Origin of the sequence: Pseudomonas sp. Q11, from assembly GCF_024494355.1 — a bacterium.
Lineage (GTDB): Bacteria > Pseudomonadota > Gammaproteobacteria > Pseudomonadales > Pseudomonadaceae > Aquipseudomonas > Aquipseudomonas hefeiensis.
This window is the reverse complement of record NZ_JAKNQY010000010.1, coordinates 1-115,343: the sequence shown is the minus strand read 5'-3', so window position 1 is coordinate 115,343 and position 115,343 is coordinate 1. Positions and strand designations below refer to the sequence as shown.

Annotated in this window: 107 protein-coding genes, 1 tRNA gene and 3 pseudogenes (1 of these 111 running past the window's edge); 73 read left to right on the top strand and 38 right to left on the bottom strand. The window is 59.1% G+C overall.

Features of this window, described 5'->3' with window-relative positions; all coding sequences use genetic code 11:
* Window positions 1-526: the 5' portion of a TRAP transporter substrate-binding protein gene (locus MA884_RS13030; RefSeq protein WP_256230913.1), read on the bottom strand. The gene continues 470 nt to the left of window position 1, outside the view; 526 of the gene's 996 nt are visible here — the first part of the coding sequence; its start codon is at window positions 524-526; its stop codon lies beyond the left edge, outside the window.
* A gap of 447 nt (window positions 527-973) precedes the next feature.
* Between MA884_RS13030 and MA884_RS13025 the strand changes: the two genes are divergently transcribed.
* A complete protein-coding gene (locus MA884_RS13025; protein ID WP_256230912.1) occupies window positions 974-1,345 on the top strand; it encodes a PH domain-containing protein in 372 nt (123 codons plus the stop codon).
* A 347-nt stretch (window positions 1,346-1,692) separates the two neighbouring features.
* Here MA884_RS13025 and MA884_RS13020 read toward each other — a convergent pair whose 3' ends face one another.
* The 3 genes from MA884_RS13020 to MA884_RS13010 are packed head-to-tail and all read right to left on the bottom strand — an operon-like array spanning window position 1,693 to window position 3,949.
* A complete protein-coding gene (locus tag MA884_RS13020) occupies window positions 1,693-2,109 on the bottom strand; it encodes a VOC family protein (RefSeq protein ID WP_256230911.1) in 417 nt (138 codons plus the stop codon).
* Window positions 2,110-2,153: 44 nt separating this feature from the next.
* The gene (locus MA884_RS13015; RefSeq protein WP_256230910.1) at window positions 2,154-3,092 is read right to left on the bottom strand and encodes an AraC family transcriptional regulator; all 939 of its coding nucleotides are present in this window, start codon (window positions 3,090-3,092) and stop codon (window positions 2,154-2,156) included.
* A 23-nt stretch (window positions 3,093-3,115) separates the two neighbouring features.
* Window positions 3,116-3,949 carry an oxidoreductase gene (locus tag MA884_RS13010; RefSeq protein WP_256230909.1) on the bottom strand — a complete coding sequence of 278 codons (834 nt, stop codon included), beginning with the start codon at window positions 3,947-3,949 and terminating at the stop codon, window positions 3,116-3,118.
* A 233-nt stretch (window positions 3,950-4,182) separates the two neighbouring features.
* Between MA884_RS13010 and MA884_RS13005 the strand changes: the two genes are divergently transcribed.
* From MA884_RS13005 to MA884_RS12990, 4 genes are all read left to right on the top strand, one after another.
* A complete protein-coding gene (locus tag MA884_RS13005; RefSeq protein ID WP_256230908.1) occupies window positions 4,183-5,385 on the top strand; it encodes a hypothetical protein in 1,203 nt (400 codons plus the stop codon).
* Between the two features lie 57 nt (window positions 5,386-5,442).
* Entirely contained in the window at window positions 5,443-5,997 is a 555-nt protein-coding gene (locus MA884_RS13000; protein WP_256230977.1) for a DUF4256 domain-containing protein, read from the top strand.
* Between the two features lie 318 nt (window positions 5,998-6,315).
* Window positions 6,316-8,475 (top strand): TonB-dependent siderophore receptor, encoded by a 2,160-nt coding sequence (locus MA884_RS12995; protein ID WP_256230976.1) that lies wholly within the window; start codon window positions 6,316-6,318, stop codon window positions 8,473-8,475.
* A 253-nt stretch (window positions 8,476-8,728) separates the two neighbouring features.
* Window positions 8,729-9,352: a YopT-type cysteine protease domain-containing protein gene (locus MA884_RS12990; protein WP_256230907.1), complete on the top strand. Its 624-nt coding sequence runs from the start codon at window positions 8,729-8,731 to the stop codon at window positions 9,350-9,352.
* Window positions 9,353-9,374: 22 nt separating this feature from the next.
* Here MA884_RS12990 and MA884_RS12985 read toward each other — a convergent pair.
* Window positions 9,375-9,512: pseudogene (locus MA884_RS12985) on the bottom strand (DUF488 domain-containing protein); the annotation flags it as partial.
* Between the two features lie 103 nt (window positions 9,513-9,615).
* Here MA884_RS12985 and MA884_RS12980 point away from each other — a divergent pair.
* A complete protein-coding gene (locus MA884_RS12980; protein WP_256230906.1) occupies window positions 9,616-10,323 on the top strand; it encodes a class I SAM-dependent methyltransferase in 708 nt (235 codons plus the stop codon).
* Here MA884_RS12980 and MA884_RS12975 read toward each other — a convergent pair.
* From MA884_RS12975 to argH, 8 genes are all read right to left on the bottom strand, one after another.
* The gene (locus MA884_RS12975) at window positions 10,315-11,502 is read right to left on the bottom strand and encodes an MFS transporter (RefSeq protein WP_256230905.1); all 1,188 of its coding nucleotides are present in this window, start codon (window positions 11,500-11,502) and stop codon (window positions 10,315-10,317) included. The two genes, MA884_RS12980 and MA884_RS12975, sit on opposite strands and share 9 nt — an antisense overlap.
* Before the next feature lie 79 nt (window positions 11,503-11,581).
* On the bottom strand, window positions 11,582-12,931 hold the full coding sequence (locus tag MA884_RS12970) for an MmgE/PrpD family protein (RefSeq protein ID WP_256230904.1): 1,350 nt from the start codon (window positions 12,929-12,931) through the stop codon (window positions 11,582-11,584).
* Complete coding sequence (locus MA884_RS12965; RefSeq protein ID WP_256230903.1) at window positions 12,928-13,815, bottom strand: polysaccharide deacetylase; 888 nt, start codon at window positions 13,813-13,815, stop codon at window positions 12,928-12,930. The genes MA884_RS12970 and MA884_RS12965 overlap by 4 nt, the downstream gene beginning before the upstream one ends.
* The gene (locus MA884_RS12960; protein ID WP_256230902.1) at window positions 13,808-14,656 is read right to left on the bottom strand and encodes a polysaccharide deacetylase; all 849 of its coding nucleotides are present in this window, start codon (window positions 14,654-14,656) and stop codon (window positions 13,808-13,810) included. The genes MA884_RS12965 and MA884_RS12960 overlap by 8 nt, the downstream gene beginning before the upstream one ends.
* Before the next feature lie 149 nt (window positions 14,657-14,805).
* On the bottom strand, window positions 14,806-15,630 hold the full coding sequence (locus tag MA884_RS12955; RefSeq protein ID WP_256230901.1) for an ABC transporter substrate-binding protein: 825 nt from the start codon (window positions 15,628-15,630) through the stop codon (window positions 14,806-14,808).
* A gap of 39 nt (window positions 15,631-15,669) precedes the next feature.
* Window positions 15,670-16,434, bottom strand: coding sequence for an amino acid ABC transporter ATP-binding protein (locus tag MA884_RS12950; RefSeq protein WP_256230900.1), 765 nt, complete (start codon window positions 16,432-16,434; stop codon window positions 15,670-15,672).
* 10 nt (window positions 16,435-16,444) lie between these two features.
* A complete protein-coding gene (locus tag MA884_RS12945) occupies window positions 16,445-17,323 on the bottom strand; it encodes an amino acid ABC transporter permease (RefSeq protein WP_256230899.1) in 879 nt (292 codons plus the stop codon).
* Window positions 17,324-17,412: 89 nt separating this feature from the next.
* Window positions 17,413-18,840: an argininosuccinate lyase gene (argH, locus tag MA884_RS12940; protein WP_256230898.1), complete on the bottom strand. Its 1,428-nt coding sequence runs from the start codon at window positions 18,838-18,840 to the stop codon at window positions 17,413-17,415.
* A gap of 296 nt (window positions 18,841-19,136) precedes the next feature.
* Here argH and MA884_RS12935 point away from each other — a divergent pair, with 296 nt between their 5' ends.
* On the top strand, window positions 19,137-20,102 hold the full coding sequence (locus tag MA884_RS12935) for a LysR family transcriptional regulator (protein ID WP_256230897.1): 966 nt from the start codon (window positions 19,137-19,139) through the stop codon (window positions 20,100-20,102).
* Between the two features lie 309 nt (window positions 20,103-20,411).
* Here MA884_RS12935 and MA884_RS12930 read toward each other — a convergent pair whose 3' ends face one another.
* Entirely contained in the window at window positions 20,412-20,816 is a 405-nt protein-coding gene (locus MA884_RS12930; protein WP_256230896.1) for a DUF488 domain-containing protein, read from the bottom strand.
* A 133-nt stretch (window positions 20,817-20,949) separates the two neighbouring features.
* Between MA884_RS12930 and MA884_RS12925 the strand changes: the two genes are divergently transcribed.
* The 3 genes from MA884_RS12925 to MA884_RS12915 all read left to right on the top strand — a co-directional run bounded on the left by MA884_RS12925 (window position 20,950) and on the right by MA884_RS12915 (window position 22,050).
* Window positions 20,950-21,192, top strand: coding sequence for a DUF4160 domain-containing protein (locus tag MA884_RS12925; protein ID WP_256230895.1), 243 nt, complete (start codon window positions 20,950-20,952; stop codon window positions 21,190-21,192).
* A gap of 3 nt (window positions 21,193-21,195) precedes the next feature.
* Window positions 21,196-21,681: a DUF2442 domain-containing protein gene (locus MA884_RS12920; protein WP_256230894.1), complete on the top strand. Its 486-nt coding sequence runs from the start codon at window positions 21,196-21,198 to the stop codon at window positions 21,679-21,681.
* A gap of 138 nt (window positions 21,682-21,819) precedes the next feature.
* Window positions 21,820-22,050 carry a DUF6429 family protein gene (locus tag MA884_RS12915; protein ID WP_256230893.1) on the top strand — a complete coding sequence of 77 codons (231 nt, stop codon included), beginning with the start codon at window positions 21,820-21,822 and terminating at the stop codon, window positions 22,048-22,050.
* Between the two features lie 58 nt (window positions 22,051-22,108).
* Here the strand turns inward: MA884_RS12915 and MA884_RS12910 are convergent.
* Both MA884_RS12910 and MA884_RS12905 read right to left on the bottom strand, forming a co-directional pair.
* Window positions 22,109-22,324, bottom strand: a pseudogene (locus tag MA884_RS12910) (VOC family protein); the annotation flags it as partial.
* Window positions 22,325-22,401: 77 nt separating this feature from the next.
* On the bottom strand, window positions 22,402-23,667 hold the full coding sequence (locus MA884_RS12905; protein WP_256230892.1) for a hypothetical protein: 1,266 nt from the start codon (window positions 23,665-23,667) through the stop codon (window positions 22,402-22,404).
* Window positions 23,668-23,938: 271 nt separating this feature from the next.
* Here MA884_RS12905 and MA884_RS12900 point away from each other — a divergent pair, with 271 nt between their 5' ends.
* The 6 genes from MA884_RS12900 (at window position 23,939) to MA884_RS12875 (ending at window position 38,528) form a co-directional block, all read left to right on the top strand.
* Window positions 23,939-30,046 (top strand): filamentous hemagglutinin N-terminal domain-containing protein, encoded by a 6,108-nt coding sequence (locus MA884_RS12900; protein WP_256230891.1) that lies wholly within the window; start codon window positions 23,939-23,941, stop codon window positions 30,044-30,046.
* A gap of 97 nt (window positions 30,047-30,143) precedes the next feature.
* The gene (locus MA884_RS12895) at window positions 30,144-31,808 is read left to right on the top strand and encodes a ShlB/FhaC/HecB family hemolysin secretion/activation protein (protein ID WP_256230890.1); all 1,665 of its coding nucleotides are present in this window, start codon (window positions 30,144-30,146) and stop codon (window positions 31,806-31,808) included.
* Between the two features lie 371 nt (window positions 31,809-32,179).
* Entirely contained in the window at window positions 32,180-33,001 is an 822-nt protein-coding gene (locus tag MA884_RS12890; protein WP_256230889.1) for a DNA-binding response regulator, read from the top strand.
* Window positions 33,001-35,388, top strand: a complete 2,388-nt coding sequence (locus tag MA884_RS12885) for a 7TM-DISM domain-containing protein (RefSeq protein WP_256230888.1) — start codon at window positions 33,001-33,003, stop codon at window positions 35,386-35,388. The genes MA884_RS12890 and MA884_RS12885 overlap by 1 nt, the downstream gene beginning before the upstream one ends.
* Window position 35,389: 1 nt before the next feature.
* Window positions 35,390-37,741: a TonB-dependent receptor gene (locus tag MA884_RS12880; RefSeq protein ID WP_256230887.1), complete on the top strand. Its 2,352-nt coding sequence runs from the start codon at window positions 35,390-35,392 to the stop codon at window positions 37,739-37,741.
* 427 nt (window positions 37,742-38,168) lie between these two features.
* Window positions 38,169-38,528: a DUF6124 family protein gene (locus MA884_RS12875; RefSeq protein WP_256230886.1), complete on the top strand. Its 360-nt coding sequence runs from the start codon at window positions 38,169-38,171 to the stop codon at window positions 38,526-38,528.
* A gap of 791 nt (window positions 38,529-39,319) precedes the next feature.
* On the opposite strand, the pseudogene MA884_RS12870 reads toward MA884_RS12875, so the two are convergent.
* Window positions 39,320-39,571 (bottom strand): annotated as a pseudogene (locus MA884_RS12870) (transposase); the annotation flags it as partial.
* 417 nt (window positions 39,572-39,988) lie between these two features.
* Between MA884_RS12870 and MA884_RS12860 the strand changes: the two are divergent.
* The 5 genes from MA884_RS12860 (at window position 39,989) to MA884_RS12840 (ending at window position 42,723) form a co-directional block, all read left to right on the top strand.
* Window positions 39,989-40,345 carry a phosphotyrosine protein phosphatase gene (locus MA884_RS12860; protein ID WP_256230884.1) on the top strand — a complete coding sequence of 119 codons (357 nt, stop codon included), beginning with the start codon at window positions 39,989-39,991 and terminating at the stop codon, window positions 40,343-40,345.
* Between the two features lie 235 nt (window positions 40,346-40,580).
* A complete protein-coding gene (locus MA884_RS12855) occupies window positions 40,581-41,066 on the top strand; it encodes a DUF3592 domain-containing protein (protein WP_256230883.1) in 486 nt (161 codons plus the stop codon).
* A 61-nt stretch (window positions 41,067-41,127) separates the two neighbouring features.
* Window positions 41,128-41,823, top strand: a complete 696-nt coding sequence (locus MA884_RS12850; RefSeq protein WP_256230882.1) for a hypothetical protein — start codon at window positions 41,128-41,130, stop codon at window positions 41,821-41,823.
* Window positions 41,824-42,002: 179 nt separating this feature from the next.
* Window positions 42,003-42,497, top strand: a complete 495-nt coding sequence (locus tag MA884_RS12845; protein ID WP_256230881.1) for a hypothetical protein — start codon at window positions 42,003-42,005, stop codon at window positions 42,495-42,497.
* Window positions 42,490-42,723 carry a hypothetical protein gene (locus MA884_RS12840; protein WP_256230880.1) on the top strand — a complete coding sequence of 78 codons (234 nt, stop codon included), beginning with the start codon at window positions 42,490-42,492 and terminating at the stop codon, window positions 42,721-42,723. Before MA884_RS12845 ends, MA884_RS12840 begins: the two co-directional genes overlap by 8 nt.
* A gap of 37 nt (window positions 42,724-42,760) precedes the next feature.
* Here the strand turns inward: MA884_RS12840 and MA884_RS12835 are convergent, their stop codons facing one another.
* The 5 genes from MA884_RS12835 to MA884_RS12815 all read right to left on the bottom strand — a co-directional run bounded on the left by MA884_RS12835 (window position 42,761) and on the right by MA884_RS12815 (window position 45,424).
* A complete protein-coding gene (locus MA884_RS12835; RefSeq protein ID WP_256230879.1) occupies window positions 42,761-43,015 on the bottom strand; it encodes a colicin E3-like toxin immunity protein in 255 nt (84 codons plus the stop codon).
* 13 nt (window positions 43,016-43,028) lie between these two features.
* Window positions 43,029-43,331 carry a pyocin S6 family toxin immunity protein gene (locus MA884_RS12830; protein WP_256230878.1) on the bottom strand — a complete coding sequence of 101 codons (303 nt, stop codon included), beginning with the start codon at window positions 43,329-43,331 and terminating at the stop codon, window positions 43,029-43,031.
* 350 nt (window positions 43,332-43,681) lie between these two features.
* Window positions 43,682-43,936: a colicin E3-like toxin immunity protein gene (locus MA884_RS12825; RefSeq protein ID WP_256230877.1), complete on the bottom strand. Its 255-nt coding sequence runs from the start codon at window positions 43,934-43,936 to the stop codon at window positions 43,682-43,684.
* 29 nt (window positions 43,937-43,965) lie between these two features.
* Window positions 43,966-44,214 carry a pyocin S6 family toxin immunity protein gene (locus MA884_RS12820; RefSeq protein ID WP_256230876.1) on the bottom strand — a complete coding sequence of 83 codons (249 nt, stop codon included), beginning with the start codon at window positions 44,212-44,214 and terminating at the stop codon, window positions 43,966-43,968.
* A 13-nt stretch (window positions 44,215-44,227) separates the two neighbouring features.
* Complete coding sequence (locus tag MA884_RS12815; RefSeq protein ID WP_256230875.1) at window positions 44,228-45,424, bottom strand: S-type pyocin domain-containing protein; 1,197 nt, start codon at window positions 45,422-45,424, stop codon at window positions 44,228-44,230.
* 495 nt (window positions 45,425-45,919) lie between these two features.
* Here MA884_RS12815 and MA884_RS12810 point away from each other — a divergent pair, with 495 nt between their 5' ends.
* From MA884_RS12810 to MA884_RS12785, 6 genes are all read left to right on the top strand, one after another.
* Window positions 45,920-46,279 (top strand): DUF6124 family protein, encoded by a 360-nt coding sequence (locus MA884_RS12810; protein WP_256230874.1) that lies wholly within the window; start codon window positions 45,920-45,922, stop codon window positions 46,277-46,279.
* Between the two features lie 217 nt (window positions 46,280-46,496).
* The gene (locus MA884_RS12805; protein ID WP_256230873.1) at window positions 46,497-47,228 is read left to right on the top strand and encodes a DUF1353 domain-containing protein; all 732 of its coding nucleotides are present in this window, start codon (window positions 46,497-46,499) and stop codon (window positions 47,226-47,228) included.
* 162 nt (window positions 47,229-47,390) lie between these two features.
* Window positions 47,391-47,930: an AAA family ATPase gene (locus MA884_RS12800; protein WP_256230872.1), complete on the top strand. Its 540-nt coding sequence runs from the start codon at window positions 47,391-47,393 to the stop codon at window positions 47,928-47,930.
* A 3-nt stretch (window positions 47,931-47,933) separates the two neighbouring features.
* Window positions 47,934-49,616: an adenylosuccinate synthetase gene (locus MA884_RS12795; RefSeq protein ID WP_256230871.1), complete on the top strand. Its 1,683-nt coding sequence runs from the start codon at window positions 47,934-47,936 to the stop codon at window positions 49,614-49,616.
* Entirely contained in the window at window positions 49,616-50,266 is a 651-nt protein-coding gene (locus MA884_RS12790) for a hypothetical protein (RefSeq protein ID WP_256230870.1), read from the top strand. The genes MA884_RS12795 and MA884_RS12790 overlap by 1 nt, the downstream gene beginning before the upstream one ends.
* A gap of 25 nt (window positions 50,267-50,291) precedes the next feature.
* The gene (locus MA884_RS12785; RefSeq protein WP_256230869.1) at window positions 50,292-50,762 is read left to right on the top strand and encodes an NUDIX hydrolase; all 471 of its coding nucleotides are present in this window, start codon (window positions 50,292-50,294) and stop codon (window positions 50,760-50,762) included.
* A 213-nt stretch (window positions 50,763-50,975) separates the two neighbouring features.
* Here MA884_RS12785 and MA884_RS12780 read toward each other — a convergent pair whose 3' ends face one another.
* The 3 genes from MA884_RS12780 to MA884_RS12770 form a co-directional block, all read right to left on the bottom strand.
* On the bottom strand, window positions 50,976-52,469 hold the full coding sequence (locus tag MA884_RS12780) for an SIR2 family protein (protein ID WP_256230868.1): 1,494 nt from the start codon (window positions 52,467-52,469) through the stop codon (window positions 50,976-50,978).
* 237 nt (window positions 52,470-52,706) lie between these two features.
* Window positions 52,707-53,036: a hypothetical protein gene (locus MA884_RS12775; protein ID WP_256230867.1), complete on the bottom strand. Its 330-nt coding sequence runs from the start codon at window positions 53,034-53,036 to the stop codon at window positions 52,707-52,709.
* A gap of 440 nt (window positions 53,037-53,476) precedes the next feature.
* Window positions 53,477-53,561, bottom strand: a tRNA-Leu gene (locus tag MA884_RS12770).
* 108 nt (window positions 53,562-53,669) lie between these two features.
* Between MA884_RS12770 and queA the strand changes: the two genes are divergently transcribed.
* The 6 genes from queA (at window position 53,670) to MA884_RS12740 (ending at window position 59,749) form a co-directional block, all read left to right on the top strand.
* The gene (gene queA / locus MA884_RS12765) at window positions 53,670-54,719 is read left to right on the top strand and encodes a tRNA preQ1(34) S-adenosylmethionine ribosyltransferase-isomerase QueA (protein WP_256230866.1); all 1,050 of its coding nucleotides are present in this window, start codon (window positions 53,670-53,672) and stop codon (window positions 54,717-54,719) included.
* A gap of 14 nt (window positions 54,720-54,733) precedes the next feature.
* Window positions 54,734-55,849, top strand: coding sequence for a tRNA guanosine(34) transglycosylase Tgt (gene tgt, locus MA884_RS12760; protein WP_256230975.1), 1,116 nt, complete (start codon window positions 54,734-54,736; stop codon window positions 55,847-55,849).
* Between the two features lie 43 nt (window positions 55,850-55,892).
* Complete coding sequence (yajC, locus tag MA884_RS12755; RefSeq protein ID WP_007982729.1) at window positions 55,893-56,228, top strand: preprotein translocase subunit YajC; 336 nt, start codon at window positions 55,893-55,895, stop codon at window positions 56,226-56,228.
* 63 nt (window positions 56,229-56,291) lie between these two features.
* Entirely contained in the window at window positions 56,292-58,160 is a 1,869-nt protein-coding gene (secD, locus tag MA884_RS12750; RefSeq protein ID WP_256230865.1) for a protein translocase subunit SecD, read from the top strand.
* Between the two features lie 9 nt (window positions 58,161-58,169).
* Window positions 58,170-59,084, top strand: coding sequence for a protein translocase subunit SecF (gene secF, locus MA884_RS12745; protein ID WP_256230864.1), 915 nt, complete (start codon window positions 58,170-58,172; stop codon window positions 59,082-59,084).
* Between the two features lie 116 nt (window positions 59,085-59,200).
* Window positions 59,201-59,749 carry a glycine zipper 2TM domain-containing protein gene (locus MA884_RS12740; RefSeq protein WP_256230863.1) on the top strand — a complete coding sequence of 183 codons (549 nt, stop codon included), beginning with the start codon at window positions 59,201-59,203 and terminating at the stop codon, window positions 59,747-59,749.
* A gap of 388 nt (window positions 59,750-60,137) precedes the next feature.
* Here MA884_RS12740 and suhB read toward each other — a convergent pair whose 3' ends face one another.
* On the bottom strand, window positions 60,138-60,956 hold the full coding sequence (gene suhB / locus MA884_RS12735; protein ID WP_003185165.1) for an inositol-phosphate phosphatase: 819 nt from the start codon (window positions 60,954-60,956) through the stop codon (window positions 60,138-60,140).
* Window positions 60,957-61,100: 144 nt separating this feature from the next.
* Between suhB and trmJ the strand changes: the two genes are divergently transcribed.
* From trmJ to MA884_RS12625, 22 genes are all read left to right on the top strand, one after another.
* A complete protein-coding gene (gene trmJ / locus MA884_RS12730; RefSeq protein WP_256230862.1) occupies window positions 61,101-61,871 on the top strand; it encodes a tRNA (cytosine(32)/uridine(32)-2'-O)-methyltransferase TrmJ in 771 nt (256 codons plus the stop codon).
* Between the two features lie 2 nt (window positions 61,872-61,873).
* A complete protein-coding gene (gene cysE / locus MA884_RS12725) occupies window positions 61,874-62,650 on the top strand; it encodes a serine O-acetyltransferase (protein WP_256230861.1) in 777 nt (258 codons plus the stop codon).
* 267 nt (window positions 62,651-62,917) lie between these two features.
* A complete protein-coding gene (gene iscR, locus MA884_RS12720) occupies window positions 62,918-63,409 on the top strand; it encodes a Fe-S cluster assembly transcriptional regulator IscR (protein ID WP_003185160.1) in 492 nt (163 codons plus the stop codon).
* Window positions 63,410-63,459: 50 nt separating this feature from the next.
* Entirely contained in the window at window positions 63,460-64,674 is a 1,215-nt protein-coding gene (locus MA884_RS12715; RefSeq protein WP_256230860.1) for an IscS subfamily cysteine desulfurase, read from the top strand.
* A 42-nt stretch (window positions 64,675-64,716) separates the two neighbouring features.
* Window positions 64,717-65,103, top strand: a complete 387-nt coding sequence (gene iscU / locus MA884_RS12710) for a Fe-S cluster assembly scaffold IscU (protein WP_003185157.1) — start codon at window positions 64,717-64,719, stop codon at window positions 65,101-65,103.
* Window positions 65,104-65,127: 24 nt separating this feature from the next.
* Entirely contained in the window at window positions 65,128-65,451 is a 324-nt protein-coding gene (gene iscA / locus MA884_RS12705; protein ID WP_256230859.1) for an iron-sulfur cluster assembly protein IscA, read from the top strand.
* A gap of 8 nt (window positions 65,452-65,459) precedes the next feature.
* Window positions 65,460-65,981: a co-chaperone HscB gene (gene hscB / locus MA884_RS12700; RefSeq protein ID WP_256230858.1), complete on the top strand. Its 522-nt coding sequence runs from the start codon at window positions 65,460-65,462 to the stop codon at window positions 65,979-65,981.
* 50 nt (window positions 65,982-66,031) lie between these two features.
* A complete protein-coding gene (gene hscA / locus MA884_RS12695) occupies window positions 66,032-67,894 on the top strand; it encodes a Fe-S protein assembly chaperone HscA (RefSeq protein WP_256230857.1) in 1,863 nt (620 codons plus the stop codon).
* A 3-nt stretch (window positions 67,895-67,897) separates the two neighbouring features.
* Window positions 67,898-68,239 (top strand): ISC system 2Fe-2S type ferredoxin, encoded by a 342-nt coding sequence (gene fdx / locus MA884_RS12690; RefSeq protein ID WP_042727996.1) that lies wholly within the window; start codon window positions 67,898-67,900, stop codon window positions 68,237-68,239.
* Between the two features lie 14 nt (window positions 68,240-68,253).
* Window positions 68,254-68,454 (top strand): Fe-S cluster assembly protein IscX, encoded by a 201-nt coding sequence (iscX, locus tag MA884_RS12685; RefSeq protein ID WP_123368318.1) that lies wholly within the window; start codon window positions 68,254-68,256, stop codon window positions 68,452-68,454.
* A 92-nt stretch (window positions 68,455-68,546) separates the two neighbouring features.
* Window positions 68,547-68,972: a nucleoside-diphosphate kinase gene (gene ndk, locus MA884_RS12680; RefSeq protein WP_042727994.1), complete on the top strand. Its 426-nt coding sequence runs from the start codon at window positions 68,547-68,549 to the stop codon at window positions 68,970-68,972.
* Between the two features lie 28 nt (window positions 68,973-69,000).
* The gene (gene rlmN / locus MA884_RS12675; RefSeq protein WP_123342635.1) at window positions 69,001-70,149 is read left to right on the top strand and encodes a 23S rRNA (adenine(2503)-C(2))-methyltransferase RlmN; all 1,149 of its coding nucleotides are present in this window, start codon (window positions 69,001-69,003) and stop codon (window positions 70,147-70,149) included.
* Between the two features lie 12 nt (window positions 70,150-70,161).
* Complete coding sequence (gene pilW, locus MA884_RS12670) at window positions 70,162-70,920, top strand: type IV pilus biogenesis/stability protein PilW (protein WP_256230856.1); 759 nt, start codon at window positions 70,162-70,164, stop codon at window positions 70,918-70,920.
* On the top strand, window positions 70,920-71,963 hold the full coding sequence (locus MA884_RS12665; protein WP_256230855.1) for a RodZ family helix-turn-helix domain-containing protein: 1,044 nt from the start codon (window positions 70,920-70,922) through the stop codon (window positions 71,961-71,963). The genes pilW and MA884_RS12665 overlap by 1 nt, the downstream gene beginning before the upstream one ends.
* Window positions 71,964-71,966: 3 nt before the next feature.
* Window positions 71,967-73,076: a flavodoxin-dependent (E)-4-hydroxy-3-methylbut-2-enyl-diphosphate synthase gene (gene ispG / locus MA884_RS12660; protein ID WP_003185136.1), complete on the top strand. Its 1,110-nt coding sequence runs from the start codon at window positions 71,967-71,969 to the stop codon at window positions 73,074-73,076.
* Between the two features lie 24 nt (window positions 73,077-73,100).
* Window positions 73,101-74,390, top strand: coding sequence for a histidine--tRNA ligase (gene hisS / locus MA884_RS12655; protein WP_214915748.1), 1,290 nt, complete (start codon window positions 73,101-73,103; stop codon window positions 74,388-74,390).
* A gap of 40 nt (window positions 74,391-74,430) precedes the next feature.
* Window positions 74,431-75,072 carry a tetratricopeptide repeat protein gene (locus MA884_RS12650; protein ID WP_256230854.1) on the top strand — a complete coding sequence of 214 codons (642 nt, stop codon included), beginning with the start codon at window positions 74,431-74,433 and terminating at the stop codon, window positions 75,070-75,072.
* Window positions 75,065-76,216 (top strand): outer membrane protein assembly factor BamB, encoded by a 1,152-nt coding sequence (bamB, locus tag MA884_RS12645; protein WP_256230853.1) that lies wholly within the window; start codon window positions 75,065-75,067, stop codon window positions 76,214-76,216. Before MA884_RS12650 ends, bamB begins: the two co-directional genes overlap by 8 nt.
* A 201-nt stretch (window positions 76,217-76,417) precedes the next feature.
* Entirely contained in the window at window positions 76,418-77,890 is a 1,473-nt protein-coding gene (der, locus tag MA884_RS12640) for a ribosome biogenesis GTPase Der (RefSeq protein WP_047227481.1), read from the top strand.
* Between the two features lie 318 nt (window positions 77,891-78,208).
* Window positions 78,209-79,357, top strand: a complete 1,149-nt coding sequence (locus MA884_RS12635) for a pyridoxal phosphate-dependent aminotransferase (RefSeq protein WP_256230852.1) — start codon at window positions 78,209-78,211, stop codon at window positions 79,355-79,357.
* Window positions 79,345-80,136, top strand: a complete 792-nt coding sequence (locus tag MA884_RS12630; protein WP_256230851.1) for an amidohydrolase — start codon at window positions 79,345-79,347, stop codon at window positions 80,134-80,136. Before MA884_RS12635 ends, MA884_RS12630 begins: the two co-directional genes overlap by 13 nt.
* A gap of 70 nt (window positions 80,137-80,206) precedes the next feature.
* Complete coding sequence (locus MA884_RS12625) at window positions 80,207-80,623, top strand: hypothetical protein (RefSeq protein WP_256230850.1); 417 nt, start codon at window positions 80,207-80,209, stop codon at window positions 80,621-80,623.
* Between the two features lie 209 nt (window positions 80,624-80,832).
* Here the strand turns inward: MA884_RS12625 and leuA are convergent, their stop codons facing one another.
* The 3 genes from leuA to xseA form a co-directional block, all read right to left on the bottom strand.
* The gene (gene leuA, locus MA884_RS12620) at window positions 80,833-82,512 is read right to left on the bottom strand and encodes a 2-isopropylmalate synthase (RefSeq protein ID WP_256230849.1); all 1,680 of its coding nucleotides are present in this window, start codon (window positions 82,510-82,512) and stop codon (window positions 80,833-80,835) included.
* A 465-nt stretch (window positions 82,513-82,977) separates the two neighbouring features.
* Window positions 82,978-83,799: a peptidoglycan DD-metalloendopeptidase family protein gene (locus MA884_RS12615; protein ID WP_256230848.1), complete on the bottom strand. Its 822-nt coding sequence runs from the start codon at window positions 83,797-83,799 to the stop codon at window positions 82,978-82,980.
* Between the two features lie 3 nt (window positions 83,800-83,802).
* On the bottom strand, window positions 83,803-85,182 hold the full coding sequence (xseA, locus tag MA884_RS12610) for an exodeoxyribonuclease VII large subunit (RefSeq protein ID WP_256230974.1): 1,380 nt from the start codon (window positions 85,180-85,182) through the stop codon (window positions 83,803-83,805).
* A gap of 151 nt (window positions 85,183-85,333) precedes the next feature.
* Between xseA and MA884_RS12605 the strand changes: the two genes are divergently transcribed.
* From MA884_RS12605 to MA884_RS12585, 5 genes are all read left to right on the top strand, one after another.
* A complete protein-coding gene (locus tag MA884_RS12605) occupies window positions 85,334-85,882 on the top strand; it encodes a sugar ABC transporter ATPase (RefSeq protein ID WP_256230847.1) in 549 nt (182 codons plus the stop codon).
* A gap of 256 nt (window positions 85,883-86,138) precedes the next feature.
* Window positions 86,139-87,608, top strand: a complete 1,470-nt coding sequence (gene guaB / locus MA884_RS12600) for an IMP dehydrogenase (protein WP_186634792.1) — start codon at window positions 86,139-86,141, stop codon at window positions 87,606-87,608.
* A gap of 126 nt (window positions 87,609-87,734) precedes the next feature.
* Window positions 87,735-89,312: a glutamine-hydrolyzing GMP synthase gene (guaA, locus tag MA884_RS12595; RefSeq protein WP_256230846.1), complete on the top strand. Its 1,578-nt coding sequence runs from the start codon at window positions 87,735-87,737 to the stop codon at window positions 89,310-89,312.
* Window positions 89,313-89,703: 391 nt separating this feature from the next.
* On the top strand, window positions 89,704-89,979 hold the full coding sequence (locus MA884_RS12590) for a hypothetical protein (protein WP_256230845.1): 276 nt from the start codon (window positions 89,704-89,706) through the stop codon (window positions 89,977-89,979).
* Between the two features lie 4 nt (window positions 89,980-89,983).
* Window positions 89,984-90,508 (top strand): AlpA family transcriptional regulator, encoded by a 525-nt coding sequence (locus tag MA884_RS12585; protein ID WP_256230844.1) that lies wholly within the window; start codon window positions 89,984-89,986, stop codon window positions 90,506-90,508.
* Between the two features lie 117 nt (window positions 90,509-90,625).
* On the opposite strand, the gene treR is transcribed toward MA884_RS12585, so the two are convergent.
* Complete coding sequence (gene treR, locus MA884_RS12580) at window positions 90,626-91,330, bottom strand: trehalose operon repressor (RefSeq protein ID WP_256230843.1); 705 nt, start codon at window positions 91,328-91,330, stop codon at window positions 90,626-90,628.
* 244 nt (window positions 91,331-91,574) lie between these two features.
* On the opposite strand from treR, the gene treP reads away from it, so the two are divergent.
* The 7 genes from treP to tadA all read left to right on the top strand — a co-directional run bounded on the left by treP (window position 91,575) and on the right by tadA (window position 101,132).
* A complete protein-coding gene (treP, locus tag MA884_RS12575) occupies window positions 91,575-93,017 on the top strand; it encodes a PTS system trehalose-specific EIIBC component (protein WP_256230842.1) in 1,443 nt (480 codons plus the stop codon).
* 72 nt (window positions 93,018-93,089) lie between these two features.
* Window positions 93,090-94,736 carry an alpha,alpha-phosphotrehalase gene (gene treC, locus MA884_RS12570; RefSeq protein WP_256230841.1) on the top strand — a complete coding sequence of 549 codons (1,647 nt, stop codon included), beginning with the start codon at window positions 93,090-93,092 and terminating at the stop codon, window positions 94,734-94,736.
* 143 nt (window positions 94,737-94,879) lie between these two features.
* Window positions 94,880-96,103, top strand: a complete 1,224-nt coding sequence (locus tag MA884_RS12565; protein WP_256230840.1) for a carbohydrate porin — start codon at window positions 94,880-94,882, stop codon at window positions 96,101-96,103.
* Between the two features lie 71 nt (window positions 96,104-96,174).
* The gene (gene ptsP, locus MA884_RS12560) at window positions 96,175-98,709 is read left to right on the top strand and encodes a phosphoenolpyruvate--protein phosphotransferase (protein ID WP_256230839.1); all 2,535 of its coding nucleotides are present in this window, start codon (window positions 96,175-96,177) and stop codon (window positions 98,707-98,709) included.
* Between the two features lie 2 nt (window positions 98,710-98,711).
* Window positions 98,712-98,999, top strand: coding sequence for a PTS transporter subunit EIIB (locus tag MA884_RS12555; protein ID WP_256230838.1), 288 nt, complete (start codon window positions 98,712-98,714; stop codon window positions 98,997-98,999).
* Window positions 99,000-99,258: 259 nt separating this feature from the next.
* Window positions 99,259-100,635 carry a multicopper oxidase family protein gene (locus tag MA884_RS12550; protein WP_256230837.1) on the top strand — a complete coding sequence of 459 codons (1,377 nt, stop codon included), beginning with the start codon at window positions 99,259-99,261 and terminating at the stop codon, window positions 100,633-100,635.
* Window positions 100,635-101,132 (top strand): tRNA adenosine(34) deaminase TadA, encoded by a 498-nt coding sequence (tadA, locus tag MA884_RS12545; protein WP_256230836.1) that lies wholly within the window; start codon window positions 100,635-100,637, stop codon window positions 101,130-101,132. Before MA884_RS12550 ends, tadA begins: the two co-directional genes overlap by 1 nt.
* Before the next feature lie 89 nt (window positions 101,133-101,221).
* Here tadA and cmoB read toward each other — a convergent pair whose 3' ends face one another.
* The 8 genes from cmoB to MA884_RS12505 form a co-directional block, all read right to left on the bottom strand.
* Complete coding sequence (cmoB, locus tag MA884_RS12540; RefSeq protein WP_256230835.1) at window positions 101,222-102,178, bottom strand: tRNA 5-methoxyuridine(34)/uridine 5-oxyacetic acid(34) synthase CmoB; 957 nt, start codon at window positions 102,176-102,178, stop codon at window positions 101,222-101,224.
* Window positions 102,175-102,918: a carboxy-S-adenosyl-L-methionine synthase CmoA gene (cmoA, locus tag MA884_RS12535; protein WP_256230834.1), complete on the bottom strand. Its 744-nt coding sequence runs from the start codon at window positions 102,916-102,918 to the stop codon at window positions 102,175-102,177. Before cmoA ends, cmoB begins: the two co-directional genes overlap by 4 nt.
* Window positions 102,919-103,101: 183 nt before the next feature.
* The gene (locus tag MA884_RS12530; protein WP_256230833.1) at window positions 103,102-103,743 is read right to left on the bottom strand and encodes a lysoplasmalogenase; all 642 of its coding nucleotides are present in this window, start codon (window positions 103,741-103,743) and stop codon (window positions 103,102-103,104) included.
* A gap of 2 nt (window positions 103,744-103,745) precedes the next feature.
* Window positions 103,746-104,138: a protease inhibitor I42 family protein gene (locus tag MA884_RS12525; protein WP_256230832.1), complete on the bottom strand. Its 393-nt coding sequence runs from the start codon at window positions 104,136-104,138 to the stop codon at window positions 103,746-103,748.
* A 209-nt stretch (window positions 104,139-104,347) separates the two neighbouring features.
* Window positions 104,348-106,762 (bottom strand): endopeptidase La, encoded by a 2,415-nt coding sequence (lon, locus tag MA884_RS12520; protein ID WP_256230831.1) that lies wholly within the window; start codon window positions 106,760-106,762, stop codon window positions 104,348-104,350.
* A gap of 150 nt (window positions 106,763-106,912) precedes the next feature.
* Window positions 106,913-108,226 (bottom strand): MFS transporter, encoded by a 1,314-nt coding sequence (locus MA884_RS12515; RefSeq protein WP_256230830.1) that lies wholly within the window; start codon window positions 108,224-108,226, stop codon window positions 106,913-106,915.
* A 176-nt stretch (window positions 108,227-108,402) separates the two neighbouring features.
* Window positions 108,403-109,644: an HlyC/CorC family transporter gene (locus MA884_RS12510; protein ID WP_256230829.1), complete on the bottom strand. Its 1,242-nt coding sequence runs from the start codon at window positions 109,642-109,644 to the stop codon at window positions 108,403-108,405.
* A 12-nt stretch (window positions 109,645-109,656) separates the two neighbouring features.
* Window positions 109,657-110,469, bottom strand: a complete 813-nt coding sequence (locus MA884_RS12505; protein ID WP_256230828.1) for an inner membrane protein YpjD — start codon at window positions 110,467-110,469, stop codon at window positions 109,657-109,659.
* Window positions 110,470-110,676: 207 nt separating this feature from the next.
* Between MA884_RS12505 and ffh the strand changes: the two genes are divergently transcribed.
* From ffh to xerD, 6 genes are all read left to right on the top strand, one after another.
* On the top strand, window positions 110,677-112,053 hold the full coding sequence (gene ffh / locus MA884_RS12500; RefSeq protein ID WP_092402670.1) for a signal recognition particle protein: 1,377 nt from the start codon (window positions 110,677-110,679) through the stop codon (window positions 112,051-112,053).
* Between the two features lie 251 nt (window positions 112,054-112,304).
* Entirely contained in the window at window positions 112,305-112,556 is a 252-nt protein-coding gene (gene rpsP / locus MA884_RS12495) for a 30S ribosomal protein S16 (RefSeq protein ID WP_003198088.1), read from the top strand.
* A 5-nt stretch (window positions 112,557-112,561) separates the two neighbouring features.
* Complete coding sequence (gene rimM, locus MA884_RS12490; RefSeq protein ID WP_047227502.1) at window positions 112,562-113,098, top strand: ribosome maturation factor RimM; 537 nt, start codon at window positions 112,562-112,564, stop codon at window positions 113,096-113,098.
* On the top strand, window positions 113,080-113,853 hold the full coding sequence (trmD, locus tag MA884_RS12485) for a tRNA (guanosine(37)-N1)-methyltransferase TrmD (RefSeq protein WP_256230827.1): 774 nt from the start codon (window positions 113,080-113,082) through the stop codon (window positions 113,851-113,853). The genes rimM and trmD overlap by 19 nt, the downstream gene beginning before the upstream one ends.
* Before the next feature lie 45 nt (window positions 113,854-113,898).
* Entirely contained in the window at window positions 113,899-114,249 is a 351-nt protein-coding gene (rplS, locus tag MA884_RS12480) for a 50S ribosomal protein L19 (protein WP_003175895.1), read from the top strand.
* A gap of 131 nt (window positions 114,250-114,380) precedes the next feature.
* Window positions 114,381-115,277 carry a site-specific tyrosine recombinase XerD gene (gene xerD / locus MA884_RS12475; protein WP_256230826.1) on the top strand — a complete coding sequence of 299 codons (897 nt, stop codon included), beginning with the start codon at window positions 114,381-114,383 and terminating at the stop codon, window positions 115,275-115,277.
* Window positions 115,278-115,343 lie beyond the last annotated feature (66 nt).

Below are 115,343 nucleotides of genomic sequence, written 5' to 3'. Positions count from 1 at the left end.
GCACTGCCGAGGCCTGCACGCGGAACTTCAGGCCACGGGCATCCTTGGGTTCACGTAGCGGCTTGTTCGCCGACAACTGCTTCATGCCGTTGTGCCAGTAGGCCAGGCCGGTGATGTTTTTGCTTTCCATGGACTTGAGCAGCTTCTGGCCTTCAGGGCTCAACTGGAAGCGGTCCACGGCGGAGATGTCATCGAACAAAAACGGCAGGTCGAACAACTGCACGGACTTGGTGTAGTGCTCGAACTTGGCAAGCGACGGCGCAATCATCTGCACGTCGCCCAGCAGCAGGGCTTCCATTTCCTTGCCATCGCCGAACAACGAGGAGTTGGGGTAGACCTCGACCTTCACTTTGCCTGGCAGACGCTCCTCCACGAGCTTTTTGAACAGCATTGCACCCTGGCCCTTGGGCGTTTGCTCGGCTACCACGTGGGAGAACTTGATGATCACAGGATCAGCCGCCATGGCCGTGCTCAACGCACTGAGAGCCAGCGTACAGGCGAGCGCTTTCCAGATAGGTTTGAACATTGTGGGGTTTCCTCGTTGTTTTTGTATTTATCGTGCGGGCTCATTCAAAACACAGCGCACGGCGGACAGTTGCAAGTCTAGGCAGAAAAACAGTTTGCCGGGGGATTGTGACGGTCAGTACGGAAAAAATCGCGAGTATTGGCTAACGCCTCAAAAGGGTGCGTTAGAGCCTTCCAGGGCCGGGGCGATAACCTTCGGGACCGAAACAGGGCGAAAGGTTTCAGCCTGCAACTGTAACGGGGGTCAGGAAACCATAAAAGAGAAATAATGGCTACTGGCCTGTTGTCCGCATCAAACCCCGCAGCGAGGGATTTAATCCCGGTGAGGACGTGAAAGGGTCCGTAATAGCCTTGTGATGTCATCCATGGCTGAGCCAGAATCTCCCTGCCGGACTCTACTGGCCCCAGGAAGCCTGGAACGCTTTTCAACCCCCACAAGGATTTACGGATGATCGATTTCAACAACAAAGGCTTCTTCAAGCTCAAGCAAAACGATGAGTATGCCGAACGTGTAACGGCCCTGTTGCTGGACGGCGAACAGGTCATCGACGCCTATAAGTCCATGCGCGACGGTGTGGTCTTCACCAATAAACGCATCATTGCGGTGAACGTGCAAGGCATCACCGGCAGCAAAAAAGACTTCACCTCTCTGCCTTATAAAAACATCGTGGCCTACTCGGTAGAAACCTCCGGCACCTTCGATCTGGATTCGGAGCTGGAGATTTACTTTTCATCCCTGGGCAAAGTGAAGTTTGAATTCACCGGCAAGACGGGCATTGTCGAAATATCGAGACTGATCTCTAAGCACCTTTTGGCCTGATGTCAGTGGGCGCGAGTCTGATCGCGATGACGGCGGCATATTCAGCATTACTGATTCAGCCAGACCGCTATCGCGAGCAAGCCCGCTTCCACAGTTTTTATCGGTGGTGTTCACAGGTTTTTGTGCCCGACACAAATCCCCTGTGGGAGCGAGCCTGCTCGCGATGACGGCGGCACATTCAGCATCGCCGGTTCAGATAGACCGCTTTCGCGAGCAAGCCCGCTCCCACAGTTTTGATTGGGGGTGTTCACAGGTTTTTGTGCCCGCCACACATCCCCTGTGGGAGCGAGCCTGCTCGCGATGACGGCGGCACATTCAGCATCACTGGCCCAGACCGACCGTGAAGTTCAGGGCTTCAGCGCCGGGCCCTTCAACTCGATCTGGTTGCCGTCTGGATCGAAGCAGTAGACCGACCAACCTTTTCCCTGCGCGCCATAGCGCATCTGCGCTTTCTCAACGCTCAGACCGGCTGAGGCCAAATGAGCGAGGAGGGCTTGTTCATCGAACGGCTCGATGCGCAAGCAGAGGTGGTCGACATTGTGCCCTTGCTTGCCAGCCGCCGGCCCACCCTCGCGACCCAGCGGCCCGTCGACAGCAACCAGATCGATCATCGAAACACCGGTGCTGAGGTGGAGCATCCCAAGATCGTCCCGGCGCTTCTTGAGTTCGCAACCGAGCACCGAGGTGTAGAACGCGAGACTGCGATCAAGGTCCTTCACCCGCAGGACGATATGGTCAATACATTGAATCGTGAAGTTCCTCATACAGGCCTCGTTATCCGCGATGTTCATGGGCAGGCGGTTGTTGGTTAGTGTGACGAGACATAGATAGAGGGGGTGGAGGGGGCCGGCAATGCATAAGTCGCCTTCATCCATTCGATCTCTGCCTGGGGCGTGCGGCCGAAAAAGCGTTTGAACTCACGGCTGAATTGCGAGGCGCTTTCGTAGCCTACGTTGAACGCCGCTGCTGAAGCGCTCATGGTGTTGCGCAGCATCAGTAATCGCGCCTGATGCAAGCGCGTCGATTTCAGATACTGCATGGGTGAAGAGTCGGTCACACTTCGAAAGTGCAGGTGAAAGTTGGGCATGCTCATGCCCGCCTCGTGAGCAAGGGACTCCACGTCCAATCGTTCCTGGTAGCAACTGTGGATCTTGCGGATCGCGCGAGTGATCTTGCCGAAGTGACCCTGCCGATTAAGCGCCGCGCGCATTGAGCCACCCTGTCCGCCGGTCAGGATGCGGTAGTAGATTTCCCGAATCAGAGATGGCCCGAGTATTTGCGCGTCGACCGGACTGCTCATCGCTTCAAGAAAACGCAGCGTCGAGGCGCGCAGCAAATCGTCCATTGGCGAGGCATACATACCCTTGGGTTGGGCATTGCTGGGTCCGAGGGCGTCGTCTACTTGCAGCATCAACTCGCTGGCCAGTTGAAAGTTCAAACGCATGTAAACCGCCAGCATGGGCTCTGTCTCGCTGGCGTCGGTTTCCATGGTGAACGGCGCCGGGACAGACACCACAAGATAGTGCTGGGCGTCATAAACGTAGACGCCATTTCCCAGATAGCCGCGCTTGCGCCCCTGACACAGAATGACAATACCTGGGTCATACAGAACCGGTGTGCGGGTTAACGGCCGGTTCGAACGCAAAAAGCGAATGTCCTCCAGTGCGCTGAGATTGTAGCCTTCGACCGGCGCGAGCTTTTCCATCAACTGCACCATGCGCGAGGTGGGTGGGGCGGCCTGGGTCATTGATCTCACCTTTTGCCTGTCGTTCAACCATCGGTCGAGCGGGTCAGGGCTTCCCATTGATCAATCTCACTGGCCGCACAGCTGAGCTTGTCACGTACCAGGCTTAGCGCATCACTGCCCAAGAGCAAGTGCGCAGGAGGCGTCGGGCTGGCAATCAGCTGCAACATCGCTTGCGCCGCTTTTTGCGGGTTGCCGAGCTGTTTGCCGCTTTTCTCTTGGCGCGCTTTACGTACCGGGTCGAAACTGGCGTCGTAGTCGGCAATGCTCCGTAGGGTGCGCTGCATCGAACGACCCGCCCAGTCCGTGCGAAACGAGCCAGGCGCCACGGCGGTCACGTAGATGTTGAAAGGTAGCAGCTCTTTGCTCAGCGTATCGGAGATACCTTCGAGCGCAAACTTGCTCCCACAGTAGTACGCAATACCCGGCATCGTGATCGTGCCACCCATCGAGGTGATATTGAGGATTCGACCGGCTCGGCGCTTTCGAAAGTAAGGCACGAAAGCCTTGGTCACCGCGACCGCGCCGAACACGTTGACGTCGAATTGGCGGCGCATCTGCTCCAGCGGCGACTCCTCGAAAATGCCCTCATGACCATAACCGGCATTGTTCACCAACACATCGACCGGGCCGTGAGTCGCCTCTGTAGTCGCGACTACGCTGTCGATCCGGTCGAAGTCAGTGACATCCAGAATGACGCCGTGAGCGCGATCCACATTGAGTGCCTCAAAGGCCCGCAAGGCCGCTTCACTGCGCACAGTGCCGATGACACGATGGCCTGCGGCAAGTGCTTCTTGTGCAAGAGCCTGGCCGAAGCCACTGCTCACTCCCGTGATGAATAGGGTTTTTCTGCTGTGCATGGCAAGTTCCGATAATTAAGTACGAGGCCATGGTAGCGATCGAAAACGGCGGCACCTATGCCGGTTTGCCTGGGAGCATTGCCTATTCCTATCAGAGCGGCCCGCCCCTGTTAACGGCTTGAATCAAAAGCTGCGCCCGCTATCGGCGGCTTGAATAGCGGGCGAATAAACATGATTCAAACAATTGTCTAGACTCATGTTCTTACTCTGGAAGCTGCACGGGAGGGATTCCAGTGAACTACCTCAATGACTACACCAATCTGAACGAAACGCTGAATAAAAGCATCATGGAGCTGGCCCCGAAGGAGCGGCGCGACGGCAAAAAGACCACCTTGCTTTTTACGCCGGATACCGCCTTCGATTCAAAACCTTTGACCTTGACCACTGGCAGTTATCCCTTTACGCCGATAGGCAGTCTTGGCATCACACAGGTAGATACCGCCGGAACGGAGTGGCGGCATGTCCGGGCTCAAGTCAGAAACAGACATGGCCTTACCACCGATTATGGAAATCCTGACCGGGCTGATCAACTGGTCTTGTTGGATACCGCAGATGCCGTGAAGATCAAAGAGGCCGTGGCGCGTGATAAACAATTCACCAAGGGAAGCTTCTACCTCCCCGACGTCGTGCAAACGTTTGGGACCACCAACCCCATCACCACCTACGCGGCTCAGCAGGTGCTTGAGCGCAGAGCCGCCTTGTTTCAGGCAATCCCCGACCCGACCGCACTCGGCTACTGGAACCTGCTCCAATCGGACCCGGCCGCCCAAGCGAAGATTTATAACTGGCTTCAAAACTACGGCGGTATTTCCCATAAGTTCTCCGTCCATGACCGAAAATCGGGCGACCGGATTCATAACCACTTCGCAAACCTGGAGAATTCAAACGCCGTGCATTTTGCTAGCGAAACCCGTGGGGAATATGCCGCCGCCAAACTGCTGATTACCGTCCTGGGCGATGAATACCAGATGAAGATCGGCAAGGCGTCTTCAGGGCGCAACAACGGCATCGACCAGATATGGGTCAAGCGTAATCTGCAAAGTGGCGTGGTCGAGGAATACATCATTGTCGAATGCAAAGGCAGCAAGGACGCGGAACTTGGCGAAGCCAAGTACGGCTGGCAAATGTCCCCTTGCTGGGTGTTCTACTGTCTGGTTGGCCTGTTGGGAACGAACGGCAATCTCGCCAGCACCTCAACGACGGATGTCTACGCCAAGACCACCATGGTTAGAAAAATTCTCGACGCGTTGATCAATCCGGGGCCACCCGTGGTTAAAGGACTGGTCATTCAGCCAATGACAAAATCGATCACCGCACCCAATTCAATCGAGATGAGCGATCTGGGCGCTTACGATCTGGTCGAGCAATATACGAACGCTTCGGCAGGGCACTTGAAATTCCATAATGCCCAGGTGTTTAACGGCGCTATGTTCTAGCCCCTGTGAGGCAGGCAGCGCGGTCTCTGCAACCGACCATCGGTGGACTTCAAGACCATGAAAAAGCAAGAACAGGACACGCTTCTTCAAACCCTGAAAACCCTGAAAATCCGCTTCGACCAAAACCCCCAGCGCCACCCAAACATCTCCTGGGCCGACGTCCAAACCCGGCTCGAAGCCAACCCCAACGCCCTGAAATCCCTCCAGGCCATGGAAACCACCGGCGGCGAACCCGACGTCATCGACCAGGACAAAGAGTCCGGTCTCATCACCTTCTGCGATTGCGCCAAAGAAAGCCCGACCGGCCGCCGAAGCCTCTGCTACGACCGCGCCGCCCTGGACGCACGCAAGGAAAACAAACCCAAGGGCAGCGCCGTCGAAATGGCCGAAGCGATGGGCATCGCCCTGCTGACGGAAGATCAGTACCGCGCCCTGCAAACGCTCGATGAGTTTGATGCGAAAACGTCCAGTTGGCTGGCGACGCCCCCTGAACTTCGCACGCTCGGCGGGGCGCTGTTCGGTGATTACCGCTATGAGCGAGTGTTCATCTACCACAATGGCGTGCAGTCGTATTACGCGGCCAGAGGGTTTCGGGGGTTGCTTTGTGTTTGATGGTTTAAATGGAAAAGCCCACGTCCAGGTTTTTTTCAGACTCCTGAACAATGTTCGACGCGATGACGGATTAGCCGGCTCGGTGAGGTTTCGCTCAGAGAACCGGCCGTGAAATGCGCTGGGCGGTCTCACATGGAACTCAATCTCAATTGAGTATTAATCCTATTTGGATTCTGGATGAGTTTACGTATGATAGGCATTCTCAATAACGTCAATCACACGTGAGCCCCCATGTCCGCCTCCAACCTCTCCTGCGCGCAAAACACTGCTGCCCCACGCCCGCCTTTGGCACTTCGGCCCCTGGCTCTTTCAGTGCACATGCTGGCAATCGGTATCGTCTTCTGCGGGCCCTCTGTACAGGCGGCGGAGCAGGTCGAGTCGGAAAACTCTCTTACCCTGGCCCCGATCTCGATCACGGAGACCGCTCCCCGCGAGCGCAGTGCCGTCACCGAAGACACCCATTCCTACACCACTGACGCGGCGCGCACGGCCACGCCATTGAGCATGTCTTTGCGCGAAACCCCGCAGTCGGTCAGTGTCGTTACCCAGCAGCGCATTCAAGACCAGGACCTGAAAACCATTCTTGACGTGGTCAATAACGCCACCGGGGTTTCGGTCAACCGCTACGAAACAAGCCGTGCGCAGTTCAACGCCCGGGGTTTTGAACTCAACTCGTTGATGATCGATGGCGTTCCCACCATCTACGAGCAGCCATGGAGTTCAGGAGAAATTTTCAGCAGCCTGGCGATGTATGACCGCGTGGAAGTCGTGCGCGGTGCCAACGGTTTGATGACCGGTGCCGGCGATCCGTCCGCGTCCATCAATATGGTGCGCAAGCGCGCCAGCAGCACTGAGCTCAAGGGTTCGGTAGAACTGAGCGCCGGCACATGGGACACCTATGGCGTTGAGGCCGATGTGGCGACCGCGTTGAACGAGGAAGGCACCATTCGCGCGCGTCTGGTCGGGGAGACCAACGAGGGCGATAGCTGGATGGACATGAACTCGACCCAGCGCCAAACCCTCTACGGCACCATGGATATCGACCTGACGCCGAACACCACGCTGTGGTTCGGTTTGAGCCGACAGGAAACCAAAGAGGATTCGCCGATGTGGGGCGGCCTGCCGGTCTGGTACGCCGACGGCGGCCGTACTCACTGGAGCCGTTCGAAGACCACCTCCGCCGATTGGAGCAAATGGGACACCACTTACGAAACCTACTTCGTCAACCTCGACCATACCTTTGCCAACGACTGGCAAGTCAACCTCAGCTACAACCGCGGCGAGCGCACTGGCGACTCCTCCCTGCTGTACCTTTCCGGCAATCCCGGCAGGGACGGCAGCTCTGGAATGAGTTCGTTCCCGGCGACCTACAAGACCGAAACCACCCAGGATGACTACAGCATTCGTTTCAATGGCCCGTTCTCGTTGCTGGGCCGTGAGCACGAGTTGGCGTTTGGTTACGTGGACAGCAAACAGAAGTTCGACGCCGATGCACTCAATGCGCAGACAGGTTTTGGCGGCGTGGCCAATTTCGATGCTTATAACGGCAACTTCCCCGAGCCGGTGTGGGGGCCACGGTCCGACTACGGCTACAGCGAAACTCGGCAAAAAGGCCTCTTCGCCGCCACCCGCTTGAACGTGACCGATGACTTGAAAGTGATTCTTGGCGCCCGTGAAAGCTGGTACGAAAAGACCAGTGATGACATCTATTCAGAAGTAAGCAAGATCGATGTTGATAACGAGCTGACGCCCTATGCCGGCATTGTTTATGACCTCACCGACAATATCTCGGCCTATGCCAGCTACACGGAAATTTTCCTGCCGCAGTCGGTGCGCGACAGCAGCGGCCAGACACTGGAGCCCATCGTGGGTGAAAGCAATGAAATGGGGCTCAAAGGTGAATTCTTCGAGGGCCGTTTGAACGCCTCCGCTGCGATTTTCCAGATCAAACAGGACAACCTGGGCCAGAGCACCGGCCAGTTGATCGACCCTTCGAACCCCGTCGGCGGTTATGCGTACGAAGCCAGCGAAGGCGCTACCAGCAAGGGCTTCGAGCTGGAAGTCTCCGGCGAACTGGCAACCGACTGGAACGCCTCGGTCGGCTACACCCAATTCACCGCCGAAGACGCTGATGGCAATGAAGTGAATACGCTGTACCCCACCAAGTTACTGCGTACCTTCACCACCTATCGCCTGCCAGGCGCCTTCAACAAACTGACCATCGGCGGCGGCGTTAACTGGCAAGACTCGATCTACACCTACGCCACCAACCCGGCCGGCAACCCCGAGAAGATCCAGCAAGATGCCTACGCCCTGGTCAACCTGATGGCGCGCTATGAAATCACCGACAACCTCTCGGCGCAGGTGAATGCCAACAACGTCACCGACGAAAAGTACTTCGACATCTTCGACGCCTACGGAGCCCTGACCTACGGCGCACCGCGCAGCATTACCGCTTCGGCGAAGTACCGCTTCTAAGCAACCAAAGGGCGCCATTGCCCGCCGCTGAACCCAATGAACACGACACCGGCCCTGCGCCGGTGTCGTGCTTTTTCGCCCGCCCTACACCGAACCCTCCCGCCGTACGGCCCGAACGTGTGGCGAGGGGATTTATCCCCGCTGGGCTGCGCAGCAGCCCCAAACCATCCAACACAATGCACCAGGAAAATGGCGCCCGGGTTGCCCCTCGTCTACCGTTGACAGGAACCGTCACCCCCTGGAGAAAGCCCCCATGTTCACCTTCCCCCGAGCACACCAGAGTAGAAGATGGGAAGGGCAAGGCGCGCTATTCGGCGGGGGCATTCCTTGGTATGGAGGGGAGGGCCTGGGCGTGTGCTTCGGTTTCAGTACGCTCTGGGCCAAGATCGGTGCGCCCTTTGACTGTTTCGCCACGTTGCGGGCCAGGAAGGAGGACGTCTCCCGGACGCAGGAGATGCTGAGCGAGTCAATGACGTTGGGCGAACTCGTGGCGATGGGCAGCACCGCCGATGCGGTCATCGGACGCGACTCGATCAAAGAGACGGCTTACGCTGATGGCGTTGCCAGCCACATCGTCCTCGACGTCCTCCAGAGGACTGGGGCCCGCCACTTCATTATCTCGTTCTATTTCGTCGGTGGTCCGCAGGGCCGCGGTGCTCACGCCATCGCGGCGTCCTTCGATGAGGGCCAGACGGGCAGACTCTTTGACCCCAACTACGGTGTCGGTGCTTATCAATCGAGGACCCACCTGTGCAACGACCTGCATGCGCTGCTGGCGAGCTACGTCGTTCCCGGCGGGCATGTGACTGAAAGCTACCTGTTGGAGTTTGATCACGAGGATGCATTCGGTGAGTTCCAAGGAGCAGCACCCCACTGATCGCAATCGAATTCAGCTCACATCAGTGGCCGGGGAGTTCGGATCGATAGTAAACCGGCGAACTGCCCTCCGCCCGTTTCTCCACTTCATCCTCCAACCATTCAGCCAACACCACGGCATTATTCTCGACCGTAGACTTGGCGGCATACACCAAGGTGAGATCCATGCATTGCGGCCGAAAATGTATGGGGCTTGACAGGTCTGGGATACTCAAAGCAGTACCGCGGTTAACGCGATGCGTCTATCACGACTCAAGGTGCCCTATGCGCAATGAAGACCTAAAGATATTGTTCGACCAGCACGCTGTCAGCTACGACAAGCAATGGGAAGGGATGGCGCCGATTCGCGCCGCCCTGTATTTGCTGCTCGAATCTCAGTTCAGCGGTCTGCCGGAAAATGCCCGGATACTCTGCGTAGGCGTTGGCACGGGGGCGGAACTTGCCCATCTGGCAGAGCGCTTCCCCGGCTGGCATTTCACTGCTGTCGACCCCTCGGGCGCAATGCTTGACGTCTGTCGTCAGAGGGCCGTTCAGAAGGGCTTTCTCGCGCGCTGCCATTTTCACGAAGGCTACCTTGACACGCTCGTCGCCGAGGCCAGCTACGACGCTGCTACCTGTTTTCTGGTCTCCCAATTCTTGTTGGAAGGAGGCGCCCGCACCACGTTCTTTCGCGAGATTGCCCAGCGTCTTAAACCACTCGGAATATTGGCGAACGCCGACCTCGCCTCTGATACCGAATCGCCTGCCTATGAGGTGCTGTTACGCAGTTGGATGACATTGATGTCCTCCGATGGTCTTCAGCCAGAAGTGCTGGAGCGAGCGCGTACTGCCTATGCCAGCAATGTTGCGATCCTGCCTGCGCAACAGGTCGCGGGCCTTATTAAGGCCGCCGGGTTTGACGCCCCTGTGCAGTTCTTTCAGGCAGGGTTAATGCACGGATGGTTCTGTACGCGGCAAGCAGATCTAAAGTGAGTTATTTTGCTTTGACGCCACTCGCCGACCACTCATGAAGCACAGTGTGCCGCCCAGCGCGGTCAACAAGCTCAAGGCATAGAACATTGTCGGCGCTGGGGTGTGCATGAGCAGGAAGCCGCAGATCACCGGGCTCAACGCGCCGCCCAGGGCCGCGAGGTTCTGCGCGCCGTAGTAGCTGCCGCGCAGTTCTTCCGGTGCCAGGGTGTCAACGAAGAGGAATTCGGCAGGGTAAATGATCATCTCGCCGAGGGTGAAAATGAACATCGCCACGCACCAGGACACCAGGCTGTCGGCCAGGCTGAAGCCGATCAAACCGAGGATGAAAAGGCTGGTGCCACCGGCGATCCAGTAACGTAGCTGTTCGCGCTTGAGAAAGCGGCCGATCTGGTATTGCAGCAGGATCACCGCAATCGCATTGCAGGCGAGCAGGGCGGCCATGGTTTGCAGCGCGCGCTGGGAGTCCTCGACCACCAGCAGGTATTGCGACAGGTACAGGGTAAAACGCCCATGGACCACGGTACTGAGCAGGCAGCCGCAGGTGAACATGATCAGCGTGCGGTCGTTTTTCAGGGTCACCAGGGTCTTCAGAAAACTCTGTGGCTGGCCGATCGCGGGGGCCGGGGCCGAGTCGCTGGGAATGCCGCTCATCAGGAAGATGCTGCCGAAAGCGATGGCGCCGGCAATCAAGAACGGCGCAATCGGGTACACCCCGGCGATCACCACGCCGAGCATCGGGCCGATGGCGTAGCCGATATTGGTAAGGGTGTAGCGCAGGGAAAACGCCTTGGCCCGCTGGCCCACGGGCAGGTTCTCGCTGAGGATCGCCTTGGAGCCGATCAGGAACAGGGCCGACGCGGTTTCGGTGATCACCAGGGTCAGGGTAGTCAGGTAGAGGTTCTGGGCGAAGGTCAGCAGTACGAATCCGATGGCGCTGGAGAGCATGGTCAGGATCAGCAACCGGCGTTTCTCCAGGCGATCGATGATGTAGCCGCCGTAGAGCGCGAGCAGGGTGGCAATGAACACCGCGATGCCCAGCAACAAACCGACGTCCTGTTGGTTGAGACCGAGTTTGTTGCTCAGGAACAGGGTAAGCAACGGGCTGGTAATGGCGCGGCTGACGACGATGGTCAGTGAAGCGATCATCAGGCGGCGGATGACGAGCGAGTAAGTGGCCACGGTGGGCAGATGTCCTTATTCCATTTTTTAGTGTGTGTTTGCGCCGAGGTACAGCCATCGCGAGCAGGCAATAAACTTTTCAACCCAACCACTGCTCGAGCAGTCCAACCGACTCCAGCGCTTCCAGCCGCGCCAATTGCCCCCGCAACGCCTCAGCCTGCACCCGCGGCATCACTCGCTCCGCCAGGCTGAAAAATTTCTGCTCCAGCGCCGCATCGCTCAACGGATTGGCTGGCGCACCCAAGGGCGGATCGACGCACCATCGCGCCTGCCGGCCGTCCACGGTCCGCACGCAGACCACAGGTTCGCCATCCTCTGACCGTAGCGGGTCCACTTCAAGGCGAATGCGCGACAACCAGCGGTCAATCCGCGGGTCGCGGCGCGCGGTCTCATCATAGGCTTCAAGTCCGCAATGCCCGTGCACCAGCCGCGCCGCCAAGGCGTAAGGCAGGCTCATCTGCGCCGCCGGCAGCGTGCTGACATCCTGGCCACCGCACATGTCTTGCAGAAAACCGCACAACGACACCTGAATGTCTTCGACCTGATCGGCATCGACTTGCAACTGATCCAGCAGCAACCCCAGCGCATCGATGGCCGAATGGGTGCCACGGCACGAGGCATAGGGCTTGATCGAGCAGCGTGCGAGTTTCCACACCGATCCGAGATCCGCGTCCAGCGCTTGCGGTTCTGCCGTCGGCCCGGCCAGGGTCTTGAGAAAACCGCCCCAGACGTCATCGAACAGCCTGGCCGGCCCGGTGATGCCCTGCTGGGCAAACCGCGCGGCCAGCAATCCTCCTTCAGCCGCACGGCCGCTGTGCAGCTTCTTGCTTTGTGAACCGTCATGGATGAACGCCCACAAGCCCCCGCTGAAGCTGCCGGCAATGCCAAGCGCAGCGAGCGTTTGCCTGGCGTCCAGTCGCAGGATACGCGCACTGGCGGCTGCCGCGCCGAACACCCCGCAGGTGGCAGTGGAATGCCAGCCAGCGCCGTTGTGCGCCGAATAGCCGCCGCAGGCTTCGAGCACCCGGCGACCGACTTCATAACCAAGCACCACGGCCGTGATCAGCTCACGACCGTTGACCGTTCCGGGCACCATCGACACCGCAGCCATCGCCGCTGGCAGGACCACCGCCCCGGAGTGGTCGCAGCCACCGGTGTCGTCCAGTTCCAGCGCATGCGCGGCGACACCGTTGAGCATCGCCGTCTGGGCTGCGCCGAGTCGCAGGTTGGTGCCCCAGACCAGGCTGCTGCCGGTTTCGCCCTCGAAGATCTGACGCGCCTGTCGTGCGACGTCGCTGTCCGCGCCGGCCAATGCCGCCCCGAACGTATCGAGGATGTGCCGCTTGGCTTGCGCCACCAGCGCTGCTGGCAAGTCTTCGAAGCGGCTGTCGACGCAGAACTGCGCCAGTCGCTGCAGGCGCTCGGTCATAGCAGGTAGTCCCGATAGTGCCGCTCGTACACCGAGGCGGGGTGATCGTCGGCCGTTGGCAGCGCCGAGTCCGCCCACCATTGGGCGACTTCGCCACCTCGGGCGATCCATACATCATCGTGCTGCTGGATGCCCCGCAGCAGCTCGCGCAACACGCCGATCCGCCCGGGCGTGCCGATGATCTCGGGATGCAGGCGCAGTACGTAACACAGGCCGAAGCGGTGAAACCCGGCGAAGTCCATTTGCAGATTGCCCAGCGTGTGGCTGTAGGAAGCGATCCGCGATTGCGCAGGCGGCACCGCCGGGCTCAGGTTGAAGGCGAAGTAGGGCTCGTCCTCCAGTTCATAGTGCAAGGGCAGTTCGATAATCCCGGGTGCCGTGGGGTGAGCGAAAGGCAAATCATCGCCACGCCATGACGACGACCAGCTTATGCCGTGTTCGCCCAAGGCCTCGATGAACCCCGGTGCGCCATTGCCGGCGGGGATGCGAAAACCGCTGGGGCGCTGGCCGGTCAGCGCCTGCAACGCTGCACACCCTCGGGCGACTTCGTCACGCTGCTGCGCCAGATCGAGGGTGTCGTAGTTGCGGTGGCGATAACCGGCGCAGGCAATCTCGTGCCCGCCTGCTTGAATCGCCTGGATGTGCTGCGGGTTTTCCTCGGCAACGATGCCGGGAACGAACCAACTGCTGCACACCTTCAGTTCGTCGAACAGCCCCAACAGGCGCTCGACACCCCGTTGTGTGCCGTAGCGCCACACGGACAGGGTCTTGTCGCGTCCGGCGACTTCCGGGGCCTGGGTGAGAATGCCGTGGATGTCGTTGTAATCGACCGTCAACACGACAGCGCAGCGGTAGCCCTGGGGCCAGAAAACCGAATCAGCCATGGTGATGCTCCTTGAGCCACCATTGCGCGACATCGCGGCAAGTGGCAAACCACACGTCGTTGCGCTGGCGCATGTGTTCGAAGAGTTTTTCCAGCAGCAGGATGCGTCCCGGCTTGCCGGTGATCTTGGGATGGAACAGGGTGGTCAGGCACAGGCCTTCATTCATGGCGCCGTCGTATTCGCGACACCAGTTGTCCAGGGTCAGCTCATAACTGGCGGTGCGATCGAGCCCTGACGGAAAATCCGGCGCGCGGGTATAGGCCAGTGAGGCGTAGTCATCCATTTCCCAGCGACCGGGAATCTCCACCAGGGGCGTGTCGAAACCCGGCACCTTCACCAGGTACGGGCGGTCATCGCCACGCATGCTGCTGGAATAGGTGACGCCGGCCTCGACCAGCATCGCCGGGGTCTCGGCGCGCCAGTCGCCGGAGGGGGTGCGAAAGCCTTCGGCGCGGATGTTCAGGTGGTTCCAGAACACCTCGCGGCAGCGCTTCATCACGTCCTTCTGCTGTTGCAGCGTCAGGGCATAAAAGGATTCGTGTTTGTAGCCGTGGTACGCCACCTCATGCCCGCGCTCGACAATCGCCTGGCACTGCTTCGGCCAGTTCTCCACGACCCAGGCCGGGACGAAAAAAGTGCTCGGGATGCCGAAGGCGTCGAGCAGATCGAGCAGTCGCGGCAGCGCCCGGTAAGGGCCATAACCGCCAAATCCGAAATACTCGGGCTTGTGCCAGATCGAACCGTTGAGCATGGCATCGCCGGTGGGGCCGTCGAGGTCGAAGGCCAGGGCCAGGCAGGCTTTGTGCGGCGCCGGCCAGGTGGGTTGGGGTGAGGAGGACATCGTGGTGCTCCAGCTATTTCATAGGTAAAGCCCAACCCGTGTGGGAGCGAGCCTGCTCGCGATGGCGTATCAGCGCACCCGTGTCGACTGACACACCATCGCGAGCAGGCTCGCTCCCACAACAAACGGACAGGCTTGTTCCTTGCGGGTTACTTCCCGGCGTTAATCGTCGCCGTCTTGATCGCGCCCAACTCCAGCTCCCACTTCTTCAGGATCGCCTGGTAGCTGCCGTCGTCGATCATGCTCTGCAGCGCGACTTTCACCGCCTCGCTCAGCTCCGGTTTTTTCTTGCTGACGCCCAGGCCGGTGAACTGCGACGAGATCGGCAGGCCCACGGTCTTGTACATGTCCTTTTCCTGGGTCTTGAGGTACGGCAGGGTTTCGCTGCCTTGCATCGCCGCGTCAATACGGCTCTGGCGCAGTTGCGCACGGGCGTCGGCGGAACCTTCGGTGCCCACCACGTTGATCGCCGGTTTACCCGCTGCTTCGCAGTTGGCCTTGCTCCACTCGGCGATTTCCGATGGGAAGGTGGTGCGGCGGCTGGTGCCGACTTTCTTGCCGCACAGGTCGATGATCTCGTTGGTGTCTTTGTTCTTTTGCAGGGTGTAGAACTGCGGACCGCTGGTGAAGTAGTCGACGAAGGTCACGCTGGCCTGACGTTCGGCGGTGTCGGTCATGCCCGACAGCACCATGTCGACGCGGTCGGTGGTGAGCGCGTTGATCATTTGCTCGAAGCCAGTTTCCTGCCATTTGATCTTGATGCCCAAGCGTTCGGCCAAGGCGTTGCCCAGGTCATAGTCCAGGCCGGTCAACTGGTTGGTGGCCGGGTCCTTGAAATCCATCGGCGGATAGTTCGGCATGATCGCGACGACGATCTCGCCCTTATCCTTGATGCTGGCCGGCAGTTCGGCGGCGAAGCTGAAGCTGGAGGCCATCAAGCCTGCGAGTACTGCTGGGATTACGAAGTTCTTCATGGTCGTTCTCTTTTGAGTGTTGTGAGCGCCAACGGGCGCTTAGGTTCGAACGGCAGAAATGAAGCTTTGGGTGCGAGGGTTTTGCGGACTTATTAGTATTTCTTCGGGGCTTCCAGCCTCCACGATCTGCCCGCCGTCCATGAACACCATGCGGTTGGAAACCTCGCGAGCGAAGCCCAGTTCATGGGTGACGACGATCATGGTCATGCCGGTCTGCGCGAGGTCGCGCATCACCGACAGCACCTCACCGACCAGTTCCGGGTCGAGTGCCGAAGTGGGTTCATCGAACAGCATCAGCTTGGGCCGCATGGCCAATGCACGGGCAATGGCGACGCGTTGCTGCTGGCCGCCCGAAAGCTCGATCGGGTAGCTGTTGCGCTTGTCGGTCAGGCCGACGCGGGCGAGCAATTCCAAGGCTTCTTCATTCGCCTCTTTGGGCGAACGCTTGAGCACCTGACACGGCCCTTCGATGATGTTTTGCAGCACAGTCATGTGCGGAAACAGGTTGAAACGCTGGAACACCATGCCGGTGGACAGACGTTGACGGGCGATCTGGGACTCGTTGAGTTCGTGCAGTTTGTTGCCGACGATGCGGTAACCCACCAGTTCGCCATCGACCCACAGGCCGCCCTTGTCGATCTTTTCCAGTTGGTTGACGCAACGCAGCAAGGTGCTTTTACCGGAACCGGACGGGCCGATGATGCACAGCACTTCACCTTGGTCGACTTCGATATTGATGTCTTTGAGCGCGTGGAACTGGTCGTAATACTTGTTCAGACTCACGGCCTTGACGATGCTTCTCATGTGGGGCTCCTCAAGAACGCTTGCCGGCGCCGCGAGCGAAACGACGCTCCAGACGGCTTTGACCAAAGGACAGTACGGTGACGGTGGCCAGGTACCAGATACCCGCGACGATCAGCAGCTCCATCACCCGGGCGTTGGCGTAGTAGATGTTCTGGGCGTTGTAGAGCAGTTCCGAGTACTGGATGACGCTCGCCAGCGAGGTCATTTTCACCATGCCGATAAACTCGTTGCCGACCGGCGGAATGATGATCCGCATCGCCTGCGGCAGGATGATCCGCCGCAGCGCTTGCAGGCGTGGCATGCCGATCGACTTGGCGGCTTCGTACTGCCCGGTGTCCACCGACAACAGACCGGCACGCACCACTTCGGCGGTGTAGGCACCCTGGTTGATGCTCAAGCCCAGGAGGGCGGCCGCGAATGGCGTCATCAGGCTCACGGTGTCCATTTCGAACAGGCCGGGGATGCCGATGGTGGGGAAGATCAGCGCCAGGTTGAACCACAACAGCAGTTGCAGGATCAGGGGCGTGCCGCGAAACAGCCAGGTGTAGGTCACCGCCACGTAACGCAGGATCGGGTTGGCCGACATGCGCATGATCGCCGTAATCACCCCGAACACAATACCCAGCCCCATCGCCAGCACGGCCATGACGATGGTATTGAGCAAGCCCCACATGATCGCTTGGGAGGTGAGGAACTGGCCGATGTACGACCATTCGATCTTGCCTTCGGCAAAGGCGCGCACCAGGCCGACGATCGCTATGAGGATCACGGTGGCGAAAAAAATCCGCCCGTAATAACGCCGAGGCACGTGATCGTACTGGGTGATATCAAACTGGTTTTCCGCCAGCTTGCGCTCCGCCTGAAGTCGTTCTGCCTGAGTCTGACTCATGTTGTTTCTCCGAACACGGGTATTGCAGGTCAAACACATTTCCTTGTAGGCGCCGGCCTGCCGGCGCCTACCGAGTTTTGTGTTGTCTATCAGAGGCGCAAGCCCTGATAGTTCTCGGTCCATTCGTGTTGCGCGGCGAGGGCGGTCTTCAACCGGCCGATCTGCTCGCGCACTTGCTGCGGCGCGGTACCACCCCAACCGCTACGGGCCGCGATGGCGGCTTCTAGCGTCAGGCTGTCGCGTACCTCCGGGGTCAGGCGCGGATCGATTTCGGCCAACAGCGCCGGCGAGGCTTCCCACAACTCGATGTCGTGTTTCTCACAGGCCTGAACCAGCGCGCCGGTGATTTCATGGGCTTCCTTGAACGGCACGCCGCGCACCGCCAGCCAGTCGGCTACTTCGGTCGCGAGGGTGAACCCGAGCGGTGCCTGGCGGCGCAACTCTTCAACGTTGACCTTCATGGTCGCGACCATCCCGGTCATGGCGGGCAGGACCAGCAGCAAAGTGTCGACGCTGTCGAGCACGCCGTTCTTGTCTTCGCTCAAGTCGCGGTTGTATGACAGCGGCAGCGATTTCAGGGTGCAGAGCAGGCCCGTGAGGTTGCCGATCAGGCGACCTGCCTTGCCCCGGGCCAGTTCGGCAATGTCCGGGTTTTTCTTCTGCGGCATGATTGAGCTGCCGGTGGCGTAGGCATCGTCCAGGCTAACCCAGCGAAATTGCCGCGATGACCACAGACAGAATTCTTCGGCAAGGCGGGAAATGTTGATCCCGAGCATGCTGGCAATAAACAGGAATTCGGCGACGTGATCGCGGCTGGCCACCGCATCGATGGAGTTTTCGCAGACGCCGCTGTAACCCATTTCCCTGGCCGACTGCTGCGGCAGGCGCGCGATGGCGGAACCGGCCATGGCGGCGGCGCCGAGTGGCGACAGCGCGGTGCGGATGTCCCAGTCCACCAGTCGTTGCACGTCACGCAGCATCGATTGGGCATGAGCGAGCAAGTGATGAGCAAAGACGATCGGTTGCGCCTGTTGCAGGTGAGTGAAGCCTGGGCAGATGCTTTCGATGTGTTGTTCGGCCTGATCGACCAGCGCCTGTTGCAAGGCAAGTACTTCGACGGCCAGGGTGCGCACGTGGTCGCGCAGGAACAGACGCAGGTCGTTGGCGGTCTGGTCGTTGCGCGAACGGCCGGCGCGCAGCTTGCCGCCCAATGGGCCGAGGCGCTCGGTCAGCAGGCGTTCGATGAACGTGTGGACGTCTTCGTCATCCAGCGTTGGCGTGATGCTGCCGGCTTTAAAATCAGCGCCGATACCTTCCAGCGCGTCGAGCATGGTGCGGGTTTCCTGCTCGCTCAACAGTCCGGCGCGTTGCAGCTCACGGGCATGGGCCTTGGAACCGGCGAGGTCATACGGGGTCAGGCGAAAGTAACGCTCAGGGCAACGGGACAGGGCCGCCAGGGCTTCGGATGGGCCGCTTTTGAAACGGGCCCCCCAGAGACGTTGGGTGGGTTGAGACATTGTTGTTTTCCTCGTCGATAAAGCGAACTGAAATGGATGCGAAGAGCCGGGAACACCCGCCGGAAATAATTCGGGCGTGGTTCGGCCTAAGCAGTTTTCAAGAGGGCAGTTGCAGCGTTGCGAGAGCTGATCGAAGTGTCAGCTTTTAGCAGTTCGAAGTCAGTGAGTTGGCACTGAAGTACGGGGATTATTAGCGGTTGCCAAGCCTGGTTTTCTGTGTTCATTATTATTGGCCAGCTTTATTTTTGTTGTTGGACACAGGTTGTTGAATAGCGCGCCAGAGGTAAATAGGCATTATGGAAACCCCACTTTCCAATTCCGGAAACCCGGCGCCGAAAACGGCGCATCGGGCGCCGCTGGCCCTCAGCGGGCTGGATTTCAAACTGCTCAAAGTGTTCAAGGCCGTGGTCGAGGCTGGCGGTTTCAGTGCGGCGCAGAACGAGCTGAATGTGGGGTTGGCGGCCATCAGCAAACAAATTTCCGACCTTGAGATTCGTATCGGCATGCGCTTGTGCACCCGAGGTCGCGAGGGCTTTCATCTGACCGAAGAAGGCCGATTGGTCTATCAGGCGTCGATTGATTTATTTGCCTCGGTCGATAACTTTCGTGATCGGCTTAGTTCCGCGCAGAATGAACTTGTTGGTGACCTGGGAGTGGGCGTTATTGACAATACTATTTCCGACATTAATTCACCGTTAGTTGCGGCGCTTGAACGAATAAATAAAGAGTCACCGAAAGTAAGGTTTCAACTTCAGACCTCACAACTGGATGAGGTTGAAAGAGGGGTCGTAGAGGGACGCCTGGTGGCCGGTATCGTGCCGGTTTATCAGAAGCGCGAAGAGTTCGACTATTACGCGTTGTATGAAGAATGCTCAGAGATTTACTGCGCGATCGGCCACCCGTTGTTCTCGGTGCCGGACGCAGAAATCGGCAGCAACGTACTCAAGGAGTACGAGTGCATCAACCATCGCTACGCGATCCATCGCGACAAACTGAATTTTGCCCGCTACGACAGTTTTTCCGCCTCGGCGACCCAGGTGGAAGCCGTGGCGCTGCTGATCAAGACCGGGCGCTTCGTGGGTTTTCTACCGCAGCATTACGCCGCGTCGATGGTGTCTGAAGGGCAATTGCGAGCCTTGCGGCCGGACCTCATTCACATCAGCACACCGTTTAATCTGATCCTGCGTCACAACACCGTGCGCAGTCCGCTGGTGAAGGCATTTGCCCAGGCATTGGGCGTCGATTTGAAGGCGTCGACTTGATAACAATCACTCAGTAACAGATAACTCCCGTCCCTGTTGGCATTGCGATCTTTTGGCGGCTTCAAGGTCTATAAAGAGTAAAACCAAAAGATTGCGGTCTCGGGCAGCTCTTGCAGAGGCATGCGGCGAAGCTTAACGCTTCAGCGCGTAGCTCAGTTGTCGCCAAAAACCGTGCTCATCCGGTTTACCGGCTAACGCCATGATCAAACGCCTCTCGAAGCCAAACCTTTGAAATCATCCCCACGTCAGCTCGTCAAACTGAGATATCTGCGGCGGCAGCGTACGGCGAACATGACGAAAGCCAAGCAATCAGCACTCCGGAAACTCAGCTAAGTAGCACACAGGCGAACTCCCTTCCGCCCGCTTCTCCACCTCATCCTCCAACCATTCAGCCAGCACCACGGCATTGTTCTCGACCGTGGACTTGGCTGCATACACCAAAGTGAGATTGCCGTCCCGCGCAATATCCACCAACGGCCACCAACACTGCGGCCGGGCAGCCAACTCCTTGCGATAGGCCACCTTGAACTGCTCGAACGAAACCGCCCCCGCCTTGAACGCCTTGCGCAATTCATGAGAAGGCGCCACCTCCGGCAGCCACTCGGCAATCGGGAGTTTGTCCTTGCGACAATTACGCGGCCATAGACGGTCCACCAAAACCCGCACGCCATCTTCAGTGCTCGCTGCTTCGTAGGCTCGTTTGCAGTGGATCATGAGGGGCATACCTGTGGGAGAGGGGATAGCGTCAGAATAGGCCGACGGCAACGGGGCAGCCAGATCCTCAACCGATCCAGCTCCACTTCGCAGAACAATCGCGCCCTTGTGCTAGAGAAAAAATTTCCCTAGCATGTCACGCGTGGCAACCCTATACAGCGACCGTAACTGGAAAATAAAAATCTACCCGGACGATCACGCGCCGCCGCATTTTCATGTGCAAACGCCCGATGGTGAGTCGTTGGTGGAGATCGATGGGTTCAAGGTGCTTGGCAAAGGGGCCAACCCTAAAGCCCTGAAGGCTGCCTTGGCGTGGGCGGCAAATCACACGGCTGATCTGCAGCGCGTGTGGAATGAACAGAATCGGAGGAGCTGACCCATGATCAGCAAAGCCAGAATCAACAACGTGAAGCCTGTCCCCGGCAAACATACCTTGCAGGTGGAGTTTGCCAACGGTAAGCACTACGACGTAGACCTGCGAGAACACATCCGACAATTCCCGGTGCTCAAACCCCTAGAGGATCTGTCGTTGTTCGGCACCGCCCAAGTGGGTGAGTGGGGTTTTGATGTGAGCTGGGGTGACGACCTTGAATTGGCGGCTGTCACCTTGCATCGACTGGCTCTGGAGCAAACCGGGGAGGTGATGCCGACTCAGGCATTCAAACGCTGGATGGCTGACAACAAGCTCTCGCTGACGACCGCCGCACAGGAACTGGGCTTTACCCGTCGCACCATCACCGCCTACAGCAGCGGTACCTCACTGATTCCCAAGCATGTGGCCCTGGCCTGTAAGGGATGGGAGTTTGAGCACAAGGGCAAGAAAGTGACAAAAGCTGAGAACAGAAAGGCGTCGCAAGTGGCCTGATGAACCAAGCCTCCGTGTCGCGGCTGCACAGCTGCACTGGATAGCTAAACTCTCTGCTTATCTTTGACCAGATAAGGTTTAGGGAGCGCTAACACATAAAGTCGGCGTTACCAGCTAAACACGAGCGGAGCCGCGACCATGGATTACGACGACAGATTGATAGAAGAAGCTGTGCTTGCCTTGTTGGCAGCCTTCAGTTCCGACACCGGCAACGCCTGGAAAGGTTTCGACTTCGAGGTCATGAGCCGATTGCATGAACAAGGTCTCATCAGCGATCCGGTAAACAAGAACAAGTCGATCTGGTTGACGGAGGAAGGGTTGGAGCGAGGTCGCCAGATTGCCGACCGGTTGTTTGGAAAGAAGAGTTGAGGGTGCGCGTCGCCTCGTGATCGCTCGCCGGAAGCCAGCCGGGGTTGGCAGGTTTTGTCTTACCGGCCGCCGGCCCACCCTGGCGACCAAGCGGCCCCTCGATATCAACCAGATCAATCATCGATACACCGGTGCTGAGATGAATCATTCCAAGATCGTCCCTGCGTTTCTTGAGCTCGTAACCGAGCACCGACGTATAGAAAGCGAGGCTGCGCTCGATGTCTTTTCCGCGCAGGACGATGTGGTCGATGTGTTGGATCGTGAAGTTCCTCATGCGGGCCTCCTGTTCAGTGTTAGCCACTAACGGGTTACTTCACCATCGCTACCTGTGTTGGAATGTCGTCGCAAAAGTCAGCCCTGCTGTGCCTGATAAATATCCTCTTGCGCACCGGATGACACCTGGAGCCCATGACTTGAAAAAATTTTATTTGCCCTTTGGGTCCAACTCAGGAAAACCTCCTCGATACGATTACACTCCGGCTCATCCAGGTACATGTGAAAAATCCCATGGGCCAAATACTCGGTGACACCAATGAGTTTTTCGGTTTCGGTATAGGTGGCGTTTTTGACGCAAGGAGGGTACTTGATCGTCGATTTTGCCGCGCGAGCGGGTGGAGTTTGTAGACTTGCGATATTCCAACCGGTCTTCAAATCGGCAAGTAACACTTTGATCGAGGCGCAGAATTCGGATGTCAGCAAGGCGAGAACTGCATCTCTGTGCTCAAAGGGTGAAATTTTTTCCAGTTGCTCTACAAATGCCTCCAGTTGTCGAAGCTGTACGCGAATGTCGGCAGCCTTGAAACCCAATGATCTCCATTGTTTGCCGCCTTTTATTTTCAGCTCCGGCTCGCCCTTGCGCGGGCCGATATCCTTGGCTGACAGGCTCTTGTCGTAGGCATTCTCACGCACGTAGCTGAAGCTCATGAACGCGCGGAGCACGATCTGGTAAATGGCCCTGGTGGTTTCTATCTTCTCTTCATTGACTCTTTGGGCTTCACGCCTGTGATCTTCTGCTCGTTCCCGTCTGCTTCTTGCCTGGGCATTTCGGCCTTCATGCCGAGAGACGAGTATTGCCACGATGATTGCGTAGATGCTGCCGATGCCTTGAAGCCATGCGGGAAGATCATTGCTGCCCCAAATCAGTACCGCAGACATGATTATGATGAAGGAGGTGGCAATGGCTCCGTACATGAACAGCTGAGAGTCTTGATTCGATCTCTGATTGGCTTTGCTCAAAGTCTTCGTGATGCCAAGGACAAGCAAGCAGGATAAAACGATGATAAGAAACATAGAACGTTGTCCGACGGCGTCGGCGGTGAGGAGGTTCATGAGCGGATCTTCGTTGTGAAGCTCAGCGGGGCGGGCGTTCCAGGCATCTTCGGGCTTCCTTGGGGTTAATGGCTCAATGCTATCCTCTTGGTCTTCCTGCAGCCACTTCACCTTACCGCGCTTGGGTTTGGCCGGTTTGCGCTCTTTTATCGCAGGCGGCTCGATTAACGTGGCCGTGAACCTCGGCTCCCCACGCGGGCTTTGCCAATGCCTGGCAAACGCCTCGCGCTGATCCGAGGGGAAAACCACCGGCCGATAATCGTCGCCACCGGCATCCAGATTCCACAAGTCATAACCCTGATCCGCCTACACCAGCGTCAGCGTGCCGCCCCGTGCGCAGTTCACCGCCCATCGAAAAAATCCACCCGATCCGCTCAATCAAAGGCCGTAGACGCTCCAGCAAAAGTGCGCTGCGCAAACCGCCGACATGATGGAACGGAGCACTTTGGGGTTTCCGAGCCGCAATCCATCCGGATGCGGTTCTTTATTTGATTTTTCGATAGCAAACCGCCTGAACATCATGGCGCGGCCAGTCTTATTAAGGACGAGTGAACAAAAAATGAACAGAGCTTACCGAGTAGTCTGGAATGCCGTGATGGGCGCATGGCAGGTGGCATCCGAGTTGGTCAAAAGCCACGGCAAGGGCAAAAGCCGTAAATCCATCAGCCTCGTCATCGGCGTGGGCGGCGGCGTCTTCGCCTCGGTAGCGGCGGCGGGGGCGTTGCCTTCCGGCGGCAATATCGTGGCGGGTAACGGCAGCGTTCATCAGAACGGCAACAACATGGCCATTCATCAGGGCAGCGATAAGCTCGCGATTGACTGGCAGAGCTTTTCCATTGGCAAAGGCAACACCGTCCAGTTCATCCAGCCAGGCGCGGCGTCCGTCGCATTGAATCGCGTGTTGGGCTCGGATGTGTCAGTGATTCAAGGCGCGCTGAAAGCCAACGGCCAAGTGTTCCTGGTCAACCCCAACGGCGTACTGTTCACACCTAACGCACAGGTTGATGTCGGCGGCCTGGTGGCGTCCACGCTCAACGTGAGCACCGAAGATTTCCTGGCGGGCAACTACCGTTTCAGTGGCGACAGCGCCGCCTCGGTGGTCAACCAGGGCAACATCAATGCAGCGCAAGGCGGCACCATTGCGCTGATCGCCGCGAAAATCGTCAACGACGGCAACATTACCGCGCACAAGGGCAATGTGCTGCTGGGCGCCGGCAGTGTCGTGACGCTCGACTTGGGCGGGCCGGTGCAGTTGGAAGTGCAAGAAGGCGCATTGCAAGCGTTGATCGAAAACGGCGGTGCCATTCGCGCCGATGCCGGCAGAATCCTGCTGACCGCCCGCGCGGCGGAAACTCTGGCAAGCACCGTCATCAACAACACCGGTTTGATCGAAGCCCGCTCCCTGGATATCGGTGAAAACGGCGTGGTCACGTTGATGGGCGACCGGGGCGACGTGCAAGTCGCCGGACGTATCAATGTATCCTCCGACACCGCCAAGGGCGGCAAGATCGTTGTGACCGGGGATCGCGTCTCGATCAATAACGGCGCTGAACTCGACGCCACCGGGGCCAAGGGGGGCGGCGAAATCTACGTGGGCGGTAGTTGGCAAGGTAAGGATCCTGCGATCAAGCAGGCCAGCCAGACCACCATCGCCGCCGGTGCCGTGCTTGATGCATCGGCGACCGACAACGGCAAGGGCGGTACCGTGGTGGCCTGGTCGGATATAAAGAAGCCGGGCAGCGTGACCCGCGTGGACGGCACGCTGAAAGCCACCGGCGGCGCCAAGGGCGGCGACGGCGGCAAGATCGAAACCAGCGGCGCCAAGCTGGCGGTGAGCAAGGCGGCCGATGCTTCGGCTAAAAACGGCAAGGGCGGCTTGTGGTTGCTCGACCCGGACAGCGTCACGGTGGGGCCGGGTAACGGAGGATTGACGGGCGGCGCCAATGGGACCGAAGCCTCGGTTGGCTTCAACGCGATCGATACGGCCCTGGCCGGCGGCACCGATGTTGCGATCAAGGCCGACAACAGCATCCACTGGAACGGCGACTACACCCCGTCGAGCATCAGCGGCGACCGGACCCTGACGTTGCAGTCCGGGCACGACGACGTCGGAACAGGCCGCTACGTCTTCGGCAATATTTTCCTCAACGGTGACATCGACGCCAGTGGCGCAGGCAATGGCAACAGCCTGGCATTGATCCTCAACGGTAAGATCGCCCTGAACACCGACGTCAGTTTGAAGAGCAACGGTGGCAACATCGTGTTTGCCGGCGTGGTGGATTCCGATGCGGTGGCCAACAACCGCGTCCTGCGCGTCGACGCCGGTTCGGGCTCGATCATCTTCAGCGACATGGTCGGCGGTAACAGCGCGCTGGGCGCTCTGTACGCGACCACCAGCGGCGCCGGCAAGACGTTTATCAACGGCGCAAGAGTCTTAACCAGCGGCGAGCAGGTTTACACCGGTGCCGTTGAGCTGGGCACTTCACAGTTCTTGAACGCTGACTTCGAAAACGGCTTGGTCGGGTGGAAGACGTCCATCGACCAGTTCTTCACCGGCGTCACCGTGGTCGATGGCGTGGTGTCGCCTGATGACCCGACGTTGCCGACAACATCGCCCACGGGCGGCGGTGCGCCGAGTGTCTCGCCTGGCGACCAAGGCGACATGGACTACAAACCCCTCACCCCGGTCGCCGCTGCAGGCCAGGGCAAGGACGGCGGCGCGGCGCTGCTGTTGGGTACCGAAAACAATTCCAACTGCCTCAACGCACCCGCCGGTTGCATCATGCGCGGCCCTTCGGTGGTCAGCGAGGGCACGGTCTCCCTGGCGGCGGGGGAAGCGGTCAGTTTCGATTACAAACCGGTCGCGGGTGGCGATACCTATGACGTCTTCGGCTATCTGTTAAACGTCAATACCGGCGAATACCAGATCATCCTGAACGAAACGGGTAACGGTACGGGCGCGGTGAATTGGCAAAGCCACACGGCAACGGCTGATAAGGCCGGCACGTACAAGTTCGTGTTCGTCTCGGGCAGTTTCGACCAGACCGCGGGCAAGCAGGTCGGCGGCTCGCTGTACGTCGACAACATCAAGACCAACACGTCGGGTAGCAAGGGCCTGCAAGGCAGTTCCATCACGTTCAACGGCAGTCTCAACAGCACCGACAACAACTTGGCCATCAAGGCCGACGATATCAACTTCAACGGCGGCGCCGGCAGCGTCACCGGCAACGGCAAGATCGCCCTTGAGACCAACACCCCGAGCAAAGACATTGCCGTGGGCGGCAGCACCGGCGACGCCCCCGGTTCGCTGGAACTGACTGGCACCGACATCAGTGCTTTGGGCGACGGGTTCACCTCCGTCAAGATCGGTGGCGCGGACATGACCGGTGACATCAGCATCATCGAAGCGACCCGGATCAACGACAGCCTTACCCTTGACGCCGGTACCGGCAATATCCACATCAATGACCAACTGACCGTGGCGGACGCACCGGGCACCGGCAACGACGACAACAAGCCGGCTCCGGTCCTGGCGTTGCAAAGCAATGGCGGCAAGATCGACCAGTCCGCCGGAGGCGCCATTATCGCCGACGGCCTGGTGCTGTTGGGTGACGGTGCCGTTCATGACCTGGACAATGCCGCCAACGACGTCAACACGATCGCCAGCGACACCGGCACGGTCAGCTTTGCCGATGTCGATGACCTGACCGTTGGCGTTGTGACCATTCCCGATAGCCAGACCCCGGCAAATCCGCAAGGCGTGCCGGTCGCCGGCATGACCCAGACCGGCGACCTGAGTCTCGTCGCCGACACGCTCACGGTCGGCCAGGCCTTGCTCACCCAAGGCGATACGAGCCTGACCTCCGATGAAATCGATCTCGCCGCCAGTGTGGCCGGTAGCGGCAGTCTGACGCTCAAGCAGAAGACCGATGGCCTGGATATACATCTGGGCGGCAGCGATGACCCGGAGGTCACAGGGCCTAACGATCCGTTGGTGCTGTCCGACGCTGACCTGGCGAATATCCAGGATGGCTTCGACGAGGTCGTCATTGGCAATGACAAGACGCGCAACATCACCGTTGACGATGAGGGCGCGACGTTCAGGGACGATCTGGCCCTGGTCGCAAACGGCGTCCTGGACCTGTTGGGCGACCTGATGCTCAAGGATCCTGAAGGCACGGACGAAGACGGCACGACCGGCAAGGGCCTGACGCTGAGCGTCGACGCGGGCAAAGGTGCGACCCAGGCAACGGGCGCGACCATCACCGCGGACGAGCTGGCCCTGCGCGGCGAAGGTGACTTCAACTTGGGTAAAGGCGGGCATGACGTGGGTGTCATCGCCGCCGATGTTGGTAGCCTGAAATTCGCCGGCAACGGCAACCTCACGGTGGGCGTCGTGGACGGCACCGTGGGGATTACGTCCGATGAGGCGGTCACCCTGAAGACTGATCACGACCTGACGCTGGTTAAAGGCATCACCATCGAAAATGGCCCACGCGATGACGCCGGTCAGGGCCAAACCCGTGCCGACGACATCATCACACTGGAGGTGGCGGGCAAAACGACCCAGTCCGGCGACGCCGGGGCCAAGCTCGATGCCAGTGGTCTGGTGCTGCTGGGCGGCAATTACGCGCTGGGCAACACCGGCAACGTGATCGGCGATATTGCCAGCGAGGCGGGTAAGGTCCAATTCAACAACAGCGGGAACCTCAAGGTGGGTTCGCTCACCGCGACCCATGCCGACGGCACCCAGACAACCGTCACCGGCGTGAACAACACCGGCGACGTCAGCATCGGCACCCAAGGCAATCTGGCGATCAACGAAGCGCTGGCCACCAGCGGCAACGTGTTCCTCAACGTTGATGGCAAGACCACTCAAAATGCCAAGGGCAACATCACCGCCGACGGCCTGGCCCTCAACGGCGGCGACTTCGAGTTGCGCAACAACGGCAACGTGGTGGGCGACATTGCCAGCGAGGCGGGCAAGGTCGCGTTCAACAATACCGGCAACCTCAAGGTCGGCACGTTGACCGAAACCGATGGCAACGGCAACGTGGTCAAGACCACCACCGGCGTGAACAACACTGGCGACGTCAGCATCGGTACCCAAGGCGACCTGGCGATCAACGAAGCGCTGGCGACCAGTGGCAACGTGTTCCTCAATGTCGGTGGCACGACCACCCAGGACGGCAACGGCAACATCATCGCCGACGGTCTCGCCCTCAACGGTGGCGATTTCGACTTGCGCAACAACGGCAACGTGGTGGGCGACATTGCCAGCGAGGCGGGCAAGGTTGCGTTCAACAATACCGGCAACCTGAAGGTCGGCACGTTGACCGAAACCGACGGCAACGGCAACCTGGTCAAGACCACCACCGGCGTGAATAACACCGGCGACGTGAGCATCGGCACCCGAGGCAATCTGGCGATCAACGAAGCGCTGGCCACCAGCGGCAACGTGTTCCTCAACGTCGATGGCAAGACTACCCAGAATGCCAAAGGCAACATCACCGCCGATGGCCTGGCGCTCAAGGGCGGCAATTTCGACCTGCGCAACGCCAGCAACTGGGTCGGCGATATCGCCAGCCGAGCGAAGGATGTCAGCTTCGTCAACCGGAGTGACGTCACCGTTGGCAGGCTGACCGAGACGGCACTGGACGGCACCCAGCTGGATCAGATCGTCGGCATCGGCAACACCGGCAAAGTCCAGGTGGTGACGACCACCGGCAACATCACCCTGGCCGAGAACGTCAGCACCACCAGCAACGCCTCCGATGCGGTCGTGCTCAACGCCGGCCAATCCGCTTCGGCGGGCGTGGCAGCGGGCGGTGACGTGAAGGCAAACGCGGGCGTGACGGTGTCCACCGGCGTCGGTGGCCGGGCAGTGATCTACACCGGTAGCCTCGCCGGCAGCACCCGCGTGGTGGATGTGGTGGGCAGTGGCAGCGGCAATTTCCGCTACAACAGTGACGAGCAGCAGAGCAATTTCGGCAGGGCGTTGGGCAACACTGGCGTTCATGCCGTGTACCGCGAGCAACCCGTCCTGGTGGTGTCCACGAACGGTTCGACCACCCAGACCAAGCCGTTCGATGGTCAAACCACGTTCAATGGCGGCGGTATAGCCGGTTATGACGCCAACGGGCTGTGGAACGGCGACACCAAGCAGATGCTTGGCAACCCACTGTACTCGGTAGGGACGCAAGGCCCGGGCTCGCACCTGATCAACATCGGCGGGCTGGCTGACCTGGGTTACCTGATCGTGAGCAACCCGGCCAACGCCAGCCTTACTGTGACGCAGTCCTTTGACATCGAAGCCGTCCGGCAGAGCGTCGCCGATGCAACACGGGTCGGCGCGCAGGTGACTTCGCCACATGCCCCGGAGCTCAACCCGGCCCAGCCGAAACCGGCTGACTGGTCTGACTACGGGGTCGACGACGGCGGTCTGTTGCTGGTGGACCAAGGCGGCACGCGTGCGAACGGCGCTGGCAACGGCGACAGCGATTCGGCTGCCCAGGCCGAGAGCGCTGACAGCGAGCGGGAACTGGCCGGAAACGTCTGCTCCGACGGCGGTGTATCCGCCGGGGGCGCTTGTGCGGCCTACCCGCCGCAGACCGTTTTCGTCGTGCGCGGCGGTGTGCGCTTGCCGAGCCTGGCCATGCGTCCCTGACCCCTGACATCCATCTTTTCCTTTGAAGGAGCCCCTTGGCCGCGTCCCCGGACGCGGTCATGGGCTCAGGCAACCCGCATTATTCGAGACTTATCCAATGCATAACAAACTGATGTTCTGCGCCGCTGGTCTGGCGTTGTTGTCCTCCTCCCCGGCTTGGGCAGCGACCCTGCCGACACGCCCGATCCCCGACGCCGGTCGTATCCTGCAGGAGCTGCCGATTCCCCAGCAGGAGCTGCCGCAAAGCATTCGCCTGGATGTAGAAGCGCCGCAACCGGCCCAGGAAAAAGTCGGCGGCGCCAAAGTCCAGCTCAACGCCGTCCATTTCACTGACAACACCCGCATCGACGAAGCCCGCCTGCAACGCGTCGTCGCACCGGCCATCGGTCAGGCCCTTGATCTGGACGAGCTGCGGGAAGTGGCCCGGCAGGTCACGATTTACTACCGCGAGCAAGGCTACCCGTTTGCCCGTGCCTATTTGCCGGCACAGCGCATGGCCAACGGCGAGCTGACCATTGCCGTGATCGAAGGCCGCTATGGGAAAGTCACCGCGACCAACGATGATGCGAAACTGGCCGCCCAGGCGCAGCCTTTCCTGGACGATTTGCAGCCGGGCGACGTGATCGAGCGTGACCGCCTGGAGCGCAGCATATTGGTACTCTCGGATTTGCCGGGCGTGGCTGTTCGTCCGGTCATCCGGCCGGGTGAGGCGCTCGGTACGGGCGATCTGGATGCCAAAGTGAGCAAAACCGAGGCCTTCGAGGGCAAGGCCACGCTGGACAACCACGGCAATCGCTACTCGGGGCGCAACCGCCTGACGGTACAAGGTGACTGGAACAGCCCGATGATGCTGGGCGACAGGCTCAGCGCCGCGGTGATGGCCACCGACGAGGAGCTGTATTTCGGTAGCCTCGGCTACTCGATGCCATTGGGAACGTCTGGCCTGCGCGGCAACGTGAGTTATGCCCAGAGCGCTTATGACCTGGGCGCCGAATTCGCCGACCTGGGGGCGACCGGTACCGCCGAGGTCAGCAGCATCGGCCTGAGTTACCCGCTCCTGCGCAGCAACCAGGCGAATGTCATGTTGACCGGGCAATACCAGCACAAGGACCTTGAGGATAAGTACGAAGTGCTGGGTCTGAGCTTTGAAAAAAGCAGCCACACGCTGCCCATCAGCTTGCAATTTGATGTGCGGGACACCCTATTCGGCGGCGGCATCACCTACGGCGGCGCGACACTGACCTATGGCGACCTGAAACTGGATTCGGCCCTGCGCGAGGGCGATCGTCAGACCGCCCAGACCGAGGGTCAATTCAGCAAAGTGAACGTCGACCTCGCTCGTCTGCAAGCGCTGCCCGCCAACTTCACGCTGTTTGCCCGCGTCCTCGGCCAATGGAGCAATGACAACCTGGACTCTTCCGAAGATTTCAGCCTCGGCGGTATCGATGGCGTACGGGCTTATCCGCAAAGCGAAGCCTCGGGCGATGAAGGCATGCTGACCCAGATCGAACTGCGCTACCCGATCGACAAACTCACGCCTTACCTGTTCTGGGACGCCGGTAAGGTGCGCATCAACCACAACGAATGGGCCGATGAGCAAAACACCCGCAGCATCTCCGGCGGCGGTGTGGGTCTGCGCGCTCAATACGGCCAGATTTCGTTCGATGCAACGGTCGCGTGGCGTCACTCCGGTGGTGAAGCGCAAAGCGATACGCGTCAGGAAAACCCTCAACTGTTCGCTCAGATCGGCTATCAGTTCTAACCGACCAACAACCTCGTGGCGAGGGAGCTTGCTCCCGCTGGGTTTTGTAGGAGCTGGCGAAGCCTGCGATCTTTTGTTTTTTCGCTTGAGATTCAAGTGTTTTTGGAAAGATCGCAGCCTCGTTGCACTCGGCAGCTCCTACACAGCTTCTACACTGCCGCAGCCACTCTCCCTTGTCACACGCCTCTGCGTCCCCCGCCAACAACGTCCCGCACCGAACGGCATGACCGTTTATCGCCCATTAAAAATTTGATAGCTTCAGTTCTCGCTCTACCTGCCGTTATATCGACTTGTTGCCGGCCCGATACGTGATTCCTCGCCTGGCAATTTCGCGACAGTGACCTGGCTAAACACAATAAGAGACCTGGCGAATGGATAACGGACAAAACGAAAGGTCGGCAGCGACGGCGTCTGGGCCGTTGCCGCATATTCTGCTGATCGACGATGTCCCTGAAGACATCCGCGCCACGCTCGTTCTGTTGAAATCACAGCCCTTGCGCATTTCCCTGGCCAGTGACGCCTATCAAGGCTATCAACGCGCACTAGCCCTGCGCCCGGACCTCATCGTCCTGGATGTGCACATGCCACAAATGGACGGTTTCAGCCTGTGCAGGCTGTTGCGCGAGGCACCGGCCACCCGGCATGTCCCGATCCTGTTCCTGTCCTCGGCCAACACTTCGTTGGAACGGCTCGAAGGGCTGACCGTGGGCGCGGTGGACTACATTCCCAAATCCTGCGCCCCCGAAGAAGTGCTGGCGCGTATCAAGATCCACCTGCAATTGACCTGGCGTGCGCCACCGGCCGTCCATGAAAGCCCGGCCGATCCGGAGCCGCAAGGCGATGAGATCGTGCTGCGCGCGGCGATGCGACTGATAGAAAACCAGCTGGACGACATGCCGTCCCTGGGCCTGCTCGCGCAAAAAGTCGGCACTCATGAAAAACGCCTCACCGCCATTTTTCGCGAACACCTGGGAATGACCGTGTTTGCCTACATTCGCGACGCCCGATTGCGGCGCGGCCAGGATCTGCTCTGCGAAAGCGCCATGAGCGTGCAGGACGTTGCCGAACTGGTGGGCTTTCGCAACGCCTGCAACTTCACCACGGCCTTTCGACAGCGAATCGGCATGACACCCAGCCAGTTTCGCCAGCAAACCCTGGGCATCGCTGAAACCGAGTCGGCCGGGCGCGCCTGATGCGGCCTCTACAGTTTCTCTTATTGACGATAGCGTTGTTATCCACAGGCTTGCTGCACGCGGCGCCTGTGGATATCTGCCGGGTTGACCACCTCGACTTGATGCCCGCGATGCAGATTCTTGAAGACACCCAGGCCAGCCTGAGCCTGGAAGAAGTCGCTCAACTGCCCGACAGCCGTTTCAACCCCGCCACCGCGCACTGGCCGACCCAAGGCTACAGCCGCTCCGCCTTCTGGTTGAAAGTGCAGCTCACCAACCCAAGCGCTGTCGCGTGTTCACGCTTGCTGGTGGTCGGGGCGCCGCGCCTGGAAGACATCCGCGTCTACCAACCGGGGCATGACGCTCACGCCGGAGGCGCCTATCCCTTGGCCGAATGGCCCCAGCCGGCGGCGCGTCAGCCGGCGTTCCCGGTCTCGCTGGCGGCGGGGGAGCGCATCTCGTTGTACGTGCGCGTGGCGAGCAATTTCCAGATGTTGCTGGAACCGGAACTGTGGTCCGAACCGGCGCTGCTGCGCAGTCAGCAACAGACGTACCTCAGCGACGGACTCACCCTCGGCATTGTCCTGCTGGTCGTCCCGTTCGGCTTCATCGTCGGCTGGATCCTGCGCTCCCGACTGCTCACCGTGAACGCTGGCGCGGTCCTCAGCTACATCCTGCTGACCTGCATCATCAACGGTTACTTGATCTACTGGCCCACCGCGCTGGGCTGGACACGGGAGCTGCTGACCTGCGCCAGCGCGATCTCGATCGTACTGTTCCTCGCCTACATGCGCGTGCTGTTGCAGGTGGCTCGGCTGCCCAGAATCATTGGCTGGAGCTATTGGCTGCCGCTGTTGGGCTGCATCCTCGGCCGCCTCTGGTGGCTGAAGGTCGATCCAGTCCAGGGCGCACAGATGGTCCAGATGTCCCTGCTGAGTTTCTACGGCGTGTTGTTCGCCACGTTATTCATGGCGTGGCGCAAGAGGCTTAGCTACAACTGGATGGCCTGGCTGGTGCCGGGGCTGCTGGTAGGGCAAATGCTGATGCGCTACTTTTTCCCGCAGGAACAGTTGCCCTGGCAGTCGCCGCACAGCAAAAACAACTTATCGTCGACCTTGCCGGGCGTGGCGTTGCTGGTGTGCACGTTGATCATGGAAGTCGCCCGCAGCCGCAACCGCGAAAAAAACGCCCTGTCCAACCTCGAGCAACAACGCCAAGCCGAGCACGAACGCCTGGAAAGCACCGTGACGCTGCGCACGTCACAGCTGCGCGAGTCCCTGGCGGCACGCAGTGCGTTGATGGCGCGGATCAGCCACGACCTGCGCTCGCCGCTGGTGCGCATCATCGACTACGCGCGCCTGCTGCATGCCGGGCCCAACCGCGACTATCAAGCCACAATCGAGCGCAACGCCCGCCAGCAACTGGAGCTGATCGACGAGATGCTGGAGTTCTCCCGTGGCGAGCTGGAGCAGATGCAACTGACCCTCGCGCCGGGTTATCTGTATGGCTTCTTGCAAGAGATCGCAGACGAAGCGGGCTTTCTCGCCGCGCGCCAGGGCAACACGTTCGAGGCTGTGCTGGCGGAGGATCTGCCGCCACTGGTAGAAGCTGACTTCAAGCGTCTTCGGCAGATCCTCATGAACCTCCTGGCGAACTCGGCAAAATTCACCCGCCACGGCCAGATCCGTTTCGAAGTGAGTGCTTGCCCTGGGGCGAGCGCTGACAGCGTGGAACTGCGCTTCAGCGTGATCGACAGCGGCATCGGCATCGATCCACAAGAATTCGAACAACTGCAGCAACCATTCCGCCGCGGCCGCAATGCCCAGCGTTACGAAGGCAGCGGGCTGGGCTTGTCCATTGTCACGCAACTGCTGGAACGCATGGACAGCCACCTCGAACCCCAAGCCACCGGGAAGGGCAGCCACTTCAGTTTTCGCCTGCAATTGAACTGCGCCCAAGAACACGACCTGGAAAACGGCATCCTCGACAATAACGTCACGCCATTCGATGGCCAGGGCAAGCACGTTTTGCTGGTGGATGACGTCGAGCAAAACAGCGAATGGCTCTACGACCTGCTGGCAGGCTACGGTTTCGACGTGAGCATGGCGGCGAACGGCGAAGACGCCTTGGCCTGCCTGGCAGAACAGCCGATAGACCTGCTGATCAGCGACCAGATGATGCCCGGCATGGACGGCTGGGAACTGCTGCGCCAGGTGCGCGGGCGCTGGCGCAAACTTCCGGTGATGCTCTATTCCGCGGTCCCGCCACGCAGGCCGCAGGATTACCCGCAGGAGCTGGCCTTCGACGCGGTATTGCTCAAGCCCGCCGACAGCCGCGAATTGCTGGCGAGGGTCAAGACACTGGCCTGCCCGGACACGGTGCGTCGCGCGATGGCTCGGGAGTATTAACATGCCGGGTTTGGGTTATCGGCTGCTCTTGCTCGGCAGCCTTTCGATGTTGCCCTGGGCGTGGGTCCGTGCCGAACAAGCGGCGCCCAGCGTCCTCACGCTCGATGAAACCAACGTGACTGCCCGACGCCGCGAGGAAGACCCGCAGCAGGTGCCGATCCCGATCAACGTCGTCTACGGCGAGCAACTGGACGAGGCGGGCCTGCACCGGCTTCAAGATATTCAACAACGCGTACCCGGCTTGATAGTCTCCGGCCACGACGCCCGCTATGCCGGTTTCGGCCTGCGCGGTTTCGGCGCGACCGCCTACAACGATGGCCTGGAAGGCAGCGTCGGCACTTACGTCGATGGCGTCTACCAGGCGCGCCAGGGCATGGCCTTCACCGAGTTGATGGACATCGAGCGCATCGAAGTTTTGCGCGGGCCCCAAGGCACCTTGTTCGGCAAGAACACCACGGCCGGCGCGCTGAACATCATCACCCGACAACCAACATTCCAGCCCGAGGCCAACCTCGAAGCCAGCTACGGCGAGCACGGTTTGCGTGAGTTTCGCGGGACGATTTCCGGTCCGCTGCAGGACGACGTGCTCGCCGGCCGGCTCAATGTCTTCGACAGTTCAACCGATGGCGCAGTAGAGAACCTGCAAGACGGCGCCCGCCTCGGTGATGCCGACAGCCAAGGCCTGCGCGGCCAGTTGCTGTGGACGCCAACCCCGGACTTCAGCGCCCGCCTCATCGCTGACTATGCCGAGCAAAACGAAGCCGGCAACGTCCTACTGGTCAATCATTACAGCGAGCAAACCCGCAAGCGTGCGAAGTTCCTCGGCTACCCGCTGACGGAGCCCGACCCGTACCAGCGCGAAACCCGCATCGACGCACCGGGGCATCCGCAAACGCTGCAGAACGGTGTCTCACTGGAATTGAATTGGGACCTCGACGAGGCAATGCGTTTCACCAGTATCACCGCCTACCGCGACTGGGACTACCGCGCCACCCGCGATAGCGACAGCACTGCGCTGTCGGTGATCCAATCCGAAACCGAGCTGGGTCACCGGCAGTTCAGCCAGGAGTGGCGCCTGTCCGGCACGGCCGGCTCGTCCGTCGATTATGTGGCCGGGCTCTATTACCTGCGCCAGCAGCTCGACCGCCAGATCGACGCCGAATTCGGCAAGGACGCCGCGCCTTGGTTCGTCGGCGATCAACTGGAGCAATTGCAAAAACTCTACGGCATCACCTTCACCGATCCAAGGCAGGTGCCGGCCATGCTGCTGGACGGCGCCCAACAACGTTACGACGGCGAGCAGAAGGGCGACAGCCGAGCCATTTTCGGCCAGATATCCTGGCGCCCGATTGACCCGTTGGAACTCACCGGCGGCCTGCGCTACAGCCAGGAACGCAAGGACGGCTGGATCTCCCGCGACGTCAGCAACCTCGCCCCGCTGACCGGCTTGCCACCCGTGTTCCAGTCGGGCGGGCAATTGCTGCGGCACATCGCCCTCGGTGGTGGTTATCACCGCGAGGATTCGATTGAAGAACACAACGTCTCCAGTCTCCTCAGCGCCAGCTACCGCTTCAGCGATGCCGTAATGGGCTATGTCAGCTGGTCGCGGGGCTACAAGGCCGGCGGCATCAACTTCGACGTGGTCGGCCCGTTCACCGCGCCGACCTTCGAACCGGAGCGCGCCACGTCCGTGGAGCTGGGTATGAAAACGCGGTTCTGGGACGAGCGCGCGATGCTCGACCTGGCCGTTTACCAGACTGACGTCGACAACTACCAAGCACTCACCTACAGCCCGCCGACCTCGCTGTTCGCGCCACCGCTGCGGGACAACCTGATCAACGTCGGCAAAGTCCGCCTGCGCGGCATCGAACTCGATTCCGCCTGGCAACTCGCCCCGCAACTCACCGGACGCCTCGGGCTGGCCTGGAGCGATGCGCGTTACCGCAGCTTCCCCAACGCGCCGTGCCCACCGGCCTCAGGCCAATGGACCTGCGACCTCAGCGGCGAGCGCCTCTACAACGCGCCGGAATGGAACCTCAGCAGCGGCCTCGACCATACCCATCCGCTGGCCCATGGGCTGGAAGCCTACAGCGGCGTCGACTACAGCTTCCGCACCGGCTACTCCGGCACGCTCGAAGGCGGCGAAGGCAGCTATCAACCCAGCTACGGCCTCACCAACCTGCGCCTGGGCCTGCGCAGCCAGGACCGCGCGTGGGAAGTAGAAGGCTGGGTGCGCAACGTCTTCGACCGCCAGTACATCACCGCCGTGTATTCACTGCTTGGCGCCGGAGACTACGGCGTCATGACCGGCAGCGAACGCACCGTCGGCACCACGGTCAGGCTTCGTTATTGACCGAAATAAACCGCGTTGGAAAACACCAAACGACCCCAGTCCTGCCCATAACTGTTGTTCAACGCCTTTGTCATGTCAGCGTCAGATCTGGCTGTCAGTCATTGGGCGCCCGCAACTCGCCAGCCGACCTCGCCTTGCGCCTTTGCCTACAACTACGCCAGAATCCGCCGGCTTGTTCGCCTGGGGTTGCGTCGGTAGTTTGGACCTGTCACTGCTCATCAGTGATCGGGTTTAGCAGCTCGCGGTGAAACAGGTTGTGCAAGGCGTTATCCAGTCGGGATTCCCATCCTGCACTTGATGGTGGCTGTGCGCAGGGCGTTCCCGGACGCGCCGGTTTCTTGTTTCCCCGGTCTGCTAACCTGCGTACAGCTGCCTCCCATCGTTTAGCAGCGAGCGGGTGATGGCTTCAATTACAGGAAGCAAGACGATGGCAAAAGTTACTCCGAATCCTCCTGCGGCAGACGAACCTACGTCCCGCGCCCAGTCCGCCCGCAACAAGAAAATCGATGACGCTGCTACGCGAGCGTTGGATTTTTATCTGAAGCCCAAGCCTAAGAGCGAAACGTCTGATAAGTCCGATTCCATTTTACGGATTGATCCGGGTGTGGATTCTGAGTGTTTGCTTGCGAGCCTCAGTGAGAATCTGGCTTCGGCGAATGCCATGATCAGTGATTTGGCGTTTGATCTGGATGGATCGCGGCGGCGGGTTGCGATGGGGATTTTGCAGGTGATTGAGGTGAGTGAGCTGTTGGCGAATCGGGCTTTGGATATTGTTGAGATGAGGTAGCAGTTCAGCTGCCACTACACAGGGAAAAGGTCTTGCCTAACAAGGCCTTTTTAAAAAAATAAACCAGTCTCCTTTATTTGCTTGCGGGTCTGCTTGCGCTTGCCGGCATGCTGGGCGTCGGCGAAGGTCATCTGTTTCATCATCGAAAAGCTCGGCGGCTGGTGTCTGGAGATTTTGCAAGTTAGGAAGTCTTTTCAGAAATTCCTTAGGTGCGTTTCGGGGTTGTTGAAGAAGTTTACAACTCTATCTGGCAAACAGCGCAATGCCCCATTGTTAGGGGCATTGCTTATAACAGATCCCAAATTGTCATATATATTTATGGGTGAACATCTACAGGGGCGTACTGACTGTAGCCACCGTCGAGTGGATCCCTTGCGGTCACATCATGTCGCCCGCCGTTAGGCGTGGATAATGTCCCTTGAAAGTTACCGTATGGGTCTGCTGTGAGATGGCCATATCGATGACTGGAGTTTGCGTGTTCTATGGAAACTTGACTATTTGGAAGCGCGCCGATCCCGGTCAAAGTGAACTGAAGACTGGCGTTGCTGACGATGCTAGTGATTCGAATGTTGGACATACTATTTACCTTCCATGTCGGAATGAAGAAACCTGTACTGCCAGTATTTTATAGCGTCTGTATTGTTTAGACGGTAACTGTAAGAGTTGACAGTAGCGACAAACGGTTAGGTTTTTTAGAAAGTAAAGCGTGACAGGCGCAGAACGACGAAAAAGGGACTGTCAGATTTTTTGTGTGCGGGCCGGTAACGGCCTGCCCCAGGCAGGCCGTGCTTTTACCAGGTCGGCCTGATAAATCGATCTCCGTACAGAATCGCGAATTGATTCATCGCACTCTTCCAATCGTGGGCCGCTGAGCTCCAGTTTGCCGTAATATTGCGCAACCCAAGCCAGATTAGTTTCGTTGCCGCATCATCGGTCGGGAAGTGGCCGCGGGTCTTGATGATCTTTCGTAGCTGAGCGTTGATGCCCTCGATTGCGTTGGTCGTGTAGATCACTTTTCGGATCGCTGGCGGGAAAACGAAAAAGAAGGGCGGGGGACAGACCACGTTTACGCAGAGTTCGAGGAGGCTCCGGCGCACGGAACGAGCAGTGGTTTCGTAGGTAGACCTAGAAGGGATAGTCGAGAACGTAATCTAATCGTTATGTGCGGCGGCTACTACAGCGTCTAGCCACCTCCCCGATTAATGCTTACCATACCTCCCACCTCGTATTACCGCGGCTGCTGAACCGGGTACTCACGAGGAAATGACCATGGAAAGAACCCGTAGCTGGAGACGCGTAAAGTCCCGTAAACATGGTAGGCACGAAGCGGTTCGCCCGCAGGACGTCAGGCCAGAAAAGAACTGGAAGCTGATATATACCCGCGCCGACAAACTGCAGAGGGCACGCCAACTCGGCATGAGCTATCCCATCCGAACCACTCGCCAATTGTTGGATCGAGAGTGACTAACCTTCTGTTCGTCTGCAGCCGCAACCAATGGCGTAGCCCTACGGCGGAAGCGATCTGGCGCCGTCGTCCTGGTTTCGGCGCTCGTTCGGCGGGCACTAGCCCGAACGCACGCAAGCCTATCGGCCCAGCGGATATCCGTTGGGCCGATGTCATCTTTGTGATGGAGCGCAAGCACGAGCATCGTCTCCGGGCAGAGTACTCTCGGCTGCTTGAGCACAAGCGGCTTCATGTTCTGGATATTCCCGATGATTACCGTTACATGGATCCAGAACTGGTGGACTTGCTCGTAGGTAGCGTGACGTTCTACCTAGCAACTTTGGTTGATCCTTCTGGCGGCACAGATAGATAGCTTTCCCAGGGAAACTGGTGTTTTCTTCATGGCCCTGATGTTCGAGTCAACGAGGGTAGATTTATCTGACGCTGCCACGCGAGCGTTGTCGAGAAGGAGTGGTTCCCCGAAAAAACCGCAGGTCCCCCAGCCTCGGTAAAACGTCAGTCAATGAGGGGGGAAGTGCTGGAGAGATTTAAGTTATCGGACCGGGCGCCGATAGGTTTGCGGAAGAAAATCACCGAAGGACCGGAGCATGTTTTACCCACGCGAAGCCGAAAAAGATAATCTGTATAACCGAATAGTGCTGCTGACCGTTGCCTGCTTGATACTCCTGTTTTTGGCGTCCTTGGCAAAACACTCAGGGATCATTTATGGAGCAATTCAATGGAGTGCCGTCGAGGTAAAAGGCACCGTGACGCAACTTGAAAGCATTCTGATGAATGAAAACGGCATGATAATTCGCTACCGATATCTCGATAGCGATCAACAAGTCCATGAAGACGAATACCCGGACCAACGCTATAACGAACACGATCAGTACGAGGTAGGTGGAGACGTTCCGCTGCTGTACTCACGTTGGTTCCCTCAAATCAGCAGTATCGCCACCGAGCTACACACCTATCGCTCCGGTTTTTTTGTCATGACTGGCGGTGTACTGCTGACATTGGTGTTCCTGTGGATTTCCTTCAGAACGTTCGGTCGCATTTATCGCATGAAGGAAGAAGACCGCTTCTATTGAAACGGTTGTCAGTCATGGCGCCCAGAGCCCTCATTCATCCAGGTAATCGGTTTCCCCACCCATGAAAAAGTTGATTCTCGCGTTGCTTTCGGTCGTCCTGCTTTCCGGGTGCGTAACCAAGTCTTTGAGTGTCGAAGACCGCCACCAGATCAAAACGATCAAGATCCTTCCCGTGTACTTTGCGGTAGAAAACTTCAAATACACGAGCATGACTCAGGCGTGGGGTGCAGGCCTGGGTGCTGGAGCAGGTGCAGCGACTGGCATGTTGGCCGGAGCATCGAGCGCTGGCACAAGCGCGTTGACGGGCGCCGGCTCGGTCGTGGGCACCAAGGCGGCCGATGGCGCGACGGCGGATATTTCCCAAGCGATTCTGAACAACATGCAAGCCCACGGTATCGATGTGGGCAAACTGGTGCGTGAAAGCTTCGAGAGGCGCATCAAGCAAGAAGGGCTGTTCACCATCGTGGCGCAAGGCGAGAGCGCGGACGCAGACGTTGAAATCATGGTCATGCAGTGGGGGCTTAGCCTGAAAAACTACAGCTCTGTGCTTTACCCAGTCATTGGCGTCAACGGCTCCATGAAACGCAGCGGCACCTCGGTTTGGCGCAACTTCAATACCATTTCGGCATTCAATGAAAGCAACACCCTCGCTTACACCCCTGAGCAGTACGCCACCGATCCCGAAGCAGCGCGTGCGGCTTTTTCCCGGGTGTCTGATTTGGCTGTAGGTAAGCTGATTGAAGACCTGAAGCAATAACAGCATAGGCAAACCGGAGTGCTGCAGGGGCATCGGGGCAGGCGCGCATCAAGGCGGTGGGGGAGGAACAAGATTGTCTTGAGCAAATTGACCAGCGGCGCTTAGTCGGTACCATTTGCGAAACGCCCATCAGCTAAGACAAACTCCCCGTCTTCCCAGACTCGATAAGGATGCGAGCATTGAAGTTTGAAAACGGACAGTTTTCTGGCAGCCATGGAATTATCTTCAGCGTATCGCGCTTCACCCTGTCAGCCGATGAACGGGGTAGTCTCAGAACACTGCATTTTGGTGAAGCGAAGGTCGCCCACTATGAAGTGAGCAACCGGGTGGTGGAGCTCTACGACAAAATGCTCGCCAAGGATTTACCCTGCCAAATGATGGTCGGGATTTCCCAACCCTTGACCCGGCAGCAGGGTGACTTACTCAACACCCAACGAATGAGTATCGCCAACCTCACCAGCGGGGTTTTCGCCGCAGCGGCCGGCAAGTTCATGCCCGGTGCGGTCATCCCTGTGGGATGGGCTGTCCGCGAGTTCACGTTGGGCAAATTGCCTACCTATCACGCCGGTGATGTCATCGTAAGCTTGGATGCACAGGTCAGCGGTGGCATAGGTCCGCAACACTCCACTTCCTCTATGATCATCAAGGCTCAAGGCGGCGAAGACTATGAATGAATTTGGCCTTTACGCCTTGGCATACGCAGTGTTCCTGCTGTTGTTTTTCTATATGAAATCCTACGGCCTCAGGAAATGGCTAGGCATCGCCCTGGTTGCCCTGGGGTTTGCGAGCATTTTTACACTGCCGTCTTTCATCTCGGGTTTTGATCTGGGTATCGCCTCAACCAGTGCTATTGGCATCGGAGCGGCACTGTTTTTTAGCCGGGCCCGGTATATGGCGTGAATTTGCATTCCTCTTTTATTGAGCACTCGCTCCGTGGCTACCAGATGTCTCGATAGTCGAAGGAGACCTGATAGATGTAGGTGGGCCAATCAATTGAATGCTGAAAGTAAGGTTGGAGGGTTGTTACCCATCCATGGGGAACATCAAACCCTCCGTTGTTTATATTGTTTTTGACTGGAATTCCTAGGGCTTCAATGACAGAGCCGTCGTCACCCAAGTCTTCGGAGTACTCTTCTCCCTCGTAGGATTCGGTTTGCTTGTTATACCATTCAAGTCTTAGTTTTAGTCCCATTTTACTCGTTCAGCTATTGATCTGGTTTTTGTTGAGGGTTAGTAGGCGCGAGTCTCGATGAAATATTCCAGTCGGCAGGGAATTTCATATTGGGAGTTTTTTCTATTTTTTTGAGTTGCTCTTCTGTTATCTGAGGCTCTCCTGGTTCAACAGCGTTGAATGGTTTTGCTTCAGTTATCTGGGCTAGCGCTTCGTGTTGCTCGGCGTTTTTTATGCGAGTCTCGAATTGCAGTGAGTCGTCTTTCTTGTCGTCTGGATAGAAGCCTGTTATTGAAAAGTAACGCACGGTATTTTTCTTATTGATGTTTTTTGTCAATTAGTTGCTGCTGGTTAAATAAAGCAACAGGTTTCGCGGTAAGTCTATTGAATACGCGTCTTCCAATGCTTCAATTTGAGATGTGTTCAATGCGTAGTCGTAGAAATGGCTTTCTTCTTTGGTCCAGTTCATTGTTTTTGCTAGAGCCTGAGTGTCGATGCCGAGCGTGTTTTCGTATGAGGCAAAGTCGTCACCGTCTATTACGCCCATTATTCTATATTTCAAGGTCCTATCCTAGAGTGCCGTGTCGTGAGTTCATTAATAAAACTCGACTTTAAGATCCTCTCATCTTCAACGCTTTACGTCGTCGCCATGTACAAACGTTTTTATGGGAGGTGACTAGTTGTTTTTTACCAATTATCTCGGTACCGAAATGAAATTTGATAATCGAATTTTTCTGGGTCGATTGAATGCCCGAAGAAGGGCTGGATGATAGATATCCATTCGGCGCGCACATCAAAGCCCCCGTCATAAATTTCTGGTTCGCTTTCCAGATTTAACGCCGAGATTACCGATACATCATCTCCCATGTCGTTCGAATATTCCTTGCCTTCACCCAGCTCGGTTTTTTTGTCGTACCAATCAAGTCTTAATTTTAGTCCCATTCGGTTTTGCTCCCTGTTTCTGTTGAGGGCTAGTCGGCGCAAGTTCCAATGTAATACTCCAGCCCGTCAGGAAATTTTATATCTAGAATTTTTTCTATTTTGCTGAGCTGTTCTTCTGTTATCTCCAGTTCTCCTGGTTCAATTTCGTTGAAGGGTTTAGCTTCAGTTATTTGCGCCAGCGCTTCTTTTTGTTCGGTGTCCTCTATATAAATCTCAAACTGTAATGAATCGTCCTTTTTGTCATCTGGGTAAAAACCTGTTATGGAGAAGCAAGGCATGGTATTCCCTCTTTTATTGTCGTGGGGTTGTTCTGCCGGGTTTGGCAGGTTTTGTTTGGCGACCTGTTAAGTGGTCGTATTCGCCCAAATGGCTTCCTAGCTTGTCGTACTTTTCTACGGCATTACTTTTGGAGTCCCATTCATAAATACGACCCTTCCGATCGACCCAACGTCTTCTTTTTTTGCCCCCGCCTTGTACGGAGGACTTTGATTTTACCTTGACGGCATCGGGGAAGGCCGGTAGCAGTTTTGGAGTTTCGTAGTACTTATGATCCCCCGGAACACTCAAAACCACATAAACCGGCCGAACCCCCGAATCCGCCGGAAACACCAGAATGAAATCCCTGTACTCCGGCGGATAGATCGGGTCGACGATGATGCTGTCGGCCATCGGCGTCGGCGGGTAGATCCAAATAGGCGGTGCCTGGGGCGCGGCTTCCAGAGCGGGAATGCCAAGGGTGTCAGCCGGATTGGTAGCCGGCGTCCAAATCAGTTCGATGCCATCACCCAGGTCGGCGATGAACTGATCGGCTCGCGACGTGAACTGAACAACATCAACCATTTCCCAATCGGGATGCTGGCCGGTATAGAAGCCATACCCCTTGAGACTGCCGTCGGCCTGCTGCTCGACGCTCAAGCGCATGCGACTGCGGGCCTGCTTGAGGTCGCGTAGCTGGTCTTCGCTGTAGAGCGCGCTGTCGCCCAGATTGGACGGCCAGAGCAGGGCGACGATCCCGGTCAGCAGGGCGGCACCGACTGTGCCGCCGGCAGCGGCAGCCGCGGAAGTTGCCGAACCGCCCAGCGCGAGCCTGCCCAAGGTAACGGGAACCGCGCCAGCGCCGATCCGCTCGAGGGGGATCGCGCCGGACGGGTCGGCGCTCCGGCCGCCGAGCCACATGAGATCGCCGTACTGCTTGACCAGATCTGCCGGCACGTAGCCGCTGGGGTTGCTGTAATCGATGATGCCGTTAGGGAGCTTGCAGCTCTTGGCAAACACGCATCCGGTAGCGGTGGACAACGGCTTGTTATCCACCGCGGTCCAGCGCGCTTGTTCATGGGCAGCTTGCCGGGCAAGCATGGCTTCATAAGCCCGCTGCCGGGTTTCGCGCTCGGCCAGTTCGCTGGCGGTCATGTCCCGATAAGTGACGTGATGCCCATCGCCGCTGGGCGGGTTTCGGACCTGGGGGATGTCTTTTTTGCGTGTCGCCACGTAGTGAGTCTCGTCCGGAAAAAATGCAGGACAGACGCTAACGCGGGAAGAGAGGGGCGCGATGTAGGAGGTTTCTTGAAGTGGTTGTTCTGGTTTCCTCAATACAGGTAGGGCTGGCTATTTGAGGCTCGGAACAATCTGAAGCGTCAGATCGGGCTGTCAGACATTGGGCGCCCGCAACTCGCCAGCCGACCTCGCCTTGCGCCTTTACCTACAACTACGCCAGAATCCGCCGGCTTGTTCGCCTTGGGTTGCGTCGGTAGTTTGGGACCTGTCACTGCTCATCAGTGATCGGGTTTAGTCGCCCGTCGTTGCTAAGTCGCTCAAGCGTCCATCAGTCAGGTATCCCCATCCCTGCACTCAATGGTGGCTGTGCGCAGGGCGCCCTCGGGCGCGCCGATTCCTTAGCTCGTCGGTCGACTAACCTGCGTACAGCTGCCTCCCAATCGTTTAGTCGCGAACGGGAAGTAGCCTCAACCAAAGAGAGCTAAGGCTATGGTCAAAATTACACCGAATCCTCCAGTTACAGATGAACCCACGTCCCGTGCCCAGTCTGCCCGCAACAAAAAACTCGACGACGCGGCCTCTCGTGCCCTGGATTACTATCTGAAACCCAAGCCTAAGGGCGAAGCGTCTGACAAGTCCGATTCCATTTTACGGATTGATCCGGGGGTGGATTCTGAGTGTTTGCTTGCGAATCTGAGTGAGAACCTGGCTTCGGCGAATGCCATGATCAGTGATTTGGCGTTTGATCTGGATGGGTCGCGACGGCATGTTGCGTTGGGGATTTTGCAGGTGATTGAGGTGAGTGAGCTGTTGGCGAATCGGGCTTTGGATATCGTTGAAGTGAGGTAGGGAGTCCCAAGATGATTTCCCGCGTGAAAGACCTCTAAAAACTCCGTGAGAGCCTGGAAGCGGCATCGAGTTCGGTGCTGCTTCTAACAAACGTGACATCCCCCCAGTTAAGAAAATACGAAGCGCGCCTTGCCAATCCGTGTACCTGAACTAATATCATTTTGCTTTCATGAGGGCAGGTCGCCAGTACGTCCAGATATAGTTAAATGGAGCAGTCATGAAAATAGTTCTAATGCTGATCGGTTTAGCGCTTGCTACTCAGGCAGTTGCAGACGATTGGGGTAGCTTCTCCGACCCTTTGGAGGTGGAGTTTCTATCGACCAAGCATGACGCTAGGTTATTAAGGGATTTCACCTACACGGGGCCAAGCCCTCAAAGACGCTTCTGGATCGCACCGAAAAATACTATCTCAGATGGTGCTTCGATCCCCAAAATTGCCTGGTCCGTTGTTGGCGGCCCATATGATGGCCAATACCGTAAGGCTGCGATAATTCATGATGTGGCTTGTGTTGAAAAGACACGAAGCTGGAAGGAAACGCATCTGGCCTTTTACACTGCGATGAGAGCAGCCGGTGTGGATGCTACGACCTCAAAAATAATGTATGCGGCGGTTTACCACTTTGGCCCTCGGTGGGCAGAGCCAACGCGAATTCTATTGCCACGTACCAATCTAAAATTAGTTTCGTACTCCCTTGATGAGATCAATGCTGGTCTTCCACCAGGAAAACATGCTGTGCTTCTAGATGAGGGGCGCGTGATCGATAGAACAGTATCAACTGGTCTTTTTGAAACGGAACAGCGCCAGGAGGTAGTTGGTGCTGTCGTTGAGGTGCGCGAGTTACAGCCTGATTTCTCCGTAGAAGCGTTCGAGCAGATGTCGCGCGAGATAAAAGAAAAGAATTTGAGTTTGTCAGAAATTGAGATGCTGTCGGCAACAGTGGAAAAGTGATCAGCGGTGAGATAACGAATAAGTACGATAAGAATTAAAATTCCTGAACCACAAGCTTAAGGGAGTGTGGTGATGCGCTAGCTTCGGTGAAAAATAATTTTTGTACAGCCAAGCTACGCTTCATTTGGTATCAAGCATTCCAGACAGGGATACGTCATAAACATGAAGCGATTACTTCTCTTAAGTGGCCCTATGGCCGGCGGTAAGACGTCGGTTTCCGCAGTTCTTCAAGAACACTTTGGTTATTTTTCAATCAGTAGTGGTTCTTTTTTGCGCGTACAGTTGATTAGCCAAGGCGAAGTGCCTGACCGCCACAAGCTTCAGGAACTCGGCGACAGTCTGGATAGGTCAACTGACTTTTCATGGCTCATCGACTCAATCGCCAGACCGGCAATTGACGCCCAGCCGGATGTCGATAACTGGTTGTTGGACGCTGTGCGCAAGTCAAGGCAGGTGGAGCTTTTCAAGCTCCACTTTGCGGGGGCCGTGATGCACGCACATATAGACGCGCCTGAGTCCGTTTTGCGGCAGAGGTACGCTGAGCGCGGCCCTAATCATCTCGCGGAATATCACGAAAATGTGCGACACCCCAATGAGGTCAGTGCACGTTCGCTAGGAAATATAGCGGACAAAGTCTTCGATACTGGAGCATTTACCGTCTTTGAAGTCGCACGGCAGATAGTAAAGTTTTGGGAGGAGTAGTGAATGGAAACTCGACAGATCGTGGTGATCACAGGAAAGACATGTAGCGGCAAAAGCGAATTGGCTCATTTGTTGGAAAAGGACTTTAACTTCGTTGTGGTTCGCGATCGTCGAGCCTCTCAAAATGCAGAGTGGAATCTCAGCATGGCTCAGCCACCACTGATGGATCGCCGAAGAGAACTAGACGAAACCCAGCATGCTCAATGGATGCTCGTCGAAACAAAGGAGATATGTGCTGCTCAGAAGGATGACCGGCCGTTAGTCGTAGATCATCTGGCTACGTTGAAACAGGTTCTGCAGTTTCGAGAAGCCTTCGGGGCAAACTTAGTTCATGTCCACCTTTACGCGAGTGACAAGACTCTGCACGAGCGTTACGAAAAAAGAGTAAAAGGCGAAACCGATCCTGTTCCTTATGACGAGATCAATCAACTGAAGGAGTTGGAGGAAATCCACGCGCTTAAGGAAGATGCGGACGTTCGGATATACACCGAGCGCTCGGATTCTAAAGATACGTTGGTTCGGGTAGCCGCTCGCTTGCATCTTTTTACTCCACCTGAAATTAGATGTGTGGATGTCCTCATTGGAGGGCAGTACGGAAGCGAGGGTAAAGGCAATATAGTTTCCTACCTAGCTCGAGAATACGACGTCATGGTTCGTGTGGGAGGGCCAAACGCTGGACATACCGTGGCCAGTTCAGCAGGTCCCTACACTTATCACCATCTGCCGTCAGGGGCGCGTGATGTGACCGCGCGACTGCTTCTCGGTCCAGGCATGACTATCCGATTGCAGGGGCTTCTGAAGGAAATCGAGGAGTGCGGTATCGGCGTAGACCGGCTATTCATCGATCCTCAAGCCACCATTATCGAAGATGAAGACATTCAGACGGAGAAGAGGCATCTGGTTTCAACAATCGCGTCCACTGGAAGCGGGAGTGGAGCTGCGGCTGCAAGGCGTATTTTGAGTAGGGGTGAGGCAACGATTAGGCTTGCCCGGGACGTCGATGAGTTGCGTCCGTATGTTGGTACTCTTGGAAATTATCACGGCTCCACATCAGATAGGTTGGAAGAGTCTTACCACAACGGCCATTCAATTCTATTGGAGGGCACCCAAGGTAGCGGGTTGAGTATTTTCCATGGTGATTATCCTCATGTGACTTCCAGGGACACCAACGTTGCAGGGTGCATCGCGGAGGCTGGAATATCGCCCAGCAGGATACGCAAAATTCTTATGGTCATTCGACCGATGCCAATTCGTGTTGGCGATCCTGACGGAGACCAGGGGCACACGTCTGGAACGCTCAAGCTTCCCACCACCTTTGACGAGATTGCTGAATTCGCTGGTCTTGATGCTGAGGCGTTAAACGCTGCTGAGAAGACGTCCACCACCGGTCGCAACAGACGGGTCGGCTGGTTCGAATGGGATCAATTTCGGAGAGCATGCGCGCTCAATGCGCCCACCGACATCGTTCTGACATTTGCGGACTACCTTAAGTCCACGAACAGTAAGGCGCATAGGTTCGAGCAGCTCCACCCAGACACGATCAAATTCGTGGAGGAGCTGGAGCGCGTCTCCCAAGCCCCTGTGTCACTGATAAACACCAGGTTTGCCAGAGATGCAAATGCAACTGATCTGCGATCTTTGATCGATCGACGCAATTGGACTGCACGGTCTGGCAGGAGAGACTGATGAATTTAGAAAAGCTGATCGAGCTTTATCCTCGTATCTACCACATGGCTGAACGCGGAACGTGGGAAAGTATTCAACAACGTGGGCTGATGAGCACGACTGCAGTCCTTGATCATCTAGATGTAGCTGATGGCGAGCGCGCTCGGTTTGAAAGCGAGCACCGTGATCAGAAAATGGATGTGAGGGCAGGCCACACCTCGAACATAGTGCTTCGCGATCAAAAGCCGATGCCAGAAAAGCGATTGTTACAGGCTCTAACCAACGGGACAACACCGCGGCAATGGTACGAACTGATCAACGACAAGGTCTTTTTCTGGGTCGCGGAGGAAAGGCTGCATCGTCTGCTTGGTGCCCGTGATTACCGCACGCTCGAACATGATGTTCTGACGTTGAACTCGGCGGAATTCATCCCCGCCTATGCTGAAAAAATATGGTTGTGCCATATGAACTCGGGTAACACATGGCCAATTCCGCATCGTCGTGACACTGAGATATTTCGTAGAATCGCAGATTATCCTGTGAAGCGTTCGGGCAAACCGGTCAAAAATGTTGTCGAGCTGGTTGTCGATTATTCCGTCCCCAACATCACTGACTATGTGGTGGAAGTTCGGCGTATGAGGGGGAGTGAAGTGTTGGGAGTCATTGGTTAGCACTCGTCTACCCAACGGGGGAGTTATGCCGCGACGACGTTCAGCCTCACGAATTTTGCTTGTCAGTTCCTCTCGCCGACTGTTGCTTTTCAAGATCCATTACAGGACCGGCGCCTTGGCGGGGAGAAGCTACTGGGCCACACCAGGTGGTGGGCTGCGAGGTGATGAGACTTTTGAGGCGGCGGCAGTGCGTGAGCTTTACGAGGAGACTGGCCTCGACGTTCAGTCCGTTGGTCGCTGTATTGCACGAAAAGAGTTCATCTGGCAAATGCCTGATGGGGAACATGTAGTTGCGGTCGAAAATTATTATGTGGTACACGCAGGCAACGAAATTTGTTCGACTGCAAGTTGGAGCGCTCAGGAGCGAGAAGCTGTATGTGAGATAAAGTGGTGGTCAGAAAATGAGTTAATGGCTAGCACAGAAGAGATTCTGCCGCCGGATCTGCTGATTTTGTTTGCGCGAGCTATGCTCATGACATCTGATCAATCTGACTAGAGAGCAATCATTTCGTTACACCATCCCCTAAGAGCATGACCTCAGCTATATCGATTTTTCGCAAGTCGAAGTAATCTTGTCGGTTATTTGCGAGCGTTAAAAGTAACTCTTAAAAGGGGGGGGGATAGATTTATTATATTTGGTTGGAAAATAAATCTATCTTTTTTTCTCTTTATAACCATTGAGGGTGACTTTGGTGTGGGTTTTAGATTGTTATCCATGTTTAAGTAGGTCGTATACGCAAAGTAAGCGCTTGTATTCGGTGGTGGTTCTATCTTCGTAGGTTTTTATGAATGATTCTAGTTCCTCGATCGGAAGCTTTTTATTGTATGCTGACCATATTATTGAGTTGAATTTGTTGCTGTTGGCAATGTTTTCATCGTCTAGTATTTTTTGTACGCTGTTATGGTTTGTTTTTATTCTGTCTTTTATGCTTTCAATGATTCCGTTAATCTTTGTTTTTTGTTGTTCTTTTAGCTTTTCCTCATCTTTAAGGGTTGTGCATACTTTTGCGAATCCGTGGATTGGAAAAAATTGGCTGGCTTGGATTTTTTGTTTGTTGATGAGTTCCAGTATTTGATAATTAGATTCCTCCATTATTTTAAAATAATTAGTTATCATCTCTGATACGGTAAAATATTGATACTGAATCGTTTTTGATGAGCCGATGGCTAAAATTTTGTCGCTGTTCCTAAGGGAGTCGAGGTCCTCTGTGATTGTGACTTTTATTTCTCCGCCAGCATAAATTTCTTTAACTATATTTTGGACTCTTCTAACATCCATTGCTGTAATGGGTAAATTTAGTCTGGAGATTGCTTCATATATGGCTCCGAAGTTATCGGTTTTTATCTTGTTGATTCTTATGGTTGAAAAACCTTCGAGATCTATGTCATGCTCAGTGATTTCTGTTGAGTTTGAGTTCTCTTCGTATTCGACTAACAGGAAATTTTCTCGGATTTTTTTTGCGTAGTCTGAGTTGGGTTTTACGTAGGTGAAGATGGTTTTTAACAGGGCTTTTATGTTTTCGTCGCTAACACTGTACCCGATAAAAATAATCGGATTGTGAATGAATAGCGATAGGAGTTGGGCCCTGATTAGCTCGTATCTGCCAAAAAATGAGCTGTAATCAGCTTCGCTGATAATGATTTTTGTCGGATGTTTTACACAGCCATGGATTTTATAAACTGATCCATAGGGGTTGCTCAACAAAATGTCGTTGCCAATTAAAGGCGAAAAATCAAAAAAATCCTCTAGAAAATTGTCGTAGTTAGTGGTTATGATTGAGCCGATATTTTTACTCGCGCGCTTGAATGCTCCTAACTCTTCGGCGTAACCTGCTTTTATCGTAACGCTGCTCAATAAGCTCGCTATATATATTTTCATACGGCTTATGCTTATATTGTTCTGCATGTTTCTGTAGAAAATATCGTTTACAAAGCCTAGCGGTCCTGCTCGGTTAGACGCTACTTCTAAATTGAAGGTGCTTTCGAGAGTGCTCGCTATTTTTTCGTACTTGAATTCTCCGTCAGTCTCTGATGCAGCTTTTATATCGTAATAGAATTCATCGTTTCCTTTTAGATCGTAAGAGATTTTCTTAAGTAGACCGTCCCATGTGTATGACTTGTCAAGGTATCTCAGGCTCATTCCCGTGCCGACAAATAAAATGGGGTGGTTTCTATATTTTCCTATGAATTCATCGATATTCATTTTAAGAACTTCCCTAGTTGTGCTTTTGTTCTTGGTCGTAATTATAGTCGTAGTGGTTTGGAGCCTTTGGCGGTTTCCATCGTAGCAGGTTGTCCTAAGCTGGGTTACGTGACTGCCGTGGCTCGCTATGGCAAACGAGGATAGAGCTTTTGTAGCGTCTGTCCCATTCACTGCACATCTGTGGGAGAGCGGCCTGGGTAACTGATCGGTCGACCCGATTTATGTGTTATGTCCTGCTCAAAGAACATCCCGCAGGTAGTCCCTCAGAATGATAGCCGGAGCATAAAGCCCCTCCACCGTCTCCGCAGCACCAAACTCCGCAGCCAACCGCCCCAGCTCCCGCCCCAGGACAGCATCCATCCTACCAATCGCCTCCAACGCTAAATTCAGGCATCGACCGATTTCGCCGTGAATCCCAGCCACATCGCCCCGCCGTATCAACAACTCAAAAACCTCACGGTCGCAACTGCCCATCAATGGATCATCCCGCAGAATCGGGCTGTGGCCTTCCGTTTCATAAGCCAGCTTGAGCGAGTAAAGAGCGACCGTTTCCAGTAGCAATTCCATGGGGTGAAATCCTTTGTGACTGGGTGGGGAGGGTGGGGTGATGGTTAATGTTTTGGATTTGGCTGCTCGGGGTATCGGTGAGGGTAGTGACTTTTTTGTGAGCGCTTCGCGCTCAAGCGGGAGCAAGCTCCCTCGCCACAGGTTTTTCCCCCACCACCGGTTCTTCTCTACCACTGGTTCTTCCTTGCTCCCAGGTTCTTCCTTGCCACTGGTTCTTCCTCGCCATGGGTTTGGGTATTTTGGGGCCGCTTCGCGGCCCAGCGGGGATAAATCCCCTCGCCACAAGGGGGAATGAATCCCTTCACCACATAGGGCAGTGGGGATAGATCCCCTCACCACAAAAGCGGGTAGGGAACTGGCTGAGCTCTGCATTACCCGCAGAAAACCACTTTCCTGCAGGCGAAAAAAAAGACCTTGAATTTCAAGGTCTTTCTTTAAGATGGTGCCCCGAGGGAGACTCGAACTCCCACTCCTTTCGAAAACGGATTTTGAATCCGCCGCGTCTACCAATTCCGCCATCAGGGCTCAATGGCGGCGAAGTATAGAGAGGTGCCTACCGTTGGTCAATCACGTTTCATGGTGAATTTTTGATAATTCCGCTAGACTTTCCGGCCCTGCTAGACGAACCCCATCATGCGTGTTGCTGACTTTACCTTCGAACTCCCTGATTCGCTGATCGCTCGCCACCCTCTGGCGGAGCGTCGCGCCAGTCGACTGTTGACCCTGGACGGGGTCAGCGGTGCCATGGCTCACCGTCAATTCACTGATTTGCTTGAGCATTTGCGCCCGGGCGATTTGATGGTGTTCAACAATACCCGGGTGATTCCGGCGCGTTTGTTTGGCCAGAAAGCCTCCGGCGGCAAGCTGGAGATTCTGGTGGAGCGGGTGCTGGACAGTCACCGTGTGCTGGCCCATGTGCGGTCGAGCAAGTCGCCCAAGCCGGGTTCGTCGATTTTGATCGACGGCGGCGGCGAGGCGGTGATGGTGGCGCGGCATGAGGCGTTGTTCGAGCTGGCGTTTGCCGAAGAGGTGTTGCCGCTGCTCGACCGTGTCGGGCACATGCCGTTGCCTCCTTATATAGACCGCCCCGATGAAGGTTCGGACCGCGAGCGTTATCAGACTGTGTACGCCGAGCGCTTGGGGGCGGTGGCGGCGCCGACGGCGGGGCTGCATTTTGATCAGCCGTTGCTGGAGGCGATTGCCGCCAAGGGCGTGGAGACGGCGTTCGTGACGCTGCACGTCGGCGCCGGCACGTTCCAGCCGGTGCGGGTCGAGCGTATCGAAGACCATCACATGCACAACGAATGGCTGGAAGTCAGCCAGGCGGTGGTCGATGCCGTGGCGGCCTGTCGTGCGCGCGGTGGGCGGGTGGTGGCGGTGGGGACCACCAGCGTGCGGTCTCTGGAAAGCGCTGCGCGCGATGGTGTGCTCAAGCCGTTCAGTGGCGACACCGACATCTTTATCTACCCGGGCCGGCCCTTTCATGTGGTCGATGCCCTGGTGACCAATTTTCATTTGCCTGAATCCACGCTGTTGATGCTGGTTTCGGCATTCGCCGGTTATCCCGAAGCCATGGCCGCCTACAAGGCCGCTGTCGAGCATGGATACCGCTTTTTCAGCTACGGTGATGCGATGTTCATCACCCGTAACCCCGCGCCACGCGGACCCGAGGAAACAGTATGAGTCGCACCTGTCGCATGTCCTTCGAGTTGCTTGCTACCGATGGCAAGGCTCGTCGCGGTCGTCTGACCTTCCCCCGCGGTACGGTGGAAACCCCCGCGTTCATGCCGGTGGGCACTTACGGCACGGTCAAGGGCATGCTGCCACGGGACATCGTTGCCACCGGCGCGGAGATCATCCTCGGCAACACTTTCCACCTGTGGCTGCGTCCGGGCATGGAAGTGATCAAGGCCCACGGTGACTTGCACGATTTCATGCAATGGAAAGGCCCGATTCTGACCGACTCCGGCGGTTTCCAGGTGTTCAGCCTGGGCGCGATGCGCAAGATCAAGGAGGAGGGCGTGACCTTCGCTTCTCCGGTGGATGGCGCCAAGGTGTTCATGGGGCCGGAAGAGTCGATGCAGGTCCAGCGCGACCTGGGCTCGGACATCGTGATGATCTTCGACGAGTGCACGCCGTACCCGGCCGATGAAGACGTGGCGCGGGTGTCCATGGAGCTGTCGTTGCGCTGGGCCCAGCGCTCCAAGAACGCCCATGGCGAGAACACGGCAGCGCTGTTCGGTATCGTCCAGGGCGGCATGCACCAAAACTTGCGCATGCGTTCGCTCGAAGGCCTCGACAAGATCGGCTTCGACGGCCTGGCCATCGGCGGTCTGTCGGTGGGCGAACCCAAGCATGAAATGATCAAGGTGCTCGATTACCTGCCGGGGCAGATGCCGGCTGACAAACCTCGTTACCTTATGGGCGTTGGCAAACCGGAAGATCTGGTTGAGGGTGTGCGCCGCGGTGTGGACATGTTCGATTGCGTGATGCCAACCCGTAATGCCCGCAATGGGCATCTGTTCATTGATACAGGCGTGCTGAAGATCCGTAACGCGTTCCATCGCCATGATGAATCGCCGCTGGATCCGACCTGCGATTGCTACACCTGCCAGAACTTCTCCCGTGCTTATCTGCACCATTTGGACAAGTGCGGCGAAATGCTGGGTAGCATGTTGAATACCATCCACAATTTGCGCCATTACCAGGTGCTTATGGCTGGTTTGCGCGAGGCTATTCAACAAGGTACATTGGCCGCCTTTGTCGATGCCTTCTATGCCAAGCGTGGGTTGCCTGTTCCGCCCTTGGACTGAGTTTTCCGATCCTAAGATTCAATACTTGCAACTGGAGTGCTAAATGAGCTTTTTTATCTCTAATGCCATGGCTGACGCCGCTGCACCTGCTGCCGGCCCTATGGGTGGCGGTTTTGAGTGGATTTTCCTGGTTGGCTTCCTGGTCATCTTCTACCTGATGATCTGGCGTCCACAGGCCAAGCGCGCCAAAGAGCAGAAGAACCTGCTCAGCAGCCTGCAAAAGGGCGACGAAGTGGTCACCACCGGCGGCATCGCTGGCAAGATCACCAAAGTGGCCGATGACTTCGTGGTACTGGAAGTGTCCGACACCGTTGAAATGAAGTTCCAGAAGGGCGCCATCGCGGCCACGCTGCCAAAAGGCACGCTGAAAGCGATCTAAGTAACAACTTCTATTCAATCGACGGGGCGCGCAAGGCGCCCCGCGTCATAAGCGGGCGGCGTGATGCTGAACAAATACCCTCTGTGGAAATATTTACTGATCCTGGCGGTGCTGGCGGTCGGTCTGATTTATTCCGCTCCCAATCTTTATCCTGATGACCCGGCCATTCAGGTCAGTGGCGCAAGCACTGCCTTGCAGGTCACTCAGGCCGATCTGGACCGTGCGAGCACAGCGCTCAAGGCGTCCGGCATCGACGTGAAGGCCGCGACCGTTGCCGAAGGCGGCAAGGGCGGTTTGTTGCGTCTGGCCAAGGCTGAAGACCAGCTGCCGGCCAAGGATGTGGTGCGCAAGGCCCTCGGTGACGACTATGTCGTGGCCCTGAATCTGGCCCAGACCACCCCGCCATGGCTGCGCAACCTCGGCGCGCATCCGATGAAGCTGGGCCTGGACTTGTCCGGTGGTGTGCACTTCCTGCTGGAAGTGGACATGGACAAAGCGCTGGATGCACGCTTGAAAGTCTACGAAGGCGACGTCAAGAGCCTGTTGCGTAAAGAGCGCCTGCGCTATCGCAGCCTGCCGCAGCTCGACGGTGCCATTCAGTTGGGCTTTGCTGACGAAGATGTACGCGAGAAGGCCCGTGCGCTGATCCGCAAGAACTTCAACGATTTCGACATTGTACCGGCCGACCTCAATGGTCAGGCGGTGCTGCGTCTGGCGATGACCCCGGCCAAGCTGGCGGAAATCCGCGAATACTCCATCAAGCAGAACTTGACCACGGTGCGTAACCGGGTCAACGAGCTGGGTGTGGCCGAGCCGATCGTGCAGCGCCAGGGCGCCAACCGCATCGTGGTTGAGCTGCCGGGCGTGCAGGACACCGCCGAAGCCAAGCGTATCCTCGGCAAGACAGCCAACCTGGAGTTCCGCCTCGCTGCCGAACCGGGTGCTTCCCGGGCCACCACCGAGAGCTTCGAGTTCCGTGAAGGCGGTCGTCCGGCGGCGCAGATCGAGCGCGGCCTGATCATCACTGGTGACCAGGTGACCGACGCCCAGGCGGGCTTCGACGAGCAGGGTCGCCCACAGGTGAACATTCGCCTGGACGGCCATGGCGGCGAACTGATGAGCCGCGCCACGCGCAGCAACGTCGGTCGCAGCATGGCGGTGATTTTCATCGAGCAGAAGCCGACCACCACTTACACCAAGCAAGTGGTCAACGGCGTCGAGAAAGACGTACCGGTCCAGACGTTCAAGGAAGAGAAAAAGATCATCAGCCTGGCGACCATCCAGTCGCCGCTGGGCAGCCAGTTCCGTATCACCGGCCTGGACGGGCAGGGTGAATCCTCAGAGCTGGCCTTGCTGCTGCGTGCCGGTGGTCTGGCCGCGCCGATGTACTTCGCTGAAGAGCGCACCATTGGCCCGAGCCTGGGTGCCGACAACATTGCCAAGGGCGTCGATGCGTCGCTGTGGGGCATGCTGTTTGTCTCGCTGTTCATCATCGCCATCTACCGCTTCTTCGGCCTGATCGCCACGGTGGCGCTGGCGGTGAACATGGTGCTGCTGCTGGCGCTGATGTCGCTGCTGGGGGCTACGCTGACCCTGCCGGGTATCGCCGGTATCGTGTTGACCATGGGTATGGCGGTGGACGCCAACGTGCTGATCTTCTCGCGGATTCGTGAAGAGATCGCCGCGGGCATGTCGGTCCAGCGAGCAATCAACGAAGGCTTCGGCCGGGCATTTACTGCGATTATCGATGCCAACCTGACCACCTTGCTGGTGGGCGGGATTCTCTTCGCGATGGGCACCGGCCCGGTGAAGGGCTTCGCAGTGACCATGTCCCTCGGGATCTTTACCTCGATGTTCACAGCCATTCTGGTGACCCGTGCAATGGTCAACCTGATTTATGGTGGCCGTGACTTCAAGAAGTTGTGGATTTAAGGGGCTGCCATGTTACGTACAATCAACTTCATGGGCGTTCGCAACGTTGCGTTCGGCATCACTGTATTGCTGACCTTGCTGGCGTTGTTCAGCTGGTTCAGCAAGGGCCTGAACTACGGCCTGGATTTCACCGGCGGTACGCTGATCGAGCTGACCTACGAGCGTCCGGCCGATGTCGGCCAGGTGCGCGAGCAACTGATGACCTCGGGTTACACCGACGCCGTGGTGCAGAGCTTTGGCGCGACCACCGACCTGCTGGTGCGCATGCCGGGTGAAGACCCGCAGCTGGGTCAGCAAGTGGCCGAGGCCTTGCAGAAGGCCGGCGGCGACAACCCGGCGCAGGTCAAGCGTGTCGAGTATGTCGGCCCGCAAGTGGGTGAAGAGCTGCGCGACCAGGGCGGCCTCGGCATGCTGATGGCGCTGGGCGGTATCCTGCTGTACCTGGCGTTCCGCTTTCAGTGGAAGTTCGCGGTGGGCGCGATTGTCTCGCTGATCCACGACGTGATCGTGACCGTGGGCATCCTGTCGTTTTTCCAGATTACCTTCGATTTGACGGTGCTGGCGGCGGTGCTGGCGATCATCGGTTACTCGCTCAACGACACCATCGTGGTGTTCGACCGGGTGCGTGAAAACTTCCGTGTGCTGCGCAAGGCGACGCTGATCGAGAACATCAACATCTCGACCACCCAGACCCTGCTGCGGACCATGGCGACGTCGATCTCCACGTTGCTGGCAATCGGTGCGCTGCTGGTGTTTGGCGGCGACAATCTGTTTGGTTTCTCCATTGCGCTGTTCATCGGTGTATTGGCGGGTACTTACTCGTCGATCTACATCGCCAACGTGGTGCTGCTCTGGCTGAACCTGAGTACCGAGGACCTGATTCCTCCGGTGGTCAGCGACACGGAAGTGGACGACCGCCCGTAAGGTTTGGTCGCCACCCGTCACGGCCTGAAAGGCGCGAGTTGAACTCGCGCCTTTTTTTGTGCTCCAAGGCTGGGAGAAGCGCGGATGAATCCGCATGTGATGGTCAGGAGGTTCAAGTGAACAAATCGATGCTGGTTGGTGCGGTATTGGGTGCTGTCGGTGTGACTGCCGGTGGTGCGGTAGCCACCTACAGCTTGGTCAAAAGCGGCCCGGAGTATGCGCAAGTAGTGGCCGTGGACCCGGTTAAAACACAAATCAAGACCCCGCGTGAAGTGTGCAAGGACGTTACCGTGACCCGGCAGAAGCCGGTCCAGGATCAACACCAGATCGCCGGTACCGTATTGGGCGCCGTGGCCGGTGGCCTGTTGGGTAACCAGATCGGCGGCGGCACCGGTAAGAAAATCGCCACCGTGGCGGGTGCGGCCGGCGGCGGTTATGCCGGTAACAAGATTCAGGAAGGCATGCAGGAGCGCGACACCTACACCACCACCCAAACTCGCTGCAACACGGTCAATGACATCAGCGACAAGGTTGTAGGTTACGACGTTCGCTACATGCTTGATGGCAAGGAAGGCAAAGTCCGCATGGACCGCGACCCAGGCAGCCAGATCCCGGTGAACAAGGAAGGCCAACTGATCCTGGGGCAGAACGAGCCGGCTCAGTGATCCAGCTGTCATGAAGAAGCACCCTTCGGGGTGCTTTTTTTACGCCCGCATTTTATGTCCCGCCCAAAGCTCTCTGTGGGAGTGAGTTTGCTCGCGAGGGAGCAAAGCCCTCTGTGGGAGCAAAGCTTGCTCGCGATAGCGGTGGGTCAGGTGCATCCCTGTTGGATGTGCCTCAGTTGTGGGAGCAAAGCTTGCTCGCGATAGCGGTGGGTCAGCTTGCATCCCTGTTGGATGTGCTTCAGTCATCGCGAGCAAGCTTTGCTCCCACAGGCTTGGCTCTCATAGGTTTTGCTCCCACAAGCCTAGCTCTCACTGGTAATGGGGGTATGTCGGAAATCCAGGCATAAAAAAAGCACCCCGAAAGGTGCTTTTTCTGTAGCCGGGAGGCTTAGCGCTTCAACGAAGCCGGCAGGTGCGGCTGGATAGCCGTCAGCACAGCCTTGAAGCATTTGGTGTTGCCGGCAACGATGTGTCCTTTTTCAAGGAAGTCGTGGCCGCCAGTGAAGTCGCTTACCAAGCCGCCAGCTTCCTGGATCAACAGGGCGCCCGCTGCCATGTCCCATTCGGACAGGCCCGACTCCCAGAATGCATCGAAACGACCGGCGGCGACATACGCCAGGTCCAGGCTCGCGGCACCGGCGCGGCGGATGCCGGCGGTCTGGCCGACCAGGGCGCGGAACATGCCCAGGTAGTTGTCCAGGTTGTCCATCTGGTCATCGCGGAACGGGAAGCCGGTACCCAGCAGGGCGCCGTCCAGGCTGGTGCGGCCGCTGACGCGCAGGCGACGACCGTTCAGTTGGGCGCCACGGCCGCGGCTGGCGGTGAATTCTTCCTGGCGAACGGGGTCCAGCACGACGGCGTGTTCCAGGCGACCACGGTATTTGCAGGCGATGCTGACAGCGAAATGAGGGATGCCGCGCAGGAAGTTGGTGGTGCCGTCCAGCGGATCGATGATCCACAGGTACTCTTCGCCTTCGATGCCGGTGCCGGCGTGCATGCCGGTCTCTTCACCCAGGATCGAGTGGTTCGGGTAAGCCTTGCGCAGTGCGTCGACGATTTTCTGTTCGGCGGCGCGATCAACCTCGGACACGTAGTCCTTGGCGTCTTTTTCATCGACCTTGATGGTATCCAGGCGCTCGATGGAGCGGAAGATCAGTTCACTGGCGCTGCGGGCGGCGCGCAGCGCGATATTCAGCATGGGCTGCATGGATGTGTCACCTAAGGTTGTTAAAGAAAGCCGCGCATTCTATCAGAAAGTTTTCCCAGGAGAAGGTTGGTGTTCGCTTTCATAGCTTAACGGTAGGTGCTTAGGTAAGATTTGCTCCCTTTATCGTGTTCGAGAGCGCCTCCCTTGTTGCAGAACATTCGTGTCGTCCTGGTCAATACCAGCCATCCGGGAAATATCGGCGGGGCTGCGCGGGCCATGAAGAACATGGGCCTGTCGCGGCTGGTGCTGGTCGAGCCACGCTCGTTTCCCCATCATGAAGCCGACGCCCGGGCTTCCGGTGCCGGTGACATCCTGGCAGCCTCCCAAGTGGTAGCCACCCTGGAAGATGCCCTGGTGGGCTGCAACCTGGTGCTTGGCACCAGTGCCCGCGACCGCCGTATCCCCTGGCCGTTGCTCGACCCTCGCGAATGCGGAACGAAAGTGGTCGAGGAGGCCGGGCAGGGCGCTGAAATCGCCCTCGTGTTTGGCCGTGAAGATTCCGGCCTGACCAACGAAGAGCTGCAGCGATGTCACTTTCACGTGCATATCCCTTCCGACCCGCAGTTCAGTTCCCTGAACCTCGGGGCGGCGGTGCAGGTGTTGAGCTATGAAGTGCGCATGGCCTGGCTGGCAGCCGAAGGCAAACCCAGCAAGGTCGAAAAATTCGAGGCTACATCGCCGCGCAGTGAGACACTGGCGACCATGGACGAGCTGGAGCGGCTCTATGAGCACCTGGAGCAGACCCTGGTGGACATCGAGTTTCTTGACCCGGACAAGCCCCGGCACTTGATGGCGCGCCTGCGTCGGTTGTACGGACGAAGCTCGGTCAGCCGGGCGGAGATGAATATATTGCGCGGCATCCTCACGGAAACCCAGAAAGCGGCCCGTGGCGAGCTGATTAAGCGGAAGGAATAAAGATGTTCGATCGTTTGCGTGAAGATATCCAAAGCGTTTTCCATCGTGACCCGGCGGCGCGCAATGCCTTTGAAGTGCTGACCTGCTACCCGGGCATGCATGCCATCTGGATCCATCGCCTGTCGGGTGCCTTGTGGGGCATGGGCTGGAAGTGGCTGGCACGGGTTGTCTCCAACTTCGGACGCTGGTTGACCGGGATCGAGATTCATCCGGGCGCCAAGGTCGGTCGCCGGTTCTTCATCGATCACGGTATGGGCATTGTCATCGGTGAGACCGCCGAGATCGGCGATGACGTGACGCTGTACCAGGGCGTGACCCTCGGCGGCACCAGTTGGAACAAAGGCAAGCGCCACCCGACCCTGGAGGACGGCGTGGTGGTCGGTGCCGGCGCCAAGGTGCTCGGGCCGTTCACCGTGGGGGCGGGGGCGAAAGTCGGCTCCAATGCGGTGGTGACCAAGGCCGTGCCGGCCGGTGCCACCGTGGTGGGCATTCCGGGGCGGATCATCGTCAAGTCCGATGAGGAGCAGGATGCCCGGCGCAAAGCCATGGCCGAGAAGATCGGCTTCGATGCCTACGGCGTCGGTGAAGACATGCCTGACCCGGTCGCCCGCGCCATCAATCAGTTGCTCGATCACCTGCAGGCCGTCGATGGGCGCCTGGAGGGTATGTGCGGCGCCCTGAAGGACCTGGGCAGTAATTACTGCGCCAAGGAGCTGCCTGAGCTGCGCGAGGAAGATTTTGCGTGTGTGAAGGATAAGGATGAAAGCCAGGCCGGTTGATGTCTGGCTGGCCCCATCGCGAGCAGGCTCGCTCCCACATTGGATCTGTGGTGTACGCAAATCGTGCGGCCACCCAAGACCCCCTGTGGGAGCGAGCCTGCTCGCGATGAACGATAACGCGGTATCGCTGGTCGCCACTGGCCAGCCTTTGCTATGATGCGCGCGCTCTTTTGCGGGTAAACCTGAGTAAAGCACTAGGTCTTATACTTGACTTAAATACTCGGGAATTGCATACTCGCCCCATTCCGAACTCCGTGGTAATTGTCCATGCGACTGACTACAAAAGGCCGATACGCCGTGACCGCAATGCTGGATCTGGCATTGCATGCGCAGCACGGGCCGGTGTCCCTGGCCGATATCTCCGAGCGCCAGGGCATTTCCCTGTCCTACCTTGAGCAGCTGTTCGCCAAGCTGCGCCGCAGCAACCTGGTTTCCAGTGTGCGCGGCCCCGGCGGCGGTTATCAGCTGTCACGCGACATGCAGGGCATCCAGGTCGCCCAGGTGATCGACGCGGTGAACGAATCGGTCGATGCGACCAAATGCCAGGGCCTTGGCGACTGCCATGGCGGCGATACTTGCCTGACGCACCATTTGTGGTGCGACCTGAGCCTGCAGATCCACGAATTTCTCAGCGGTATCAGCTTGGCTGACCTTGTAACTCGCCGTGAGGTGCAGGAAGTAGCCCAGCGTCAGGACCAGCGCCGTTGCAATAGCAAGGCGCCGCACCTGGACAAGATTGAAGCGTCCGCCGTCGAATGACCGCCGCAGAGCAAGCGGAACGCCAGCCAGCCTGATTTAGGAGATAGTCCATGAAATTGCCGATTTACCTTGATTACTCTGCGACCACCCCGGTTGATCCGCGTGTCGCACAAAAGATGAGTGAATGCCTGCTGGTCGACGGAAACTTCGGTAACCCGGCGTCCCGCTCCCACGTGTTCGGCTGGAAAGCTGAAGAGTCGGTCGAAAACGCCCGCCGCCAGGTCGCTGACCTGGTCAACGCCGACCCGCGTGAAATCGTCTGGACCTCTGGTGCCACTGAGTCCGACAACCTGGCCATCAAGGGTGTCGCGCACTTCTATCACACCAAGGGCAAGCACCTGATCACCTCCAAGATCGAGCACAAGGCTGTCCTGGACACCATGCGCCAGCTGGAGCGTGAAGGCTTCGAAGTCACCTACATCGAGCCGGGTGAAGACGGCATCATCACCCCGGCCATGGTGGAAGCCGCGCTGCGCGACGACACCATCCTGGTTTCGATCATGCATGTGAACAACGAAATCGGCACTGTCAACGACATCGAAGCCATCGGCGAGCTGACCCGCTCCAAGGGCGTCCTGTTCCACGTCGACGGCGCGCAGTCCACTGGCAAGGTCGACATCGACCTGTCGAAGCTCAAAGTCGACCTGATGTCGTTCTCTGCCCACAAGACCTACGGCCCTAAAGGCATTGGCGCGCTGTACGTGAGCCGCAAGCCGCGTGTTCGCATCGAGGCGACCATGCACGGCGGCGGTCACGAGCGTGGCATGCGCTCCGGCACCCTGGCGACCCACCAGATTGTCGGCATGGGCGAAGCGTTCCGTGTCGCCAAGCAAGACATGGCCGCCGAGAACGTGCGCATCAAGGCCCTGAGTGACCGCTTCTTCAAGCAGGTCGATCACCTCGAAGAACTTTACGTCAACGGCAGCATGACTGCCCGCGTACCGCACAACCTGAACCTGAGCTTCAACTACGTTGAAGGCGAGTCGCTGATCATGGCACTCAAGGATCTGGCCGTGTCGTCCGGTTCGGCGTGCACCTCGGCGTCGCTTGAGCCTTCGTACGTATTGCGCGCCCTGGGCCGCAACGACGAACTGGCCCACAGCTCGATCCGCTTCACCTTCGGCCGCTTCACCACCGAAGAAGAAATCGATTACGCCGCGCAGAAAGTCTGCGAGGCCGTTACCAAGCTGCGTGCTCTTTCGCCGCTGTGGGACATGTACAAAGACGGCGTCGACATCTCGAAAATCGAGTGGGCGGCGCACTGAGAAGTCGCCACCAGAGCGACTCACTGATGAGGATTGAAGCAAATGGCATATAGCGAAAAGGTCATCGACCACTACGAAAACCCGCGCAACGTCGGCAAGATGGACGCGCAGGATCCTGATGTTGGCACCGGCATGGTCGGCGCCCCAGCGTGCGGCGACGTCATGCGCCTGCAGATCAAGGTCAACGAGCAAGGCATCATCGAAGATGCCAAGTTCAAGACCTATGGCTGCGGTTCCGCCATTGCGTCCAGCTCCCTGGCCACCGAGTGGATGAAGGGCAAGACCCTTGATGAGGCTGAAACCATCAAGAACACTCAGCTGGCCGAAGAACTGGCCCTGCCGCCAGTGAAGATCCACTGCTCGGTACTCGCCGAGGACGCCATCAAGGCTGCCGTTCGCGATTACAAGCAGAAGAAAGGCTTGATCTGATCCGCGCACAGGTAAGGAGTTTTCATGGCTATCCAGATGACAGAAGCGGCAGCTAAGCATGTGCAGCGTTCTCTTGAAGGGCGCGGCAAGGGCGAGGGTATTCGCCTGGGTGTTCGCACCACGGGCTGCTCTGGTCTTGCCTACGTGCTGGAATTCGTCGACGAAGTGGGCGATGACGATCAGGTGTTCGAGAGTCACGGTCAGAAAGTGATCATCGACCCGAAAAGCCTGACGTACCTGGACGGCACTGAACTGGATTTCGTCAAGGAAGGGTTGAACGAAGGCTTCAAGTTCAACAACCCCAACGTGCGCGGTGAATGTGGCTGCGGCGAAAGCTTCAACATCTGAGGCAGCTTGTGGGTACTCCTTGTCATTTTGCTTTGTTCCAGTTGCAGCCGGGCTTTTCCCTGGATCTCGAGCAGTTGTCCGCTCGTTATCTGGAGTTGGCCCGCGGTGTCCATCCCGACCGCTTCGCTGATGCCTCGGAGGCAGAGCAGCGGCGCGCGCTGGAACAGTCGGCGAACCTCAACGACGCTTACCAGACACTCAAGAGCCCGGCCAAGCGTGCGCGTTATCTGCTGGCCATCAGCGGTCATGAGTTGCCCCTGGAAGTCACCGTGCATGATCCCGAGTTTCTGTTGCAGCAGATGCAGTGGCGCGAAGAACTCGAAGATCTGCAGGACAGCGCCGATCTGGCCGGTGTCGCGGTGTTCAAACGCCGCTTGAAGGACGCCCAGCACACCTTGAACGAAAGCTTCGCAGCCTGTTGGGACGATGCCGCGCAACGCGAACAGGCCGAACGCCTGATGCGGCGCATGCAGTTCCTCGACAAGCTCACCTACGAAGTGCGCCAGCTCGAAGAGCGCCTCGACGATTAACCCAGTGCCGCTCCGGTCGCACGCCTGATTACAGATAAGTCCTGATTACGATGGCCCTACTGCAGATCGCCGAACCCGGCCAAAGTCCACAACCGCACCAGCGTCGCCTGGCTGTGGGAATTGACTTGGGTACTACCAATTCCCTGGTCGCTGCCTTGCGCAGCGGTCTTTCCGAACCGCTGGCCGATGAGCAGGGGCAGGTGATCCTGCCGTCCGCCGTGCGCTATCACGCCGATCGCGTGGAAGTGGGCGAGTCAGCCAAGCTGGCCGCCGCGACCGATCCCTTCAATACCATTGTGTCGGTCAAGCGCCTGATGGGGCGTGGTCTGTCCGACGTCAAGCAATTGGGTGATCAACTGCCGTACCGTTTCGTCGGCGGCGAGTCCCACATGCCGTTCATTGAAACCGTGCAGGGCCCGAAAAGCCCGGTTGAAGTTTCAGCCGATATTCTCAAGGTGCTGCGCCAGCGCGCCGAAGCGGCGTTGGGCGGTGAATTGGTTGGTGCGGTCATCACCGTCCCGGCCTATTTCGACGACGCCCAGCGTCAAGCCACCAAGGACGCGGCCAAGCTGGCCGGTCTGAACGTGCTGCGCTTGCTCAACGAGCCGACCGCCGCTGCGGTGGCCTACGGTCTGGACCAGCACGCCGAAGGCCTCGTCGCCATTTACGACTTGGGTGGCGGCACCTTTGATATTTCCATTTTGCGCCTGACCGGCGGCGTTTTCGAAGTCCTGGCCACCGGCGGCGACAGCGCCCTGGGCGGCGATGACTTCGATCACGCCATCGCCGGCTGGATCATCGAGCAAGCGGGCCTGTCCGCCGACCTTGATCCGGGTGCGCAACGTCACCTGCTGCAAACGGCCTGCGCCGCCAAGGAAGCCCTGACCGACGCGGCAAGTGTCGAAGTGGCGTACGGCGACTGGAAGGCTGCGCTGAGCCGTGAAGCCTTTGATGCGCTGATCGAACCCATGGTCGCCCGCAGCCTCAAGGCTTGTCGCCGCGCCGTGCGTGATTCCGGTGTGGAACTCGAAGACGTCAAGGCCGTGGTCATGGTCGGCGGTTCGACCCGTGTGCCGCGGGTTCGCGAAGCCGTTGCCGAGGCCTTTGGCCGCCAGCCGCTGACTGAGATCGACCCGGACCAGGTGGTTGCCATCGGCGCCGCGATCCAGGCCGATACCCTGGCCGGCAACAAGCGCGACGGCGACGAACTGCTGTTGCTCGACGTGATTCCGTTGTCCCTGGGCCTGGAAACCATGGGTGGCCTGATGGAGAAGGTGATTCCGCGCAACACCACCATCCCCGTTGCTCGCGCCCAGGACTTCACCACCTATAAAGACGGCCAGTCGGCCATGATGATTCATGTGCTGCAAGGCGAGCGTGAACTCATCAGCGACTGCCGCTCCCTGGCGCGCTTCGAATTGCGCGGCATCCCGGCGATGGTGGCCGGTGCCGCGAAGATCCGTGTGACCTTCCAGGTCGACGCCGACGGTTTGCTCAATGTCTCCGCCCGCGAGCTGGGTTCGGGCGTCGAGGCGAGCATCCAGGTCAAGCCGTCCTACGGCCTGACCGACGGCGAAATCGCCAAAATGCTCAAGGATTCGTTCCAGCATGCCAGCGACGACAAGGTCGCCCGTGTGTTGCGCGAGCAGCAGGTCGACGGCCAGCGTCTGGTCGAAGCCGTGCAGGCCGCTATTGAGGCCGATGGCGACCGTCTGCTGGATGCCGAGGAACGCATGGTGATCGAGCTGCAAATGCAGGAATTGTCTGAATTGATCAAAGGCACCGATGGCTATGCCATCGAGCAGCAGACCAAACGTCTGTCGCAAGTCACCGATGCCTTTGCTGCCCGCCGCCTGGACTCGACGGTCAAAGCCGCCCTGGCGGGGCGCAACCTGAATGAAATTGAGGAATAACTGATGCCGCAGATCATTTTTCTGCCACACGCCGAGCATTGCCCGGACGGTATGGTGGTAGAGGCCGAAACCGGCAAGTCCCTGCTTGAAGTGGCCCATGACAACCACATCGAGATCGAAAGCGCCTGCGGCGGCGTTTGTGCCTGCACCACCTGCCATTGCATCATTCGCGAGGGTTTCGACTCGCTGAATGAGGCCGATGAGCTGGAAGAAGACTATCTTGACCGGGCCTGGGGCCTGGAGCCGACGTCGCGCCTGACGTGCCAGGCCAAGGTCGGAACCGAAGACCTGGTAGTCGAAATTCCGAAATATTCGCTTAACCATGCGGCCGAAGCGCCGCACTGATTCAGGGAGCTACAATGAGTCTGAAATGGGTTGATGTACTGGAAATCGCAATCCAGCTGGCTGAATCCAAGCCGGATGTAGACCCCCATTACGTGAACTTCGTCGATCTGCACAAATGGGTGCTGGCGTTGCCGGAGTTCAGCGATGATCCGACCCGTGGTGGTGAGAAGGTGCTGGAAGCGATTCAAGCGGCCTGGATCGAAGAGGCAGACTGAGTCTGCACTGTACGCAGTTAGGCAATACCCAAGAACCCGCGTATAATTCGCGGGTTTAATTTTTCGCAAATTACCGTTTCTGGAGTTACACCATGGCTGTTCAACGTACTTTCTCCATCATCAAGCCTGACGCCGTTGCTAAAAACGTGATCGGCAAGATTGTTACCCGCTTCGAAGACGCTGGCCTGCGCGTTGTAGCTTCGAAAATGAAGCAACTGTCCAAGGCCGAAGCCGAAGGTTTCTACGCTGAGCACAGCGAGCGCGGCTTCTTCGGTGAGCTGGTTGCTTTCATGACTTCCGGTCCGGTTGTCGTTCAGGTGCTGGAAGGCGAAAACGCCATTGCTCGTAACCGTGAGCTGATGGGCGCCACCAACCCTAAAGAAGCCGCTGCCGGCACCATCCGTGCTGACTTCGCTGAGTCGATCGACGCCAACGCCGTTCACGGTTCGGACTCCGAAGCCGCTGCTGCTCGCGAAATCGCTTACTTTTTCTCCGCTACTGAAGTAACCACTCGCTAAGCCCAGGCTTTTGAGTGAAGGTGAATCCATGACTACATCGAACGGCAAAACCAACCTGTTGGGCCTGACCCAGCCGGAAATGGAGAAATTCTTCGACTCGATCGGGGAGAAGCGTTTCCGTGCCGGCCAGGTGATGAAATGGATTCACCACTTTGGCGTCGACGACTTCGACGCCATGACGAATGTCAGCAAGGCCCTGCGCGAAAAGCTCAAGGCCGTTGCTGAAATTCGCGGTCCGGAAGTGGTCAGCGAGGACATCTCCAGCGACGGCACCCGTAAATGGGTGGTGCGCGTGGCGTCCGGCAGCTGCGTCGAGACCGTTTACATTCCCCAGGGCAAACGCGGCACCTTGTGCGTTTCGTCCCAGGCAGGCTGTGCCCTGGATTGCAGCTTCTGCTCCACCGGCAAGCAAGGCTTCAATAGCAACCTCACCGCCGCCGAAGTCATCGGCCAGGTGTGGATTGCCAACAAATCCTTTGGCAGCGTCCCGGCGACCGTCGACCGTGCCATCACCAACGTGGTGATGATGGGCATGGGTGAGCCGCTGCTGAACTTCGACAACGTCGTCGCCGCCATGCACCTGATGATGGATGACCTGGGCTATGGCATCTCCAAGCGCCGGGTGACCCTGTCCACCTCCGGCGTGGTGCCGATGATCGATGAGCTGGCCAAGCACATCGACGTCTCCCTGGCGTTGTCGCTGCACGCACCCAATGACGCATTGCGTAACCAATTGGTGCCGATCAACAAGAAATACCCGCTTAAGATGCTGCTGGAATCGTGTCAGCGCTATATGTCGTCCCTGGGCGAAAAGCGCGTGCTGACCATCGAGTACACGCTGCTCAAGGACGTGAACGACAAGGTTGAACACGCGGTCGAGATGATCGAGCTGCTCAAGAACATCCCTTGCAAGATCAACCTGATCCCGTTCAACCCGTTCCCGCATTCCGGTTACGAGCGTCCGAGCAACAACGCGATTCGTCGCTTCCAGGACCAGCTTCACCACGCTGGCTTCAACGTCACCGTGCGTACTACCCGCGGCGAAGACATCGACGCCGCGTGTGGCCAATTGGTAGGACAGGTGCTGGATCGCACCCGTCGCAGTGAGCGCTACATTGCCGTGCGTGAGTTGAACGCCGCCGACGATGTCGCGCAAAACGCTGCGAACAGTCACTAAGAGAGGATCTCTATGTCCCTGCGCTTCGCGCTGCTGTTGCTGTTGGCCGGTCTTTGCGCCGGTTGTGTTCTGTCGGGTGACTACAACCCCATGAAAACCAGCAAGGGGCGGGATGAGGCGCGTGAAGCCTATGTGCAATTGGGCATAGGCTATCTGCAACAGGGCATGACCGAGCGGGCCAAGGTGCCACTCAAGAAAGCCCTGGAGCTGGACGATTCAGACGCCGATGCCAATGCGGCCCTGGCGTTGGTCTTCCAGGCCGAGATGGAGCCTGAGCTGGCCGACGCGCATTTTCGCAAGGCGCTGTCCGCCCTGCCGCAGGATGCACGGATCCTGAACAACTACGGCAGCTTCCTTTTCGAGCAGAAGCGTTATAAAGAGGCTTACGAGCGCTTCGAGCAGGCGACCGCCGATACCCTTTACCCAGAACGGTCACGGGTGTTTGAAAACCTGGGCATGACGGCTTCCAAACTCGGTCAGCGTGATCTGGCCCGCCAGCAGCTTGAAAAAGCCCTGCGGCTTAACCGCCAGCAGCCGCGGGCATTGCTGGAAATGGCTGAGTTGTCTTACGAAGACAGGCATTATGTGCCCGCGCGGGATTATTACGAACGTTTTAGCCTGCTGAGCGAGCAAAATGCACGTAGTCTATTGCTCGGTGTTCGGCTGGCCCACGTGTTTGAAGATCGTGACAAGGCCGCCAGTTTTGGCCTGCAACTAAAAAGACTCTATCCCGGTACGCCGGAATATCAGCAATACCTGTCGGAGCAATGATGAAAGCGGCGCATCCTGAAGTTGTAGCAGCGACTCGCGTAAATCCCGGTGAGACCCTGCGCCAAGCTCGCGAAAGCCATGGTTGGTCGCTGGCAGAGGTGGCCCTCAAGCTCAATCTCACCGTGACTTCCCTGGGCAACCTGGAAGCCGGCGCGTTCGATAAACTGCCCGGGCATACTTTCGCCCGGGGCTACATCCGTGCCTATGCCAAATTGCTCGGCATGGACCAGACCGAACTGGTCCAGCAATTCGATCAATACACCGGCTCCGATGCCCAGGGCAGCAGCGTGCACAGCCTGGGTCGCATCGAAGAGCCGGTTCGCGTTTCCCACACCATTTTGCGAATCGTCAGTTTGCTACTGTTGATCGCGGTGATTGGTGGCGGTTTCCTCTGGTGGCAGGACCAGGCCTCTTTGCGCGCCAAGGATCCGATCGGCATGAGCCCTGAGCATGTTGAGGTCGAAGGCGCCGACGGCACCACCCGCATACATCCACTGGACGAGCCGGAAGACCAGGCTGTCGTGGAAGGCCAGACCGCAGGGGAAAGCACTCTGGTGTTGCCTCAGGGGCAGGACGGCACCGATGCCTCCGTTGGTGCTGAGCCAAATGTTCCGGCTGCTCCGGCGGACGCACCTGTTGCACCGACCACGCCCGCGCCTACCGCCAGCGCGCCGGCTGCTTCAGCGCCGGCCGTACCGAGCACGCCGGCCCCTGCCGTAGAAGCTCCCGCCGCGCCAGCCGCCGCACAGGTTGCTCCGACAGCGCCAGCAACTCCGGTAGCGCCTGTCGCACCCGCTGCCGGTGAAGGCCAGGTACAGATTCAATTTACCGCCGACTGCTGGACGCAGATCACCGACGGTAGCGGCAAGGTGCTGTTCAGTGGCCTCAAGCGCAAGGGCGACAGTACCTCCGTCAACGGCACGCCGCCGTTTGCCGTACGCCTGGGTTATGCCCGTGGCGCGCAGGTCAGCTACAACGGCCAACCGGTCGACGTGGCTCCGTTCACCAGTGGCGAGACCGCTCGCCTGAAGTTGGGTCAATAAGTCATGCACGGCGAATCTCCAATCAAACGTCGCGAATCGCGAAAGATCTGGGTCGGCAACGTTCCTGTTGGCGGCGATGCGCCCATCGCTGTGCAAAGCATGACCAACAGTGACACCAACGACGTAGCGGCCACCGTTGCGCAGATCAACCGACTGGAAGCCGCCGGTGTCGACATCGTGCGGGTTTCCGTGCCGGACATGGACGCCGCCGAGGCGTTCGGCAAAATCAAGCAGTTGGTCAAAGTGCCGCTGGTGGCCGACATTCACTTCGACTACCGCATCGCCCTGCGCGTGGCCGAGCTGGGTGTGGACTGCCTGCGCATCAATCCGGGCAACATCGGCCGCGAAGACCGCGTGCGTGCGGTGGTGGATGCCGCCCGCGACCGTGGCATTCCGATCCGTATCGGCGTCAACGCCGGTTCCCTGGAAAAAGACCTGCAAAAGAAATACGGCGAACCGACCCCGGCTGCGCTGGTGGAATCGGCCCTGCGCCATGTCGAGCACCTGGAACGCCTGAACTTCCAGGACTTCAAGGTCAGCGTGAAGGCTTCCGACGTGTTCATGGCCGTCGAAGCCTACCGCCTGCTGGCCAAGGAAATCGTCCAGCCGCTGCACCTGGGCATTACCGAAGCCGGTGGGTTGCGTTCGGGCACGGTGAAATCCGCCGTCGGCCTCGGTATGCTGCTCGCCGAAGGGATTGGCGATACCATCCGCATCTCGTTGGCGGCCGATCCGGTGGAGGAAGTGAAAGTCGGCTACGACATTCTCAAGTCCCTGCACCTGCGTTCCCGTGGCATCAACTTCATTGCCTGCCCGAGCTGCTCGCGGCAGAACTTTGATGTGGTCAAGACCATGAACGAGCTGGAAGGGCGCCTGGAAGACTTGCTGGTGCCGCTGGATGTCGCGGTGATTGGTTGCGTGGTCAACGGGCCGGGTGAAGCCAAGGAGGCCCATATCGGCCTCACTGGTGGTACACCGAACCTGATTTACATCGACGGCAAGCCGTCGCAGAAACTGACGAATGACAATCTGGTGGATGAACTGGAACGGCTGATCCGCCAGAAAGCGGCCGAAAAGGTCGAAGCCGACGCTGCTGTAATCGCGCGTGGTTGAGTCGAACGAATTTAAGGATTACCTGTGAGCAAGTCCCTGCAAGCCATTCGTGGCATGAACGACATCCTGCCCGAGCAGACGCCCCTGTGGCGTTATTTCGAGGGCACCGTGGCGCGTTTGCTGGATAACTACGGTTATCGGCAGATCCGCATGCCGATCGTCGAGTTCACCGAGCTGTTCAAGCGTTCCATCGGCGAAGTGACCGACATCGTCGAAAAAGAGATGTACACCTTCGAGGACCGCAACGGCGATTCGCTGACCCTGCGTCCCGAAGGCACGGCGGCATGCGTGCGTGCGGTGCTCGAGCACGGTATTACCGGCGGTGGCCAGGTGCAGAAACTCTGGTACATCGGCCCGATGTTTCGCCACGAGCGTCCGCAGAAAGGCCGTTATCGCCAGTTCCACCAGATTGGCCTCGAGGTGTTCAACCTCGACGGCCCGGATATCGACGCCGAGCTGATTGTGTTGACCTGGCGCCTGTGGGGCGAGTTGGGCATTCGTGATGCGGTCAAGCTCGAACTCAACAGCCTGGGCACCAGCGAGTCCCGTGGGCGTTACCGCGAAGCGCTGGTGGAGTTCCTGTCTGCTCACCTGGACAAGCTGGACGAAGACAGTCAGCGTCGCCTCAAAACCAACCCGCTGCGGGTGTTGGATACCAAGAACGCCGACACGCAGGCGATCCTGGTCGATGCGCCGAAAATGGCTGACTACCTCGACGAAGAATCCCGCCTGCACTTCGAAGGCCTGAAGGCGCGCCTGGACGCCGTCGGTATTCCCTACGTCATCAACCCGAAGCTGGTCCGCGGGCTGGATTACTACAGCAAGACCGTCTTTGAATGGGTCACCGACAAGCTGGGTGCCCAGGGTACTGTGTGTGCCGGCGGCCGTTACGACGGGCTGGTGGAACAGATGGGCGGAAAGCCGACGTCGGGCGTGGGTTTTGCCATGGGCATCGAACGTCTGGTGTTGATGCTTGAAACGCTCGACAAGATTCCGCAAGAAATCTCTCGTCAGGTCGACGTTTATCTGTGCGCCTTCGGCGAAGCAGCCGAACTGGCGGCCCTGGCGCTGAGCGAGCGGGTCCGCGACCAGTTGCCCAACCTGCGCCTGCAGATCAACGCCGGTGGCGGCAGTTTCAAGAGCCAGTTCAAGAAGGCCGACAAGAGCGGTGCGCTGTATGCACTGATTCTCGGTGACGACGAACTGGCCCAGCAAGTGGTAGGTTTCAAACCCCTGCGTGGCCAGGGCGAACAACAAAGCATTGCCTGGGATGCGCTTGCCGCACACCTGGCCACCTGCGTCGTGCAGGGTTGAAGCTGTCAAACAGCCGATTTAGCGATTAAGGAGTATTGGGGTGTCGAGTACCGATGATGAACAGCTGGCGGATTTGAAGGACTGGTGGACGCGCAATGGTAAGCCGCTGGTCACTGGCGGCCTGTTGGCGCTGGTCATCGTGTTCGGCTGGCAGGCCTGGCAGAAATACCAGAGCAATCAGGCGCAAGGCGCTTCGATGCTCTATCAGCAGTTGCTGGAAACTACCCTGACCCCGGACGGCAAGCCTGACGCCGCCCGCGTGGCAGAGTTGGCCGGCAAGCTCGACAACGAATTCGGCGGCACCGCCTACGCGCAATATGGCCGCCTGTTCGTGGCCAAGGTCGCGGTTGACACGGGCAAGCTGGACGACGCCGCCATCGAGCTCAAAGCCATTGTCGACAAGCCTGCCAACCCGACCCTGGGCGAAGTGGCGCGTCAGCGCCTGGCGCAGGTGATGGCGGCACAGGACAAGGCCGAAGACGCCTTGAAGCTGCTCGACGGTGATGCCGACAAGGCGTTCCTGGCGACTCGCGAAGAACTCAAGGGCGACCTGCTGGTACAGCTTGGTCGTGCTGATGAGGCCCATGCGGCCTACCAAAAAGCCAAGGCTGCGCTGTCGGATGAAGCCGCGGTCGGTGGCCTGCAAATCAAGCTGGACGACCTGGCCAAAGGGGATGCGTGACGTGATCCGTTGGAAACATGCAGCATTGCTGGCTCTGGCCATTCTGGCCGCGGGTTGCAGCAGCAACAGCAAGAAAGAACTGCCACCGGCCGAACTGACCGATTTCAAAGAAGAAGTCGTGCTGCAGAAGCAATGGAGCCGCTCCATCGGTGACGGCCAGGGTGAAACCTACAACATGCTGGTGCCGGCCATTGATGGCGACACCCTCTATGCTTCCGACGTCACTGGCGTGGTGATGGCGATGGATCGCACCAACGGCGACGTCAAGTGGGAGCAGGATCTCGAGCTGCCCGTTTCCGGCGCCGTTGGTGTGGGTTACGGGCTGGTCATGATCGGCACGCTCAAGGGCGAGATCGTGGCCCTGGACGCCAGCAGCGGTGAAGAAAAATGGCGCGCCCGCGTGACCAGTGAAGTCCTCGCGCCGCCGGCCACCAACGGTGACGTGGTGGTGGTGCAGACCCAGGATGACAGCCTGATCGGTCTGGATGCCGCCACTGGCGAGCAGCGCTGGTTGTACGACAGCACCCCGGCGGTATTGACCCTGCGCGGCACCAGTGCGCCGATCGTCACCAACCGCCTTGCGGTGGCCGGGTTGTCGACCGGTAAAGTGGTTGCCCTGGATATTTCCAACGGCGTTCCGGTCTGGGAACAGCGCGTGGCCATCCCGCAGGGCCGTTCGGAACTGGAGCGTGTGGTCGACATCGACGGCGGCCTGCTGCTGTCTGGCGGTACGCTGTACGTCGCCAGCTACCAGGGTCGCGTTGCGGCGCTGGACCTGGAAAGCGGTCGCCCGCTGTGGCAGCGCGATGCGTCCAGCTACGCCGGGGTCGCCCAGGGTTTTGGTAGCGTCTACGTGAGCCTGTCCTCGGGCACGGTTGAAGGCGTCGACGAGCGTTCCACCACCGCATTGTGGAGTAACGATGCCCTGGCCCGTCGTCAACTGTCGGCCCCGGAAGTGTTCTCCAGCTACGTTGCAGTCGGTGACCTGGAAGGTTACCTGCACCTGCTCAGCCAGGTGGACGGTCGTTTCGTCGGCCGTGAGCGCATCGACAGCGACGGCCTGCGTGCCCGTCCGCTGGTGGTGGGCAACATGATTTATGTGTATGGCAACAGCGGCAAACTGGAAGCCCTGACCATCAAGTAAGACTATGCTTGGGGCTAACCCCCAAGCGGCTTCATTTTTGTGGGAGCGGGCGTGCTCTCGAATGCGGTGTTCCAGTGGCATGGATGTCGACTGATCCACCGCTTTCGCGAGCAGGCTCGCTCCCACAGGATGGCCCCCGAGCACCAGCCGCTGCCTCGCAGCGGCTTTTGTATTTTCTGAAATAACGAAGTGGAGAGCCGCATGGTTCCCGTAATCGCCCTGGTGGGCCGACCGAACGTCGGCAAGTCCACCTTGTTCAACCGCCTGACCAGGACTCGCGACGCCATTGTCGGCGACTTGTCCGGTCTGACCCGTGATCGCCAATACGGTGAGGCCAAGTGGCAAGGGCGTACCTATATTCTGGTCGACACCGGTGGCATCTCCGGTGATGAACACGGCATGGACGAAAAAATGGCCGAGCAGTCGCTGCTCGCCATCGAAGAAGCGGATGTGGTGCTGTTCCTGGTAGACGCCAAGGCCGGTTTTACCGCCGCCGACCAGATGATCGCCGAGCATTTGCGCAAACGTAACAAGCGTTCCTACGTGGTGGCCAACAAGGTCGACAACATCGACCCGGACATGGCTCGCGCCGAGTTCGCTCCGTTGGGCATGGGCCAGGCGATTCCGATTGCCGGTGCGCATGGTCGTGGCATCACCCAGATGCTGGAAATCGCCCTGGCTGATTTCCCCAAAGACGACGAAGACGAACCGGAAGACGGTGAGGAAGAAATCGTTGCCGAAGGCGAGGAAGCCAAGCGCATTCCTGGCCCTAGCGAAAAAGACGGGATCAAGATCGCCATCATCGGCCGTCCGAACGTCGGCAAGTCGACGCTGGTCAACCGCATGCTCGGCGAAGACCGGGTCATCGTGTATGACCAGCCCGGCACCACCCGCGACAGTATCTACATCCCGTTCGAGCGTAACGAAGAGAAGTACACGCTGATCGACACTGCCGGGGTGCGCAAGCGCGGCAAGATCCACGAAGAAGTCGAAAAATTCTCCGTGGTCAAAACCCTGCAGGCCATCAAGGACGCCAACGTGGTGATCTTCGTGATGGACGCCCGCGAAGGTGTGGTCGATCACGACCTGAACCTGCTGGGCTTCGCCCTGGAAGCCGGTCGTGCGTTGGTCATCGCGATCAACAAGTGGGACGGCATGACGCCCAGCGAACGGGATTTCGTGAAGATCGAATTGCAGCGTCGCCTGTTCTTCGTTGACTTCGCCGACATCCACTTCATCTCGGCCTTGCACGGTACGGGCGTGGGCAACCTCTACGCGTCGGTGCAGAACTCGTTCAAGTCAGCGGTCACCCGCTGGCCGACCAACCGCTTGACCCAGATCCTGGAAGACGCCGTCGGCGAGCACGCGCCACCGATGGTCAACAACCGCCGGATCAAGCTGCGTTACGCTCACCTGGGTGGCGCCAACCCGCCGATCATCGTGATTCACGGTAACCAGATCGAGAAGGTGCCCAAGTCGTACGTCCGTTATCTGGAAAACACTTATCGCCGCGTCCTGAAGCTGGTCGGTACGCCGATCCGCATCGAGTTCAAGGGCGGCGAGAACCCGTACGAAGGCAACAAGAACACGCTCACCGACCGTCAGGTCAACAAGAAGCGCCGCTTGATGTCGCACCACAAGAAGGCCGACAAGAAGCGCCGCGACAAACGTTGATCTAGTCTGGACCTGGACCTGGACCTGGACCTGGACCTGGACCTGGCTTGGACTTGGACTTGGACTTGGATCTGGAAGTTGGGATGTTGATCTGTGGGAGCAAGGCTTGCCCGCGATGAACGATAACGCGGTTCAACCTGTACACCGCAGCGCGGCCATCGCGGGCAAGCCCTGCTCCCACAGTCCTTGTTGCCAGAGGGTATGAGTGATCAGCATAAGAGGGTGCCCATGGGCACCCTTTTTCATGCCCGGCGATTGGGCTATCCTCGACCTCTCCCGCGCCGCACCAGAGCCGGGTGTAGACGCAGGGAACCCCCAATGATCACCAGCAAGTTGCCGAATGTCGGCATCACTATCTTCACCCAGATGTCCCAGCTCGCCGCGCAGACCGGCGCGCTCAATCTGTCCCAGGGGTTTCCCGATTTCGATGGTCCGCAGGCCCTGCGCGATGCAGTCGGCCGGCATGTCGCCCAAGGTCATAACCAATACTCGCCCATGACCGGTTTGCCAGCGCTGCGCCAGCAGATCGCGGCGAAGATCTCCCGCAGCTATGGCGTCACCGTCGATGTCGACCAGGAAGTGACCGTGACCCCCGGTGCGACCCAGGCGATTTTCTGCGCCATCGCGGCAGTGGTTCACAGCGGCGACGAAGTGATCGTGTTCGACCCTTGCTACGACAGCTATGAGCCCGCCGTCGAGCTGGCTGGTGGCCGTTGTGTGCATGTGCAATTGGGCCTGGATGATTTCGCCATCGATTTCCAGAAGCTTGGCGAAGCCCTGAGCCCGCGTACGCGCATGATCATTCTCAACACGCCGCACAACCCCAGTGGCGCGCTGATCAGCCGCGCCGAACTCGACCAGCTGGCGGCGTTGATTCGTGACCGCGACATTTACCTGATCAGTGACGAAGTCTACGAACACCTGGTGTTCGACGGCGTCGCTCACGCCAGTGTCCTGGCTCATGAAGAGCTTTACCAGCGGGCCTTTGTGGTCAGTTCGTTCGGCAAGACCTACCACGTCACTGGTTGGAAAACCGGCTACGTGGTGGCGCCGCCCGCCCTGACGGCGGAATTGCGCAAGGTGCATCAGTACGTCAGCTTCTGCGGCGTGACGCCGTTGCAGTACGCCCTGGCCGACTACATGGCCGATCATCCGGAGCACGTCGAAGAACTGCCGGACTTCTACCAGGCCAAGCGTGACCTGTTCTGCGACTTGCTGGCGCCCTCGCGCTTCAGTTTCAAGCGGGTGCCCGGCACCTATTTCCAACTGGTGGATTACTCGCAGATCCGCCCGGACCTCAATGACGTCGATATGGCTATCTGGATGACCCGTGAGCACGGTGTGGCGACGATCCCTGTCTCGGTGTTCTACCAGAACCCACCCGAAGGCCAGCGGCTGGTACGCCTGTGCTTTGCCAAACGTGAGGAGACGCTGCGCGAAGCGGCGGAAAAACTATGCGTGATCTGAGTGCGTTGCCCAATCTCAATGTTGCGCTGATCCAGACCACCCTGGCCTGGCACGATCGCCAGGCCAACCTGGAGCATTTCGAGGGCCTGCTGGCGCAGGCGCGCGGGGCGGATCTGATTATCCTGCCGGAAATGTTCACCACGGGATTTTCCATGGACTCCGAAACCCTGGCGGAGCAGGAGTGCGGTCCGTCCCACAAATGGCTCAAGGCTCAGGCGGCGAAACTGGAGGCGGTGATTACGGGAAGTGTGATCATCCAGGCCGCCGACGGCAGCCATCGCAATCGCCTGCTCTGGGCCCGACCGGACGGCGAAGTGCTGCATTACGACAAGCGTCATCTGTTCCGCATGGCCGGTGAGCACAATCACTACACGCCGGGCGAGCGCCAGGTGCTGTTCGAGCTCAACGGCTGGCGGATCCGCCCGCTGATTTGCTATGACCTGCGTTTCCCGGTGTGGAGCCGCGATGCCGAGGACACCGACCTGTTGCTGTACACCGCCAACTGGCCCGGCGCTCGGCGCCAGCATTGGAACCGTCTGCTGCCGGCCCGGGCAATCGAGAACCTGTGCTACGTGGCAGCGGTAAACCGCATCGGCCACGACGGCAAGGGCTTTGCCTATACCGGTGACAGTCAGGTGCTGGACTTCCAGGGCGAAACCCTGCTCAGCGCCGGAGAGGCGGAGGGGGTGTTCACCGTGTGTTTGAATGCGGCGGACCTGGGGGCCTACCGCACGCGCTTTCCGGCGAACCTGGATGCCGATCGTTTCGAATTCATCTGATTGAAACGATTCAGCTCTTCAGAAGCGCTGATGGTGGCCGATAACCGGGGCAGCCAAGGAGAAGTCCCCTATGACCAGCATCAGCGCAACCACGGTAAATCCATACCCACTCTCTGCACCCAAGGTCTCCATCAAGGGTGCGGAAGATGAAGCAGCGATCAGTCCTGCGGTATCGGCTGACGACAGCGATGACAAAGACCAGCAGTTGAAAGTTGACACCAGCGGCGCGAACATCGCTGGCGCTCCAGCCAGCGGCAGTGGCGATGTCATCGAACAGTTGAAGAAACAGATCGAGCAGACCGAGAAGTTGCTGGCCGAGCAGCAAGCCCAGTTGGCTCGCGTGCAGAAAAGCCAGGCCAACCAGGAGCAGAAAGCCCAGGAAACCATGGCGATCCAGACCCAGATCATGGCGACCCAGGCCACATTGCAGACCCTGCAGGCCGCTTTGCTGCAGGCGATGACTGTTTCGATCGATACCCATGCCTGAGGCTTGTGTTGCCTGACAGACCGCCTTCGCGAGCAAGCCCGCTCCCACAGGGAGTCTGAGCTGGGCACAGGATTTCGAGCCCGCTGAAGATCCAGTGTGGGAGCGAGCCTGCTCGCGAAGAGGCCCAGGCAGCCGATACAAAAACACCAGTCAAACAAAAAGGCCCCAGGGTTCACACCCCAGGGCCTTTTTGCATACCAGCTAAACCATCAGGCCGCTTTGGCTTCCGGCTGGCTCAGGGAGCGGTTCAGCGCGCTGAACAGGGCCTTGAAGCTGGCAGTGGTGATGTTTTCATCAATGCCCACGCCATGTACCGCACGCTCACCGTTGACCCGCAGTTCGATGTACGCCGCGGCTTTGGCATTGGTGCCGGCGCCGATGGCGTGTTCGTTGTAGTCCATGATCTCCACCGGAATCGGCAGGCCGGCCACCAGCGCTTCCAGCGCGCCGTTGCCCTTGCCGCGCCAGTGCAGGTTGGTCTCGCCCTGGCCCTTGCTGGCCACTTCGACTTCCACGGAGCTGTTGCCGTTTTCTTCCTGCAGACGATGGCTGACCAGCGCGTACGGGGTGTTGGCTTGCAGGTACTCGCTGTGGAGCAGGGCGTGGATCTGCTGAGCGGTCATTTCCAGGCCCAGGCGATCGGTTTCGCGCTGCACCACCTGGCTGAACTCGATCTGCATGCGACGCGGCAGGCTGATGCCGTATTCCTGCTCCAGCAGGTAGGCAATGCCGCCCTTGCCCGACTGGCTGTTGACGCGGATCACCGCCTCGTAGCTGCGGCCAATGTCGGCCGGGTCGATGGGCAGGTAGGGCACTTCCCACAGTGTGTCCGGTTTCTGCTGGGCGAAGCCCTTGCGGATCGCATCCTGGTGCGAGCCGGAGAATGCGGTGTGAACCAGGTCGCCCACGTAGGGGTGGCGCGGGTGCACCGGGATCTGGTTGCACTCTTCGACCACTTTGCGCACGCCGTCGATGTCGGAAAAATCCAACTCCGGGTGGATGCCCTGGGTATAGAGGTTCAGCGCGACGGTCACCAGGTCGACGTTACCGGTGCGCTCGCCGTTGCCGAACAGGCAGCCTTCGACACGGTCGGCGCCGGCCATCAGGCCCAGTTCGGTGGCGGCTACGCCGGTGCCACGGTCGTTGTGGGTGTGCAGGCTGATGAGCACGCTGTCACGACGGGTGATGTTGCGGTGGAACCACTCGATCTGGTCGGCGTAGACGTTCGGGGTAGCGACTTCCACGGTGGCCGGCAGGTTGAGGATGACCTTGCGCTCAGGTGTCGGGTTCCAGACTTCGATCACTGCGTCGCAGACTTCCTTGGCGAACTCCAGCTCGGTGGCGCTGAAGGTTTCCGGCGAGTATTCGAACTGCCACTGGGTTTCTGGCTGTTGCGCGGCGTATTTGACGAACAGCTTGGCCGCGTTCACCGCGATTTCCTTCACGCCTTCCTTGTCCTGGTTGAACACGATGCGGCGGAACGACGGGCTGGTGGCGTTGTACAGGTGGACGATGGCTTTTTTCGCCCCGCGCAGGGATTCGAACGTGCGTGCGATCAGGTCTTCACGGGCCTGGGTCAGCACTTGGATGGTGGTGTCGTCCGGGATGTGGCCTTCTTCGATGAGGGTACGCACGAAGTCAAAGTCGGTCTGCGAAGCCGCCGGGAACGAGGCTTCGATTTCCTTCACGCCCACGGCGACCAGGGTTTTCCAGAAACGCAGCTTCTTGGCGGCGTCCATCGGCTCGATCAGCGACTGATTGCCGTCACGCAGGTCGGAGCTGCACCAGATCGGCGCGGCGGTGATGGTCTTCGACGGCCAGGTGCGATCCGGCAGGTTGATGGTCGGGAAGGCGCGGTACTTGGAAGACGGGTCTTTGAGCATGCTCATCGCAGAATCCTTTTATTGTCGTGGCCGGGAAAAGGCGGCCTGCCGGTGGTTCGAACGGGGTGGCTTTACAGCCGGAACGAGGTGCCGCGATTCAGCCCGGCAGTCGTGCGCTGACGAGGCACAGGCTGCGGTGCTGGCGAAGCTGAATGAGGGTGTGAGAGGTTTTCATGCCTTCAACCCTAACCGCGCGGAGGGCGGATCGCAAGCAGTCGGCAAAAATTGAGATAAGTTCTGTTTTTAGGCGGGTTTGCGCGATTTAATCGCGCAGGTTCGAGGTGTTGATCTTTGAAATTGCGTGGATGTTTTGAGCTTGGCAATTCGCTGGATGGTGGTGATGCGGCTGCCGTCATCGCGAGCAGGCTCGCTCCCACAGGGATTTTCTGTTGGTCACAAATGGTGTGTTCACAAGAGATCCAAGTGTGGGAGCGAGCCTGCTCGCGATGACGGCAGCTTCACCGCAAAAACTCAGGGCTGGAATGCCCCGATAAAAATCGCCGGATCCACCCGCGCATCGTTCAGGCTGATATTCCAGTGCATGTGCGGGCCAGTTGCCCGGCCCGTGGAGCCGACTTTGCCGACGACCGTGCCGCGCTTGAGCTGCTGGCCGACCTTCACGTCGATCTTCGACAGGTGGCAGAACATGCTGATGAAACCCTGGCCGTGATCGACGAACACGGTGTTGCCATTGAAGAAGTAATTACCGGTGAGGATCACCTTGCCAGCGGCCGGAGTCTTGATGGGCGTGCCGGCGGGCACGGCGAAGTCCAGGCCAGCGTGGGGATTGCGCTCTTCGCCGTTGAAGAAGCGCCGCACGCCGAACTTGCTCGACATCGGCCCATTGACCGGCTTGTCCAGCAGCAGGTTGCTGGGGATGTTCGGGCTGAAGCTGCGATAGGCCTTCAGTTGCACGGCCAGTTCGGCGTTGATGCGTTTGAGGTCCGCTGGGTTCGGATTGACCTGGCGCTTGTTCTTCAGGGTGATGTGTTGCTCGGGGTACTTTTTATAGCCGACCACGAACGGCTGGGTGCTGCCGCCACTGCTGATCTGCTGGGTGCCGGGCTTGACCGTCAGCGGGATGCCGACAATCGCCAGCCAGTTGTCCTTTTCCTTGACCACCAGCACCGGTTTGCCCTGGTAACTGGCTTTTGGCGGCTGTGCCGCGCTGCCCAGCTCCACCACGGCCACGCCGCCGGGCACCGGTTTGTTCAGCAGGCGGGTGATGTAACTGTCGGCGTTGGCGTTGAAGGTCAGGCACAGCAAGAGCAATGGAGCGAGATATCGCGGCATGAATCAATCCAATAGAGATAGGGTGACCGGCGTCAGGTGATTGTCTTCGACCCGCACCAGCAGTTCGCCTTCACCGAGCCGCGCCGTCAGGCGCTGGCCGGTTTGGGTCTGCCCGGCGCTGCGGATCGCCTGGCCGCGTTCGTCCAGCAAAATGCTGTAGCCCCGGCCGAGGGTCGCCAGGGGGCTGACGATGTGTAGCGTCTGCATCTGGTTTTGCAGTTGCAGGCGTCGCGCCTTCAGGCCCTCGCGCATTGCCCGGGGCAAGCGCGAGGCGAGGCTGTCCAGGCGTTGGCGCAGCAGTGCCAGTTGCCGCCCCGGGTGTTGCCCGGCCAGGCGGGTTTCCAGGCGGATCAGGCGCTCGCGGCGGGTATTGAGGCTGCGCTCGAAGGCCCGGCGCATGCGCATGTCCAGGTCGTCGAGACGCTGGGCTTGCTGGCGAAGGCGCTCACCGGGGTGGCGCAGGCGCCGGGTCAGACCTTCAAGGCGCAGTTGATCGCGCATCAGGCGGTCGCGCATGCGCATCACCAGCCGCCGGTGCAGGCTTTCGACCCGGCGTACCAGGTCTCCGGCATCGGGGGCCAGCAGTTCGGCAGCGGCGGACGGGGTCGGGGCGCGCACGTCAGCGACGAAATCGCTGATGGACACGTCGGTTTCATGGCCGACGGCGCTGACGATCGGCGTGACGCAGGCATCCACCGCCCGGGCCACGGCTTCTTCGTTGAAGCACCACAAGTCTTCCAGCGAGCCGCCGCCCCGGGCCAGGATCAGCGCATCGAACCCCCGGGCATCCGCCAGTTTCAGCGCGCGGATGATTTGCGCGGTGGCTTCGCGGCCTTGTACGGCGGTGGGGATCAGCGTCAAGGAAATCTGCGGCGCCCGGCGGCGAAAGACGCTGATGATGTCGCGGATCACCGCGCCGGTGGGCGAACTGATGATGCCGATGCGTTGCGGATGGGCCGGCAGCGGCACCTTGCGTTCGGCGCTGAACAGGCCTTCGGCGCTGAGCTTTTCCTTGAGCGCATCGAAGGCCAGGCGCAGGGCGCCATCGCCCGCCGGTTCCACGGTGTCGAGAATCAGCTGATAGTCGCCGCGGCCCTCGAACAGTGAGACCTTGCCGCGCACTTTCACCGCCAGCCCGTCTTTGAGGGCCTGACGCACTCGCGCGGCATTTTGCCGGAACAGTGCGCAGCGCACCTGGGCGCCGCTGTCCTTGAGGGTGAAATACACATGGCCGGAGGCCGGCCGGGCAAGGTTGGAAATTTCGCCCTCGACCCAGATGTTGCTGAACACGTCTTCAAGCAACACCCGCGCACGGCCGTTGAGCTGGCTGACAGTCAGGACCTCGCGGTCCAGGCCCAGTCGGGCAAAGGGATCTTTAATCATGGACGGCATGATAAGGGCATTCGCTGCTCAATCTCCATGTTCAGCGAAAAACCTTCCGGGAATCGGCGCGGTACAATGCTCCATTGCCCATAGGTTCAAGGCGGGCGCGGGCTTGCTCGTCGCCACCCGTAGATTCACCGCAGGATGTCCCATGAATTCGCAAAGCATCATCGTCCCGAAAATTTCCTCCTTGCCGGTCCACGAGCCTCGGGCCCGGGCGATTGTGCGCTGGCTGGTACGCAAGAATATCGTCGAAGAACAATTGACCACCTGCGGACGTACCGGCAATCGCATGGCCCACTCCATCGCCCCCGGTGCCCGCGAGGTGGTCCTGCACCCTGAGGCCTTGCCGTTTGGCGAACCGGTCAATGGCCTGGAAATCATTACCAAGCGCTGCATCTATACCCCGGCCAAGGGGTTTCTCGAGGAAGCGGGCTGCGCCGAATGCCGCAAGGAAATCGGCGAGGCGCTGTTCGAAAGCCTGGAAGACTGGATGCCGGCCCGCACCGATAACTTCACCTGCCCTGAGTGCGGGCATGAAGATGACATCAACGGGTTCCTGTTCCTGCAACCGTGTGGCTTCTCCAACCTGGGGTTTATCTTCAATAACTGGCTCGAGGCGGGGTTCAAGCAGAACTTTATCGACGAGTTCGCCGATTGGCTGGATCAGCCGGTGAGTTGGGTGAAGGTGGAGTTGTAGGAGAGCGATTCCCCCTGTCGGAGCGAGCTTTGTGGGAGCCAAGCTTGCTCGCGATAGGGGTGACGCGGGTTAACTGCAAGACCGCGTCATCGTTCATCGCGAGCAAGCTTGGCTCCCACAAGGGAATGTGTGGCAATCGGGCAGTGTTTAGCCCCTTCAATCACCCCGGCAATAATAGACAGAGTTTTACATTGAGCCAGAGGGGGTGCATGTATATAATGGCGCGCTTCCATTTTCCCGCTCGGGAGCCCCCGCGATGCTGCGTATCAGCCAAGAAGCTCTGACCTTCGACGACATTCTCCTAGTGCCCGGTTATTCCGAGGTACTGCCCAACGAAGTCAGTCTCAAAACCCGTCTTACCCGTGGCATCGAGCTGAATATTCCGCTGGTTTCCGCCGCCATGGACACCGTGACCGAAGCCCGTCTGGCCATTGCCATGGCGCAGGAAGGCGGTATCGGTATCATCCACAAGAACATGACCATCGAACAGCAGGCCGCCGAAGTGCGCAAGGTCAAGCGGTTCGAGGCTGGCGTCGTCAAGGATCCGATCACCATCGAGGCTGACGCCACGGTTCGCGATCTGTTCGAACTGACCCGCATGCACAACATCTCCGGCGTTCCGGTGCTGCACGATGGCGACCTGGTCGGCATCGTTACCTCCCGCGACGTGCGTTTCGAGAATCGCCTGGACGCCACCGTCCGTCAGGTGATGACGCCTAAAGAGCGTCTGGTCACGGTCAAGGAAGGCATCGGCAAGGACGAAGTTCGCGAGTTGCTGCACAAGCACCGCATCGAACGCGTGCTGATCGTCGACGACAAGTTCGCCCTCAAGGGCATGATGACCGTCAATGACATCGAAAAAGCCAAGGCTTATCCGCTGGCCAGCAAGGACGACCAGGGTCGTCTGCGCGTAGGCGCTGCGGTCGGCACCGGCAAGGACACTGGCGACCGCGTCGCGGCCCTGGTCAATGCCGGCGTCGACGTGGTGGTGGTCGACACCGCCCACGGTCACTCCAAAGGCGTGATCGACCGCGTTCGCTGGGTCAAGCAGAACTTCCCTGACGTGCAGGTGATCGGCGGCAACATCGCCACCGGCGCTGCCGCCAAGGCCCTGGCCGAAGCTGGCGCCGATGCGGTCAAGGTCGGTATCGGCCCAGGCTCGATCTGCACCACCCGCATCGTTGCCGGTGTCGGCGTGCCGCAAATCAGCGCCATCGCCAACGTCGCCGCTGCCCTTGAAGGCACTGGCGTGCCGTTGATCGCCGACGGCGGCATCCGCTTCTCCGGTGACCTGTCCAAGGCCATCGTCGCCGGGGCCTCCTGCGTGATGATGGGTTCGATGTTCGCCGGTACTGAAGAAGCACCGGGCGAGATCGAGCTGTTCCAGGGCCGTAGCTACAAGGCTTACCGCGGCATGGGCTCGCTGGGTGCCATGTCCCAGGCCCAGGGCTCCTCCGACCGTTACTTCCAGGACTCCTCCGCGGGTGCCGAGAAGCTGGTGCCCGAAGGCATCGAAGGTCGCGTGCCGTACAAAGGCACCCTGAGCGCCATCATCCATCAACTGATGGGCGGCCTGCGTTCTTCCATGGGCTACACCGGCAGCGCCGACATCGAAGAGATGCGCACCAAGCCGGAATTCGTGCGTATCACCGGTGCCGGCATGGCCGAGTCCCATGTCCACGACGTACAGATCACCAAGGAAGCGCCGAACTACCGCGTCGGCTGACGCCGACAGCTATAAGCCACAAGTTATAAGCTGCAAGCGGGGCTGTGTTCATACAGCTACCGCGCAGCTTCCGATTACTTGCAGCTTGCAGCTTGAAGCTTGCAACTGCTTTATAGAGTTTCGCCCATGGCCCTCGACATTCACGCTCACCGCATCCTGATCCTCGACTTCGGTTCCCAGTACACCCAGCTGATCGCCCGCCGCGTGCGTGAAATCGGCGTGTACTGCGAATTGCATCCGTTCGACATGGATGACGAAGCGATTCGCGAATTCGCGCCTAAGGGCGTCATCCTCGCCGGCGGCCCCGAGTCTGTGCACGAAGCCGACAGTCCGCGTTGCCCGCAAGCGGTGTTCGACCTGGGCGTGCCGGTCTTCGGTATCTGCTACGGCATGCAGACCATGGCTGAACAACTGGGCGGCAAGGTCGAAGGTTCCGAGCTGCGTGAGTTCGGTTATGCCCGCGTCGACGTGGTCGGCAAGAGCCGTCTGCTGGACGGCATTGAAGACCACATCGACGCTGACGGCCTGTTCGGCCTGGACGTGTGGATGAGCCACGGTGACAAGGTCACCAAGATGCCGGAAGACTTCCACATTTTGGCCAGCACCCCGAGCTGCCCGATTGCCGGCATGTTCAACGATGATCGCCGTTACTACGGCGTGCAGTTCCACCCGGAAGTGACCCATACCAAGCAGGGCGGTCGCATCCTGTCGCGCTTCATCCTCGATATCTGCGAGTGCGAAGCCCTGTGGACGCCATCGAAAATCGCCGAGGACGCCATTGCCCAGGTTCGCGCCCAGGTCGGCACCGACAACGTACTGCTTGGCTTGTCTGGCGGCGTGGATTCCTCGGTGGTTGCCGCGTTGCTGCACAAGGCCATCGGCGATCAACTGACCTGCGTCTTCGTCGACAACGGCCTGCTGCGCCTGCACGAAGGCGAGCAAGTGATGGCTATGTTCGCCGAGAACATGGGCGTCAAGGTGATCCGCGCCAACGCCGAAGAGCAGTTCCTGAACAACCTGGCCGGCGAGTCCGACCCGGAGAAGAAGCGCAAGATCATCGGCCGCACTTTCATCGACGTGTTCGATGCCGAATCCTGCAAGCTCGACAACATCAAGTACCTGGCCCAAGGCACCATCTACCCCGACGTGATCGAGTCGGCCGGTGCCAAGAGCGGCAAGGCCCATGTGATCAAGTCCCACCACAACGTCGGTGGCCTGCCGGAAGAAATGAACCTCAAGCTGGTCGAGCCGCTGCGCGAGCTGTTCAAGGATGAGGTACGTCGCCTCGGCCTGGAACTGGGCCTGCCGTACGACATGGTCTACCGCCACCCATTCCCGGGCCCAGGTCTGGGCGTGCGGATCCTCGGTGAAGTGAAGAAGGAATACGCCGACCTGCTGCGTCGTGCCGACCATATCTTCATCGAGGAACTGCGCAAGGCCGACTGGTACCACAAGGTCAGCCAGGCGTTCGTGGTGTTCCAGCCGGTGAAATCGGTGGGCGTGGTCGGCGATGGTCGTCGCTACGCCTGGGTCGTGGCCCTGCGCGCCGTGGAAACCATCGACTTCATGACCGCTCGTTGGGCGCACCTGCCGTACGAACTGCTGGAGACCGTTTCCGGACGGATCATCAATGAAATCGAAGGTATTTCTCGCGTGACTTATGACGTGTCGAGCAAGCCGCCGGCGACGATTGAGTGGGAGTGAGTCAGGCTTAAATATCTGACCGCTGACGGCCGCTATTGGCCCTGGCGCCCGCTTTGAACAAAAGCCCTGTGGATAACTTCCATGGGGCTTTTTTCATTTTTGTTGGTCAATTCCAGGCCTCATCAGCTTCCGACCGTAATGACTTGGCGTGACGGTGTTGGGAGGGCAGTGCCGTCACCTTTCGCTACGATTACCCGCCTTAGCGGTGTCCCGGAAACGCTTATCATCGGGCGGCATGGCCCCAAGAGTATTTCACCGTATGGTTCACGAGGACCTGTCACAGGCCAACCTATCTCCTCGTTTGAGACACTGCTGAGTAACGCCGCTTGAAGGAGATGCCTGGGTTGTCATTTGACAACCTGGCGACTTATGCGAATACTGGAGATCACGGATGATTCGTCCAACGCACCCGAAGAAAGAAATCGAAGAAGCGCTTAGGCATGCCGAAGGGCAGGGGTGGCGCATAGAAGTTGGCGGCAGTCACGCCTGGGGACGGGTTTATTGCCCGTACAACGATGAGGCGTGCCGTTGCGGCGAGTTCTGCATCACCTCGATATGGTGCACGCCGAAGAACCCTGGCAACCATGCGCGAGCATTACGACGCGTCGCGGACAATTGCACTGCGCATCGCAATCGGCGTGACGCTGATGACGATGCTGAGGAATAGAACAATGGAATATATTTTTACCTTGAAATATCAGCTTGCTGACGATGGCTGTGCCATGGATGAACTGATCGAGCGCCTAGGAGAGGCGGGCTGCGACGATGCCCTGGTCGGCATCGGGCAGCCGGGGCGACTGGCGCTTGAGTTCACTCGCGAGGCTCCTGATGCGGTCAAGGCAGTGCTTAGCGCTCTGGCCGATGTCCATCGCGCGGTACCGTCGGCCAAATTGATCGAGGTTGCGCCTGATTTGGTCGGGCTGACCGATGTAGCTGAGATCGTAGGTGTGTCTCGGCAGAACATGCGCAAGCTGATGTTGGCCCATCCAGGTAGCTTCCCGACGCCGGTGCACGAGGGGAGTGCTTCTATCTGGCATTTGGCGGATGTGCTGACCTGGCTGCAGGCCAAGGGCAGCTATTCGCTTACCAAGAATGTGTTGGATGTTGCCCAGGTGGCGTTGCAGGTCAACGTTGCGAAAGAAGGTCGACGGTTACCTGGCATGGCTTCCGAAGAGTTGGAAGCTTTGGTTGGGTGACTGCCATGTCAGCCTCTCCTCAGTTTGACGAGCCGGTTGTCAGGAGTAATCGTTTTTGTGCGCGGCTCCTGTTATCTAATCGTTTTTTTACAACCTTATCCACACGGCTTTTTGTGTTCACCGCCGCGCCACATCCGAAAAATAAAACTTATCCAGGGTATGCCGCGATTCGGTGTACTCGAACTGTCGGCCGTCCTGGAGAAAGGTCTGGTTGCTGACCACGATCACATGGCTCTGGCCGTCGAGGTCCAGGTGTTGCTGATCGTCCTTGCCACAGCGGACCGCTTCGATGGTGCGCTGGGCGTAGGCGATTTGCAGGTGCAGGGTCTGTTCGATGAAGGCGTAGATCGACTGCACGGCGATGTCGCGGGTCAGGTCGGGGATCACATCGCTGACGAAGTGGTTGATGTCCAGGATCACACGCTTGCCGTCGATTCGCCGGACCCGCTTGATGCGGGTGATTGGGCTGCCGGCAGGGGCCTTGATGTGCTCGAGTAGGGCACCTTCCAACGGCAACTGGCTGAACTCGACCACTTCGGTACTGACATCGTTGCCCAGGCGCGGGTAGGTCTCCTGGAAGCTGACGATGCCGCCGAGCTGGAATTCGATGGGCTGGGTCGACAGAACGAAGGTGCCCTTGCCATGGATCTTCTGGGCGAAACCGCGCTCCTGGAGTTGTTCGATGGCCTTGCGCACCGTGCCACGACTGGCCTGATAGCTGTCCATCAGTTCGGTTTCGGAGGGCAGGCGGGCGCCTCGCTCCAGGCGTTCGGTGGTAATGCTGGTCAGCAGATCGTTGTAGATCTGGTTGTATTTACTCATTGGGAGGGCTCTGTACCGCGCTGTTCACCGGGGCGGAACCTTACGGGCCAAGTGGGGGATTTGTCCATTCGACTGTCATTATTCGTCGACAGGAGCGTAGGACGTTTCCGCGATTCTCGGGGCTTATCATAAACAAAAACAAAACTCGTCTGTACGAGTTGTTGATTTAACTCGTATAGACGAGTACTTTCCCTTCCACGTGCTGTCGACTCTCAATAACAAGAATGACGCGGAAGAAAAAAGCATGAGCCACGATTACTCCAAAATCGCCAGCGAGCTGCTGCAAAGCTTGGGTGGCGTCGACAATATCGAGCAGGCGGCCCATTGCGTGACGCGCCTGCGCCTGTCCCTCAAGGACGCGGCCCGGGTGGACAGTGCCACGCTGAACCACATCGACCTGGTCAAGGGCTCGTTTTTCACCGGTGGCCTGTTCCAGGTGGTCATTGGCCCGGGCGAGGTGGAAAAGGTCTACGCCGCCCTGCGCGAGCTGACGGGCCTGGCCGCTGCGACCATTGCCGACGTCAAGCGCCAGGGGGCGCAGAAGGGCAACGGGATGCAGCGCCTGGTGCGGGTGCTCTCCGATGTGTTCATGCCTATCCTGCCCGCCCTGGTGATCGCCGGCCTGCTGATGGGCGTCAACAACCTGCTAGGCGCCAAGGGCATGTTCATTGCCGGGCAGACGTTGCTCGATGCCTATCCGAACCTGGACGGAGTCTGGAGCCTAATCAACCTGATGGCCAATACTTCCTTCGTCTTTCTCCCGGCCCTGGTGGGCTGGTCGGCGGCCAAGCGCTTCGGCGGCAGTGAGATCCTCGGCATCGTGCTGGGACTGATGCTCGTCCACCCGGACCTGCTCAACGCCTGGAACTACGGCAAGGCGGTGGCGGGGCTGGAGGGCCAGAGCCTGCCGTATTTCGATATCTTCGGCTGGTTCCGGATCGAGAAAGTCGGCTACCAGGGGCAGATCCTGCCGATCCTGCTGGCGGCCTATGTCATGAGCGTGATCGAACGATGGTTGCGGGCCAGGGTGCCCAACGCCATCCAACTGCTGGTGATCCCCATTACCACCATCGTGATTACCGGGGTACTGGCTCTCGCCATCATCGGTCCGGTCACCCGGCACCTGGGCATCCTTATTACCGAAGGCATGGTGGCGCTGTTCGACCTGGCGCCGGTGATTGGCGGGGCGATTTTCGGCCTGCTCTATGCGCCGCTGGTGGTGACCGGCATGCACCACATGTTCCTGGCGGTGGACCTGCAATTGATCTCGACCCAGGGCGGCACGTTCATCTGGCCGATGATCGTCATGTCCAACCTGGCCCAGGGTAGCGCGGCGCTGGCGGTGTTCTACATGACCCGCAATGTGCGGGACAAGAGCATGGCGTCCACGTCGGCGATTTCCGCTTATTTCGGCATCACCGAACCGGCAATGTTCGGGGTCAACCTGCGCTACAAATTCCCCTTCTATTGCGCGCTGGCCGGTTCGGCCCTGGGCTGCATTTTCCTGTCGCTGAACAAGATCAAGGCCTCGGCGATTGGTGTCGGGGGCCTGCCGGGGTTCATTTCGATCGTGCCTGACTACATACCGATGTTCGTGGTCGGCATGGTCATTGCCATGAGCGTGCCCTTTGCCCTGACCTGCGCGTTGAGCATGAAGATCGTCCGGCCGGGGTATCGGGTGGCCTGACACCTGTGGGAGCCGGGCTTTCCCGCGATGAGGCCCGCAAGGCCAGTACCAAACAGACTGAAGGAAGTGCACATGCAAGACTGGCAACGCTCGGTGATCTATCAGATCTACCCCAAGAGTTTCTACAGCCATGGCGGCCAGGCCACCGGTGATTTGCTGGGGGTGGTGGACAAGCTCGACTACTTGCACTGGCTGGGTGTGGACTACCTATGGTTGACGCCGTTCCTGCGTTCGCCGCAACGGGACAATGGCTACGATATCAGCGACTACTACGCCATCGACCCCAGCTACGGCACCATGGCCGACTGCGAATTGTTGATCACCGAGGCGCGCAAGCGCGGTATCAAGCTGATGCTCGACATCGTGGTTAATCACACTTCCATCGAGCATCCCTGGTTCCAGGCCGCCCGCAGCAGCCTCGACAACCCGTACCGCGATTTCTATATCTGGCGCGACCAGCCGAACAACTGGGAATCCAAGTTCGGCGGCTCGGCCTGGGAGTACGAAGCGCAGACCGGCCAGTATTACCTGCACCTGTTCGACCATACCCAGGCCGACCTGAACTGGGACAACCCCCAGGTGCGCGCCGAAGTGTTCCAGATGATGCGTTTCTGGCGGGACATGGGGGTAGGGGGCTTTCGTCTCGATGTGATCAACCTGATCTCCAAGCCGGCCGACTTTCCTGATGACCACACGGACGGACGGCGCTTCTACACCGACGGCCCCAACGTGCACCGCTACCTGCAGGAAATGCATCGGGAAGTCTTCGAGGGATTCGACCTGATCAATGTCGGCGAGATGTCGTCCACCAGCCTCGAACACTGTGTTCGTTATTCGTGCCCGGCGTCCCGAGAACTGTCGATGACCTTCAATTTCCATCACCTGAAGGTGGACTACCCGAACCTGCAAAAGTGGGTGCGGGCCGACTTCGATTTTCTCGAACTCAAACACATCCTGTCCGACTGGCAAGTCGGCATGCAGGCCGGTGACGGTTGGAATGCGTTGTTCTGGTGTAACCATGACCAGCCGCGGGTGGTGTCGCGGTTCGGCGATGACGGTGAGTACCGCGAGCCTTCGGCGAAGATGCTCGCCACGGCATTGCATTTTCTCCAAGGCACGCCGTTCGTGTACCAAGGTGAGGAGTTGGGAATGACCAATCCGGGCTTCGAGCACATCGAGCAGTATCGCGATGTGGAAACCCTGAATATCTATCGCCTCAAGCGCAACGCCGGCGTGCCCGAAGCCGAGGCCATGGCGCCAATCATGCAGAAGTCCCGTGACAACGGGCGCACGCCGATGCAATGGAATGCCGGACTGAACGCAGGTTTCAGCCAAGCCGAACCCTGGATCGGCGTGCCCGCCAACGCCGCTTTCATCAACGTCGAGCAGCAACAGCAAGACTCGACCTCGGTGCTGCATTACTACCGTCAATTGATCGCCCTGCGCCGTAGCGAAGCCTTGATCCAGGACGGTGTCTACCGCCTGCTATTGCCCGAGCATCCACACGTGTGGGCGTACCTGCGCGAAGGGCAGGGGGAGCGCCTGCTGGTGGTCAGCCATTTTTATGGGGGCGACTGCGAGGTGGAACTGCCCGAAGGGATCCTCACCCATGACACGAAACAACGCTGGGTGATCGGCAACTACGAGGCCGGCGAACACCGATACCGGCGGCTGCGCCTGCGGCCCTACGAGTCGTTCGTGCTGCACCTGAGCGACTGAATAAAAAACTTCCCCTGACCCAGGCAATGCCTGACAGCGAACACGTTGCGCCAAACGCATCGTGGGCCCTTTGTCGTCAGCCAAACGGCAACCCAGGGGGAAGTCATGGAGCAAAAAAACAATAAGAAATAATGGAGAGGCGTATGAAAACAATAATAAACCGTGGCCTGGCTGCGTCCTGTATCTGCCTGGCGTTGCCGTTCCCGGTTCAGGCGCTGGAGTTTTCCGGTTATCTGCGCAGCGGCGTCGGCAGCGCGACCAATGGCCGTTCCCAGTCCTGTTTTCAGTTGCCTGGGGCGCAGACTAAATATCGGTTGGGCAATGAATGCGAGCAGTATGGGGAACTGGAGCTACGCCAGGACCTGTTCACCCTTGACGATGGTTCTGTGTTGAGCGTGGACGGCATGGCATCGCTGTACAACCGCTACGACCGCACGCCGACTTTCCAGGGGGAAAACGGCGCGGCACGCATGCCACAGATGTACGCCCAATGGTCGAACATGCCCAGCCTGAACGGCGGGTCGCTGTGGGCCGGTCGGCGTTACTACAAACGTAACGACATCCATATCTCGGATTTCTACTACTGGAACCAGAGTGCTACCGGTGGCGGGATCGAGGATGTGCTGATCGGCGGGCTGAAATACAGCTACGCCTTCTCGCGCAAGGACAACCTGTACCAGAAAGACCCGGTCAACCGGCATGACTTCAACGTCGCCGGTTTCAGGACCAACCCCGGCGGCGAGCTGGAGTTCGGCCTGAGCTTCATCGACCGGGCGGACCGTCGCGACGCCCATCGCGGTTGGGCCCTGACCGCCCAGCATGTGCAGCAGGACTTCTTGGGCGGCAAGAATAAACTGGCCTTGCAGTACGGCGAGGGCCCAGGCACCGGGCTGGGGTATACCGGCGACACCGGGTTGGACGACAGCAACAAGAGCTATCGTCTGGTGGAGTTTTTTGATTGGCAGGTCACGCCGCGTTTCGGCGGACAGGTGCAGGCGGTGTACCAGAAGGACGTCCGCCCCGACGGCGCCGGCCAGGACTGGCTATCGTTGGGGGTTCGCCCGGCGTACGCCATCAGCGATCAGTTCAAGCTGGTGGCCGAACTGGGCCATGACCAGGTGCAGGCCAGCGATGGAACACGCAAGCTGAGCAAATTCACCTTTGCCCCCACCTGGTCGCCCAAGGGCCCGGAATTCTGGGCTCGCCCGGAAATACGGCTCTATTACACCTACGCCAGCTGGAACGCGGCGGCCCAGCGAGCAGCCAATGAACTGGCCGCCCGCTCGGCGCTGTCCGACACCGGTGCGTTTGGCGGGGCGCGACATGGTTCCAACGTGGGCCTGCAGGTCGAATACTGGTGGAAATGACCCGTGTAGCGCGGGTCGCTGATCGCTGCGTCCCGCGATGCGAAAAAGAACAGACAGCAGCAGGTGAAGTCATGAATACAACGCAACCTTTGCAATTGCTCGCACCGCTGTCCGGGGTCCTGATGCCCTTGGACAGCGTGCCGGACCCAGTCTTCTCCAGTCGTGTAGTGGGAGATGGCATCTGCATCGATCCGACCTCGCAAACTCTTTGCGCACCGCTTTGCGGTGTCATCGGCACGCTTCAGGACAGCGCCCATGCGGTGAGTATCACTGCTGACAATGGCGTCCAGGTGCTCATGCACATTGGCCTGGACACGGTCAACCTGGCGGGCAAGGGGTTCACCTCGCGGGTGACCATGGGGCAACGGGTCGAGGCCGGCCAGCCGCTGATCGATTTCGATGCCGATTACATCGCCTTGCACGCGCGCAGTCTGTTGACGCTGATGCTGGTGGTCAGCGGCGAGCCCTTCAGCCTGCTCGTGGACGAGGCCACTTGCATTGAAAGCGGCGCGCCGTTGTTGCAGGTACGCTCAGGTGAACAAGGGGCGGTCGACGAGGCGCTGCCGGGTTCAGTGATGTTTTCCCGACCGCTGATCGTGCCCAATGAAAGTGGCCTGCATGCCCGTCCTGCCGCGGTGTTCGCCCAGGCGGCCAAAGGGTTTGATGCCATTATCCAACTGCATAAGCAGCAAGCCAGCGCCAACGCCAAATCACTGGTCGCGATTATGGCGTTGCAGACGCTCAAGGACGACAGCGTGCAGATCAGCGCCGCCGGCCCTCAGGCCGGACAGGCCATCGAAGCGTTGGAGCAATTGCTGTTGTCGGGCTGCGGCGAGACGGTGCAAGCGCCGCTGACGCCGGCGCCGGCCATCGCCGACGAGCCATCGATACCTGGCCGGCTACGGGGTGTCTGCGCGTCGCCCGGTTCGGCGTTTGGTGAAGTGGTTCAGGTCGCCTCCCAGGTGTTGGAGATCGAGGAGGCGGGGGCCGGTATCGAGGTCGAGCAGGCCGCCCTGGATCAAGGGCTGGAGCAAGCGACGCAAGCCTTGAAGGCGTTGCAGGACGAGGCGGCGAGCAGTGTCCAGACGCAGATTTTTCGGGCCCATCAAGAGTTGCTGGAAGACCCCACCTTGCTGGAGCAGGCTCAAGCCTTGATCGCCGCGGGCAAGAGCGCGGCATTCGCCTGGAAAACCGCCACCGAGGCGAGCGCTGCGCTGTTCCAGCAATTGGGCAGCGCTTTGCTGGCTGAGCGCGCAACGGACCTTGCCGATGTCGGGCAACGGGTGCTCAAGCTGATCCTGGGAGTACAGGACAACGCCTGGAACCTGCCTGAACGGTCGATCCTGGTGGCCGAGCAACTGACGCCATCCCAGACCGCCAGCCTCGACACCTCACGCATCGCCGGTTTCGTCACCGTGGGTGGCGGCGCCACCAGCCATGTCGCGATCCTGGCCCGTGCGCTGGGCCTGCCCTCGTTGTGTGGCGTGGCGCAACCCGTGCTGGCCCTGGAGAACGGCACCCGGGTGTTGCTCGACGCCGACAGCGGCGAACTGCACGTGAATCCGGATCAAGCCCTGATCGAACAACGCCAGGCCACTCATGATCGGCAGCGCCAGCGACATCAGCGTGACCTCGAACAGTCAGCCCTGGCGGCTCATACCTTGGACGGCCATCGAGTCGAGGTCAGTGCCAATGTCGGGTCGCTGCGGGACGTGGAGCAGGCCATGAGCCTGGGTGGCGAAGGGGTGGGGCTGTTGCGCTCCGAGCTGCTTTACCTGGATCGCGCGTACCCGCCTGGCCAGGACGAGCAAGCGGCCCTGTACAGCGCCGTCGCCCGGGTCCTTGGGCCTGAGCGCAACCTGGTAGTTCGCACCCTGGACGTGGGCGGGGACAAGCCGCTGGCTTATGTGCCGATGGCTCATGAGGCCAATCCATTCCTGGGCATGCGGGGTATTCGCCTGTGCCTGGAGCGACCGCAGTTGTTGCGCGAACAGTTCCGGGCAATGCTGGCCTGTTCGGCGCTGGCACGGCTGCACATCATGCTGCCCATGGTCACGCAACTGGCGGAGCTGCGCCTGGCGCGGCAGATGCTGGACGAAGAGGTCCGTCAGTTGGGACTCAAGCAGGCGCCGAAGCTGGGCATCATGATCGAAGTACCGGCGGCGGCGCTGATGGCCGATCTGTTTGCCCCTGAAGTGGACTTCTTCTCCATCGGTACCAACGACTTGACCCAATACACCCTGGCCATGGACCGTGACCATCCACGCCTGGCCAGCCAGGCCGACAGCCTGCATCCCTCGGTGTTGCGCCTGATAGCCCGTACGGTCGAGGCTGCCCGAGCCCATGGCAAATGGGTCGGGGTGTGTGGCGCACTGGCCTCGGAACCCCTGGCGGTGCCGGTGTTGCTGGGGTTGGGCGTGGATGAGTTATCGGTCAGCGTGCCGCTGATTCCGGCGATCAAGGCCTGCGTGCGTGAATGGAACCTGAGCGAGTGCCGCACGCTGGCTCAACAGGCCTTGGACCAGGAAAGCGCCGAGCAGGTGCGTGACCTCCTGCGTACGCACTCATCCACCGCCAACCCGGCCACACTGGCCATGGAGCATTGAACATGTTCGACAAACTACAACAGGCCTTCTGGAAAGCCCTGACCCCGGACCTGGTACCGGAAGAACCCAAGCCGCCGGCAGCGCTCGATGGGCTGGCGCCGGCCGTCATCGCAGCGTTGGGCGGCTCGGAAAACTTAAAGTCCCATCAGCCTGTGGCGTTGACGCGGATGCGGGTGGAACTGCGGGATGTGGCACGGATCGACCGGATGGGGTTGAGTGCCGCCGGTGTGGCTGGCGTGATGATGCTGGACAACGGTGTGGTGCATCTTATCACCGGCTTGCAAGGCTGACTGTCGGGGCTGCTGCGCAGCCCGGCGGGAGCAAGCTCCCTCGCCACAAAGGCGGTTCGCCGTAGGAGTGTGCGTCCCAGGCGCGTTCTATGCTCCTGACACCCCATTACGGCGACAGCGCGTCTCGCAAAGCCTTGTGGATAACTTCCATGAGGCTTTTTTCATTTTGGCTGCCCTTACTGTTTCTCATCTGCGGGTGTATCGTATTCGCCTTTTGCGGGCCCCAGGGTCCGCCGCAGATTCAAGAGGTGATAGCTTCATGTCCTTTACCCGTCGCCAAATACTCGGTGGCCTGGCCGGTCTTGTTGTCGTTGGCGTGGGAGCGGGGGGCGCATCGCGGTATTGGTTGGGCAAGATGGCCGATGCCGAGGCTGGTCACGACTACGAGCTGATCGCAGCGCCCTTGGACGTGGAGCTGGTGGCCGGGCACAAGACCCAGGCCTGGGCCTTTGGTCCGTCGGCGCCGGGCACCGAGTTGCGGGTGCGCCAGGGCGAATGGTTGCGGGTACGCTTCATCAATCACTTGCCGGTCGCGACCACCATTCATTGGCACGGGATCCGCTTGCCTCTGGAGATGGACGGCGTACCTTATGTCTCGCAATTGCCAGTGCTGCCGGGTGAGTACTTCGATTACAAGTTCCGCGTGCCGGACGCTGGCAGCTACTGGTATCACCCTCACGTCAACAGTAGCGAAGAGCTCGGTCGTGGGCTTGTTGGGCCCTTGATTGTCGAAGAGCGTGAGCCCACCGGCTTTAAATACGAACAAACCCTCAGCCTCAAGAACTGGCATGTGGATGAGCAGGGCGAGTTCGTCGCCTTCAGTATTCCCCGTGAAGCGGCCCGTGGCGGGACGGCCGGGCGTCTGTCGACCATTAATGGCGTGCCGCTGCCGGTGATTGATCTGCCAGCCGGACAGATCACCCGTGTACGTCTGCTTAACCTGGACAACACCCTGACTTATCGCATCAACATTCCTGGCGTTGAGGCGCAGATCTACGCCCTGGACGGCAACCCTGTCGAGCCGCGCCCATTGGGCAAGGATTACTGGCTGGGCCCGGGCATGCGCATTTGCCTGGCGATCAAGGCGCCGCCGGCCGGGGAAGAGTTGTCATTGCGCAATGGCCCGGTGCGTCTGGGTACTTTGCGCTCTGTGCCCAATAATGATGCGCCGGCCCAGTGGCCACCCGCGCTGCCGCCCAACCCGATGGCCGAGCCAGACCTGGCCAATGCCGAGAAACTCAACTTCAATTTCGAGTGGGTCGGTTCGGTGTCGGTCAATGTCGACAACGGCAAGCCACCGAGCCTGTGGCAGATCAACGGCAAGGCTTGGGACATCACCGACAAGACCTGCGCCGATCGGCCGATTGCTACGCTGAAAAAGGGCCAGAGCTACATTCTCGAATTGAAGAACATGACTCAGTACCAGCATCCGATCCATTTGCACGGCATGAGCTTCAAGGTGATCGCGTCCAATCGGCATAAGGTCATTCCGTATTTCACCGACACCTACCTGCTGGGCAAGAATGAGCGGGCGCAGGTGGCGCTGGTGGCGGATAACCCAGGGGTGTGGATGTTCCACTGCCACGTGATCGACCACATGGAAACCGGCCTGATGGCCGCCATCGAGGTGGCGTGATGCGCCAGATTCGTCCTGCCCGGATCATTGATCGCAGCCGTGACCAGGATTTCATGCGCCAAGCCCTGGCCCTCGCTGAGCAAGGCGCAGCCTTGGGTGAAGTGCCGGTGGGCGCGGTGCTGGTGCAAGACGGTGAGATCATCGGGCGCGGCTTCAATTGCCCGATCAGCGGCCACGACCCCAGCGCCCACGCGGAAATGGTCGCCATCCGCGCCGCCGCACAGGCCGTCAGCAACTATCGCCTGCCCGGCAGCACCCTCTACGTGACCCTGGAGCCTTGCAGCATGTGCGCCGGCCTCATCGTCCACTCGCGCATCGCCCGGGTCGTCTATGGCGCCCTGGAACCCAAGGCCGGCATTGTGCAGAGCCAGGGGCAGTTCTTCAGCCAGGGTTTTCTGAATCATCGAGTGATGTTCGAGGGCGGGGTGCTGGCTGAAGAGTGCAGTGCTGTGCTGAGCGAGTTCTTCAAGGCCCGAAGAGCCAAATCCCAAGACTGACACCGTCCCCCCGTCCCCCCTAAAGTGGGAGTGAATCTCTGTGGGAGCAAGGCTCATTCCCACAGAAGCTCGCACACAGTGGGGGCGATTTATTTACGCGCCACAATCACCGCCCGCATCGGTGCTGGCAGCCCTTCGATGGTTTTGCTGTGGTCCGCCGGGTCCAGGAAGTCACTCAGCGACTGATATTTCATCCACTCAGTGCCGCGCTGCTCTTCCACCGTCGTGATGCTCACGTCGACGCAACGCACATCGCTGAAGCCGGCGCGGCGCAGCCAGCGCTCCAGGGCTGGGACCGAGGGCAGGAACCAGACGTTACGCATCTGCGCATAGCGATCCTCGGGCACCAGCACCTGATGTTCGTCGCCCTCGATCACCAATGTTTCCAATACCAGCTCTCCGCCCTTGACCAGGCAATCCTTGAGCGCCAGCAAATGCTCGATCGGCGAGCGGCGGTGGTAGAACACGCCCATGGAAAACACCGTATCGAAGCCTTCCAGCTCCGGCGGCAGGGCCTCGAAGGGGAACGGCAGATGCCAGGCGCTGGGCTGCGAGAGGTAGCGTTGCACCGCCTGGAATTGGCAGAAGAACAGCCAGTTGGGGTCGACGCCGATCACCGTATCGGCACCGGCGCCGAGCATCCGCCACATGTAATAACCGTTGCCACAGCCCACATCGAGAATGCGCTTGCCCACCAGATCCAGGTGCGGGGCCACCCGCGACCACTTCCAGTCTGAACGCCATTCGGTATCAACATGCACGCCAAACAGGTCGAAAGGCCCTTTGCGCCATGGCGACAGCCCCATCAGCGCGGTTCGCATCTGTGCACGGGTTTCGTCGCTGCAATCGGTGTCGAGGGTCAGGCCGTTCAGCAGGTCGATCCGGGTCGGTTGCAGCACTGGCAAGGCATCAAGGGCGCTCTGCCAGCGCTCCAGGTCGCCATGACCCTTTTCCATTTTGCTGTCCAGTTGCGTTTGCAGCGTCGCGGCCCAATCGGCCAGGGGGGTGCCGGCCAGATGGCGGGCGAGGGGAGACAGATCAATCATGGCAGGGCAATCAACGAGGCAAAATTAAGACACTGGAACCACGGCACGACTTTCGAGAAGCCGGCCGCCAGCAGGCGTTCGCGGTGTTCTTCGAGGCTGTCGGGCTTCATGACGTTTTCGATGGCGGTGCGTTTTTGGGCGATTTCCAGCTCGCTGTAGCCGTTGGCGCGCTTGAACGCCACATGCAGGTCGGTGAGCAGCGCGTGTTCTTGCTCATCGTTAAAGCGCAGCTTCTCCGAGAGAATCAACGCACCGCCGGGCAGCAGGGACTGGCAGATGCGGCTCAACAAGGCGGTACGCTGATCCGGTGCGATGAATTGCAGGGTGAAGTTCAGCGCTACCACCGAGGCCGGCTGGAACGTCAGCGCGAGAATGTCGCCTTCTATCACTTCAACCGGCAGCAACTCCTGGAACATCGAGTCCTGGCCGTTAAGATACTCGCGGCAGCGCTCGACCATGGCCGCCGAGTTATCCACCGCAATCACCCGGCAACCGTCGGTGCGCACATGACGGCGCAGGGCCTGCGTCACCGCGCCCAGGGACGAGCCCAGGTCGTAGAGGACGCTGCCCGGCTGGGCAAATTGCGCGGCAAGCACGCCGAGGTTCTCGACGATGGTCGGATAACCCGGCACCGAACGCTTGATCATGTCCGGAAACACCCGCACCACGTCCTCGTTGAAGGCGAAATCAGGCACCTGGGCCAGGGGCTGGGCGAATAGACGATCGGGTTCTTTGCTCACGGCAGTTCCAGCGGCATGGGTGGTGAAAAGGCCGGCATTTTAACCAAAAAACCTCTGGGAGCGAGCTTTGTGGGAGCAAGGCCTGTGGGAGCAAGGCTTGCCCGCGATAAAGGCACCGCGGTCTATAGCGAGACCGCACTATCGTTCATCGCGGGCAAGCCTTGCTCCCACATTAATCTCTGTTCAATGCTGCTTTTGCGGGAACGCCGACGCGGTAATGCCCCACTGGCCCAGCCAATAACTGACGATGATCAGGTAAGGCGCGGCATGAAAGGGCGCCACGAACCGGTTTATTCCAATCAAACTGTCAGAAAACACGAATGCCAGGGCCCCGGCAGCGGCCAGCCAGGCCGAACGCTCCGGGACTTCAGTGCCCAGTCGCGCCAGCGCCCGCCAGAGCATGGCGCTGATGGCCAGGCCATAGACAATCACCGGGACGAGCAAAGGCCCAAGTCCGCTCGATATCAGAATCCCCAGCAAGGTTGCGCCAAGCCCCAATGCCAATGCCAGGGCCAGTGATAGCAGCGCCGGGCGGCGACAGTCGCTGAGATAGGCTTTCAGGTAGGCCAGGTGCGCCAGCAAAAACGCGCCAAGGCCGAACACGAACAGATCCCCGGGCCAAGCCAGCAGCACATCGCCCGCCACCGAAAAAATCAGTCCCAGGCTGATCCAGCGTCGATATTCGCTGGGTGGCGCATCGTGCAGCCAGCCGAGCAGGGCCAGCACCGGCATCGGCTTGACCAGCAAGCACAGCAGGGTGGCATGCACAGTGAGCCCGTACACATAGGTGGCCGCGCCCATCAATGCAAGGATCAGCCAACCCACGATCAATTCACCGAAATGGCGCAGTCAAAGGTTTCCACCGGCGGCACTTCAGGTGCCCAGGGCTGTTGATAGGTCAGGCGCAAGCGACCGGTTCCGGCAGCAAATGCCTGGAAACGCCAGGTTGACACCCCGGCCGCGCCGACGATGCCGGCGTCTTCCGGGTTGCGGTACACCTCAGGCCCCAGGGCCTTCAGCACGCCGCCGGCCGAATCCTGGATCGCCCAGCGATAACCGGTGCTGGGGTTACTGGGCAAATTCAGGATCAGGTTCTGCCCGCTAGTGAGCTGCACCGGGCATTGGCTCAGTTTTTCCACGGTCACGTTGTGTTTCGGTTGCGTGGCGCAGGCGCTCAGCAGGGCAAGGCTGAAAGGGACGAGCAGGCGGGTGAGGGACATAAGGGCTCCGGCATTCACGACGAACGGCGAGCATAACCGAAGATGCTACTGGGTGTGTCAGCTGGGCATGTGTTGGATCTCATGGCCTTATCGCGAGCAGGCTCGCTCCCACAAGGGTTGGGTGTGGATCACACATGTTGTGAACAACACAAAGCCACTGTGGGAGCGAGCCTGCTCGCGATGAGGCCCGCACAAGCGCTACAGGACTATCAGAACAACACCTTGGCCACATCGGCAAACCGCTTGGCAAAGTGCACCGTGACGCCTTCCTTGAGATAGTCCGGCAGTTCTTCGAAGTTGCCCCGATTGGCTTCCGGCAGGATCAGCTCATTGATTTTCTGCCGTCGCGCCGCGATCACTTTCTCGCGCACCCCGCCAATCGGCAGCACGTGTCCGGTGAGGGTCAGTTCACCGGTCATGGCCACGCCTTTTTTCGGCGCCTCGTTGCGGGCCAGGGACAGCAGAGCGCTGGCCATGGTCACCCCGGCACTCGGGCCGTCCTTGGGGGTGGCGCCTTCGGGAACGTGCAGGTGAACGAAGGCTTCGTCGAAGAATTTCGGATCGCCGCCAAATTGCTTCAAATGCGAGCTGACGTAGCTGTGGGCGATTTCCGCGGACTCTTTCATCACCTCCCCCAGTTGCCCGGTGAGCTTGAAGCCGCGATTGAGCGTGTGGATGCGTGTCGCTTCGATCGGTAGGGTCGCGCCGCCCATGCTGGTCCAGGCCAGGCCGGTAATCACGCCGATGCCGGACAGCACCTGCTCGTTGCGGAACACCGGCTTGCCCAGGGAAGCCTCAAGGTCCTTGGGTCCGAGCTTGATCACGGCTTTCGGGTCGTCGATCAGTTTTATCACCGCCTTGCGCACCAGCTTGCCTAGCTGTTTCTCCAGCTGTCGCACCCCGGCTTCACGGGCATAACCGTCGATCAGGGCCTTGAGGGCGCTGTCGGTGATATTCAGGCTGCCTTTAGACACGCCGGCCTTGGCCAGTTGTTTGGGCCATAAATGGCGCTTGGCGATGGCGACCTTCTCTTCGGTGATATAGCCCGACAGGCGAATCACTTCCATCCGGTCCAGCAATGGGCCAGGGATCGAGTCCAGGGTGTTGGCGGTGCACACGAAGAGCACTTTCGACAGGTCCAGGCGCAGGTCCAGGTAGTGATCGAGGAATTCGACGTTCTGTTCCGGGTCGAGGGTCTCCAACAAGGCCGAGGCCGGATCGCCCTGGTAGCTCTGGCCCATCTTGTCGATCTCATCGAGCATGATCACCGGATTCATCACCTCGACATCTTTAAGCGCCTGTACCAGCTTGCCCGGCTGAGCGCCGATGTAGGTACGTCGATGACCCTTGATTTCGGCTTCATCGCGCATGCCGCCGACGCTGAAGCGGTAGAACGGCCGACCCAGTGTTTCGGCGATGGATTTGCCGACGCTGGTCTTGCCCACCCCCGGCGGCCCCACCAGCAGCACGATAGAACCGCTGATTTCGCCTTTATAGGCACCCACCGCAAGAAACTCGAGGATGCGGTCCTTGATGTCCCCCAGCCCGGCATGGTGCTGGTCGAGCACCTTGCGCGCGTGCTTGAGGTCGAGCTTGTCCTGGCCATATACGCCCCACGGCACTGACGTCGCCCAATCAAGGTAATTGCGGGTGACGGCGTATTCCGGCGAGCCGGTTTCCAGGATCGAGAGCTTGTTCATCTCCTCTTCGATGCGCTTTTGCGCCTGGGCCGGCAGGTCCTTGCCTTCCAGCCGTTGCTCGAATTGTTCAAGATCGGCGCTGCGATCGTCCTTGGTCAGCCCCAGCTCCTGCTGGATGACCTTCAGCTGCTCCTTGAGGAAGAATTCGCGCTGATGTTCGCCGATCTTGTTGTTGACCTCGGCAGAAATCTCCTTCTGCAGCCGCGCGACTTCAACTTCCTTGCGCAGCATCGGCAGCACTTTTTCCATGCGCTTGAGCATCGGGACGCAATCGAGCACTTCCTGCAACTCACTGCCGGTGGCCGAGGTGAGCGCAGCGGCAAAGTCGGTCAGGGGCGAAGGGTCGTTGGGGCTGAAGCGGTTGAGATAGTTCTTCAGCTCCTCGCTGTACAGCGGATTGAGCGGAAGCAGTTCCTTGATCGCATTGATCAATGCCATGCCATAGGCCTTGACCTCGTCGGTCGGCTCGCTTGGCTGGTGCGGGTATTCGACTTCCACCAGGTACGGTGGGCGATGGTGCTTGAGCCAGGTGCGGATGCGTACGCGGGTCAGGCCTTGGGCAACGAACTGCAGTTTGCCGGCTTCGCGACTGGCGTGGTGCACCTTGACCAGCGTGCCGTACAGCGGCAGCGCCGACGTGTCGAAGTGGCGGGGATCTTCCTGGGGCGAGTCCATGAAAAACAGCGCCAGGGAATGGTGTTCGGATTTGGCGACCAGTTCCAGGGTTTCGGCCCAGGGCTCCTCGTTGACAATGACCGGCAGCACTTGGGCCGGAAAGAACGGGCGATTGTGGATGGGAATGATATAGACCTTGTCCGGCAGGTTTTGGCCGGGCAGGGCCAGGCCGGTGCCGGAGGAGGTGTGTTCGATGTGTTCGGGGTCGGCGTAATCGTTCGTGGCTTCAGTAGAGTGCTGGTCGCTCATGGGGCACCTGCGCAATGGAGTATGGGTCTTAGATGGGGCAGGCGAGGGGTGGTTTCAATGGTGGACGATTGTTAGCTGTTATTTCATTGCAAGGCATTCAGTCTTGTGACAGGTTCGGTGCGGGCCTGTTGCCGGACCCGCACCGATGGTTCAGGCGACCCTGTTCAAATCGTTATGCCGCGTCTCTTTCAGGCACAACACCGCGATCACGCTAAGCACAGCCGCCCCCGACACATAACCGCCGACGTAGCTCAAGCCGCCCATCGCCACCAGTTTCTGGGCAAAGAACGGGGCGGCCGATGCGCCGACGATGCCGCCCAGGTTGTAGGCCGCCGAGGCGCCGGTATAGCGCACATGGGTGGGGAACAGTTCCGGTAGCAAGGCGCCCATGGGGGCGAAGGTCACGCCCATCAGAAACAGCTCGATGCACAGGAACAGCGCCACGCCCCAGGTTGTGCCCTGGGTCAGCAAGGGTTCCATGAGGAAACCCGAGGCAATCGCCAGCAGCCCCCCAATGATCAGGATCGGTTTGCGCCCGTAGCGGTCGCTGGCCCAGGCCGACAGCGGCGTAGCGGCAGCCATGAACAGCACCGCAAAACACAGCAGGCCGAGGAAGGTTTCGCGGCTGTAGCCGAGGGTGGACACGCCGTAGCTCAGGGAAAAAACGGTCGAGATGTAGAACAGCGCATAACACACCACCATCGCCGCGGCACCCAGCAACGTCGGCGCCCAGTACTGGCTGAACAGCTCGACCAGAGGGATTTTCACCCGTTCCTGGCGGGCCATGGCATCGGCGAATACGGGTGTTTCATGCAGCTTGAGTCGCACATAGAGCCCGACGATCACCAGCACCGCACTGAGCAGGAACGGAATCCGCCAGCCCCAGGAGCGGAACTGTTCGTCGTCCAGGGTCATGGCCAGGGTCAGGAACAGCCCGTTGGCCGCCAGGAAACCGATGGAGGGTCCCAGTTGGGGAAACATGCCGAACCAGGCACGTTTGCCTTCGGGCGCATTCTCGGTGGCGAGCAACGCCGCGCCGCCCCACTCACCGCCCAGGCCAAGCCCCTGGCCAAAACGCAGCACGCACAACAGGATCGGCGCCCAGGCGCCAATGCTGGCGTAACCGGGCAGCACACCAATGAGCGTGGTACACACCCCCATCAGCAGCAGAGACGCCACCAGCGTGGACTTGCGTCCGATCCGGTCGCCAAAGTGGCCGAACAGGGCCGAGCCTAGCGGGCGGGCGAGGAATGCGATACCGAACGTCAGGAAGGACGACAGCATCTGTGCCGTGCCTGAAGTTTGTGGGAAGAACACCGGCCCGATCACCAGGGCCGCAGCCGTGGCGTAGACATAGAAGTCATAGAACTCAATGGCAGTGCCGATGAAACTTGCGGTCGCCACGCGGGTGGCGGAGTTCGTCGGCGGGGCAGACACAGCTTCGTTGCAAGTGGTTGTTGTCATGCAGTTATCCCTGACAGTCATGTGCTCCGTTGGAGCTAATTATTTTGGTCGAACTCCCTCGGCCCGCTGGCGCGCGCTGGATAAGCGGGTTGAGTATAGGAAGGGGGCTAACGATTCAACAAGAGAGTCCGTACACATAGTGGCGCTTGCTCTCTCGCCACAGGGTTGTGCAGGGCTTAGGACGTCAGCGCCGCCGAACTGTTATGCCACACCAGCACTTGGCTGACGCGGTTATCCACGGTTTCGATGATTTCCAGGCGATAGCGGCCGATTTTCAGGCACACCGGGCTCTCGGGAATGGTTTCCAGGGCTTCGGTCACCAGGCCGTTGAGGGTCTTGGGCCCTTCGCAAGGCAGGTGCCAGCCCAGGGTCCTGTTCAGTTCGCGGATCGAGGCGGCGCCATCGATCAGGAGGCGTCCATCCGGCTGGGGATGAACGTGGGGGTTGTCGAGGCTGTGCTCGCTTTCGAACTCCCCGACGATTTCTTCAAGGATGTCTTCCAGGGTGACGATGCCCAGCACTTCGCCATATTCGTCTACCACCATGCCCAGGCGCCGCTGCTGCTTGTGGAAGTTCAGCAGCTGCAGCTGCAGTGGCGTGCTTTCGGGAACGAAGTAGGGTTCGTGGCAGGCGGCCAGCAATGCTTCCTGGGTCAGGCTCGCGTCCTTCAGCAGGTGGCGGATCTGGCGGGTGTTGAGCACCGCTTCGACCTGGTTGATGTCGCTGTGAAACACCGGCAGGCGAGTGCGGCGGTTCAGGCGCAACTGTTCAATGATGTCGCCGATGGGATCGTCGAGGTTGATGCCATCGACCTCGCTGCGGGGCACGAGGATATCGTTGACGGTAATGTTGTCCAGGGCATGGATGCCGGAAACCGGATGCGGCCGGCCGCCGCTGTGTTCGGGTTCATGATCGTTGCGCGCGGGTGTGGGCATTTCATCGTCGTTTTGCTGTACCACGCTTGCCTGGCGGGCAAACGGACGCAGCAGTAATTGACTGATGCCATTCAACAGCCAGGCAAATGGATAAAGAATCTTCAAGGGCACGCCAAGCAAGGCGTTGCCCAATGCCAGCACCGCATCGGGGTGGCGGGTGGCCAGGGTACGCGGCAGGTAATCGGCAAAGACCAGCAGGGCCGCACTGGTACCGAGCCAGGCCAGCCAGGGGCCGTGTTGCAGCCAGGTAAAAATCGCCAGCAATGTGCCGATGACCACCGCGAGGGCGCGGCAGAGGGTATTGCATAAAATCAGACTGTCCCGGGGGAAGCTCAGCTTCGCCAGCGGTTTGTCTCCGGCGCGCGAAGCCTTGCGGCGGGCCAGCAAATGCTGCTGGGCGGCTTCGATGGCCGTGAACAGGGCGGACCAGAGGATCAGCACGACCAGTACAGCGAACAGCGGCCCCACGGGCAACATATCCATCAGAGCCGTCCGTCAGACATGCAGAATGTATTCACGAACCAGCTTGCTGCCGAAGTACGCCAGCATCAGCAGGCAGAAACCGGCCAGGGTCCAGCGAATGGCTTTATGGCCGCGCCAGCCCAGGCGATTTCGGCCCCACAGCAATACGCTGAACACCACCCACGCCAGGCACGCCAGCAGGGTTTTGTGCACCAGGTGCTGGGCGAACAGGTTCTCGACGAACAACCAGCCAGAGATCAGCGACAACGACAGCAGGGTCCAGCCGGCCCAGAGGAAGCCGAACAGCAGGCTTTCCATGGTTTGCAGTGGCGGGAAATTGCGAATCAGCCCGGAGGGGTGCTTGTGCTTGAGCTGGTGATCCTGCACCAGCAGCAGCAAGGCCTGGAACACCGCGATGGTGAACAGGCCGTAGGCGAGGATCGACAGCAGGATGTGGGCCAGGATGCCCGGCTCTTCATCGATGATCTGCACCGTGCCCGACGGTGCGAATTGCGCCAGCAGCACCGTGGCCAGTCCCAGCGGGAACAGCAGCACCAGCAGGTTTTCCACCGGGATGCGTGAACAGGCCAGCAGCGTCAGGGCGATCACGGCCACGGCAATGAGGCTGGCGGCGTTGAAGAAGTCCAGGCCCAGGCCAATTGGCGTCATCAGGTGGGTATAAAGGCTGGCCGCGTGGCCGAGCACCGCCAGCACGCCGAGCATGACCAGCAGGCGTTTGTTCGCCTTGGCGCCGGTGGCCAGGCGGGTGCCTTGATAGAAGGTCGCAGCGGCATAAAGACAAGCGGCGGCGAGGGAGGCAAGCAAACTGGGTGACAAGGGGAGCATAAATCCTGTTAGGCAGGCCCGAAAGGCGCTGAGTTTGGCATAGAATCCCCATCGCACGAAAGACCGGCGCAACTGACGGCGAGGTGTGCGTCGGGCGCAGTCTTCGCTATAATCCGCGACCTGCCCACGCCGCAGGCTCGCCGAGCACATTTTTTACGGTCTGGGCCGCCATTATCCCGGTCTTATCTGGGCCTGAAAGGATCGCGCATGTTTGAAAACCTAACCGACCGTCTCTCGCAGACGCTGCGCCATGTTACCGGCAAGGCGAAGCTGACCGAGGACAACATCAAAGACACCCTGCGCGAAGTGCGCATGGCGTTGCTCGAAGCCGACGTCGCCCTGCCGGTGGTCAAGGACTTCGTCAATTCGGTCAAGGAACGCGCCGTCGGCGCCGAGGTGTCGCGCAGCCTGACGCCGGGCCAGGCGTTCGTGAAGATCGTCCAGGCCGAACTCGAAAGCCTGATGGGCGCCGCCAACGAAGACCTGAACCTGAGCGCCGTGCCGCCAGCGGTGGTGCTGATGGCCGGCCTGCAGGGCGCGGGCAAGACCACCACGGCCGGCAAGCTGGCGCGTTTCCTTAAAGAGCGCAAGAAGAAGTCGGTGATGGTGGTGTCCGCGGACATCTATCGCCCGGCGGCGATCAAACAGCTGGAAACCCTGGCCAACGACATCGGCGTGACGTTCTTCCCGTCCGACCTGAGCCAGAAGCCGGTGGACATCGCCCAGGCGGCTATTAAAGAAGCAAAACTGAAATTCATCGACGTGGTCATCGTCGATACCGCCGGTCGCCTGCACATCGACGAAGAGATGATGGGCGAGATCAAGGCGCTGCATGCCGCAATCAACCCGGTGGAAACCCTGTTCGTGGTCGATGCCATGACCGGCCAGGACGCGGCCAACACCGCCAAGGCGTTCGGTGATGCGCTGCCGCTGACTGGCGTGATCCTGACCAAGGTCGACGGTGATGCCCGTGGCGGTGCCGCGCTGTCGGTCCGCGCCATCACCGGTAAGCCGATCAAGTTCATCGGTATGGGCGAGAAGAGCGAAGCGCTCGAGCCGTTCCACCCCGAGCGTATCGCCTCACGCATCCTTGGCATGGGCGATGTGCTCAGCCTGATCGAGCAGGCCGAGCAGACGCTCGACAAGGACAAGGCCGACAAACTGGCCAAGAAGCTGAAGAAGGGCAAGGGCTTCGACCTCGAAGACTTCCGCGATCAGCTGCAACAAATGAAGAGCATGGGCGGCCTCGGCGGCCTCATGGACAAACTGCCGAGCATCGGTGGCGTGAACCTGGCGCAGATGGGCAATGCCCAGGGCGCGGCTGAAAAGCAGTTCAAGCAGATGGAAGCCATCATCAACTCCATGACCCCGGCCGAGCGCCGCGACCCTGAGCTGATCAGCGGTTCGCGCAAACGCCGTATCGCCATGGGTTCCGGCACCCAGGTGCAGGACATCGGTCGCTTGATCAAGCAGCACAAGCAGATGCAGAAGATGATGAAGAAGTTCTCCGCCAAGGGCGGGATGGCCAAGATGATGCGCGGCATGGGCGGTATGTTGCCCGGCGGCGGTATGCCGAAAATGTAAAGAATCTGCGCCGGCTGTCATGTCGGCGTTGCCCCGCACGGATGCGGGGATCTCCAGCAAACCCGTGCTGCACGGGAGCTGACCTGCCGTTTTTCATGACGGCTCTATGGCAAATCTTGATCGCACGGCGCCAGGCGCCGGAAAAAGACATTTGCAAAAGTCCGGATATTCCTTAGAATATGCGGCCTTTCGGGCACCTATGCCCGCTGTGCATTTAGATTTGCAGCACCGACTACAGGAACGATGTTCACATGCTAACAATCCGTCTTGCCCTTGGCGGCTCCAAAAAGCGCCCGTTTTACCACCTGACCGTAACCGACAGCCGCAACCCGCGCGACGGTTCCCACAAGGAGCAGGTTGGTTTCTTCAACCCTGTTGCCCGTGGTCAGGAAGTTCGTCTGTCCGTGAACCAAGAGCGCGTAGCCTACTGGCTGAGCGTTGGTGCACAACCTTCTGAGCGTGTTGCTCAGTTGTTGAAGGAATCGGCTAAGGCTGCGGCCTGAGCAATATGAACGCGACGCCAAAAGATGCTGATGATTTGATCGTTGTCGGCAAAATCTATTCTGTTCATGGCGTTCGCGGCGAAGTGAAGGTTTATTCCTTTACTGATCCGATCAAAAACCTGTTGGACTACAAAACCTGGACGCTCAAGCGCGAAGGTAGCGTGAAACAGGTTGAGCTGGTCAGCGGACGTGGGAACGACAAGTTCCTGGTCGCAAAGCTCAAGGATCTCGATGATCGTGAAGAAGCGCGTCTTCTGGCCGGTTTTGAGATCTGCGTGCCACGCAACCTGTTCCCTGAACTGACCGACGGCGAGTACTACTGGTACCAGCTGGTGGGTCTGAAGGTCATCGACCACCTTGGGCAATTGCTCGGGAAAATCGATCACCTGCTCGAGACCGGTTCGAACGATGTCATGGTGGTAAAGCCTTGCGTCGGCAGCCTGGATGATCGCGAACGCCTGTTGCCCTATACCGAGCAATGCGTGTTGGCCGTTGACCTTGCAGCAGGCGAGATGAAGGTGGAATGGGATGCGGATTTCTAAACGTGGCTAATTTGCGCGTTGAAGTCATCACGTTGTTTCCCGAGATGTTTTCCGCCATCAGCGAGTACGGCATAACCAGCCGCGCGGTGAAACAGGAGCTGCTACAGCTTACCTGTTGGAATCCGCGGGACTACACCACGGATCGGCATCACACTGTAGACGATCGCCCGTTTGGCGGTGGTCCGGGCATGGTGATGAAGATCAAGCCCCTGGAAGACGCACTGGTTCAGGCCAGAATCGCAGCCGGGGAGGGCGCGAAGGTGATTTACCTGTCGCCCCAAGGCCGTCAGCTGACTCAGTCGGCGGTACGCGAGCTGGCAAATTCGGATGCATTGATCCTGATTGCCGGCCGTTATGAAGGCATTGACGAGCGTTTTATTGAAGCTCATGTCGATGAAGAGTGGTCGATTGGCGACTATGTACTGTCTGGCGGCGAGCTGCCGGCGATGGTCCTGATCGATGCGGTTACACGACTGCTGCCTGGAGCTTTAGGGCATGCAGATTCCGCCGAGGAAGATTCCTTTACGGATGGTCTGCTGGATTGCCCGCACTACACCCGACCGGAGGTGTATGCGGATCAGCGTGTTCCCGACGTATTGCTAAGTGGCAATCACGCGCACATCCGGCGTTGGCGTTTACAGCAGTCCCTTGGTCGGACCTATGAACGACGCGCCGATCTTCTGGAAAGCCGCTCGCTTTCTGGAGAAGAGAAGAAGCTGCTCGAGGAATACATCCGCGAGCGGGACGATAGTTAACAACGTATCGATGGTAAGTCCGACGACTTGCCTTAGGAGCACAGCATGACTAACAAAATCATCCTTGCACTCGAAGCAGAGCAGATGACCAAAGAAATCCCTACCTTTGCCCCGGGCGACACCATTGTCGTTCAAGTGAAAGTGAAGGAAGGCGACCGTTCGCGTCTGCAAGCGTTCGAAGGCGTTGTTATCGCCAAGCGTAACCGTGGTGTAAACAGTGCATTCACCGTTCGTAAAATCTCCAACGGTGTTGGCGTAGAGCGTACTTTCCAGACCTACAGCCCGCAGATCGACAGCATGGCTGTCAAGCGTCGCGGTGATGTGCGTAAAGCCAAGCTGTACTACCTGCGTGACCTGTCGGGTAAAGCAGCTCGCATCAAGGAAAAACTGGCTTAAGTCCAGCTTCCGATGCAAAAAAAGCAGCCTGCGGGCTGCTTTTTTGTTGCCTGCGATTTGGTCTTTGAGCACCCTGCACCTCATCATTCCCGTTTCGATGCCGCATACGCACGCATCCCTCATGAGTTTATATGGCAGCCATTGATCACCCGCTGATAGACCAGTTTCTCGACGCCTTGTGGCTGGAGAAGGGCCTGTCCGATAACACCCGCGATGCCTATCGTAGCGACTTGGCGCTGTTCAATGGCTGGTTACAGGAGCAAGGCCTGGAGTTGGCCAATGCCGGGCGAGAGTTGATTCTCGATCACCTGGCGTGGCGTCTGGAGCAGAACTACAAGCCGCGCTCGACCGCGCGATTGCTCTCTGGTTTGCGTGGGTTTTATCGTTATTTGCTGCGCGAAAAGCTGATCGCTGTGGATCCGACCTTGCGCGTGGAGATGCCGCAACTCGGGCGACCATTACCCAAGTCTCTATCCGAAGCCGATGTAGAGGCGCTGCTGGCGGCGCCGGATCTCAGCGAAGCCATCGGTCAGCGCGACCGGGCCATGCTGGAGGTTTTGTACGCTTGTGGCCTGCGGGTTACCGAGCTGATCAGCCTGACGCTGGAGCAGGTCAACCTGCGCCAGGGCGTGCTGCGGGTGATGGGCAAAGGCAGCAAGGAGCGCTTGGTGCCGATGGGCGAAGAGGCAATCGTCTGGGTCGAGCGATACATGCGCGACGCCCGCCATGAACTGCTGGGCGGGCGCCCCAGCGACGTGCTGTTCCCAAGCCTGCGCGGCGAACAGATGACTCGCCAGACCTTCTGGCACCGCATCAAGCACCAGGCCAAGGTGGCCGGGATCGGCAAGTCACTGTCCCCCCATACCCTGCGTCATGCCTTCGCCACGCACCTGCTCAATCACGGCGCCGACCTGCGGGTGGTGCAGATGCTGCTGGGTCACAGTGACCTGTCCACCACCCAGATCTACACCCATGTCGCCCGGGCGCGGTTGCAGGACCTGCATGCCAAACACCATCCCCGCGGTTGAGTAACCCCTTGGGGTGAGCCCCAAACTTATGAACACCCGAGAACCCATGTGGGAGCCCAGCTTGCT

Coding starts and splice junctions, on each gene's coding strand:
- MA884_RS12955 (WP_256230901.1), bottom strand. CDS start 15,630: ATGAAGAACTTCGTAATCCCAGCAGTACTCGCAGGCTTGATGGCCTCC.
- MA884_RS12625 (WP_256230850.1), top strand. CDS start 80,207: ATGACCAGCATCAGCGCAACCACGGTAAATCCATACCCACTCTCTGCA.
- iscX (WP_123368318.1), top strand. CDS start 68,254: ATGAGTCTGAAATGGGTTGATGTACTGGAAATCGCAATCCAGCTGGCT.
- MA884_RS12895 (WP_256230890.1), top strand. CDS start 30,144: ATGCATAACAAACTGATGTTCTGCGCCGCTGGTCTGGCGTTGTTGTCC.
- xerD (WP_256230826.1), top strand. CDS start 114,381: ATGGCAGCCATTGATCACCCGCTGATAGACCAGTTTCTCGACGCCTTG.
- ptsP (WP_256230839.1), top strand. CDS start 96,175: ATGAATACAACGCAACCTTTGCAATTGCTCGCACCGCTGTCCGGGGTC.
- fdx (WP_042727996.1), top strand. CDS start 67,898: ATGCCGCAGATCATTTTTCTGCCACACGCCGAGCATTGCCCGGACGGT.
- MA884_RS12785 (WP_256230869.1), top strand. CDS start 50,292: ATGCCGCGACGACGTTCAGCCTCACGAATTTTGCTTGTCAGTTCCTCT.
- MA884_RS12820 (WP_256230876.1), bottom strand. CDS start 44,214: ATGCCTTGCTTCTCCATAACAGGTTTTTACCCAGATGACAAAAAGGAC.
- MA884_RS13010 (WP_256230909.1), bottom strand. CDS start 3,949: ATGCACAGCAGAAAAACCCTATTCATCACGGGAGTGAGCAGTGGCTTC.
- MA884_RS12825 (WP_256230877.1), bottom strand. CDS start 43,936: ATGGGACTAAAATTAAGACTTGATTGGTACGACAAAAAAACCGAGCTG.
- MA884_RS12780 (WP_256230868.1), bottom strand. CDS start 52,469: ATGAATATCGATGAATTCATAGGAAAATATAGAAACCACCCCATTTTA.
- MA884_RS12715 (WP_256230860.1), top strand. CDS start 63,460: ATGAAATTGCCGATTTACCTTGATTACTCTGCGACCACCCCGGTTGAT.
- iscA (WP_256230859.1), top strand. CDS start 65,128: ATGGCTATCCAGATGACAGAAGCGGCAGCTAAGCATGTGCAGCGTTCT.
- cysE (WP_256230861.1), top strand. CDS start 61,874: ATGTTCGATCGTTTGCGTGAAGATATCCAAAGCGTTTTCCATCGTGAC.
- MA884_RS12880 (WP_256230887.1), top strand. CDS start 35,390: ATGCCGGGTTTGGGTTATCGGCTGCTCTTGCTCGGCAGCCTTTCGATG.
- MA884_RS12990 (WP_256230907.1), top strand. CDS start 8,729: ATGTTCACCTTCCCCCGAGCACACCAGAGTAGAAGATGGGAAGGGCAA.
- xseA (WP_256230974.1), bottom strand. CDS start 85,182: ATGATTAAAGATCCCTTTGCCCGACTGGGCCTGGACCGCGAGGTCCTG.
- argH (WP_256230898.1), bottom strand. CDS start 18,840: ATGTCTCAACCCACCCAACGTCTCTGGGGGGCCCGTTTCAAAAGCGGC.
- secF (WP_256230864.1), top strand. CDS start 58,170: ATGTTACGTACAATCAACTTCATGGGCGTTCGCAACGTTGCGTTCGGC.
- hscA (WP_256230857.1), top strand. CDS start 66,032: ATGGCCCTACTGCAGATCGCCGAACCCGGCCAAAGTCCACAACCGCAC.
- MA884_RS12960 (WP_256230902.1), bottom strand. CDS start 14,656: ATGTCCTCCTCACCCCAACCCACCTGGCCGGCGCCGCACAAAGCCTGC.
- MA884_RS12525 (WP_256230832.1), bottom strand. CDS start 104,138: ATGTCCCTCACCCGCCTGCTCGTCCCTTTCAGCCTTGCCCTGCTGAGC.
- ffh (WP_092402670.1), top strand. CDS start 110,677: ATGTTTGAAAACCTAACCGACCGTCTCTCGCAGACGCTGCGCCATGTT.
- MA884_RS12980 (WP_256230906.1), top strand. CDS start 9,616: ATGCGCAATGAAGACCTAAAGATATTGTTCGACCAGCACGCTGTCAGC.
- MA884_RS12635 (WP_256230852.1), top strand. CDS start 78,209: ATGATCACCAGCAAGTTGCCGAATGTCGGCATCACTATCTTCACCCAG.
- MA884_RS12630 (WP_256230851.1), top strand. CDS start 79,345: ATGCGTGATCTGAGTGCGTTGCCCAATCTCAATGTTGCGCTGATCCAG.
- MA884_RS12555 (WP_256230838.1), top strand. CDS start 98,712: ATGTTCGACAAACTACAACAGGCCTTCTGGAAAGCCCTGACCCCGGAC.
- queA (WP_256230866.1), top strand. CDS start 53,670: ATGCGTGTTGCTGACTTTACCTTCGAACTCCCTGATTCGCTGATCGCT.
- rlmN (WP_123342635.1), top strand. CDS start 69,001: ATGACTACATCGAACGGCAAAACCAACCTGTTGGGCCTGACCCAGCCG.
- MA884_RS12900 (WP_256230891.1), top strand. CDS start 23,939: ATGAACAGAGCTTACCGAGTAGTCTGGAATGCCGTGATGGGCGCATGG.
- MA884_RS12775 (WP_256230867.1), bottom strand. CDS start 53,036: ATGGAATTGCTACTGGAAACGGTCGCTCTTTACTCGCTCAAGCTGGCT.
- MA884_RS12920 (WP_256230894.1), top strand. CDS start 21,196: ATGATCAGCAAAGCCAGAATCAACAACGTGAAGCCTGTCCCCGGCAAA.
- MA884_RS12565 (WP_256230840.1), top strand. CDS start 94,880: ATGAAAACAATAATAAACCGTGGCCTGGCTGCGTCCTGTATCTGCCTG.
- lon (WP_256230831.1), bottom strand. CDS start 106,762: ATGAGCGACCAGCACTCTACTGAAGCCACGAACGATTACGCCGACCCC.
- MA884_RS12605 (WP_256230847.1), top strand. CDS start 85,334: ATGAATTCGCAAAGCATCATCGTCCCGAAAATTTCCTCCTTGCCGGTC.
- MA884_RS12505 (WP_256230828.1), bottom strand. CDS start 110,469: ATGCTCCCCTTGTCACCCAGTTTGCTTGCCTCCCTCGCCGCCGCTTGT.
- guaA (WP_256230846.1), top strand. CDS start 87,735: ATGGCCCTCGACATTCACGCTCACCGCATCCTGATCCTCGACTTCGGT.
- ispG (WP_003185136.1), top strand. CDS start 71,967: ATGCACGGCGAATCTCCAATCAAACGTCGCGAATCGCGAAAGATCTGG.
- MA884_RS13025 (WP_256230912.1), top strand. CDS start 974: ATGATCGATTTCAACAACAAAGGCTTCTTCAAGCTCAAGCAAAACGAT.
- MA884_RS12840 (WP_256230880.1), top strand. CDS start 42,490: ATGAATGAATTTGGCCTTTACGCCTTGGCATACGCAGTGTTCCTGCTG.
- MA884_RS12590 (WP_256230845.1), top strand. CDS start 89,704: ATGATTCGTCCAACGCACCCGAAGAAAGAAATCGAAGAAGCGCTTAGG.
- MA884_RS12585 (WP_256230844.1), top strand. CDS start 89,984: ATGGAATATATTTTTACCTTGAAATATCAGCTTGCTGACGATGGCTGT.
- suhB (WP_003185165.1), bottom strand. CDS start 60,956: ATGCAGCCCATGCTGAATATCGCGCTGCGCGCCGCCCGCAGCGCCAGT.
- treR (WP_256230843.1), bottom strand. CDS start 91,330: ATGAGTAAATACAACCAGATCTACAACGATCTGCTGACCAGCATTACC.
- MA884_RS13000 (WP_256230977.1), top strand. CDS start 5,443: ATGAAAAAGCAAGAACAGGACACGCTTCTTCAAACCCTGAAAACCCTG.
- MA884_RS12795 (WP_256230871.1), top strand. CDS start 47,934: ATGGAAACTCGACAGATCGTGGTGATCACAGGAAAGACATGTAGCGGC.
- MA884_RS12790 (WP_256230870.1), top strand. CDS start 49,616: ATGAATTTAGAAAAGCTGATCGAGCTTTATCCTCGTATCTACCACATG.
- leuA (WP_256230849.1), bottom strand. CDS start 82,512: ATGAGCATGCTCAAAGACCCGTCTTCCAAGTACCGCGCCTTCCCGACC.
- treC (WP_256230841.1), top strand. CDS start 93,090: ATGCAAGACTGGCAACGCTCGGTGATCTATCAGATCTACCCCAAGAGT.
- tadA (WP_256230836.1), top strand. CDS start 100,635: ATGCGCCAGATTCGTCCTGCCCGGATCATTGATCGCAGCCGTGACCAG.
- rplS (WP_003175895.1), top strand. CDS start 113,899: ATGACTAACAAAATCATCCTTGCACTCGAAGCAGAGCAGATGACCAAA.
- cmoB (WP_256230835.1), bottom strand. CDS start 102,178: ATGATTGATCTGTCTCCCCTCGCCCGCCATCTGGCCGGCACCCCCCTG.
- MA884_RS12950 (WP_256230900.1), bottom strand. CDS start 16,434: ATGAGAAGCATCGTCAAGGCCGTGAGTCTGAACAAGTATTACGACCAG.
- MA884_RS12855 (WP_256230883.1), top strand. CDS start 40,581: ATGTTTTACCCACGCGAAGCCGAAAAAGATAATCTGTATAACCGAATA.
- MA884_RS12930 (WP_256230896.1), bottom strand. CDS start 20,816: ATGATCCACTGCAAACGAGCCTACGAAGCAGCGAGCACTGAAGATGGC.
- MA884_RS12515 (WP_256230830.1), bottom strand. CDS start 108,226: ATGACAACAACCACTTGCAACGAAGCTGTGTCTGCCCCGCCGACGAAC.
- MA884_RS12875 (WP_256230886.1), top strand. CDS start 38,169: ATGGCAAAAGTTACTCCGAATCCTCCTGCGGCAGACGAACCTACGTCC.
- MA884_RS12550 (WP_256230837.1), top strand. CDS start 99,259: ATGTCCTTTACCCGTCGCCAAATACTCGGTGGCCTGGCCGGTCTTGTT.
- secD (WP_256230865.1), top strand. CDS start 56,292: ATGCTGAACAAATACCCTCTGTGGAAATATTTACTGATCCTGGCGGTG.
- MA884_RS12970 (WP_256230904.1), bottom strand. CDS start 12,931: ATGACCGAGCGCCTGCAGCGACTGGCGCAGTTCTGCGTCGACAGCCGC.
- MA884_RS12805 (WP_256230873.1), top strand. CDS start 46,497: ATGAAAATAGTTCTAATGCTGATCGGTTTAGCGCTTGCTACTCAGGCA.
- yajC (WP_007982729.1), top strand. CDS start 55,893: ATGAGCTTTTTTATCTCTAATGCCATGGCTGACGCCGCTGCACCTGCT.
- tgt (WP_256230975.1), top strand. CDS start 54,734: ATGTCCTTCGAGTTGCTTGCTACCGATGGCAAGGCTCGTCGCGGTCGT.
- bamB (WP_256230853.1), top strand. CDS start 75,065: ATGCGTGACGTGATCCGTTGGAAACATGCAGCATTGCTGGCTCTGGCC.
- guaB (WP_186634792.1), top strand. CDS start 86,139: ATGCTGCGTATCAGCCAAGAAGCTCTGACCTTCGACGACATTCTCCTA.
- MA884_RS12800 (WP_256230872.1), top strand. CDS start 47,391: ATGAAGCGATTACTTCTCTTAAGTGGCCCTATGGCCGGCGGTAAGACG.
- rpsP (WP_003198088.1), top strand. CDS start 112,305: ATGCTAACAATCCGTCTTGCCCTTGGCGGCTCCAAAAAGCGCCCGTTT.
- treP (WP_256230842.1), top strand. CDS start 91,575: ATGAGCCACGATTACTCCAAAATCGCCAGCGAGCTGCTGCAAAGCTTG.
- MA884_RS12995 (WP_256230976.1), top strand. CDS start 6,316: ATGCTGGCAATCGGTATCGTCTTCTGCGGGCCCTCTGTACAGGCGGCG.
- iscU (WP_003185157.1), top strand. CDS start 64,717: ATGGCATATAGCGAAAAGGTCATCGACCACTACGAAAACCCGCGCAAC.
- MA884_RS12850 (WP_256230882.1), top strand. CDS start 41,128: ATGAAAAAGTTGATTCTCGCGTTGCTTTCGGTCGTCCTGCTTTCCGGG.
- MA884_RS12965 (WP_256230903.1), bottom strand. CDS start 13,815: ATGGCTGATTCGGTTTTCTGGCCCCAGGGCTACCGCTGCGCTGTCGTG.
- MA884_RS12885 (WP_256230888.1), top strand. CDS start 33,001: ATGCGGCCTCTACAGTTTCTCTTATTGACGATAGCGTTGTTATCCACA.
- MA884_RS12810 (WP_256230874.1), top strand. CDS start 45,920: ATGGTCAAAATTACACCGAATCCTCCAGTTACAGATGAACCCACGTCC.
- MA884_RS13015 (WP_256230910.1), bottom strand. CDS start 3,092: ATGACCCAGGCCGCCCCACCCACCTCGCGCATGGTGCAGTTGATGGAA.
- pilW (WP_256230856.1), top strand. CDS start 70,162: ATGTCCCTGCGCTTCGCGCTGCTGTTGCTGTTGGCCGGTCTTTGCGCC.
- rimM (WP_047227502.1), top strand. CDS start 112,562: ATGAACGCGACGCCAAAAGATGCTGATGATTTGATCGTTGTCGGCAAA.
- der (WP_047227481.1), top strand. CDS start 76,418: ATGGTTCCCGTAATCGCCCTGGTGGGCCGACCGAACGTCGGCAAGTCC.
- MA884_RS12665 (WP_256230855.1), top strand. CDS start 70,920: ATGAAAGCGGCGCATCCTGAAGTTGTAGCAGCGACTCGCGTAAATCCC.
- MA884_RS12915 (WP_256230893.1), top strand. CDS start 21,820: ATGGATTACGACGACAGATTGATAGAAGAAGCTGTGCTTGCCTTGTTG.
- trmD (WP_256230827.1), top strand. CDS start 113,080: ATGGGATGCGGATTTCTAAACGTGGCTAATTTGCGCGTTGAAGTCATC.
- MA884_RS12925 (WP_256230895.1), top strand. CDS start 20,950: ATGTCACGCGTGGCAACCCTATACAGCGACCGTAACTGGAAAATAAAA.
- iscR (WP_003185160.1), top strand. CDS start 62,918: ATGCGACTGACTACAAAAGGCCGATACGCCGTGACCGCAATGCTGGAT.
- ndk (WP_042727994.1), top strand. CDS start 68,547: ATGGCTGTTCAACGTACTTTCTCCATCATCAAGCCTGACGCCGTTGCT.
- MA884_RS12615 (WP_256230848.1), bottom strand. CDS start 83,799: ATGCCGCGATATCTCGCTCCATTGCTCTTGCTGTGCCTGACCTTCAAC.
- MA884_RS12835 (WP_256230879.1), bottom strand. CDS start 43,015: ATGGGACTAAAACTAAGACTTGAATGGTATAACAAGCAAACCGAATCC.
- MA884_RS12935 (WP_256230897.1), top strand. CDS start 19,137: ATGGAAACCCCACTTTCCAATTCCGGAAACCCGGCGCCGAAAACGGCG.
- MA884_RS13020 (WP_256230911.1), bottom strand. CDS start 2,109: ATGAGGAACTTCACGATTCAATGTATTGACCATATCGTCCTGCGGGTG.
- MA884_RS12510 (WP_256230829.1), bottom strand. CDS start 109,644: ATGGATATGTTGCCCGTGGGGCCGCTGTTCGCTGTACTGGTCGTGCTG.
- MA884_RS12890 (WP_256230889.1), top strand. CDS start 32,180: ATGGATAACGGACAAAACGAAAGGTCGGCAGCGACGGCGTCTGGGCCG.
- MA884_RS12945 (WP_256230899.1), bottom strand. CDS start 17,323: ATGAGTCAGACTCAGGCAGAACGACTTCAGGCGGAGCGCAAGCTGGCG.